A 112600-nucleotide genomic window follows, 5' to 3' on the forward strand; every position below is an offset into this window, starting at 1 on the left:
GATGGCCGCACTGCATGCGGACAAGCGGCCGGCGACCGTCGCGATCCAGATCGGCCGGCCCGATGGCGGAACGCTCGCGGCCTTGGCGCGCTTGACCGCCGTGCGCGATTTCACCGGCGTGCTGCGCGCGGCGACGATCACCTTGCTCGAACTGGACGAAAGCGATCTGCCGACGCTCGTCGAGCCACAGCGCCCACGGACGGCCACCGCGCCGGATACCACGTATCGCACGCTGTTCGAGGAAATCGACCAGGGCTTCTGCGTGATCGACGTGTTGTTCGACGCAGACCAGGCCGTCGACTATCGCTTCGTGGAAACCAATCGCGAGTTCGAGCGCTACACCGGCCTGGTGGACGTGGTCGGCCGGACCATGCGCGAGCTCGTGCCGGACCACGAGCCGCACTGGTACCACTTCTATGGCGATGTCGCCCGCAGCCAGCGGTGCGCGCGGACGATGCTGCCGGCGCTGGCGCTCGGTCGCTGGTACGAAGTGCATGCGTTTCCGTTCGGTCCTGCCAAGAGCGGGCGCGTCGCGGTGCTCTTCGAAGACATCTCCATGCGCATGCGCACCGAGGTGGCGTTGCGCGAAAGCGAAGAGCGCTTCCGCTGCCTGGCCAACGCCTCGCCGTCGATCCTGTGGAGCGCGACGTCCAACGGTGCGATGACCTGGCTCAGCGATCGCTGGACCGAATACACCGGGCAAGCCCTCGACGTGACGCGCGAGGAACGCAACAGCGTGATCCATCCCGCCGATCGCGAGGCGGTGGCGGCCGCGTGGCATCGCGCGTTCCAGGGCGAGCCGTTCGAAACCGAGCTGCGCCTGCGCCGGCACGATGGCGCGTACCGGTGGTTCCTCGTGCGGGCGAATCCCGCGCACGACGCCGCCGGCAACCTCACCGGTTGGTACGGCGCGACCACCGACATCCACGACCACAAGCTGGCCGAACACGCGCTGCGCGAGGTGGACCAGCGCAAGGACGAGTTCCTCGCCACGCTGGCGCATGAATTACGCAATCCGCTCGCGCCGCTGCGCAATTGCCTCCACATTTTGCGCATGGCCGAGCAGGGCGAGGCCGGCGCGCATGTCGACATGCAACGCCTGCATGGCGTGATGGAACGGCAGGTCGCGCAACTGGTGCGGCTGGTCGACGATCTGCTCGAGGTCTCGCGCATCACGCGCGGCATGGTGCCGATGCATCTGCAGTCGGTGTCGCTGGCCGATGTCGTCGATCGCGCGGTGGAAACCAGCCGGCCGTTGATCGATGGCGCGCATCATGACCTCGCCGTGGCGATGCCTTCGACGCCGCTCGTGTTGCACGCCGATCCGGTGCGCCTTGCGCAGGTGTTGTCCAACTTGCTCAACAACGCGGCGAAATACACCGAGCCGGGCGGACGCATCGTGCTGGAAGCGCGGCGCGAGGACGACGAAGCGGTGATCGTCGTGCAGGACAACGGCCTGGGCATCGCGACCGACCAGATCGAACGCCTGTTCGATCTGTTCAGCCAGGCCGAGCATTCCATCGGGCACGCGGCCGGTGGGCTCGGCATCGGGCTGACCCTCGTGCGCAGCCTCGTGGAAATGCACGCGGGTTCGGTCATCGCGCGCAGCGCCGGGCTGGGGCAGGGCAGCGAGTTCGAAGTGCGCTTGCCGCTCGCGCAGGGCGAAGCGGATCCGGTGGTGCCCCAGGAAACGGTGCCGGCCTCCGGCGCGCGCATGCGCCTGCTCGTCGTCGACGACAACCGCGAACACACCGATTCGCTCGCGCTGTTCCTGCGCATGCAGGGGCACCAGGTGCGCACGGCGTACGACGCGGCGTCCGCGCTCACCTGGCAGGTCGCGTTCGCGCCGGATGCGGTGTTGCTCGATCTGGGCATGCCCGGCGTGGACGGTTACGAAGTGTGCCGGCGCATGCGTGCGGCCGATGGCGGCGATCAGCTGATCGTCGTCGCCATCACCGGCTGGGGCCAGCCCGAAGTGCGCACGCGGACCGCGGAGGCCGGATTCGATGCGCACGTGGTGAAGCCGGTGGACCCCGCCGCGTTGGAAACCCTGGTCGGCTCGCTCCTGCGAATGAAACACCGCGCATGAAAAACCCCACCCCTGCGCATGCAGGGGCGGGGCTTGGGGGAGCGTTGCCTGGAGAAGGCGGGGTTAGCTCGTACGCCCCGTGCTTTCACCACGATCCTGCTGCTGCGAGGAACCCTGCGAACCCTGCTGCATGTCGCGATCGCTCGACTGACCCTGCGAGCTCGCGCGATTCCACGCGGCTTCGCACGCCTGGCCGGCACCTTCGCTCCACTTCACCGCCTGCTCGTTGCCCTGGGTCCTGCTTTCGTATTCGCTGCGCAATTGGTCTTCGGATTCGCCGAAGCTCTTGCCGCCACTTTGCTGCTGGCCCTGTTCACCGGTCTGGTAAGCCTGCTGGTACTGCTCGAACTGTTGGCCCTGCTGGAAATACGGCTCGCTCTGGAACTGCTGCTGCCAATATTGTTCCGAGCCCGACTGCGTGCCCTGTGAACCTTGCTGCCCCGCCAAACCTTGTTCGCCCTGCTGCTGTTGGCCCTGCTGCTGCGATCCACCCTGCGCGCCCTGCATGCCTTGGTTCTGCGAACCCTGCGACTGCGAACCCTGGCCCTTCTGATCCTGTTGGTTGGTCATCTCGACGTACTCCACGACTTCGGCCGACATGGCCGTTGCTTGAAGGTACGCACTCGCCTGTTAGCGAAAATGTTGCGAACAGTGAAGGAGCGGCTAACGAAGTTCAGCGTAGTGAACCCACCGCGGGGAATTGCGTGGTCATTCGCGCGCCGTGCACGACGCCCCAGCGAATGCCGATGCGATGCAGGCGCGCTTCCATCGCCGCGCGCATCGTCGGCGGCGTGCGTTCGAGGATTGCCGCATGGCGCTCGGCCCACGCCGATGCGAGCGCGAAGACGTTGCCGGCCATCGACTGGATCCGTGGCATCTCGCGATCCAGCGCTTCCAGTTCGGCTTCCAGCGCCGGCCCAAGATCGACCGCCTGCCCAGCGATGGCGTGCTCTTCCATGGTTGTCCCCTGTCGCCCCGAGGGCGCCCTGGCCGCACGCTCGCGGGTTGCGGGTGCAGCCGGTGTGACGATGCGCCCGTGAACCATTCATCCGCCGAGACGTGGGTAGCATCCGCTCAGTGACGTAGCGCACGGAATGGACACGGGGCGGCCCCTACGCTGCCAGCCTCAGGGGGATCCACGTTCCATGGTCGCGAAATTCGGTCGATCGCCGGTGCACGAGGGCGCGGCGCAGCTTCCGCTGCCCGAGCGCCTGCTGCGCGCATCGACGCCACAAGACGTCGTGCAGGCCTGGTTCGAGGCCGATGCGCAACTCGATACGCACTGCGCTTGCGTCCTGTGGTCGACGCACTGGCCCCGCGACATCGAGGCGTTCCCGCCTGCGTGCGCGGACGCCGGGGTCATCGCAGACGCCATCGATGCGGTCTCGCGCATCCGTGCCGGCGAGAACGACGACAGTAATCCGCGCGTGCTCTACGACGACGGCGAGGGCGCGGTTGCCGTGCTCAACAGCCCGCACGCGGAGATCCGCCCTTGCGCCACCACGGTCGCGCGCCTGGCCGAAACCCTCGACCTGCGCCGCATGCGCGAAAGCGTCGCGCGCCTGGAGCAGGCCGAGAAGTTGCAGCGCTCGCTCTACGCGATCGCCGACATGGCCGGCTCGGACCTCGAGATGCCGGACATGCTGCGCGGACTGCACCGCATCGTCGCCGACCTGATGTACGCGGAGAACTTCTACATCGCGCTGTACGACCGCGATCGCGATGCGCTGCGCTTTCTCTACTTCTCCGATGTCGTCGACGACGAACTGCTCGCGCCCGAGGAAGAGATTCCGCTGGCGCGCATCGAGCGCGGCCTGACCTGGTACCTCACCCGCGACAAGCGCCCGCTGATGGGCTCCACGCCCGAACTGATGCAGCAGGTCTCCGGCCCGTTGCGCCTGCACGGCGCGGACAGTTCCGACTGGCTCGGCGTGCCGATGCTGCGCGACGGCGACGTCCACGGCGTCGTGGTCGTGCAGAGCTACACCGGCAATCGTTGCTACACGACCGCCGAGATGTCGCTGCTCGCCTTCGTCGCCGAACACATCCTCACTGCGCTGGAACGCAAGAGCGGCCGCGTGGAACTGGAGCGGCACGTCGTCGAGCGCACGCAGCAGTTGCAGGTCGCCAACAGCGAGTTGCGTCGCGAAGTCGGCGAGCGCGAACGCGGCGAACGCCTGCAGGCGGCGCTGTACCGCATCGCCGCGCTGGCCAGCCTGGACGAGACGACCGACAACTTCTATCGTCATGTGCACGCCGTCGTTGGTGAATTGATCGAAGCGAAGAATTTCTACATCGCGCTGCTCTCCGACGACGGGAGTACCGTGTCGTTCCCGTACGCGGCCGACGAGTTCGAGCGCGACTGGAGCGCGCGCTCCTACGGCCGCGGCCTGACCGAACACGTGCTGCGCACGCAACGCCCCGTACTCGTTTCGCGCGACGATGCCGCCACGATGGTGGCGGCCGGCGAAATCGACAGCGGCATGCTCGGTGCGCCGACCCTGGTCTGGCTGGGCGCGCCGCTGTTGAGCACCGAAGGCGCCATCGGCGTGGTCGCCGTCCAGAGCTACGACCGCGGCGATGTCTACAACGAACGCGATGCCGAACTGCTGACCTTCGTCTCCTACCAGATCGGGAGCTCGCTGCAACGCCGGCGCGCGGCCGAACTGCTGCGCCAGGCGAACGCCGAGCTCGAACATCGCGTCGAAGCGCGCACCGTCGAGTTGCGCGAACAGATTTCCGTGCGCGAACAGGTCGAAGCGCAGTTGCAGCACCAGGTCATGCACGACGCGCTGACCGGCCTGCCGAACCGCGTGTACCTGCGCGATCGCATCGAACGCGCGCTTGCCGGCCTGCGTCGCGATCACAGTTCGGGCTTCGGGCTGCTCTACATCGACGTCGACCGCTTCAAGGTCGTCAACGACAGCCTCGGCCACAGCGCCGGCGACGCCGTGCTGCAACAGGTGTCCAGGCGCCTGGCGGGCTGCGTGCGCAATCCCGACGTGGTCGCGCGCATCGCGGGCGACGAATTCGTGATGTTGCTCGAACACGTGCAGGCGCCCGAGACCGCGAGCAAGGTCGCGCAACGCGTGTTGCGCGCACTGACGCCGCCGCTGCACGTGGCGGGCCGCGAAATCCAGCTCTCCTGCAGCATCGGAATCGCCATCGCCGGGCAGGACTGCGAGTCGGTCGACCGCATCCTGCACGACGCGGACGTCGCGCTGTATCGGGCGAAGGACGCCGGCCGCAACCGGTTCGTGCTGTTCGACGATGCGATGCACCAGACCGCGATGGGCGTGCTCGACCTCGAACAGGCCCTGCGCGATGCATTGATGCGCGACGAGTTCGAGCCGTGGTTCCAGCCCATCGTGCGCCTGGAAGATGCCAGCGTCGTGGGCTACGAGGCGTTGCTGCGCTGGCGTCACCCGACGCGGGGCGTGCTGACGCCTTCGGAATTCCTCAAGGTCGCCGAGGACAGCGGCCTGGTCGGGCAGATCGACTGGCGCATGTTCCGCCTGGCGCTGGAAGCCGCGCGCCCGATGGTGTGCCAGTCGCGCGACGGCGTGCTGCGCTATCTCACGCTCAATGTGTCGCCGCGCCTGTTCCTGCATACCGACTTCGACCGGCGCCTGCTCGAACTCGTAGACGAAATCGGCTTCGATCCGCGTGCCCTGCGCCTGGAAGTCACCGAAGGCACGCTGCTCGGCGATCCGGAAAACGTGGTCGCGATGTTGCATCGCCTCGCCGAACGCGGGATCGTGGCCGCGCTCGATGATTTCGGCACCGGCTACTCCTCGCTCGGGCACGTCCACCAGTTCCCGCTGAAGATGATCAAGATCGACCAGAGCTTCGTGGCGCCCTTCGCGAACGGCGTGCCCTCGCGCAGTTCGGCGTTGATCGAAGCGATCCTTGCGCTCGGCAATGCGCTCGGGACGGAGATCGTCGCCGAGGGTATCGAGACCGACGCGCAGTGGGCCGTGTTGCGCGCGATGGGATGCGTGTACGGGCAGGGCTATCGCTTCGCGCATCCCGCGCCGTCCGGCCATTGGCTGGGACAGTGAAACCCGGAAGGGCGACTATCGTTCCACGGGCGTCGGCGTAACCTGTGCCGCTTCCGGGCCGCATCGGCCCCTGGAGCCCCGCCATGACGCAAACGCTGCACGCCTTCACCGCGCCGGTTTTCATCCGCACCTTGCGCAATCTCCTGCACGTCCTGCGCACCGGGCAAAAGTACGCCGCCGAGAAGAACATCGCGCCGGACGTGCTGTTGAACACGCGCCTGATCCCCGACATGTTGCCGCTCGTGCGCCAGGTGCAGATCGCCACCGACCACGCGAAGAATTGTTGCGCGCGCCTGACGGCGAGCGAAGCGATGCCCTTCCCCGATGACGAGAAGACCTTCGAGGAACTCGAAGCGCGCATCGCCCGTTGCATCGCCTACATCGAATCCTTCGATGCCGCCCGGTTCGAAGGTGCGGCTTCGCGTCCGGTGCAGGTCAAGAGCCGCCTGGGCGAACTGAATTTCGATGGGCAGGGTTACGCCACCACCTTCGCACTGCCGAACTTCTTCTTCCACGCTTCGATGGCGTACGCGATCCTGCGCGCGTCGGGCGTGCCGATCGGCAAGTCGGACTGGCTGGGCGACGTGGGCCGCTGAACGTGCTGCCGAGCGTCGACATCCAGTGCCCCTATTGCGGCGAGACGATCACCGTCTTCGTCGACGACTCGGCGGGCGAGCAGCACTACATCGAGGATTGCCAGGTCTGCTGCAAGCCCATCGTCATCGACGTGGGCTTCGACCGCGATGGCGATCCGGTGGTGCGCGCGACGTCGGAAGACGACGCGTGAAGCGCGACTAGCGCGACGGCCGGGGCTGTGCGTTCGCCTTGGCGCGTTCGTTGTATTCGTCGCTGGTGATGAAGCCGTCCGCGTTGGCGTCCATCGCGGCGAAGCGCGCGCTGAAACCGGCATCGCGGTCGGCTTCGGTCGAGCTCACGCGGCCGTCCTTGTCCGCATCGAGCGCGGAGAACGTCTCTCCGCCCGCCACGGGCGTGGCCACCGTCGCGGCGGTCGGCGGCGTCTGCGCGAGCGCCGGCACTGCAAAGGCCAACAGCAGGAAAGCGGATTTCACGGCGCGGGCTTCAGTGTCGGGTCGCTTCGTCGTCGTCCTCTTCTTCCTTGAGGGAGAACGGCACGTGGCGGCCCTGCGCGCCCTGGTTGGCGATCGCATCCCGCGTGCGCTCGCGTTGCGTGTCCGATTGCGAGTCGTGGTTGGCCATCGACTGCGGCGAACTCTGCTGTGCGGCCGGTTGCGATCCGACCGTGCGGGATTTGGAACGCGGGGTGTGGCGTTGGGTGCCCATGGGGGAGTCCTCGGGGGAGTGCTTCGGGTTGTCTGCGACCACTGTGGAGAGGCGGCCATTAACGCCGTTGCATGGCCGATGTAAAAGTTTCGTAAGTCCGCATCATCGGTCGACTGCGCGTCATCGGCGGCGTTCGCGCGGCGATGACGCGGGGCGGGCGAAGCTCGCGAACGCCGGCGAAAAGGCCTTAAAACAAGCCATTGCCCGACATGCTGCACACCGCCGCACGCGGTTACTCCAAATCCCGTGCGGGTTGGTTAATGCGGTGTGGAGGCGAAAACCGGCAGGTCGCGGAGATTCAGATGCCAAGGCGCAAGGTGCGTAACGTCGCCAAAAAGCCGATGCATCTGGCGCGACGTTTGTTCCCCCATGGAGACCGACGAATGAATCTTTCCAATCGCAAGCCGCTTTACCTCGCCCTCGCCCTGACGCTGGCTGCACCGCTGGCCTTCGCGCAGAGCACCACGCCGCAGTCGGCGACGCAGGACGCCACCAACGCCGCCACCTCGGCGACGCAGGATGCAACGCAGGCCGCCACCCAGGATGCGACGCAGGCCGCCACGCAGGATGCGACGCAGGCCGCCACCCAGGATTCGATGGCGCAGTCCAAGGATTCCATGTCCAAGGATTCGATGGCGCAGTCCAAGGGCGAGCCCGAGAAGAAGAACTGGTCCGACCTGGATACCGACAAGAACGGCACGCTGAGCGCGTCGGAAGCGGCATCGGTGTCGAACCTCTCGTCCGTCTTCGCCAAGGCCGATGCCAATGCCGACGGCGAGCTGACGCAGGACGAATACAAGGCTTACCTCGCCGCGAACGGCAAGGGCGGAGCCAAGTCGGATTCGGGCGGCTGATCAGTCGCGACCGAGTCGAAGCGTGCATGAGGCTCGCTTCGAAATAGCGGCGCTCCATCCGGCTGGTTCCTTCGGGGCCAGCCGGATTCGCGCATCAAGGCACACAGACGAGGACCCCCAATGAACAACACGATTCGCAACATATCCATCGCTGCCGCCATCACCGTCGGTTCGCTGACGCTGGCGGCCTGCGCGCACGACAAGGACGCGACGACGACCACCGAGACGTCCAGCACGACCACCACGGACGCGTCGGGTACGGCGGGTACGACTTCGAGCGACACGACGACTTCTTCGTCGATGCCGACTTCGGCCAGCACGGCGGGCGCACCGCCGAGCACGCCGTAAGGATCACGGTCGGCCCAGGGGTGCCGACCGGTGCCTTGAAGGCGACGAGTGCAGGGCGGCTTCGGCCGCCCTGTTTCGTTTCGTACACTGGTGCGCCCGATGACGCGCGCGCCCATGTCCGATTCCAACAACGATGGCATCCGCCTGGTCGGCTTCGACGGCGACGACACGCTCTGGCGCAGCGAGGACTATTACCGCGGCGCGCAAGGGGATTTCGAGGAGATCGTCGGGCGCTACGTCGACCTCGCCGATGCGCACGCGCACGATCGCCTGTACGCGGTCGAGAAGCGCAACCTGGCCTTGTTCGGCTACGGTGTCAAAGGCATGGTGCTGTCGATGATCGAGGCCGCGGTGGAAATCACCGACGCACGCGTGAGCGCGAGCGACCTGCATCGCATCGTCGCGCTCGGCAAGTCCCTGCTGCAACATCCGGTGGAACTGTTGCCCGGCATCCGCCAAGCGGTGGAAACGATCGGCGCGCAGCACGAACTGGTGTTGATCACGAAAGGCGATTTGTTCCACCAGGAAGCGAAGGTGAAGCAATCGGGCCTCGCGGATCTGTTCCGCCGCATCGAGATCGTGAGCGAGAAGGATCCGGAAACCTATGCGCGGTTGTTCGACGAATTCGAACTGGCGCCGCGACAATTCGCGATGGTCGGCAATTCGCTGCGTTCGGACATCGCGCCGGTGATCGCGCTCGGCGGGTGGGGCGTGTACATGCCGTATCACGTGACCTGGGCGCATGAAGCCGAGGCGGAAATCGCCGAGGACGAACCGCGTGTGCGGCGCGTCGCGCAAGCCAGCGAACTGCCCGCAGCCGTGACCGACATCGCACGCGTGGCCGCCTCGCTGAATGGCCGCCAGCGGACGCCAGGACGGTTAGACATCCGTTAATCGAATGCGTCGCATCGTCGCCACAGGTTCGCATCAGGGCGGACCCAAGGGAGACCACCATGTCGACGCTGTCGAAGTACATCGCACCCGCGGTGTTCGCGGCGGGGTTCGCTTTCACCGCGCTGCTGCCGAAGCCGGCACTCGCACAGGACGACGGGTTGACCCGCGTCATCGTCGATGTCGCCGACGTCGTGTTGCGCAGCGGCCAGCCTTATTACCGTTACGGGAACTATCGCGACCAGGATCGTCTCGTCGTCGGGCGCGATCGTTACGGGCGGCCGGTGTACTACCGCGTCGTGGATCGCCGTTGGAACGACGACCAGCGCCGTCATTCCTACCGCCCGTACAACCCGCCGATCTACAACCCGCTGATCTACAACCCGCCGATCTACCTGGGCAACGACTACGACCGGACCGCTCGTCGGGTGAAGTGCAACGGGCGGGGCAACTGCACCGTGACGTACTACGACCCGCAATACGACCGCCGGGGCGGGTATTACCGGGCGCCGGTGCATCACCGGGGCGGCCGCCAATGGCGCGACCACGACCGCTGATCGCTCCCCCGTGCAAGACGGCGCCTTCCGGGCGCCGTCTTCGTACCGGCCATACGCATCCGGTGCTAGCCTCCGCGCACCGATCCCCCGAAGGAGTCCTGCCATGCGCCGTCTGCGCCTCATCCAGATCATCCCGCTCGCACTCGTCCTCGCTTCGCCCCTCGCCATGGCAGCGGGCAAGACCGATTGCAAACTGAAATTCAACCTCGCCGGCTGGTCGGCTTTCTACAAGACCGCTTCAGGCGACGGCACGATCACCTGCGACAACGGGCAGAAGATGCCGGTCCACATCGTGGCGAAGGGCGGCGGGCTCACCTTCGGCAAGTCGAAGCTCGACAACGGCACCGGCGAGTTCTCCGGCGTCAGTGACATCAGCGAATTGCTGGGCAGCTACGCGCAGGCCGAAGCCCACGCAGGTGCGGCCAAGTCTTCCGGCGCCTCCGCGTTGACCAAGGGCGAGGTATCGCTCGCGCTCGCCGGCACAGGCGAGGGCTGGGACCTCGGCGTGTCGTTCGGCAAATTCACGATCTCCAAGCGCTAGCAGCACGCTCAGTCGGCGCGATGCGCGTGATCCTCGACGACGGGCGCGGCCTTGTAGGTGCGCCCCAGGTCGGTGTTGAGTTTGCCGGCGATCCAGCCGATGGTCGCGAACCAGCCCACGACGATCAACACGAGCACCGCGACTCCCCACGCATGGCGGCGCAGGAAGGCGAAGGGCGAAAGATGCAGGCGCATGGCTCGGTCCCCGATGACGGCGCCATGCTCCGCCGGCCCATGTCGCGGCCGCGTGCACGCGTACGGGGAGAGAATGGGCGCATGTTCGCGCTCGTCCGCCGATGGTTCCTGCCGCTGTTCGCGGCGATGACCCTGGCCGCTTGCGGCGATGCCGGCACGCCGCGCGACGCCACCACGGCGCGCTTCGAAAACCCCGACGCCGAGCTGCGTTGGCAAGGTGTGCTCGCGTGCGCCGATTGCGACGGCATCGACACGCGCCTGCGCCTCCAACGCGGCAACGGCGTCGTCGCCCAATACGAACTCGTCGAGGCCTACCTCGACGGCGAGGGCGCCGAATATTTCCACGAAGCCGGCCGCTGGCGCCGCGACGGCCGCCTGCTGCGATTGCAGGCGACGTCAGGCGGCGAACGACTTTACGAGATCGACGGCACGGGCAACCTGGTCGTCGTCGATCGGCTGGGGCATGCCGCGGGGCCGAACCGCGTCCTGGCGCCGGCCGGCCCGCCGGCACTGTGACACGCTGCCCATAACCGCACTTCTTTCAGAACGCATTCAGTCCGCGCGTCCACACTGCGCTGATCGCAGCCACATTGCAGGGGGCTCCATGCGTCACACCGTCAAAGCGTTGTCGCTCGCACTCGTCCTGGCCGCAGCGGGGCAGGCCGCGCACGCGCAGGATTTCACCTTCGGCTGGAATCCGCGCAGCGGCGATGTGTGGATGGACTCCTGGCTCGGCGACATGAATCGCTACGGCCAGCGCTATCGTGACCCCTTCGTCGATGAGCTCGTGCGCTACCACGGCGCACCGCGCGACATGGTCGTCGACTTGCTCGGCCCGCGTCGCTGGGCACCCGGTGATGTGTGGATGGCCTGCAACATCGCGTCGGTCATCGGCCGGCCCTGCCGCTACGTCGTCGACGTATACGAGCGCGACCACGGCAACGGTTGGGGCAACATCGCCAAGCAACTCGGCATCAAGCCGGGCTCGCCGGAATTCCATCGGCTGAAGAAAGGCTTCGTGCCGACCTACGACCGCTGGGGCCGCACCATCGTGCTCGACGCCGATCTCGAACGCGCGTATCCCAACCACGGCAAGAACAAGTCGAAGTCGCACCCGGACTACGGGGACGACGAGCACGGCAATGGCCACGGCAACAGCGACAAGGGCCATGGCAACGGGAAGGACAAGGGCCACGGCAACTCCAAGGGCAAAGGCCACGGCAAGAAATGAGCGCGTCGCCCGAGCGCGTCGTGCATCGCGGCGGCTGTCATTGCCGCCGCGTACGTTTCGAAGTCGATGCGCCCGCCGACATCGAGGCGCTGGACTGCAATTGCTCGATCTGCCGCATGACCGGTTACCTGCATCTGATCGTGCCGGCGGCGCGGTTCCGGATGTTGTCCGGACAGGACGTGCTCACGCAGTACACGTTCAACACGGGCGCCGCGAAGCATCGGTTCTGTTCGGTGTGCGGCGTCAAGTCCTTCTACATCCCGCGCAGCCATCCCGACGGCGTCGACGTCAACGTGCGGTGCCTGGATGCGGGCAGCATGGCATCGCTGCGCGTCACGCCGTTCGATGACAACGACCGCGATGCCTCAACGGCCGCGCTGGCGCATCTCACGCACGACTGAACGATGATTGCGGCGATCCGTTCGTGTACTGGCAACATTCGCGGTGCGAACAACGTTCGATTGCTGGGATTCCGATCGTGTGGTGCCATGCGCGGGAGCCAACTTCCCCAAATGTGACGCCATGAAAAAACGTTCGCCGACCTCTCTCCGCAGGGCGGAGTCGAGAGACTTGCTCTTGGCCGCAGTCTTGTTCGCGGCGGGTTCGACGCCGGCCTTTGCGCAGAGCTCGGTTGACGTCGCCATCACAGGCACGCTCCAGCCGGGACGATGCACCCTCGCGCTCAGCAGCGGCGGCACCCTGGACTGGGGCCAAATCACGACTTCCATGCTCAGCCCCGCTGGCTATACAAAGCTGACATCCAAGCCGCTGTCGATCACGGTGCGCTGCGCCGGGCCGACGCAGTACGTGGTGACACCGACGGATAACCGACAATCAACGCTCCACGCAGACGTCGCGTCGCGCTATGACACTTTCGGCCTGGGCCTGACCAGCACGGGCCTGCCGATCGGCTATTACGAGTTGGGGCCAGGGACGGGGACTGCCGACGGCGTGGCTTCGAACGTTATCGAAAGCTTCAACCTCAGGTCATGGATCAATGCCACCACGCCTTGGGAACGAGCCCACCCTTCGACATTTCAGTATCGCGCGTTGGGGACGGTAGGAAATGGTGCAACGTTCGTGACCGATGGCGTCATCAGCGTGGACGTGACGCCTTACGTCAAAGGCAGCAATGAGCTCGCGTTGAGCCAGGCCGAATCGATGGACGGGAATGTCACGTTCACCTTGATCTATCTCTGAGCTGCGCAATCACGCGCCTGAATCGAAGCTGGCTCCGGGCCACCCGGCCGACCTGCACGCGATGGCGCGCATCGTCGAACGCGGCTATGCGCGCAAGGTGCTGGGCGGTTGGGAAATCACCGAAGCCGGTTGGCTTGCGCTGGAGCGCTCGCGCATTCCCGATGCGCTGAAGTGATGCGAGGAAAAAGAGGGAGCCGCCGGCGCAGTCAGGGAGAGGGGGAGATCTGCGCCGGCCGACGGGCGTGCTCGCGCGTCTCTTCGGCTCCGGCCTGCCGATGACGCTTGGCAGGTGCATGTAGTTGAACATCGTGCGTGCGTCGCGACCATTGTCCATTGGTGCAGGCGCGTTCGCGTGCGGGACGAAAAAAAGAAGGGGCCGGTCGCGTCCATGCGAGCGGCCCCCAGGGGAAAGACAGCGAAATCAGCGGATCGAATACACGTTGGTTGCGTCGGCGTTTGCGCGTTGCGCCGCAACGGCCGCATCGCGTTCGACCAGGTAGTCCTTCACCATCTGGTAGGACTTGGTGCGCGAGATGCCGAACTCCAGCACGAGAGTCTTGGCGAACACGCTGCGCGGGCTGCCGCGCGTGATGAGTTCTTCCAGGCGGCGCAGGATCAGTTCGCGACCCGGCGTCTCGTTCTTCACCCACTGCTGGTATTCGGAGACGATGCGGCCGGCGATTTCATGCGCATCCTCCAGGTCGGTTTGCAAGCGTTGCAGTGCCTGTTCAAGGCTGCGCACGCGCTTTTCGAAGTAGTCCAGGTCGATTCCCATGTGTGTGCCCGTTGGCGTTGGATGGCAACGACAGGAAACCGCGTCCGTACGAACGCGAACATTGTCCGCGCGGGCAATTGCCCCATGGTTCCGGGGAAGATTGCCCGGAAGGACGCCGCGCAACGAAAACATGACGACCGGGCTGCTATATCCACTGGCTCGTCCGCTGCGCAAGGCGCGTCCATGGCCATCCTCGAAGCAGGCAAGCCCGCCCCCGAGTTCAAACTGCACGCGACGCCCGACCAGGTGCTTTCGTCCGATGAGTTGCGAGGCAGGCGCTACGTGCTCGCGTTTTATCCGGCCGATTTCAGCCCCGTGTGCGGCGACCAGATGGCGCTCTACAACCAGGTCCTGTCGGAGTTCCGCGGGCGCAAGGCGGATCTGTTCGGCGTTTCGGTCGATGGCGTGTGGTGCCACCAGGCCTTCGCGGAGGCACGCAATTTGCATTTCCCGCTGCTTTCGGACTTCGAACCGAAGGGCGGCGTGGCGCGCGCATTCGGTGCGTATCGCGACGGCGAAGGCGTGTCCGAACGCGCGCTGTTCGTCGTCGATGAAGCCGGCACCATCGCGTGGAGCTACTGCTCGCCGGTTGCGGTGAACCCCGGCGCCGACGGCATCCTCGATGCACTCGATGCGATGGAAGGGAGGACGTCATGAGCCTGCGCATTCCGGTGGGTGCGAGCGATCACGTCATGGGCCGCGACGACGCGCCCGTGACCCTGGTCGAATACGGCGACTATCAATGCCCGTACTGCGCCGCCGCGCAGCCGCAAGTGCGCAAGGTGCTCAAGCATTTCGGCGACGACATCCGGTTCGTCTTCCGCCATTTCCCACTGACCGAAGTCCACCCGATGGCCGCGATCGCGGCGGTGACCGCGGAATTCGCCGGCGCGCACGGGCACTTCTGGGAGGCGCATGAAACCCTCTACGCCAACCAGGCGCGGCTTGGGCCGGAGTTGCTGTTCGAAATCGTGCAGGGCCTGGGATTGGAGCCCAACCAATTGAAGGCGGAGATCGACGCGGACACTTACACCGAGAAAGTGCAGGCCGATTTCAACGGCGGCATCCGCAGCGGCGTGAACGGGACGCCCACCTTCTTCATCAACGGCACGCGGCACGACGGGGCGTATTCGTTCGAGGCGTTGTCGCAGGCCATCGAGGCGGCGCGCGCCTAGCCCGCAGTAGAATGCGGGGCCGATGAAGCCCACGCCGTCCATCGATCCCGCTGCCCTGCGCCTGTCCGTCGCCCCGATGATGGATTGGACCGACACGCATTGCCGCGTGTTCCACCGCATGCTCGCGCCGCACGCACGCCTGTACACCGAGATGGTGCATGCCAACGCGGTGGTCCTCGGCGATCGCACGCGGCTGCTGGCGATGGATGCGATCGAACATCCGGTCGCGCTGCAATTGGGTGGCAGCGAACCGGCCTTGCTCGCGCAGGCGGCGCGCATCGGCGCCGGACACGGGTTCGACGAGATCAACCTCAACTGCGGTTGTCCGTCCGATCGCGTGCAGGCCGGTCGTTTCGGTGCATGCCTGATGCGCGAACCGGCACTCGTCGCAGACAGCGTCGCGGCGATGGTCGCTGCATGCGATGTGCCGGTGACCGTGAAATGCCGCCTGGGCGTCGACGACGACCACGACTTCGAGCACTTCCTTGCGTTCATCGACACCGTGGCCGGCGCCGGGTGCCGCATGTTCGTCGTGCATGCGCGAAACGCGTGGCTCAAGGGCCTGTCGCCGAAGGAAAATCGCGAGGTCCCGCCGTTGCGCTACGACTGGGCCCATGCGCTCAAGCGCGAGCGGCCCGGGCTGCAGGTCATCGTCAACGGCGGCATCGCGACGGAAAGCGAAGCGACGGCGCACTTGGCGCACGTCGACGGCGCGATGCTCGGCCGCGCGGCGTACCACGATCCGCACCTGTTGCATCGCCTCGATGTCGCATGGTTCGGCGGTGCGATGCGCACGCGCGGCGAGTTGCTGCGTGCGATGCGTCCGTATATCGAAGACCAGCTCGCGCGCGGCGTGTATCTCAAGCACATCACGCGCCACCTGCTCGGCCTGTTCGCGGGCGAACGCGGCGGCCGCGCGTTCCGCCAGGTGTTGAGCGAAGGCGCGCACAAGCCCGGCGCCGATTGGGCGCTCATCGAACAGGCGCTTGCGCTCACGCAGGCGCCGGCCCTCGTCGCATGATCACCCGCGACATCGGCGCCTTCGTCGCTCGCGCACGCTCGCTCGCGCATGACTTCGGGCCGCCGACTGCGCGCGGCGCCTTCCTCGTCGCGCCCGACGGCTTCCGCCTGGCGACCGAATCGGCCACCGACAATCGCTACATGGCCGAACAAGCCGGTTTCGATGCCGCGCGCGCTTCCGACGAACATCGCGCGCTGCATCGCGCACTCGCGCAAGTCGTGCCGACGATCTGCTTCCCCGGCGATCCCGACGCACCCGACGGCCTGTTCCCGAACAACGTCTTCGCGACGGGGCAGGGGCGTTACGTCGTCGGCCGCATGCGTCATGCCGTGCGCCAGCGCGAAGCGACGCGCGCCGACATCCGCGCGTTCTTCGGCGGCGTGCTCGACTACGCCGAGATCGATCTGTCCGACCAGGGACATCCCTGCGAACTCACCGGCGCACTGGTCATCGACCGTGCGCGCGGCATCGGCTGGTGCGGCCTGTCGGAGCGCTGCGACGTCGTCGGCGCGCAGCTGATGCACGAAGCGCTCGGCCTGCGCGCGACGCTGCTGTTCGACCTGGCGCCGGGCGAATACCACACCAACGTCGTGCTCGCGGTGCTGGCGGGCCGGGCGGCCCTCGTGTGTCCACGCGGCTTCGCCGACCCGGCGGTGGTCGATGCGTTGCGCGCGCTGTACGCCCCGCACGCGATCGTCCTGTCCGATGCCGAGCACGCGGCTTTCGCGGGCAACGCGATCGCCCTGTCGCATGAAGTCGCGTGGATGAGCGCAGGCGCGGGGGAAGCCCTTGCGCCGTCCACGCGACAGGCCCTGGCCCGTGCGGGTTTCGAGATCTGCGCGGTCCCGCTGCGCGCCATCGAGGCGGCCGGCGGTTCGCTCCGCTGCTGTGTCGGCGAGCTCTTCTGAGGGGTCCCGAACGTCATCCGTAGCGCGACCGGCCATGAACGGCGCGCCTGCGTGAAGAAAAAGTTCAGACGTGATTCACTGCCGCGTTCGAAAAATGGCCTCCCTGCTGGATCCCGAGCCGAGCGCCCATGTCGCTGCTGTCGCTGTCCCTGTCCCGAATGTCGCTGGCGCTCGCCCTGTCGGGCGCCTGCGCCGTGGCGTGGGCCCAGCCGCAGCCGCCGCAACCGAAGCCGCCGCAGCAGCAGCGCGCGCCGCATCGCAACCAGCAGCAGGGCCTGTCCGAGTCGGTGCGGCGCGCCGAACGCAACGGCCAGGTGCTCAGTGCCGAGCAGGTGCAGTCCGACGGGCGCGACGTGAATCGTGTCAAGATCATCGACGACAAGGGTCGCGTGCGCGTGTTCTGGGACGATCCGGCGGTCAGGCCGCGGGACGCCAGGAACAACGACAACGGCGGGAAACGGCGGCAGGACAAGCCCCGTACACGCTCCGACGACGACGGCGACCCCACCCTCTGAGCCAACGGCCGCTCAGGCCTTACGCAGACACGGAGTCACCATGCGCATCCTGCTCGTCGAAGACGAAGCCCCGCTTCGCGAAACCCTCTCGGCCCGCCTCAAGCGCGAAGGATTCGCCGTGGACTCGGCCCAGGACGGCGAAGAAGGCCTGTACATGGGGCGCGAAGTGCCCTTCGACCTCGGCATCATCGACCTCGGCCTGCCCAAGATGTCGGGCATGGAATTGATCAAGGCGCTGCGCGACGAGGGCAAGAAATTCCCGGTACTCATCCTGACCGCGCGTTCGTCCTGGCAGGACAAGGTCGAAGGCCTGAAGCAGGGCGCCGACGATTACCTGGTCAAGCCCTTCCACGTCGAGGAACTGCTCGCGCGCATCAATGCGCTCGTGCGCCGCGCCGCGGGCTGGAGCAAGCCCACGCTCGAATGCGGCCCGGTCGTGCTCGACCTCGCCGCGCAGACGGTGACGGTCAACGGCGGCAACGTCGACCTGACCTCGTACGAATACAAGGTGCTCGAGTACCTGATGATGCACGCCGGCGAGCTCGTTTCGAAGGCCGACCTCACCGAGCACATCTACCAGCAGGATTTCGACCGCGATTCCAACGTGCTCGAAGTCTTCATCGGCCGCCTGCGCAAGAAACTCGATCCCGAAGGCGAACTCAAGCCGATCGAGACGGTGCGCGGACGCGGTTACCGCTTCGCGATCCCGCGCAGCGGGGATTGACCTCCTAACCTGTGGGCGACGCGCTCTTCGACAAAGCTCGGTGGCGCGCGCGCTCGTTGCAGTCGCGGCAGCTGCTTGCGGCCAGCCTCGGGCTTGTCGCGTTCCTCGCGCTCGCGGGGTACGCGCTCGACCGCGCATTCCTGGAAACCGCGCAAAGCAACCTGCGCACGCGCCTTGAGAGCTACGCGCTCGAATACGCGAGCGGCATCGAGTTCCTGCGCGACGGCACCCTCTACGTTCCCGACACCCCGCCCGAACCGCGCTTCGAACGCCCCGGCAGCGGCCTGTACGCCGAAGTCGTGTTGCCGAACGGACATTGGGATTCGCCCTCGGCACAGGGCCCGGAGCTTCCGCTCGGCGGCATGCTCGCGCCCGCGGTCGACAAGTTCGAAGGTCCGCTGCCGATCACGCGCAGCAACGGCGAGTCCGGCGAGATCTATCGACTGGGCAAGGGCCTGGTGTGGGCGGAAGGCGGGCCGCAGGGCGAATTTCCGTACACGGTCTACATTTCCGAAGACACCAGCGCGCTCGCCTCGCAGATCCGCGTGTTCCGCCGCGCGTTGTGGGGCTACCTGGGCGGCGCCGGGCTCGTGTTGTTGTTGCTGCAGATGCTCGTGTTGCGCTGGAGCCTGCGGCCGTTGCGCCAGGTCGTCGGCGAACTCAAGCGCGTGCATCGCGGCCAGCTGGCGCGCATGAGTGCGCACCATCCGCGCGAACTCGAGCCGCTCACCGAAAGCATCAACGCCTTCATCGAGAGCGAGCGCGAAAACCTCGACCGCCAACGCAACACGCTGGCCGACCTCGCGCACAGCTTGAAGACACCGCTCGCCGTGTTGCGCGCGCGGCTGGACAACCCCACGCCCGAAGCCGAGTTGCGCGAAGAAGTCGCGACGCAATTGCGGCGCATGAACGAAATGGTGTCCTACCAGCTCGCGCGTGCGGCCTCCAGCGGCCACGCCTTGTTCGCAGCGCCCATCGACATCGAACCGCACGCCGAACAGATCGTGCGCGGCCTGGAGAAGGTGTATTCCTCGCGCAAGGTCTTGTGCGAATTCGAGTTCGATCCGAACGCGCGGTTCCATGGCGAACCCGGCGACCTGCAGGAATTGCTCGGCAACCTGCTGGAGAACGCCTTCAAGTGGGCCAAGTCGCGCGTGCTGCTGACGGTCCGCGTGGGCGACACCTCGCCGGGCCGCCGCGACGGTTTGTTGCTCGCGGTGGACGACGATGGCCCCGGCATCGCGACCGAACGCGTCGCCCAACTGTTGCAACGCGGCGTGCGCGGCGACGAACGCGTGCAGGGCCACGGCATCGGGCTTGCGATCGTGCAGGACATCGTGCGCGGCTACCGCGGCGAGCTGGAAGTGCGGCGTTCGGACGAACTGGGCGGCGCGCGCTTCGAAGTGAAACTCCCGCCGGGGCTTTGATTCAGGCGAAGGGCGAGGGGCCGTACAGGCGTTCCAGGTGTGCGGCGATCGCCGGCATTTCCCTGCGCAACAACGCAGGCTTGCTGAAGTGGTATTCGGTGCAGACGGCGAAGAATTCCTCGGGCGCCTCCGCGGCGTAAGGATCGATCTCGGTGTTGCGATTGCGGTCGACGCGGTCGGCGAACGCGTCGTACGCCTTTTGGAAATCGCGCGCCCAATCGCGTTGCCATGCGCGCGGCAAGGGTGGCGTGCCGTCGAGGACGCCGTCGAGGGCATCGAGTTTGTGCGCGATCTCGTGCACCGCGACGCAGAAGCCATCGCGCGGCGACTCGAAATCCGCCTGCACGTCGGCCCACGAGAGGATCACCGGTCCGGTTTCCCACGCTTCGCCGATCAGCTCGTCGTCCCATTCGTGCAGCACGCCGGCAGCGTCCTCATGGGTGCGATTGACGCGGAAGGCATCGGGATAGACGAGCAGTTGCGACCAACCATGCAGGCCTTCGGCGCCAAACTGGATCAAGGGCAGGCAGCACAGTGCGGCGAGTTGGATGCGTTGCGTGTCGTCGAGCACCATCTCGCCGACCGGCGTGATCGCCTTCTCGTGCACGAAGCGCGAGGCGAGCGCATGCAGCCTGGCCTGGCGTTGCGCATCGAGCGGGGCGAGGAAGGGGACGTGCGCGATCGCGTCGCGCCAATGCGCGTCATCGATGGGGTCGGGGCGCAGGAAGCGCCGGAAAAGCGAACGCAAGCGACGTGCTTTGCGGCAGGCTTAGCGGAACATGCCCGGCAGGAAGCTGTGCCAGCGTGGCGTGGGCATGCGCGGCGCGTCCTCGTCGGTGTCGCCCCGTGCGGCGGGCAACGCCTTCACGGCGGCCTTGACGCTGCGCACCGGTTGCGTGATCGACGCGGTGACGCGCGGCTTGGCCGGCGGCTTCGCATTGGCCGCAGCGACCGCATTCTCGACTTCGTCGCACTGCTGCAGGTTGCCGCCCTTGCCACCGCCACCCCCGCCGGGGCCCGCCAGGTGCACATCGCGCGCAGCAACGCCCGTGCTGCCGAGCAGCATCAACACGCATATCAGGGCACGGGACGTCATGGCAGGATCCTGGTGCGGTGGGGTGCACGGCCAGGGGAACAGGCCCCGGACTATAGCGTGGATGCGGCACCGACGCAGAAAGTTGCAAGGCCGGCGACCGCCTGTCAGTCGGGCGGAAAGTAGAATCGCCGCTTCCCCCGAGTCGACGCCGACCGCATGGACGACCGCGACCTCCTCGCCCGGCTGGCCCAAGGCCCCGTCAGCGGGGACACCCTGGCCCGCGAGGCCGGCACCACGCGCGCCGCGATCTGGAAGCGGATCGAGGCCTTGCGCGCGGCCGGCGTGGAGATCGCGGCCCGCGCCGGCAGCGGTTACGCACTGCAATACCCGCTCGACCTGCTCGACGCGCCCGCCATTCAGCGAGCGCTTGCGGCGCCTGCCCGGGACGCGCTCGCCGGTCTGGAGGTCGTGTGGTCCATCGACTCCACCAACTCCGAACTGCTGCGTCGCAGCACGGATGTGCGCAGAGCGGACCTTTCGGGATCGGACGTCTTGTTGGCCGAACGCCAGACCGGCGGCCGCGGTCGCCGCGGGCGCACCTGGTCCTCGCCGCTGGCGGCGCACCTCTACCTCTCCGTCGCACGGCACTTCGGCGGAGGGCTTGCGCGGTTGGGCGGTCTTTCGCTGGTCGCCGGCGTGGCCGCGGCCGAAGCGCTGCACGCGCTCGGGCACGGCACCGTCAAACTCAAATGGCCCAACGATCTGGTCGTCGAAGACGGCGCGACCCTGCGCAAGCTCGGTGGCCTGCTCGTCGAGGGCGGTGGCGAACACGGCGGTCCGGTGCGCGCGGTGATCGGGCTCGGCCTCAACGTGCGCATGCCCGCGGCCTTCGCGCGGGAGATCGACCAGCCCTGGTGCGACCTGGCCACGCTCGGCGAACACGCGCGCCCGGGTCCGCGCACGCGCAACGCAATCGCCGCGACGGTGCTCTCGCATCTGTTGCCGGCGCTGGTGATGTTCGATCGCGACGGACTGGAACCCTTCCTCGCACGCCACGCGGCCGTCGACGCCTTGGCCGGCCGCCCGATCGTCCTGCACCAGCACGATGGAAAGCGGAACGCCATCGCCGAAGGGCTCGCGCCCGACGGTGCATTGCGCGTGCACCTCGACGACGGTGAGGTGCGTGTGGTCCACTCCGGCGAAGTCAGCGTTCGGACACGCGGGGCATGACGCAGGACTGGCTGTTCGACATCGGCAACACACGGCTGAAGTGCGCGCCCCTGGGTGCGGACGGCAGCGTCGGGCCCCTGCGCGCCTTCGCGCCCTCGGAAGTCGACGCGTTGCCGTCGGGCGAGGTCGCGTACATCGCCAGCGTCGCGGGCGAAGACGCGCGCGTGCAGTTGCTCGATGCCTTGTCGCGCCGATTTCGCCGCATCTGCATCGCGCGCACGTCGGCGACCTTCGATGGCCTGCGTGTCGCCTACGCGCATCCGCAAAAGCTGGGCGTCGATCGTTTCCTCGCGATGGCGGGCGCGCGGGATGCCTGGCCTGCATTGATCGTCGGCGTGGGCACCGGGCTGACGATCGATCTGGTCGACGGCGAAGGGCGGCACCGCGGTGGTCGCATCGCGCCCTCGCCGACGCTGATGCGCGAAATACTGCATGCCCGCGCAACGCAACTCGCGCCGACCGGCGGCGCGTATGTCGAATTCGCCGACGACACGGAAGACGCCCTGGCCTCGGGTTGCGAAGGCGCGGCGCTTGCGCTCGTCGAACGCAGCGTCGTGGAAGCCACGCGCCAGCTCGGCACGCGCCCGCGATTGCTGTTGCATGGCGGTGGCGCTGATCCACTGCTCGCGCGCCTGGATCACGCACACCTGCGGCCTGCACTCGTCCTCGAAGGCCTCGCGCGCTGGGCGCGCCTGGACGCCGTCGCATGAAACGACGCGCCCTCATCGTCTTGCTGGTCGTGATGAACCTCGGCGTCGCTGCATGGTGGGTCTCGCGCACGCCGCCCACGCACGAAGACCGCGTCGCACTGCCCGAAGGCGTGCCGCGGCTGCAACTGCTACAGGAGGCACCGCAACGCCCGCGCCCTGCGGCGCCGCCGCCCGCCCCGCCCGTCGCCGCCGCCGCGATCCCGGCCGACGCGCGCTGCCTGTCCTTCGGTCCCTTCGACAATCCCGCGTTGTTGCGTCGCGCGCACGATCGTCTGCAAGCGCAGGTGCTGCGCGCGAACGTGCGCAACGAAATTCGCGGTGCACCGCGCGGCTGGCGGGTGTTCGCGCCGCGGCAGGCGAGCCGCGAAGCGGCGCAGGCCTTGGCCGATCGCATGACCGCGGCGGGCCTGGACGATCTGCTCGTGATGCCGGCCGGCGTCGACCAGGACAGCGTCGCGCTCGGCCGCTTCGGCAGCGAAGACTCGGCGCGTCGCCGCCAGGCGCAGGTGCAGGCGGCGGGCTTCGCCGACGTGCAGGTCGAACCGATCGGCGAGGTGCGTACGCGCGGCTGGATCGACGTCGCCGTGCCCGCGACCTTCGACGCCGCCGTCGCCGCGCGGGACATCGCCGCGCCGCGCACCGAACCTGCGGACTGCGCGTCGTTGCGCTGATGCGCCAATGGGGTAGGATGCCCGCGCTTTCGCCGGCATAGCTCAGTTGGTAGAGCAACCGCCTTGTAAGCGGTAGGTCGTCAGTTCGATTCTGACTGCCGGCACCACAGACCGCATTCGAGTGGTCCCAGGGCAACTTTGCGACACACAAGACCCCGTTAATGACGGGGTTTTTTGTTGCAAGACATGCCAAGGCGTCCCATTGAAGCCCAACAGACGCGGGGGTATCGTTGGGGGTACAAGGCCCCGATGGGGGTACAGCCTGGGGGCTCGAAGTGGCAGCGGACACCGGAAAGCTCACGGCGGTAGCTATCAAGTCGGCCAAGCCGGGAAAGCACTTTGACGGCGGTGGCCTGTATCTCGACGTGCGCCCGAACGGTTCGCGCTACTGGCGAATGAAGTACCGCCACGGGGGTAAGGAGCGTGTCTTGGCCTTCGGGGTTTATCCCGAGGTTTCACTGGCGGAAGCGCGACAACGCCGAGACGCCGCTCGCAAGGAAAGACGCGATGGCCTAGACCCCGGCAACGTGAAGCGCGCACGTAAGGTGGCGGCTCGCGTCGCGACGGCTAACAGCTTCGAGGCGGTGTCGTCCGAATGGATGGCAACCCAGAAGAAGAAACTGGCCCCGACGACGTTCGCCAAGTCGCAATGGTTGTTGGGTCAGGTCCTACCGTGGCTGGGCTCGCGTCCAATTGCCGAGATTGAGCCGCCTGAGCTATTGGCCGCGCTGAAGCGTATTGAAGCCCGCGGCGCGCACGAAACCGCGCACCGGACAAAAGAAAAATGCGGCCAGGTTTTTCGCTACGCCATTGCCCACGGCACCGTAAAACGCGACCCCACCGCCGACCTGCGCGGCGCATTGGCTCCTATCGTGCGAACGTCGCGCGCCGCAATCACGGACCCAGCCAGAGTGGGCGCACTCCTTCGGGCGATCGATGGCTATGCGGGCCAGCACGTCACCCGTTGCGCCCTGCGACTGGCGCCGCTGCTCTTCGTGCGTCCCGGCGAACTCCGAGCGATGGAGTGGAGCGAGTTGGACTTGAGCGCGCCCGAGTGGCGCATCCCGACGCATCGGATGAAGATGCGCGACGCGCATGTTGTCCCGCTGTCCCCGCAGGCCGTGGCGATTCTTCGCGAGCTTGAACCGCTGACCGGACGCGGCCGATATTGCTTCCCAAGCCTGCGCACGGCGAGTGCACCTATGAGCGAAAACACACTGAACGCTGCTCTTCGTTCGCTTGGCTTTGACAAGGACACGATGACCGGCCACGGCTTCCGCGCAATGGCCAGCACGCGCTTGAATGAGCTTGGTTGGGCGCCAGACGTGATTGAACGCCAGTTGGCTCACGCCGAGCGGAACAAGGTACGCGCCGCTTACAACCGCGCGCAATACATGGCCGAGCGCGTGAGGATGATGACGGCATGGGCTGATTATTTGGACAGCCTGCGATTAGGTGGCTGGGTAATACCTATTAAGCGCAACGCGAAGTGAACCGCATAGCCGCGTCTATTCGACAGGGCGTGCAGGGGGAGCAATGGAAGAAGGCGAGTTAGGGAAAAACGAAGCGCAGCCCGATTGGGTTCCTGATTGGGTCTGGGGTTCCTACTGCAATGGGAGCTACACGCTAAACGGCGCGAAGCAAGTAGTAGCTGCGAAAGGTTGCGCTGGGGTTTGGGCATCGCTCGAGCGGAGGATCGAGAAGCCTTCCCGTCCACATGCGGCCAGGCTCTTCATGGCCGTACACCGGGCGCTCGACTTTAGCGGCGCTGCCTCTATGGGAACGTCCGAGCGAAAGCGTCGCGCCGCTGCGATTCGTAATGCCGTCAAAGTCCTAAACAGTGAGATCGAGGCGGCGCAGCTTCCCATGACTGAAGCAAGAGCGTTTGCATGGAAGGCTTCGTCAGCAGAGGCGATCGAGGAGGCCGGCTTCTTGGGGTCAATCTTCTTGGGGGTTGTGGGAAGTGGGATCGAAGCGCGCAGCTTTGAGACAGGCGCCAGGATTTCGGCTGAGTTCTTGGCCACGCTGCACTTGCCAAAGCTGCTAGAGGCTGTAGCACGAGACGCAGACAACTGGGCAAAGGATGCGACCGTTTTCCGGCCCAATAAACCGAATGCCGCCAGAACATATTTCTTAAGAGAAATGACCGATTTCTTCAGTGCCGCTTATGGCGAGCCGCTACGAGCGACGACTTTGGCGCTTGCGTACTTGTTCTTTGAATGCGAGAGCATGACTACGGCGGATATCGCGCGCCTCGCGCCAGTGCGTAAGCGCGACTGAAAAAAGGAACTGTGGGACTAAAAGTGGTGTTGGAGCTGTGATAGTCCCATGGACGTAGCGGAGCACGCGAGCGCTCGCTAGGCCAATTTTGCAGGCGGCAGGTTGTCTAGAGGATTCCCTACCAAGCCCGGCACGTCTGCCGGAGCATGGTGAGGACGCCTCGATGACACACAACACCCAGTTGCCTGCTATTGGCAGCTTTGTCCTGGAACGCCTGCCGCGTGTCAAAGCGCGCACCGGTCTATCCCGTTCAGAAATCTACAGACGCATTGCGGCCGGCACTTTCCCGGCGTCCGTGAAACTAGGCGAGCGCGCCAGTGCATGGCATGCGGCCGAGGTGGACCGTTGGATTGCGGACCGCATCGCCGCGCGCGATGCAAAGGCGGCCGCATGACGCGCCCCAATGAAAACCCCCTGATCCCGGAGAGCTTGGCGGCCGACGGGATGCAGGGGGCGAGTGCAGAGGCTGGCGCCCCGTGCGAGCAGCAAGATACCGAGATCGCGCCCCCGTGGCGATGGCTAGCACGGACCGGCGTCGCTCTAGCTGCGTGGGCACTCGATCAATATGCCCTGATCACAGACACGCCCGAGCGCGGGAGTGTCGAGGCGGCCAACTGTATCGACGCTGCCGCGGAATACCTCAGCGCCAGGTGCGAGTCTTCCGCCGCCAACAAAGAGGTGGATGCTGGAGCTGAAGCGTGAGCGCGTCGCACCTCACTGCCGGCCGCTGCCAATGCTCCGCATGCGCCGAGATCTTTAGTAGCGCCCGAGAGTTTGACCGCCACCGCATTGGGTCTTACGCCGAGCTTGGGAAATGGGAGCACGCACGCCGTTGCCTAACCCTCGTTGAGCTAGCTGCGCGGGGGTGGCGCCGAGATGCCCGAGGGTTCCTCATGCAAGGGCGGCCAGAACGTGCGCCCGCGGCAGTTGCATGGGCGTCGGAGGTAGGGGGCGGTAGGGCAGCGCGGATGGCCGCCAAATGAGCACACGCAGCCGTTGGCGCCATAAGGGCAGGCGCGAGGGGGGCGGCTTCGCAGCGATCCCGCACGTCGTGATCGACAGCAAGAACTGGCGGCGATGCTCAGGGACTGCAATCAAGCTGCTGTGCTGTTTGGTCCGTCAGTACAACGGCCACAACAACGGCGATCTGTGTGCGGCCTTGGCAGTCCTCAAAACAAGCGGGTGGACTTCAGCAGACGTTGTGACGGGGGCGCTCAAAGAGTTGAGGCATTACGGCCTACTCCTACTGACGAAGCAGGGCGGGTTGTCACTCGGACCTAGCCTGTACGCGGTGACCTGGAGGCCGATCGATGAGTGCGGCGGCAAGCTCGAAGTGCCGGCAAGCAAGCTAGCGCCCGCTGATTGGAAAGTGGATCGTCCGCCGCACAAACGCCCACCAAAAAAACGAAAGACCTCTCCGCCATGCGGAACGGCCCCGATCCGGCATCCGGAGCGGGAGGCTGCATAGCAAGCCCGCCATCCGGTGCGTAACAGCGCGGATTGGTCGATCAGGCCGCTCCGCCATCCGGACACCTATCTACATATCTACCAAGCGGTAGCGTTTAAACCGAAGGAGGAAGCATGAGCGACGGATATCTGTCAAAAGATCGGGGCCGCATTTGCAAGCTTCAGCGAGAACGCCGCGCCCGGCTTGTGCGAATCGACTACATGCCGAGTAGCGAAGCGTTGGAGGCGATCGCAGTCAAACGGGCAAAGCGTCGCCCGGGTTCAGTCGAAGCGACGAATAGCGGCATCCTGGACTCAATCGTCACCGAGTGGGCGCATCTGACCGGAATAAACAATCAAGAAGTAGAAGCTTCCATGACTTCGAGGGCGCTCGCCGGAATTAACGGACGCAAGCGCGCGGGCGCGTATGAGTTCGGAGGGGGCGCCGGACCCTGCGGAACTACACCAACGTGCGCCGGCGCGGAATCGAGCGGCTGCGATATGCCGCATTGGGGCGAGAAGTGCCTAGCTGCGAGCAGGGAGAAGCAAGCCAGCCGGCGCGCTTCCTGTGGTGCAAAACGCCATCGGGATGGGCAGCCATGCAAGGCCCTAAGCGAGCCTGGAAAGAAGCGCTGCCGATTCCACGGAGGGAGTTCGACTGGGCCGCGAACCCTGAAGGGCAAGGCGCGATCGCTGGCAAACCTCCGACAGAACCGTTAGGACTGTAGTCCGGCTTGATGTCCGCTTTCGGCGTCGCTGGCCGATAAGAGCGGGCGGCCCATTGAGCCACGCCTTCTTGACGGAATTGATAGGCACGAAGATCTGCCTTGTGCCCTGAAATGGGCTAACCGATGTCGATCCCAGCGCGCCTGTCCGAATGGGCGCGCTCTAACCCGGAATTGTTAATTTCGCCCCCTTTTTCACGGAATCGACTTGAGATTGTCGGCGGACTTCGCGCGCTTCTTCTGCTTCGCCTGGACCTGATAATGCTCTCGATACGCCTTCACTGCCGGGGGCGGAATGTGTACGAACTTCAGGACGGTATCGAGCAGCTCAGGAAAAACCGTCAGCGGCGAGTTGACGAAGTGGAACATCCAGCCTTGCTTCAGCGGCTTGCGACTCCTCGCGCCGAAGTATTGGTTCTTCCACAAGAGCGGTTCGCGAGCCAAGTGAGTGCGCTTCGCGACGATGTTCTCCAGCAATCCCGAGGGGTGCCTGAAGTGCGTTGGCGGGTAATTCATCGCGTCGGTGATTCGATCAAGCTCCGCCTGAAGCATGTTGTGGCGCGTGCCGTGCTTGTCTACGCCGGTCCAATTCAGAACGCGGCAGTACCGACGGACGTCCCACACGGCACGGTCAAGGGTCTGCAGCTTGGGGCTGGTAATCTCGTAAGAGAAGACCAGGTAGCGGTCGCCGCCGTACGTGTCGAGATGCTCAATGAAATCGCGGGTGGAGTCGCTTAGTTCCAGTAGGAAGGGCAGGCGCTTGCACTTCTTCAGGGCCTCCTTGAGGCCGTGGCCGAGATAGTGCGTGGGGACGCGGTTATAGAGCAGGATCGCCTTTAGGTACTTCTCTAGGGCCTGCAACGCGGACCAGTGGAACTGCATGTGGAGGCCAGCCCGATACGCCATGCGGGCGGTGATGTAATCCGCGTCCGCCACTTCGGCGAAACACCTGAAGGTGAAGTCGTTGAGCCGCACTTCTTCCTGCGAGACGGGCACTACCGTGTGACCCATGCGCTCCATCGGGAACCCCTAGGTTCGGGACATGCTTCATCAGGCTACCGCGCAAAGTTCAACCGTACTGGAAAAGTTCTAAGGGGCTCGCGGTCGCCGAACTCCCCTGATGGACATTCCGGAATTTTCCCATGCATCGCAGGCGCGTAAGACTTCGGCGCTGAGGTGCCGGGGTGGCTCATCACGCGGCTCGCTGAGAACAATGCAAGAACAGCCAGCCAGCGCGGCGTTTGCCGCGGCCTTGTGTGGTGGCCGATCGATGACCGCATGAGGGACCTGCGGATGACCCTTCGGGTTTGGAAAACGGACTCAGATTCGATGTCCGCTATCGGCCAAAAGCGGACATGTCGCTTCCACCCTCGATATCAAAAGATCATGCTGTTTCCGTCGACGCTCCTGATGTCCTTCTCGCTGAAAAAGCATTGTTTGCCGTACCGGAATCTGCCGCCCCGAATAGCTGTTGACCAGATCGCGGCCAGGCTTGGCCCGAATCAACCCGTACTGTTGCCCTACTAGGCAACGTGATGGGGCGCGCCGCGCGAAGGTGCGCAAGGACCGGCTCCATGAATCGGTGGCAATTGCCGCCGCACCCTCGACGCACTTGGATAAACGCTTGGGGTCTTTGGGATTGGTGGATGGCATGGGCGTCTGCCCGGTGGGCACGGCGGTATTCGTACTACATGTTGTGTAGTCAAGCCCGGACGCGGGCGGCCAGTAGGTGCCCTCTCACATGTGGCGAAACAACGCCATGAAAGGCGCACTGACCGTCAATGTTTCCGGTCGTGACTTCAAACGCACGGTGCCGCGCCCGCTGTCGCGGACGATGCCGGCGATAGCGTTGAGGTTGACGATGGTCGATCGGTGGATCTGCTTGAATTTCGTGCCATCGAGCAGTGGCAGCAACTCGCGGATCGGGGTGCGGAGCAACGCTTCACCGTCGGCCGTCATCACCGTGGTGTATTTGTTGTCGGCGCGAAAATACGCGACGTCGTCGATCGGGATCAACCTTGTCTCCCGGCCGGTGCTGGCGGTGATCCAGTGCAATGTCTCGGGGCCAGCGACGCGCGGAAGACGAGCGCCTAGCTGATCGAGCAACGCGGTCAGCGCCACCGAATGGGCACGGTTGGTGCGCGCCCGCAGGCGTTGCACGGTCGCGTCCAGGCGCTTGGCGTCGATGGGCTTGAGCAGGTAATCGACGGCGCCACGCTCAAAGGCGTCGACGGCGTACTGGTCGTAAGCCGTGACGAACACGATCTGCGTGCCGGGACTGACCTGCATCGCGGCGGCAGCCACTTCCAGCCCGTTCAGGCCCGGCATGCGGATGTCGAGGAAGGCGACGGACGGTTGGTGTTCGGCCAGCGCTTCCAGTGCGCTGGCCCCGTCTTCGCATGCAGCGACCACCCGTAACTGCGGCCACGCTTGCGCGAGTTCATCGAGCAGCGACTGGCGAAGCAGCGCTTCGTCTTCGGCGATGACGCAGGTGCGGATGGCATCAGACATGCTGCGATTCCGGAACCATTTCGGCGGGCACCGTGATCGTCGCAGCAACGCCGGTGGGGAAGTTGGCGACGACCGACAACGCGGCCGCGTTACCGTAGACCAGGCGCAGGCGCTCACGCACGTTCGCAAGTCCTATGCCGGTGCCGCTGGTCAGCCCTGTGTTGAAGCCCTCGCCGTCGTCGGCCACCGTCACCGCGACGGTGTCGCCAATGCTGCGCGCGCGGATCCAGACGGTGCCGCCGCCGATGCGCGGTTCGAGCCCGTGCTTGACCGCGTTCTCCACCAGCGTCTGCAACATCATCGCCGGCAGCGGGTTGGCGCGGAGCGATTCGGGAACATCGAGCTGCACCTGCAACCGCGGGCCCATGCGGAACTTGAGGATTTCGAAGTACGCGACAGCGCGATCGAGTTCCGCGTCAAGCGTGGAGGTTTCATCCCCGGCGCGCGGCAGCGAGTGACGCAGGTAATGGATCAGGTGCCCGAGCATCTCGTCCGCACGCGGTGGATCGTTGCGTGCCAGCAATTGCGCACTGGCAAGCGTGTTGTAGAGGAAGTGCGGCTCCACTTGCGCATGCAGCAGGCCGAGCTTCGCGACGGTGAGTTCCTTCTCGGTCTGCGTTTGCGTCGCGGCCGCTTTTTCGGTGCGACGCAATGCGGCGACACGCTCGGTGACGGCACGGGTGATCGCTTCGGCATTCTCGTAGTTGCTGCCGCCGTCCAACACGAACCAGTGGCTCCAACCCGCCGTTGCCGGTTCACAGACCAGCGTCACGCTGCAACTGTCGTGGCCGGCGGTCACGGTCGCCTGCAACGTGTTGGGCAGCGTGTCGAACCACGACAACGGATTCCATCGGCGCTCGCCTTGCCCGGCGGAGCGGCCCACGCTGGCACGCACCAGCAAGCTGCTCCGCGCACTCTCAACCTGGGCCACGCGCGGCAACTCGCGAATGGCGGCGTCCAGCAGATCGAAGGCTTCGCCAGCTTCCAGCGGGATTTCGATATGCCGACGCTGACGCTGGGACAGCGCGTCGCCGTCGAGCTGGCCTGCGATCAATCGCACGCGGGACAGGTTCGACAGCGCGCCGGCGACGACCAGCGTCATGACGAGGATGCCCACCACAGTGACTGGCCAGTCGTATCGGCCGATCCAAGGAATGGCGCTCCACGCCAGCGCGACAAGCACGATCGCCAGGAACCAGGCGACCGCAATGCGCAGCACGAAGAACAGGGAGTGGATCACAGTGGGTTCCTCTACGGCAGGCGTCGGAATGTCATCGCATGGCCGCCCTGGCTGAGGACGACCGAACGCGCATTCCCCTGGTCGGCCGCGAATGCGAGCGTGGCGTCGACGACGGTCATGAAGAACAGATCCGGTGATTCGGCGAAGATCTCGACCGGCGATTGTCCGCCCATCTGCGCCTTGAGTTGGTTGCCGTCCATGAACACCTTCATCTGCATGCCGCCGGCAGCATACGTGCCCGCAACGCGATCCAGCGCCGCGCGTCGCAGCGGGACCTCTTGCCGTGCGCTCGGTAGCGCCTCTTGCGTGCGTGCGACCACCACGCCCGGTGGCTCGCCATTTGCGAAAAAGCGCATGTTGGTGACCACGCCGGCCGCGTCGCGTTGCACGGTGAAGCGGTCCAGGCCATTGAGGTAGAGGAATTGGTCGGTGGCAATCGGCAGCAGCGTGCTGCGCGGCCCGCCGGTGCGCTGCGCGGTCAACGTGCCATCGACCACGCGCAGCACCCGCGCGTTGTGCGCGTCGATGCGATACACGCCTTCCAACTGCTTCAGCGTGGTCGCGTCGACGGCGATTGCCGTGGCGTCGGGATAGGGTTCGCCCAAGGCCGCGGCGGCCAACTTGCGCGCGATCATGTCCGGTCCCTTGTCATCATCGTTGCTGTCGTTGTTTTGCAGAACGATCACGCTGACATCCGGGCCAGGCACGTATTCGAGCATCGTCTCGAAACCGAAGATGCCCCCGCTGTGCTCGAGCATCGGCTGACCCTGCACGGTCGTCAATTCGATGCCCAGCCCGTAGTTCGCTTCGACGGCTTTGCCGGCCGGGGTGACCATCTGCGCGTACGTCGCCGACTTGAGCACGCGGCCCTCGTGCAGCGTGCGGTTCCACTTCAGCAAGTCGTCGACCGTGGAGACCAGTGCACCGGCGGCATTCGGGATCGTCATGCTGATGACTTTCGCCGGCACGACCTTGCCATCGTCCAGCGAATAGCCGGGCACTTGTCTTGCCGCGACTGCGGGATCGGCGCCGTAGCCAGTGTGGGCCAGGCCCAGTGGTTGGAACAACGCAGTGCGCAGGTATTCGTGCCAGGGCTGCCCACTGACCGCTTCGATTACCGCGCCGACGAGGGCGTAACCGGAGTTGTTGTACGCCCAGTCCTCGCCCGGCGCGAAATCCGGCTTGGCATCCTTGAACGTCGCGATCAACTGCGCGGTGCTCACGTCCCGCTCGATCGGCCCGTTGCGCCACGCGGCGATGTGCGTGTAATCCTTCACGCCCGACGTGTGGTTAAGCAGCTCGAGCACGGTGATGTGCGCACCATTCGGAAACTCGCGCACATACTTCGACAACGGATCGTCGAGCGAGACCTTGCCCGCCTCGACCAGCTTGAGCAGCCCGGCGGCGGCGAATTGCTTGCTGATCGACCCGATGCGGAACTCCGAATCCGCCGTGAGCGGCGCGCCGGTCTTGATGTCGGCAACACCGCGAGCGCCCCGATACAGCACCTCGTCACCGCGCGCGACGAGAACCGCCGCGCCCGGCGCGTCCGGACGATAGAAGTCCGCCATCATCTGCTGGGTGTAGCGCGTGACGCTGGCTTTGCTCGCAGGCGTCTCCGCCCACGCCGAAGTGGGCGCGATGCAGGCGATGCCGATGGCGACGAACAGAAGTGACTGGCGCATGTTGTTCCTCAACTGGCTGGCGTTGCTGGTGGACGGCGAGACTATCCACGGGAGCGCCAGTCAAGTTGGATTTTGCGACGGAGACGGTTATGCGCCGACGAACCTGGGCGAGAGGCGACGAACCCAGGCCGCCCCATCGGGGGAGAGCCCCTTTAGAAGGACAGCGCGACAGCACCGGGTAGTCGGCTAGCGACCTTCCCGCCAAAACATCATCGGCCCAGACCTCCTACCAACCCCGGTCAGATGTCCGCTTTGGGTCGAAAGCGGTCATTCGCTAACACTTGAGTGAAGCCGCGCCGCGAAGCGGCGTCGGCTTGGACGAATTGCACGATCACGCTAATACAGCATGCCGCCGAATTTTAGTAGTACGGACTTACCGCGGAATAGGCCGAAGTAGTTGGCGCCACTTTTGCATTCAACAAAGCGCAGGTCGTCGCCAGGCTGCATCATGGACATAGCCTCGGCCCATTCTGGAGAATCCGCGAGATTGGAGTTGCCGATCAGATCTGCGTAGTCCAAGGTCTGATAGCGCCTCATTGGTTCGGTGACAGAGCAGTTGGCTAGTCCCAGTTCGCGCGCGCGTCGCGTCGACTCCATCTCGGGGCCAAGTTGATGGGCGCAACCTGCAATGAGCGTGACGCTGAGTATCGGTATCACGAGCACCGAGGTTGGGATTTTCGAGTTTCGAGAGCGCATGCCTATGCCGCCTAACCCCAGAATTTAGCCGACCCACGAAGTTGGTTCGGCTGGCATGAGCTGTTAGGCGCCATCCGGCCTTGATCTGACATCAGATTAAGGAGCCTGGGCCCGGCTAACAAGCCGACGTATAACCGGACCCAGAGGATCATCGCGAACGGCACATGCAATGACCGTTATGGGTCGAAAGCGGACGCTTGGCGATGTCCGCTATCGGCCAGAAGCGGACATCCGTCCCCCGCTGGCTTAACTAGATATCAGACGGCACACGCGTTCGCCGACGATCTGTCACCATATTGAAAAACGGAGATGTTTCGGTGCTGATCAAACGCGTTGCGCTCGTCGCTGCAAGTTGCTTACTTTCGATTGCAAGCATGTCTTCGCCGGCGAGCAGCCCGGCAGGTCCTCTCCCCGCAAAGGATTGCGTCCTTGCCGACCCGGCCCTGGATTCTAGCGTCGCAAGCACGTCCGCCAAGCTTCCGTTTCCGCCCATCCAGCTTGACGTGGAAACGCCCTTTGCGCCGACACTCTTCTCGGGCGGAGACTTCAACTACGTCCTCTATGAGTTGAATCTGCAGAGCTACTCGGGTGATCCGCTCCGGCTCAATGCAGTCGAAATATTCGATTCGAGTCGTACACCCGCCAAACGGATTGCGACCCTCAGCGGTTCCCGGTTGTACGAACGAACGCAGGCATACGGCGTCGACAAGCTGGACGCGGAGCACCCTCTGGAAAGTGGAAGAAGGGCGGTGGTCTTTATTTGCCTGGCATTTCGCGCCAAGGACACTGCGCCGAGTCAATTGGGGCATCGCGTTCTTGTGGACGATGCTGTAGCCGAAGGCCCTACCATCGAAGTGCGAAGGACCCCATTGAAGGTGCTCGCCCCGCCGGTCACCGGGACCGATTGGCTCGCGGACAACGGCCCCAGTCTCGAGTCCCACCACAGAACCGGTGTCTTCGTGGCGGGGGGGCGAGCGCACCTCTCGCGCCGCTTCGCCATCGATTGGAAAAAGACCAGGCAGGGTTCAACTTACTCTGGCGACCCGCGCGACGCACGCTCGTACTACGCGTATGGAGAAACCGTATTCGCCGTAGCGGATGCCACTGTCGTCTCCGCCAAAGACGGGTTCCCCGACAACGTTCCGAAGACCGAAGCCGGCTTCAGCACCGCTCTGACGCTCACGATGGAAAACGTGGGCGGCAATGCCATCGTGCTGGACCTGGGAAACGGGCAGTTTGCCTACTACGCACATCTGAAGCCCGGCAGCGTTCGTGTAAAAGCTGGTGATCGCGTTCGACGGGGGCAAGAGATCGCACAGGTGGGCATTTCCGGCGATGCACGCTGGCCACACCTGCATTTTCAAGTCACTACCAGCCCGGACGCACTTGCCAGCGAAGGCGTGCCATATCTGATCGACACCTTCCGCGTGAAGGATGCCAACGGAGCGTTGCAGACGAGGACACGCGAGTACCCAATCGGGGATATCACGGTCGATCTTGGGGCAGCCGCCCCCGACGCTCACAAGTGACGTCGCGGATGTCCGTTTTGGGTCGAAAGCGGTCACTACGTGACTATTTATCACCTGCGGTCCGGTGACGTCGCCGATGTCCGCTATCGGCCAGAAGCGGACACTCGCCAACCCGCGATTCAACATCGCTCATCGCGGAGAACACGACGTCCCTGGACCTCAGTGCTCGGGTGGTCGACTCTCGAAGGCATCGCACTCACCGAGCTGTAACGTTTTTCCACGCAGCCATCGATCGTCCGTGGCAACGCCCGCGAATTTCATTGCGTTGCGTATGCGCGAGCAAGGCTATCCTCACCTTCGGTTTCTGGCCGGAGGGCACCCATGACTCATCATTCGTCCGAGCATCGCAGCGCGGAAATGAACCAATGCATCGCAAATTGCACGGAGTGCCATGCGCTCTGCATTGAGACGATTAGCTATTGCCTAGCCAAGGGCGGCAAATACGCGGCCGAACACCACGTGACTCTTCTTGCTGCGTGCGCCGACATCTGCCGCACCAGTGCAGACACGATGCTTCGTGGCGCCGATGTCCACTCGTACACATGCGCCGCATGCGCCTCGATCTGCGAGCAAAGTGCCGATTCGTGCAGCCGCATGGGTGACCGCGAAATGGTCAAGTGCGCCGAAGCGTGCCGCCGCTGTGCAGAGAGCTGCGCAGACATGTCGCCAAAATAGTTCGGGCTATCCCCAATTCGCCGAATGGTCCGCTCAGGAACGTCAGGGAGACTCGACGATATCTCCGCACGATCCAAGGCTCATCGCCGGGACATAACCCGCGAGAACAGCGGCATTGATGAGACCCATCGTATTATGGACATCGAGTTGAAGCATTAGCTCGTGCTTGTGAGATTCGACGGTTCGAACCGATAGTCCTAGCTCGAACGCGATTTCTTTGCAGCGCATCCCGCAAGCAAGTCGTTTGAGTACTTCCAGTTGCTTGTCGGTGGGACGTCTTTCTTCTTTTTTCCGTCGTCGTTCGGTAGCGGAAGTCTGAATCAGTCCAACTCCAAGAGATGCGCTGATGTATGTTCGTCCCGCTAAAACCTCCCGTATCGCACGGATCAGGTCTTCCCCGGCGTCGCTCTTCAGGACATATCCTTGCGCACCAGAGCACAGCGCCTCGAGAACCAGCGTCGGATCGGCATGCATGCTGAGAACAAGAAACGGGACGGTCTGGCCGGCCTTGCGCATACTTCGCAGCGCATCCAACCCACTTAACCCGGGCAAGCTCAAGTCGGCGATCACAAGATCGGGTGGACCGTTATCAACCGCACTCAGGAGGTCTTCCCCACTATGCACGGTTTGAATGGTCCCCACGAACTCCAGAAGTAAGAGCTCCAGAGCTTGTGCCACCAACACATGGTCTTCGACTAGGAGCACCCGCGGATGAGCGGTATCCATGCAAGCAGGCTCCCTCGTTCTCATGATGGATAGTTTGTAGTGTCGCCGTGAGGGCATGTGAAGCTTGTAGCCGCATCGGCGCGGTAGTTAAGTCCGTGATGTCCGATCGGAGGTCGTTAGCACCTGCAAGGCCAGTCGAATGCGACGAGGGTTCGCTTACGGCCAGGAGAGAAGGCATTCGTCAGCGGGCGGTAATGTTGGAAGGGCAGATGGAAGTCCCCCGAAGTGTCGAAAGCCACCGGGCAATTCGCTTCGGCAAAAGTGCGTGAACCGCATCAGTAAAACTACTTACCTTGATCCAAAAGCGGCCACGCGATTGAAACGGATCGGCGAAAGGTCCGCTTTGGGTCGAAAGCAGTCACTCGGGCACCTCGGTCACTCCAACCCCATCTTCCGCACGAACGCCGCAAACCCCGGGTCCGTCCGCAGCGGCGCCAAATACAAGTCCAGCTTGATGTCGGACAAACCCCCGTCGCGCCCGGCATACGCGCGATCGAGCCACGCAAATGCTTTGTCCTTCTCGCCGCGCCAGGCATACACCTCGGCGACCTGGATGGCGTAGTCCTGCCCGTAGCCTTCGATCAGTTCGTCCAGCGCCTGCTGCGACTCCCTGTGATGGCCGAGCGTGTGTTCGGCCAACGCGATGCCGAACTGGCGGAAGCCATCGTCGCTCTTGCGGAACATCGCGAGCGCTTGTTGCGTGTTGCCTTCCAGCAGTTCCAGTTGCGCTAGGTTGGATTGCGCGAAGGTGCTCTCGGGATTGAGCTGGAGTGCACGCAACAACGCCTGCCTCGCTTCGGCCATCTGGCCCGCGGCGGTGAGGTAGTAGCCCAGGTTTCCCCAGGGCGGCGACGACAAGGGATCGAGGGCCACCGATTTCCTGACGGCAGCGATGCCTTCCTGCAACCGGCCCTGGCTGGCGAGCAGTTGTCCATAGGTGCGCTGCACCTTGCTGTCGCTGGGATCGATGTCCAGCGCACGTCGCAGGTCCGCGCCGGGATCAGTCGAGGCGACAAACAGCGCCATCCTGGATTCAATCGTCGCTGAGTGGGCGCGGCTGACCGGAATAAACAATCAAGAAATAGAGGCGCCCATGACTTCGAGGGCGCTCGCCGGAATTAATGGACCCAAGCGCGCGGTTGCGTATGAGTTCGGAGAGAACGCGCAACCCCGCGACGCATCGCAGACGCGCGCCGGCGCCAAATCGATCGACTTCGATATGCCGTCTTGGGGCGAGAATTGGATAGCTGCGAGCAGGGCCAAACAAGCCAGCCGGCGCGTGGCCTGTGGAGCGAAGCGCCATCGGGATGGGAATCCATGCAAGGCACTAAGCGAACCTGGAAAGAAGCGCTGTCGATTCCACGGTGGGAGATCAACAGGGCCCACGAGCTCGGACGGCCGAGCCCGCGCCTTAGCTAATCTGAAACAGTTCCGAGGCGTGACAGGAGTCAAAAGCTAATGAAAGCGGATAACTCCCTCTACGAGTTCCATCACGATGAAGCACAGTTGCTCGCGGATTTGTCAGTTGTCCAGCTAGACCTCCAAAAAGTGTTGGAGCTACTTGGGCCGCTTCGACTTGGGCCGGCCTTCGCCAACTTCACCGCCGACATGGAAGAAATCCACTGGGTAGGTGCGGTAATCAAGTACGCAAGAATCTTTCCGCCGGGAGTGCTTCGCTGGGACCATTCCGTCGCGCTCGATCGACTGAGTGTCCAGTCTCGGACTACGCACTCTAAGATTATGGACATTAGGAATGGCTACATCGCGCACTCTGTGGGGACATGGAAAATCCCGTGCCCGTTGTCCAAATAGCAACGTTCGAGAGCGGTGAGCGCGAAATCATCTCAGTGCAATGCTGTTCAAGTCGTATCGTCGGCCACGGCTCAACGCTGACCGAATCATTCCACGAGTTGGCGTCGGACCTTCTCGCCGTCGTGGACAGCGTTGCATCTGCTGAGAAGGACCGCCTCTTGGTACTAGCTGAATCGATTGGCGTGGAGGTCCTGGCGCGGAGCCCAGTTTGGACTGGCCGAGTAGACGGGGCGGCTCCTCGGCGGGCCCGCCCCAGGTTGAAGCAGCTCTAACGGATCCGGGGAAGCCCACCGGGGCCCAAGACGAGTGCAAGCGAAATGTTCGCTGAAAAGCCGAGCCGCGAACGGCTTCGGCTTTAAGTTCGCAAGCGCTACTTGGCGGCCACGCAGTTATTACCCTGCCATGCCCAAGAGGTGATGATGCCGCTAGGGTTCACTGTGATGCGCGTCGTGCAGCGCAAGGGAATGTTGTATCCCTGCGTCTGCTGCTGGACGTATGTAGTAGAGGTGCCCGAATACGTACCGGACGCGTATCCACCGGAACCATACGCTGAGGCAGTTCCGCTTTGGTACGTAGTTTGAGGAGTTGTATAGGTGTAACCGGGCATCTGCATATTGCGTTGGTCTGAGTATTCCAATACCTGCCCGCCATCTGAAAGCCTAAAGCCAGACTGAGGCGGGCCCCAGCTCGACACAAGGCTATCGATTGGTTTTCCCACCCAGGACTGAAGGATTGCTTCGTAGTTGGCAGTGGTGGCGCAACCACCCAGAAGTAGCGTGAAAGCACCCGCAGCGATTCGCCTGTTCATGGCCCCCTCCATGTGTAAGCCTGACGACGGTTTGGTGATTCCCCGCCCAGGCAATTCCGATTTAGCCTGAATGCCCCTGAGAGGCGTCTAGGAAAAATTCTTACGACTTGTCCCGGGTGCCAGCGGCGACGTCAGAGGCCGCGAACCCATGCGCCTCTGAAACGTGAAGAGTGCCCAACGGCATGCGGCGATGTTGGGCAGACCGCCCCTTGGGCACTTGGGCACTTGGGCACTTGGGCACTTGGGCACTCGATGCGTTCCGGACTCGATGCGTTCCGGAATTTCCGCATGCATCGCACGCACGCGCGGGCGCGTAAGGCTTCGGTGCCGAGTTACCGAGTGGGGCGAGCGTTGGCTCTATGCGAACAAGGCAAACAAGCGAGCCGACGCGCCGTGTCGCGTAGGCCGAACGCACAAACCGGGGCAACCGCCTAGGAAAAGTTCTTGCCGGCGGTCGGCGGGACTGGCCGCTCGGCGGGCAAAGGCACGTGCTAGCCTCAAATGAGCATGCGCGCCAAAGACATAATCCGTGCCAATAAGGTCCATCTAGGACCATGGCGCATGGAAGCTGGGGCCGGTCCCCAAGGCGGCGTTTTCGCTATCGAAGTCTGGGAAAGGCGCGATCAAGTTCGGCGATTCTTACCGCTGGAGACTGATCCGGTTCAATGTAGCGGGCGACTGGTTCCGCGTTTTGACGGTCGTCAACTTCGGGAAGGAGCAGTACTACAGCTATCTCGGGCGCGAAGCTTCCGGCGACATGCAGATGCTTTGCTCCTATGAGTTCCATGGAACTCATACCGGTTGGCACGTTCACGCCGGTTGCGGTGACATTGCCTTGATCCCTCCGGGACGATATACGGGACCTTGGAAGCGGAGTATTCCCCGGCATCATGTGGATGCTCGTCGTCAAGATTTTGGCCTTGTAGATGAGTACTCCGCATTCGCTAAAACCTGTGAGCAGTACGGCATCCCACCGCCGCCGCGCCAAGTAGAACAATCTGAGATGTTTTCCCCATGAAAGAAGCACTGTGCAAAGAGTTTTGCAGCCAGCTTCTAGTCCGCCAGGTGCCGGATGGCTTGGCTGTGGGCACAAACTTCATCGGTCTTGATGGCGACCCCATTGGCTTCTATGTGGTTGGCCCGAACTCAAGCAATCAGTTCTTTGTCGAAGATAGCGGCGCAACGGTTTCTATTCTGGCCGCCTGCGGCGCCGATGTTGCTCTGGAAACGCGGGGCCAAATCTTCCGTGGCCTGTTGGAGCAGTACGGGGTGGAGTACGACGAGGATTCCAGCGAGTTAAAGACCAAGGCCTTGTCTGAAGACGAGATTCCAAAAGCGGCCCTGCGATTTGTCGCCTTGCTGCTGCGTCTACAAGATTTAACCTTCCTGACACGCGAAAGCGCAGAAAGCACCTTCAAGCAAGAAGCAATCCGCGACATTAAGCGCGAGATTGGAGAGCGCGCAATCGTCCTGGTTGACGAAGTAGTGTTTCCAAGCCTCATTCCAGATGTGTCCGCTGACGTTGTTATCCGCGCGGACGGTCGCCCAACAGTCGCCGTGTTTCTTGTGCGCTCCGATGCGCGTCTCTATGAGGCAATGATGTTGCAAATGGAGGCCGACTTGAAGGCTCGCGTTGACTGTAAGGTGGTAGCGCTGCTGGAGCAGCAGAGCGTTGTTGGTAAGCACGCATTCTCGCAAGCGCTGAATCGAGTCATCCCGCTGGCATATCGTGGCCAAGAGCAGGAGGCAGTTGGACGAATTTCAAAAGAGGCTGGCTTTACGCGCCGTTTGGATAGCTGACCCTTGCGAGCGAGAACCATGTGCTGCCCAAGCCCAGACAACTCAGCGCGGGGGCATTTTTGGGGGCACAATTGAGTCGCCGTTTGAAAAAACCCTAGTTAACTCAACGGCTCATATGTGATTTGCGGTGCCGACTGCCGGCACCAGTCCCACGGCGTCCGCGCCGCATGCGATACCATCCCGGCATGGCTCGCACCTATCCCCCCGTCAGTCTCCTGGGTGCGCCGACGGACGTCGGCGCCGGTCATCGCGGTGCGGGCCTCGGTCCCGAAGCGCTGCGCATCGCCGGCTTGCCCGAAGCGTTGATCGCGCGCGGCATCGACTTCGTCGACCGCGGCAACCTCGTCGGCCCGCGCAATCCCTGGCAACCGCCGAACGACGGCTATCGACACCTGAAGGAAGTCGTCGACTGGAACCGCATCGTCATGGAAGCGGTCGCCTCCGAACTCGCGGCCGGGCGCATGCCGATCCTGCTGGGCGGCGACCATTGCCTGGGCATCGGGTCGATCACGGCCGTGGCCAACCATTGTCGACGCACCGGCAAGAAACTGCGCGTGCTCTGGCTCGACGCGCACGCGGATTTCAACACGCACAACGTCACGCCCTCGGGCAACATCCACGGCATGCCGGTGGCGTGCCTGTGCGGGCTCGGCCCGCGTGAACTCACCAACCTCGGCGGCAACGTGCCGGCCTTGCAGCCGGGCGAGATCCGCCAGATCGGCATCCGTTCCGTCGACGAAGGCGAGAAGCGCCTGGTCAAGGAACACGGCCTCGATGTGTACGACATGCGCTACATCGACGAAGTCGGCATGAAGCGCGCGATGGAAGCGGCGCTCGAAGACGTCGACGCCGACACGCACGTGCACGTGAGCTTCGACGTCGACTTCCTCGACCCGAGCATCGCGCCCGGCGTCGGCACCACGGTGCCCGGTGGCCCGAACTATCGCGAAGCGCAACTGGTGATGGAGATGATCGCCGACACCGGCCGCATGGGTTCGCTCGACATCGTCGAACTCAACCCGTTGCTCGATGCGCGCAACGCCACCGCGCAACTCGCCGTGGACCTGGTCGAAAGCCTGTTCGGCAAATCGACGTTGATGCGCGACTGACGCGTTGTCGTTGACGCGGCCTGCACGCGCCGCACGCGTCGCTGAACGAATCGCGGAACGCTGTGTCGCAGTCGACGCCGCGTTCACGGCCGCTTGCGTGGAATGGCATCGCGGACGGCCGGAGTGTCGTCCCTTCCATCCCCGAGGAGATTTTTTCGATGAAGCGTACGGCACTCAAGCGCACCGTTTACCTGATGGTCCTCGCCATGTTCTCGATGAACATGCTCGCCGCTTGCAACACCGTTGCCGGCGCCGGCAAGGACGTGCAGAAGGCGGGCGAGAAGGTTGAAACCAAGGCCGAGGACTGCAAGGACAGCCACTGCTGAGGCCCGACGAGGGAGGGAAGCGGCGTACAGGAGTGGCGCCGCGTCATGCAAGGATGCAGATGAAAAGGGACGGCCCGGCGGACCCCGGGCCGTCCCTTTTTCGTTTCGATGCGTCAGCCCCTGGGCGGATCGGCGACGAAGCCGCCGGGGAATGCGCGCGGTGCATCGTGCCAATACGGCGGATGCGGGCGGGGATAGACCCCCATCGCAACGAGGGTGTTGTAGTCGTCGTAACGTAATTGCGTCACTTGCGATGGCGAGCGCGTCGCGCGCACGAAGTCGGTGCGTTCGACCCGCGACCATTCGCGCGCACCGTGCCCGGTGCCCAGGCGTTGGGGTTGCTCGCTGCGCTGCACGCTGGATTCGGCGGCCGCCTTCGCGCGCGATTGCGCGGGCGCAGCCGCCGTCGGCGCTGCATCGCGCGCCTGGCCATCGGCGGCCATGGGTGGCGCGTCGTACTCGTCATACGTCACGGGCCGCGCTTCCTGGAACACCGCGACGCCGACAACGCCGACATTGCGCGGTCGCCCCGTGCGCGCGGCATACGAATCGGGCAAGTCGGTGAAGACGAACTGCGCGATGTCGTCCATCGACTTGCGCCAACCGGCGATCTCCGTGCTCTGCCACGGTTCGAGCACATAACCGGCCTGCGAAGGCCGCGCGGTTTGCCCGGTCACCGCATTGACGCCATCGACGGACAGCACGACGAGCACGCGTTCGCCACTGGTGTTGGCCAGGCGCACCGCATAGCGGTGGCCGGGCGCGCCGGCGACCCAGGTGTCGCCGCGGAACGGGGTTTCGGGCAGCCATTGCCCGGTGTCGCGGTCGATGATCGCCACCTCGACCAGCGCAGCGTGGGCCTGCATCGAAGCGAGCAGGGTGGTAGCGAGCAAGAGGGTGCGCAACATGGGGAACGCCTCGCGGAGGGACGGTGCGTTTCCTTCAACGCACCGACGCGCCCGGCGGGGTTGGGGCGCGCGGCGGTTACACTGGGCGCCTGTTCAAACGCCCCGGTTTTCATGGCCTCCCAGGCTTCCCGCACCCGCGTCCTCACCGGCATCACGACCTCGGGGACACCGCATCTCGGCAATTACGTTGGCGCCATCCGCCCGGCCGTCGCTGCCAGCCTCGATGCGAAGACCGAAAGTTTCTACTTCCTCGCCGACTACCACGCACTGATCAAAGTGCAGGAACCGGCGCGCGTGCAGCGCTCGACGCTGGAGATCGCGGCGGCGTGGCTCGCCTGCGGCCTGGACCCGGCGAAGGTCTGGTTCTATCGCCAGAGCGACATCCCCGAGATCCCGGAACTGACGTGGCTGCTGACCTGCGTCGCAGGCAAGGGCTTGCTCAATCGCGCGCATGCCTACAAGGCCGCGGTCGACCGCAATCGCGTCGAACAAGTCGACGACGATGCGGGCATCACCGCGGGCCTGTTCATGTACCCGGTGTTGATGGCCGCCGACATCCTGTTGTTCAACGCGAACAAGGTGCCGGTGGGTCGCGACCAGGTCCAGCACATCGAAATGGCGCGCGACTTCGGCCAGCGTTTCAACCATCTGTACGGCGAGCACTTCGCATTGCCGGAAGCGGCGATCGAAGAGCACGTCGCAACGCTGCCCGGCCTGGACGGCCGCAAGATGAGCAAGAGTTACGACAACACCATCCCGTTGTTCGCGCCGCGCGAGCAGTTGAAGAAACTGATCTTCGCGATCAAGACCGACTCGCGCGCACCGGGCGAGCCCAAGGACACGCAGGAATCGGCGCTGTTCCAGCTCTACCAGGCATTCGCGTCGACGGAAGAAGTCGTCGCGATGCGCAAGGCCTTCGCCGAGGGCATCGCCTGGGGCGATGCGAAGCAACAATTGTTCGAACGCATCGACCGCGACGTCGCGCCGCTGCGCGAGAAGTACGACGCCTTGATCGCCGACCCGGCGAAGATCGAAGCGCTGCTGCGCGATGGTGCGCAGCGTTTGCGCGCGCAATATGCGACGCCGGTGATGCAGGCCCTGCGTGCCTCGGTCGGGCTGCGGGATCTGTCGATCCAGGTCGGTGTCGCGCAAGCACCGGAAACCAAACGCGCAGCGCCGACGTTCAAGCAATACCGCGAGGCCGACGGCAAGTTCTACTTCAAGCTCGTCGACGGCGATCGCGTGCTGTTGCAAAGCGAGGGGTTCGATTCGGCGCGCGATGCCGGCCAGCTCGTCGCACGCGCGAAGCACGATGCGGGGCGCACGCTCGATGCACGGGCGGGTGTCGTCCGTTTCGGCGAAGGCCTCCTTGGCCGCGTGCCACCCGACGGCAGCCTCGACGACCTGCGCGCAGCGCTCGCCCGTTTCGCCGAGGAGGCGTGATGAATTCCCTGGTCGAGATCAACCTCGCAGCGCTGCTGTTCCTGCCCTGGTTCGCCATCCTCGCCGTGCTGTATTGGCTTTACCCGCGGCAGCCGCGTCCGTCCTGGCGCAAGTGGTTCGACCTCGGGGCGCTGGCGGTCTCGGTGCTCGTGTTCGTCGCCAGCCTGCACTGGGCGCTGGCGTGGGCCGACCGCGGTTACGGGCGCATGTGGCAGCAGATCGTCGGGACGTCCGTCTCATATGGCGTGTTCCTCGCGGCCCTCGGGCTTGCGTTCGGGGTCCGGCGACGCATGTTGCGGAAGCAGTAACGGTTTGCAGACGCCCGATCCGTAAAATCGGCGCCTGTTCAGTTCCACGCATCGGCAGGGAAGCCGGTTCGAATTGCCCGCGCCACTTCCCCCGCACGCCATGTCCGCCGTTCCCTCCTCCATCGTGTCCGACACCCGCGAAGCGGAGCGCCAGGCGGCGCTCGATGGCTACGCGATCGTGGATACGGCGCCCGAAAGCGCGTTCGACGACATCGTGCGGCTGGCAGCGACCCTGTGCGACATGCCCGCCGCAGCGATCGCGCTGATCGATCGCGACCGGCTGTGGTTCAAGGCGCGCATCGGCATCGACCAGTCGCAGCTGGAACGCAAGCGTTCCCTGTGCGGGCACGCGCTCGACGCGCCGAACGAAATGCTCGTCGTGCAGGATCTCGAGCAGCACCCGGTGTACGCGCAGCGGCGTCGTTTGCTGGGCATGCGTCCGCGTTTCTACGCAGGCGTGCCGCTGCTCAGCCCCGAAGGCCATGCGCTGGGCGTGCTCAGCGTGGCCGACGTCGTGCCGCGCATGCTGGGGCTGCCGCAACTGGAAGGCCTTCGCCTGCTCGCGCGACAGACGCAGCACCTGTTCGAATTGCGCCGTCTCCTGCTCGAACAGGGCCATGCGCGCGAAGACTTGCAGCGCCGCCACGACGACCTGCAATACACGGCGCACCACGACCAACTCACCGGCCTGTTGAACCGCGCGGGCCTGGAGCGCCTGCGCGCGCGGACCGCCGTGCAGCGCGAGTTTGCCGCGCAACCCTACGTGTTGCTCGTGCTGGACATCGATCACTTCAAGCGCATCAACGACAGGCACGGGCATCTTTTCGGCGACCGCGTGCTGTGCGCCGTGGCCGATGCGGTGTCGCGTTCGGTGCGCTCCAACGACATCGCCGCGCGCATCGGGGGGGAAGAATTCCTCGTCGTGCTGCCCGACACGCGATTGGACGGCGGATCGGAAATCGCCGAACGCATTCGTCGAGCGGTCGAGCAACTGGCGCTGCCGGTGCCCGTGACCGTGTCGGTGGGGATCGCCGATGGGCCGTCGTCGCACGACGGGCCCGAGCGTGTGTTCGAGCGGGCGGACCAGGCGTTGTACCGGGCGAAGAAGGGCGGACGGAACCGCGTCGTCGCCGACGACACGCCGCGTTAGCTCACCACTGGTTCGGCGTCGCGCCCTTCCCGGGATCGCGCATCTTCACCACGCAGAACCGCTGCCCGGTCGGCGCTTCCATCACCCACCAGCGCTTGACCCATTCGATGCGTTTGGCGCCCAGGGCTTCCAGGCGGGCGACTTCGGCGTCCTGGTCGTCGGTTTCGATGTCCAGGTGCACGCGCGAAGGGTGCGAGACCTGCTGCACCTCGATCTGCAGGTCGGCCGGCGTGTTGGAAAGGTTGGAGTATTCCGCCCCCTCCTCGACGTAGTGCTCCTTTGTCGGCATGCCGAGTGCCTGGCTCCAGAAGTCCACCGCCGCGGCGTGGTCGCCGCTGTCGTTGCAGTCGATGATGAAACCAGCGAGCCGGCTGCGGTGGGCCATCGTGGAAGTCCTCAGTTTGCCTTGGACAGATCGTCGAGCATCGCTTTCAGGAAGCGCGCCGCTTCGCCGCCCGTGCAGGCGCGGTGGTCGAAGGTGAGCGAGAGCGGGATGACCTTGTGCGATTCGAAGCCGCCCATCACCGGCGTCATCTGGTGGCGGCCCTTGCCCGCGGCGATGATCGCCACGGTCGGCGGCACGATCACGGGCGTCGCATAGCGGCCCGCGAACATGCCGAAGTTCGACAAGGAGATCGTGTAGCCGGTGAGCTCGGTCATCGGGATCGTGCGGTCCTCGACCTGCGTGCGCAGGCGATTGACGGCTTCGCGAACGCTGCGCGCATCGAGCATGTCGGCGTTGCGCAGGGCGGGCACGAACAGGCCGTCGTCGGTGTCCACCGCGATGCCGATGTCGACATGCGGATGCAGCGTGCGCGTCAGCGCTTCGCCGTCGAACCAGGCATTGAGCGCCGGCACCGCCTTCGCGCCGGCGACGATGGCGCGCACGAGGCGGCCGGTGATGTCGTTGCCCGGTGCCCACGCATGGATGTCGGCGTCGTCGCTCAGCGTCGTCGGCACGACCTTCGCATGCGCATCGGCCATCACGCGCGCCATGTTGCGGCGCACGCCCTTGAGTTGTTCGGGCTGGCCGGAAGCCTGCACGCCCGGGGGCTGCGTGCGCATCGGCTTGCCGGATTGCGAAAGCGTGGATCGTTGCGCGGGTGCAGGCGCGGCGGCGGACGCCTGCGCGGCAGGGCGCTGCGTGGGCGCAGCAGCCCCGATCTTCGCCGACCCATCGGCGGCTGCATTTTTCACATCCTGGTTCGTGACGACCCCATCGGGCCCCGTCGCACGCACGCGCGCGATATCGACGCCCAGCTTGCGCGCCAATGCACGCACCGCCGGCAACGCCTTGACGCCGCCGACGGCGACCGCGGCTTCGCTGCGCACCGCATCGGAGGTCTGCATCGCGCCGACGACGGTGCCGCTGTCCTCGCGTTCGGCCTTCGGTGCGGGCTTGTCGGTTTCCGTGATCACGCCCCCTTCGTCGGACGCCACCACCTTTTCCGCACTGATGTGCGCACCCGCGCCCTTCGGCGGACCGTGGTGATGGCCGGTGTCCTGGCCTTCGGCGCGCTGCGGCATCGAGGGATCGACTTCGAATTCGGCGAGCATCGTGCCGGTGACGATGATGTCGCCGGCGCCGCCACCGACCTTGAGCACCTTGCCCGAGACGGGCGAAGGCACGTCGACCACCGCCTTCGCGGTTTCCATCGACACCAGGTTGTCGTCCAGCTTGATCGTATCGCCGACCTTGACGTACCACTCGACGACCGTCGCGTCGGGCAGGCCTTCGCCGAGGTCGGGGAGCAGGAATTGTTTCGTCGTCATTCGTCCAGTCCTTATGCGTGCGCGGCCGCGCGCTTTGCCGCGGCGACGATCTTGTCCACGCTCGGCAGATACTTCATCTCGAGGCGGAAGAGCGGAATGTGGGTGTCGTAACCGGTGACGCGTTCGACCGGCGCGACGAGGTCGAACATCGACTCCTCCGCCAGGCGCGCGGCGATCTCCGCGCCGAAGCCCGCGRTCTTCGGCGCCTCGTGCACGATCACGCAGCGGCCGGTCTTGCTCACCGATTCGGCGATGGTGGCGAAGTCGAGCGGACGCAGCGTGGCGACGTCGATGACTTCCGCGCTGATGCCGTCCTTCTCGAGCGCTTCGGCAGCTTCCAGGCATTCCTTCACCTGCGCGCCCCAGGTGACCAGCGTGACGTCGGTGCCGTCGCGCAGGACGAAGCACACGTCGAGCGGCAGCGCTTCGCCGTCGTCGGGCACCACTTCCTTGTACTGGCGATAGATGCGCTTGGGCTCCATGAAGATGACCGGATCCTGGTCGCGGATCGCGGCCAGCAGCAGGCCGTACGCGCGTGCCGGCGAAGAAGGCAGCACGACGCGCAGGCCCGGCACGTTGGTGAAGATGGATTCGTTCGCTTCGGAGTGATGCTCCGGCGCGCGGATGCCACCGCCCCACGGCACGCGGAGGACCATCGGGCACGTGAGCCGGCCGCGCGTGCGGTAACGGAAGCGCGCGGCGTGGCAGATGATGTGGTCGACCATCGGATAGACGAAACCGTCGAACTGCGCCTCGGCGACAGGCTTCATGCCCTGCGAAGCCAGGCCGACGGTCAGGCCTGCGATCGTGGTTTCGTCCAGCGGCGTGTCGAGCACGCGCTGCGAACCGAAGGTCGCCTGCAAACCTGCGGTGGCGCGGAACACGCCGCCATTGACGCCGACGTCTTCGCCGAGCACGACGACGGTTTCGTCGGCGCGCATTTCGTACGCGAGGGCCTGCGTGATCGCTTCGATCAACGTGATCGCGGGTGCATCAGCCATGCGACTTGCCCTCCAGCGCGACGGCGGCCGCACGTTGCGCGAGCAGGTCGGGCGGCGGATCGGCGTACAGGAAATCGAACATCGCGGTCACCGGCTGCACCTTCAATTCGAGATACGCGTTGATCTCCACGTCGACGAGCTTCGCGCTCTCCTCGACCCATGCGGTTTCCTGCGCTTCGTTCCAGGCGCCCGCGGCAGTGAGATAGGTGCGCAGGCGCGGGATCGGATCGCGCGTCCACGCGTCCTTGACCTCCGCCTCGTCGCGATAACGACGCGCATCGTCGGCGGTGGTGTGGTCGTGCAGGCGATAGGTCATGAACTCGATGACGCTGCCGCCTTCGCCGCTGTGCGCGCGCGCCACGGCGCGGCGCATGCCTTCGAGGACGGCGATCAGGTCGTTGCCGTCCACCTGCAGGCAATGCAATCCGCCGGCCAGGCCCTTCTGCGCGAGCGTCTGCGCGCCGGTCTGCGCGGTGCGCGGCACCGAGATCGCCCAACCGTTGTTGATGATGCACTGGATGAAGGGCAGCTTGTAGGCGCCGGCGGAGTTGATCGCGGCGTAGGTGTCGGTCTTCGAGCTGCCGCCGTCGCCGCAGCAAGTGACCGCCACCCGCTTCTCGCCGCGCAACTTGAATGCGAGCGCGGCGCCCGCCGCGTGCAGGCATTGCGTGGCGATCGGCACGCACCACGGGTAATCGTGCTTCGGGCCGGAGAAATCGTTGCCGCGTTCGTCGCCGCCCCAATACATCAGGACTTCGCGCGGTTTGACGCCGCGCATGAACTGCGCGCCGTATTCGCGATAACTGGGCGCGAAGACGTCTTCGGGCTTCATCGACGCGCCGATGCCGACGTGCGTGGCTTCGTGGCCGAGGCAACTGGCGTACGTCCCCAGCTTGCCGGTGCGTTGCAGCGCAATGGCCTTCGCATCGAAGGTGCGCACGTACAACATCTGCTTGAACAGCGGCACCAGGGCCGATGCATCGCGGAAGGCCTGCGGCAATTCGGCGACGGCCTTGCCGTCGGGACCGAGGTACTGCAGGTATTCGATCTGGAACTGTGCGGCGAGGGTCATGCGAACTTCGACTCGGGCGACAGGAACCCCGGATGATACCCTTCCCGCATGAGCATTGAAGACAACGCCGGGGCCCGAAACCAGCGCCCCCTCGAGGCCGGCATCCATACCGATCTCGAAGGCCGGATGACGTATGGGGGTTACCTGCAACTCGGGCGCCTGCTCTCGGCGCAGCAACCGCTCTCAAACCCGCCGCACCACGACGAACTCCTCTTCATCGTCCAGCACCAGGTCTCGGAGCTGTGGATGAAGCTGCTCGTGCACGAGCTCTCCGCGGCGATCGCGCACCTGCGCGCCGACCGCCTGGAGCCGTGCCAGAAGATCTTCGCGCGCTGTAAACAGGTGCTGCGCCAGCTCACCGAAATGTGGTCGGTGCTCGAGACGCTCACGCCCTCGGAATACATGGAGTTCCGCGAGATCCTCGGGCCCTCGTCGGGCTTCCAGTCCTTGCAGTACCGCACGATCGAATTCCTGCTGGGCAACAAGAATGCGCAGATGCTGCGCGTGTTCGCCTACGACCCGGAAGGGCAGGCGCGCCTGAAGGACGCGCTCGACGCGCCGAGCCTCTACGACGAGGCGCTGATGTACCTGGCGCGCCACGGGCACCCGGTCCCCGCCAGGCACCTGGATCGCGACTGGTCGGAGCCGCACGTGTTTTCGCCGGACCTGGTGCCCGTGTTCGAGGCGATCTACGAAGGCACGAAGGCGCACTGGGAGGCCTACCACCTGTGCGAGGACCTGGTCGATCTGGAAACACAGTTCCAGTTGTGGCGATTCCGCCACATGCGCACGGTCATGCGGATCATCGGCTTCAAGAAAGGGACCGGTGGGTCCAGCGGCGTTGGCTTCCTCAAGCAAGCGCTGGAGCTCACTTTCTTCCCGGAATTGTTCGAAGTCCGCACCGTGATCGGCCTGCCCGGCCCGGCGGCGCCCGCCGGCTGAATGCGGGTGGCGCGATGATGCGCCGCAACATCACGCAACGTCCGGTTTGACTGGCCCCCGCCGAGCCGGTAAACCTCGATCGGATTGCCTGCCATCCCGGCAGGCGCACCCTTCCATCGACTCACAGGGGCCACCGCATGAGTTCAGCGGCGACAACGGGCGCGAGCGCGCCCATTCCGGAATTCCGACAGGTCCTGGGGCACCCCAGGCCGTTGTGGATGTTGTTCATGACGGAGTTCTGGGAGCGCTTCGCGTTCTACGGCATCCGTTGGGCGCTGACGCTGTACATCGTGCAGCAGTTCTACGCGGGGTCCGGCGAAGGGGAAGCGCCCGCCAGCCGCATTTACGGCGCGTATTTGGCGCTGGTGTACGCCGCGGCGATCTTCGGCGGCTACGTCGCCGACCGGATCCTGGGGTACCAGCGATCGATCCTGTTGGGCGCGGTAGTGATGTCCGCGGGCTTGTTCATGATCGCCTACCCGGATGAGACGGTTTTCCGCATCGGCCTTGCGACGGTGATCGCGGGCAACGGGCTGTTCAAGCCGAACATCTCCACGATGGTGGGCAAGTTGTACGCGCCGACCGACCAGCGACGCGATTCGGGGTTCACCCTTTTCTACATGGGGATCAACCTGGGCGCGATGGTCGCACCGCTGCTGACGGGCTGGATGGCCGAGCACATGCTGGGCGGCACGCCCACGATGCCGACCTACAAGATCGTCTTCATGGTGTCGGGCATCGGCATGCTGATCAGCCTGGTGTGGTTCTGGTTCGGTCGCCGCCAACTCGAAGGCATCGGCCGTCCGCCGGAAGAAGGCGCCGCGGGCAAGCGCAAGGTGCTGTACGTGCTGGCCGCCGCGATCGTCGGGATCCCCGTTATCTACTTCCTGCTCAGCATCGACGCCGGCACGCTGCAGTACGTCCTCAGCGCCATGTTCATCGCCCTGTGCGTCATGATCCTGATCGAAGGCGTGCGGGAAGGCCCGGTGCAGCGCGACCGTGCGATCGCGATGTTGCTGATCTTCCTGTTCAACGTGTTGTTCTGGTGCTTCTTCGAACAGGCCGGCAGCTCGTTCAACTTCCTCGCCGAAAAGATCGTCGACCGCGACATGTTCGGGCACGTCTTCCCGGTGGGCTGGTTCCAGTCGGTGAACTCGCTTGCGATCATCGTCTTCGCGCCGATCCTGGCGTGGACGTGGGTCAGGATGGGCAGCAGGAATCCTTCGATCCCGCGCAAATTCGGCCTCGGCATCATCTTCAACGGCCTGGCGTTCCTGCTGCTGATGGGTGCGCTCTCGGGCATGGTGGATGCGGCCGGCAAGATCCCGTTCTGGACGCTGTTCATGGTGTACGTGATCCAGTCGATCGGTGAGTTGTGTCTCTCGCCGATCGGCCTGTCGATGACCACGAAGCTTGCGCCGCTGAAACTCGTCGGCTTCGCGATGGGCGGCTGGTTCCTCTCGACCGGCATCGGCAACAACCTGTCGGGCATCTTCGCCAGCCACGTCAGCGGCGAGACCGGCATGACGGTGGCGTCGGCCTACTCGGGTTACACGCAGGGCTTCATCATCCTGATGGTCGGCGGCATCGCGCTGTTCTTCATCGCGCCGTTGATCCAGAAGCTGATGCACGGCGTGAAGTAAGCAAGACCTTCGCGGAACGAAAAACGGCGGCCCTTCGGCCGCCGTTTTTTTGTGTCCGGATTTCGCGACCTCAGTGCTTGCCGCCCAGGTCCTTCAACAACACGTACCAGTAATCGAGCCCGTCGTAGAAGCCCTTCACCGGCACGCGCTCGTTCAGGCCATGCGCGAACGCATCGCTGTCCTTCATGAACATCCCGCCCACGCCATAGGTCGGAATCCCCGCCGCGCGGAAGTACATCCCGTCGGTCGCGCCCGAGGATTGATTCGGCACCACTTCGATCCCCGGATACAGCGTGTGCACCGCGCGCGTCACCGCTTCCATCACGTCGGGCCGCAGCGGCGAGGCATCCGTGGCGATCGGGGATCCGATCGTCGTCACTTCGACGCCCTTGCCGACGACGTCCTGCAAGGTCTTTCGGACATCGTCCACCGCCACGCCCGGGAAGATGCGGCAGTTGACATTCGCCGTCGCCGATTGCGGCAGCGCGTTGCGCCCGTGCCCGCCGCGCAACATCGTCGCCACGCACGTCGTGCGGATGCGGCCGACGCTGCCGGGGTCCGCGGCCAAAATCGCGATCGCCTTCGCGTCGTGTTGATCCTTCGCGAAGGCGGCCATCGCCGCGCCAATCGGCCCCGGCGCCACCTTGCCTTCGGCACGCAACTCCGCGACCGTCGTGTCGTTCCACATCACCGGGAAGGCATGCGCCTGCACCTGTTTGAGCGCATCGGCCAGTTCGTAGATCGCGTTGCCCGGTGTCGGGCGCGAGCTGTGCCCGCCAGGGTTGTGCGTGGTGAGTTCGAAGTCGGCGTAGGTCTTCTCCGCCGTCTGCACGCTGAAGGACCGCGCGGTGCCGTCTTCCTCGAGCGTGCCGCCGCCGCCGTCGGCGTTGAGCGCGTACTCGGCGTCGATCAGCTTGCGATGCGTCGTCGTGAGATCGCGTGTCGTCGCCATCTCGGTTTCCTCGTCGCCGGTGAAGACGATCAGCAGGTCGCGCGTCGGCACGAAGCCTTCCTTCTTCAATCGCAGGAACGTGGCCGTGAGCGTGGCGATGCCGTCTTTCACGTCGCTCGTGCCGCGGCCGAAGAAGTATCCCTTCTCCTCCACCAGCTTGAACGGATCGCGCGTCCAGTCCTTCGGATCGGCGGCCACGACGTCCATGTGCGCCATCAACAGGATCGGCTTGCCGCCGCTCCCGTCGCCGCGATAACGCACCACGAGCGCGGCGGTTTCACCGACCGGCAGCAGGTGGATGTCGCCATCGGGAAAGCCGCCGTCGCGGAACTGCTTCGCGAGCCATGCGCCCATCACGGGCACTTGCCCGTTGCCGGCGGCGGTGTTGTACCCGATCAGTGTCGAATAGATCTCCCGCGCGCGCGCCTGTTCGGGCGTGACGGCGGAAGCGGTGCAGGGCGCGGCGATCGCAAGCGCGAGCAGCGCGCTCAGCAAGGTGCGGGTCATGGGGGGATCCTTTCCGAAGGTGAAAAAAAACCGGTGGCGGCTCGCGCCGCCACCGGGTTGCGAGGGTGGATCAGAACTCCTGCGAGAACCGGAAGCCGATGCTGCGCGGCACGCCGTGCACGGTGTAGGACTGGACACCGCACGTGTCGGTGGCGCATTGCGCGAAGCGGGTCTGCTCTGCGTGTTCGTCGAACGCATTCTTCAGGAAGAAGTCGATCGCCCAGTTGTTGCGCTTCACGCCGAAGGCGAAATCGACCTGCGTGTAGGCATCGAGTTCGCCGAAGGCAGCCAGGTCCTCGCGCGTCAACGCTGCCGCGCGACTTCCCACGTGCACCAGCGAACCCTGCACGTAGGATTCCAGGCTGCCGATGTCGAAGGCGTAGCGCCCGGTGGCGTTGGCCTTGAAGCGCGGCGTCACCGGCAGGCGCGTACCGACCGGCGCCTGCGGGCCGTCGACCACGTCATCGTCGGTCGGGTCCAGCGGATCGTTCGGATTCACGGTGCCTGCGGGGCACGCCGTGACCGGATTGCCCGCGAGGTCGTTGAACCCGCAGTACTCCTTCGTCAACTCCGCGTCGTAGAACGCCACGCCACCGTTGAGGCGGAAGTTGTACGTCGCCGCCCAACTCAGATCCATTTCCAGGCCGCGCACGCGTGCGTTGCCCGCGTTGCGGATGACCGTGAGGCCCGAGCCGCTCGGCGGCAGGAACGAGTACTGGATGTCGTCCCAGTTTTCCTGGAACAGGGCGCCGTTGAACGCGAGGCGATTGTCCTGCCACATGGTTTTCCAACCCAATTCCCAGTTGGTGAGGTAGTCGGGCAAGTAAGGGCCGACGTTGCCGTTGCGGTTCAGGCCGCCGGGGCGGAACCCTTCCGACCACGTCCCGTAGATCAGCTTGTTATCGTCGATGTGGTAGGTCAGGTTGGCGCGGTAGATCGTGTCGTTCTTCTTGACGGTACTGTCGATGTTGACGCACGGCGCGCCGTGGTACTGCATGTCGTTGAAACACAACGCCTCGCCATAGTTGCTGCTGTAGCCCGCGCCGTAACCGAAGAACCCGCGCAGGCTGTTGTCGTAGCGGAAATAACGCGCGCCGACGGTCGCCGTCCACTTCGGGTTGAAGTCGTAGGACAGCTCGCCGAACGCGGCCTGGTCCTCGTCCCTGCGGCCCTGTTCGGTCAGCCAGATCGTGTCGGGCCAGCCCGTCACTTCGATCGAGGTCGCCAGGTCGCCGATGACCTTGTATTGCTGCTGGATGTCGTGCGTCTGCTTCTGGAAGAACACGCCGGCGACGAAACGGAAAGCTTCGTCCGACGGGGACGCGATGCGCAACTCGTGGCTCTGCTTGGTGTACTTGTCCACGCCGATGATGATCTGCGAGGGGTTGATGAGCGCACCGGTGTCGTCGTAGAAGTACGCGCCCGAGTTGTCGATCGTGTCGTACCAGAACGCGTAATCGCTGTAGTCGAATTCCGAGTCGATCTCGCGCCGCAAATGCGAGTACGCATAGGTGATGTCGAAGTTGCCGATCTTGCCTTCGACGGTCAGCGCAGCCGATGTCCAGTCTTCGTGCGCGCTTTCCGGGTAGTACTTGTTGACCGTGTAATCGCCGAGATGGTCGTCGCCGGCGAAGTTGCCGTAGCTGTCGGTCTTCTGCGTCATCACCATCGGCGTGACCGACCAGTTCTCGGCGAAGTCGAACTTCAACGCCGCGCGCGCACCCCTGGTGAAGATGTCGTTGTAGTTGTCTTCGGCGACGGTGCCGACGTTGGTGATCGTGCCGTTGCCGCCGGAGTCGGCATCCCACGAGGGGAACGTGCGCGTTGCCGGTTTGTTGTCGACGTAACCGGCGTCCTTCTTGTCCCACGCCACGACGCGCACCGCGGCGTTCTTGCCGATCGGCACGTTGACGAAGCCTTCGGCGAGGAAGCCGTTGTCGCCACCAGTCAACGCGTTCGCGCCGAATGCGTAGCCGGCGGAGAAGGCCTCCTTGTCCGGCTTGCGCGTGATGATGCGCAGCGTGCCCGCCTGCGAACTGGCGCCATACAACGTGCCCTGCGGGCCGGCGAGCGCTTCGACGTGGTCGATGTCGTACAGGTGGATGTCGAGCACGCCGCCGATCGTCGTGACCGGCTGCTCGTCGAAGTAAACGCCCACGCTGGGCTGCGGGCCGGAGTGGTTGCTGTTCTCGCCGCTGGCCACGCCGCGCATGTACGGAACCGCGCCGCCGCCTTCACCGGTATCGAAGGACAGTGCAGGCACGTACGCCGCGTAGTCCTCGAAGTCCTTGAGGTCCAGTTCGTCGAGTTTTTCCTTGCCGAGCACCTGGATGCTGATCGGCACCTTCTGCACGTCCTCGGTGCGCTTCTGCGCGGTCACCGTGACGGTATCGAGCACCGGCGTCTGCGTCGTCTGCGCCGGTGGCGGTTGTGCCTCCTGTGCGAACGCAGAACCGAAGGCGAGGTAGATGGCGGCGACCAGCGGCAAGCGTGCAGGCTTGCGCACGAATCTGTTGCGCGGCGATGTCTGTCTTGAACGATGCATCCAGCTCCCCTCCCAAGTAAGTGGAATCGAATCGGTTACGACAACGTTGACGCGGGATAATCCTCGAGGACGGGGCCCAACGCGCGCTTGAGCGGATCGAGCCACGGTTCGTAATGGCGCCATTGGTCGACGCCGTCGGTGTAGATCGGCCGGCGCACCTGTTCGGAACTGGCAGTGCGCACCGGGCGATCGTTTTCGTAGAAGCGCAGGCAGCCCGGCTCGAAGGACAGGCCGAGGTAATCGAGCAGGCGTCGCACTTCGCCTTCGGTGTCGCCGACCATGCGTTCGTAGAACACGCGGTGGACGCGGCCGGGCAGCACGTCGTCGTAGTGCGCCATCAGCTCGACGTAGTCGCGGTAGTACCGCCCGATGTCCTCGAGCCCGTAACTGAAGTTCTGCCCGCGCGCATAGTGCTGCTTGAAGTTGGAGAAGCAACAGGCCAACGGATGGCGGCGCGCATCGATGATCTTCGCGTTGGGCAAGGCCAGCTGGATCAGGCCGACGTGCGCGAAGTTGTTCGGCATCTTGTCGATGAAGCGCGGCGCACCGGATTTGCGATGGATGCGCGTGCGCTGGAGGTAGTCCTCGCCGAGTTCGCGCAGGCGCGCCGGATCGAGCGCCGCCAGCGCCTCGTGGTAAGGCTGCGTCTGCGCGGGATCCACCGAACGGCGCAGTTCGCGCGTCATCGCGGTGATCTCGGGCAACTCCATCGTGCCTTCGACCGCCGAATGGCTGGAAAGGATCTGTTCGATCAGCGTCGAGCCCGCACGGGGCATGCCGACGATGAAGATCGGGTCGTTCGCCTCGCTTCCGCTGCCCTCGCGCTCGGCGAAGAAGGACCGCGTGTAAGTGCGCTTGACCAGGCGGACGCGCGCGGTGTTGTCCCCGGGGTTGTAGTACGTCGTCTGGCGCCGATGGTGGTTGCCGTTGGCGTAGTGCGCAAAGGATTCGGCGTATTCGCCGGCATCTTCCCGCGCCTTGCCGAGCGCGAACTCCAGGTGGAAACGATGGTGGACGGGCAGCGCGGGGATGTCGAGCTGGCGGCGCATGGTCGCCAGGTCGTCCTCGGTGAACCGGAAGGTCTTGAGGTTGGCCAGGCTCCACCACGCTTCGCCGATGGACGGATCGAGCGCGATGCAACGGCGGTAGGCCGCGATGGCTTCGTCCTGCCGACCTTCCGTTTTCAGCGCATGCCCGTAGCTCAACCATATCTTCGTCTGCGCCGGATACTGGCGCAGGAGGCGCGCGTAGATATCCAGTGCACGCGCGTATTCGCCGACGCTGCACAGCACGACGGCATGCAGGTTGCGGTAGCCCGGGTCGTGCGGGTCCATGCGCAGCAGGCGTTCGATCTGTACGAGGGCCTGCGTCGGCTTGTTGCCGCGGTTCAACACCAGCGCGTAGTGCAGGCGCGCGGCGTGGAAGCTCGGCGCGAGTTCGAGCGCGCGCGCCAGCAGGTGCTCGGCTTCCTCCAGTCGGCCGAGGCGCGCGGCGAGTTCGGCGAACATGCGGATCGCGGCGACATCGGTCGGCGCGCGTTGCAGGTGCGCGCGCAACTGCGCCTCGGCTTCGGGAATGCGATTTTGCGCGAGCGCGGCACCGGCACGTAGCAGCGCGGGATCCTTGCTGGCGTGCCGCACGTGTTCGACGTAGGCCGCATCCGCGCCAGCGGCATCGCCTGCGGCGAACAGCCGATCGCCGAGCGCGAGCCAGCCGCGGGGGTCGAGCGCGACAGCGCGCCGCATTGCGGCGATCGACGGGGGGGAAGCGGTCTGAACACTCATGCGACGTGCTCCATGGCCAGGGCCACGCCTTGTCCGACGCCCACGCACATTGCCACGAGCCCCCGGCCCCGGCGCATGTGCCGCAACTCATGCATCGCCGTGAGGACCAGCCGCGCGCCGCTGGCGCCGAGCGGGTGGCCGAGGGCGATCGCGCCGCCATTGGGGTTCACGTGCGTGGCGTCGTCCGGCAGCCCGAGGGCGCGCGTGCACGCAAGCACCTGCACGGCGAAGGCCTCGTTGATCTCCACGACGTCGAAGGCGTCGAGCCCCTGCCCAAGGCGTTGCAACAACCGATCGACCGCGGGCACGGGGCCCAGGCCCATCGTCCGCGGCGGCACGCCCGCGGCCGCCATCCCCAGGATGCGCGCCCGCGGCGTGAGCCCGTGCCGCGCGATCGCGTCTTCCGAGGCCAGCAACAACGCGCAGGCGCCATCGTTGAGGCCGGAAGCGTTGCCCGCGGTCACCGTGCCCCGTTCACCCAGCAAGGGTGCAAGCGTGGCGAGCCTCTCGCGCGTGGTGTCGCCGCGCGGCTGCTCGTCTGCGGCGCATTTGCCCACGGGCATCAATTCCTCCGCGAACCGGCCTGCGGCGATCGCCCGCGCGGCGCGCTGTTGCGATCGCAGCGCGAACGCATCCTGGTCTTCTCGCGCGATGTCGTTTTCGCGCGCCAGGTGCTCCGCGGTCTGCGTCATCGAATCCACGCCGTGCGCCTCGCGCATCGCCGCATTCACGAACCGCCATCCGAGTGTCGTGTCTTCCAGCGTCTGTTCGCGCGCAAACGGCGCATCGGCCTTGCCCATGACGTAGGGCGCGCGCGACATGCCTTCGACACCGCCGGCCAGCACGATCTCCGCCTCGCCCAGGGCGATGGCGCGCGCGCCCTGGCCCACGGCTTCCAGCCCGGAGGCGCACAAACGATTGACCGTCACGCCCGGCACGGAGACCGGCAGGCCCGCGAGCAGTGCGGCCATGCGCGCGACGTTGCGATTGTCTTCGCCGGCCTGGTTCGCGCATCCGAGGATCACCTCGTCGATCGCGGCGGGATCCAGTTGCGGGTGCCGTGCGATCAACTGGCGTAGCGGCAGCGCCGCGAGATCGTCGGTGCGCACCATCGACAGGCCGCCGCGATACCGGCCGAAAGGCGTGCGCACACCGTCGCAGAGCCAGACGGCGCGCGCGGCGTTCACGCAGCCACCGCCGGCAGCCGATGCGATGGCGCGCAGCCTTCGATCGCCGCAGCCGTGAGTTTCAGCTGCGGCAGGATGTCGCGCGTGGCGTCGCGTTCGACGTCGGGGTAGTAGGGCATGCTGACGTTGATCGCCGCCGCCACGCGGCCCTCGCCGTTGCGCACGGGCACGGCGATCGAGCACAGGCCGAGTTCGAGTTCCTGTTCGACCCACGCATGCCCTTGCCGGCGCACGTCTTCGACGATGCGGCGCAGCTGGTGCAGATTGGTCACGGTGTGCGCGGTGAGCTTGGCCGGCCTGCAATCGGCGAACCAGGCCTCGAGCGCGGCGTCGTCGAGGCCCGACAACAACACGCGGCCCATCGACGCGGAACACGCCGGCAATCGCGCGCCGACGCCGAGCGTGACGCTCATGATCCGACGGCCGGGGACGCGCGCGACATAGACGATCGACTGGCCATCGAGCACCGCCATCGAACTGCTCTGGTTCACCGTGCGCGCGAGTTCTTCGAGCAAGGGCTGTGCGAGGTCGGTGAGATTCAACGAGCCCAGATAGCCGAAGCCAAGTTCGAGCACGCTGGGGCTGAGCACGTATTCGCGCCCGCTCAGGCGCACGTAGCCCAGGTGTTCGAGGGTCATGATCAGCCGGCGCGCGGCGGCGCGGGAGGTCGAGGCGCGGTGGGCGATCTCGGCCAGGCTCAGGCGGGTGTGTTCGGCATCGAAGGCGCGCAGCACCGCCAATCCGCGCGCGAGGGACTGGACATAGTCGCGACTGTCCTCGAACGCCGGTTGGCTGCGCGCCGACTTCGCCATGCTTGCCCGTTCCTTCACCAAGACGGATTGACGTCGAGGGTACGGGCTTCATAGAGTGGTGCGCAATACGCACAGAGCGTGCGCACAGCGCACAAACTTGGGCCTGCGGGGTGTCGCGATGTCGATCGACGAACGCCATTCGGTCTTGCACAGCTGGTCGGTCCAGGCCGACTGGCGCGCGCCGACGGTCGCCGGTGGGCAAGGTGCGCGGCTGCACCTGGCGGACGGGCGCACGGTCCTGGACATGAGCAGCCTGGCCGAGTGCAGCAATCTCGGGCACCAGCATCCGAAGTTGGTCGCCGCCATTCGTGAGCAAGCGGCGCAGTTGTGCTTCGTCAGCAATGCGTGGGGCGCGACGCCGCGTGCGCGATTGGCGGCAATGCTGCTCGAGCGTTCCGGCTTCGAAGGCGGTCGGGTGTTCTTCACCCTCGGCGGCGCGGACGCGAACGAGAACGCGGTGAAGATCGCGCGGCAGGCTTCGCGAAAACCGCACGGTCAGGTGATCGCGCGCGATCGCTCGTATCACGGGGCCACGCACCTGGCGATGGCGTTCTCGGGCGACGCGCGCACGCAGCAGCAGGTCGATGCCGCGGCCTTCGGCGTGCAGCACGTCCCGCCGCCGTATGCGTATCGATGCCCGTTCGGGAGTCGCGACCCCGATGAATGCGGGTTGCGCGCCGCAGACGCCGTCGCGCAGCGCATCGATGCACTCGGCGCCGAGCACGTCGCCGCCGTGGTGATGGAACCCAACGCCGGCACCAACGGCATCGTCGCACCCGAGACCTACTGGCCAGCGCTGCGCCGCGCGACCGCCGCGCGCGGGGTCCTCCTGATCGCCGATGAAGTGATGAGTGCCTTCGGCCGCTGCGGCGAATGGTTCGCATGGCAACGTCATGGCGAAGCCGGACGCCCCGACTTGATGACCCTTGCCAAGGGCCTGACGGGCGCGGCCGTCCCGCTGGGCGCCGTCGTTCTATCGCGAGAGGTCGCCGCGCGCATCGAACACGAAATGCTCTACGCGGGGCTCACGTATTGCGGCCATCCGCTCGCGTGCGCCGCGGGCATCGCCGCGCTCGAGGCCTACGCCGACGAGGGTTTGATCGAACGCTCGCGCGCGCTCGGCGCCCAACTCCTCGCGCAAGCCAAGCGCCTGCAGCAACGCCATGATGTCATCGGCGACGTGCGCGGCGGACACGGATTGTTCGTCGTGATCGAACTGGTCAAGGACCGCGACGCGCACGAGCCGCTCGCGCCGTGGCCGCAAACACCGCCCGCGCTGAAAGCGCTGGTCGACGCCGCGATGGCCCAGGGCGTGTCCTTCGCCACGCGCGGGAATCTCATCCTCCTCGCGCCGCCGCTGGTCGTCGATGAAGCCGAACTCGCCGATGCCATCGCGCTGCTCGATCGCCTGCTCGCGCAACACTTCGCACCGCACCCCGTCGAGGTATCCCGATGAGTTTCCGCCTGACCTATGCGACGATGTTCAACCCGCCGCCGGAAATGCACGTGCAGTTCGAGGCCGCGCTCGCGCGCCTGGAAGCGCGCTTCGGCGAGCGACATCCGCTGTTCGTCAATGGTGCGGACCGCCAGCCGAAGAAATGGTCGGCGAAACACACGCCCATCGACACCAACCTGGTAATCGGCGAATTCCCGCTCGCCGACGCCGGCGACGTCGATGCCGCGATGAAGGYGGCCGAGGCTGCGTATCCCGCGTGGCGCGCGTTGCCCGTCGCCGAGCGCGCCGCATTGTTGCGCAAGGCCGGCGACCTGATGCAGCAGCGCGTCTACGACATCGCGGCGGCGCTGACGCTGGAAGTCGGCAAGAACCGCATGGAGGCGCTCGGCGAAGCGCAGGAGACCGTCGATTTTTTCCATCACTACGCGGACGATTTCGAAAAACACGCCGGCTTCAACAATCCGCTGCCCGACGATCCGATCGAAGGCATGGCCTCGCACAACCGCAGCGTGATGCGGCCTTACGGGCCCTGGGTGGTCATCGCGCCGTTCAACTTTCCCTTCGCGCTTGCAGGCGGGCCGGTCGCCGCCGCGCTGGTGACCGGCAACACCGTCGTGTTCAAGTCGGCCACCGACACACCGTGGTCCGGGCGCCTGCTCGCCGAAGTGTTGCGCGACGCCGGATTCCCGGCGGGCACGTTCAATTACCTCTCGGGCAGCGGCAGCGAAGCGGGCGAAGCGCTGGCCAAACATCCGCTCACTGCGGGCATCACCTTCACCGGTTCGGTGCCGGTGGGCCGCAACCTCATGCAGCAGATGGCGGGCGGTGCGTATCCGCGGCCCTGCATCGCGGAAATGGGTGGCAAGAACCCCTGCATCGTGACCGAGAAAGCGGATCTCGACCGCGCTGCCGCCGGCATCGCGCGATCGGCGTTCGGCATGGGCGGGCAGAAATGTTCCGCGCTTTCGCGCCTGTATGTGCACGCAACGGTCGCCGATGCGCTGATCGAAAAGCTCGTCGCGCAGATCGATGCCATCCGCATCGGCGATGCACGCCAACGCGAACACTGGCTCGGCCCCGTCGTCAACGCGAGCGCCTACGCGAACTACGCGCGCTACGTGCTCGACCTCGAAGCAGGCGGCGCGCGCCTGCTGCGCGGCGGAAAGCAGATCCGCGAGAACGGCGGTGCGCGCGGCTATTACGTCGAACCCGTGCTCGCCGAAGCCGACCTCTCGCACCCGCTGTGGAAGCAGGAAATGTTCCTGCCCATCGTGATGTTGCATCGCTACACCGATCGCGAGGCCGCGATGCGCCTGGCGAACGACACCGACATGGGCCTCACCGCCGGCTTCTACGGCGGGCCGGACGAAGTGCCGTGGTTCCAGGACCACATCGAAGCCGGCGTGACGTATGCCAACCGTCCGCAGGGCGCGACCACCGGTGCGTGGCCGGGCTATCAGCCCTTCGGTGGATGGAAGGGGTCGGGTTCGACCGGCAAGGCGATCGCGTCCTTCTATTATCTGCAGCAGTACCTGCGCGAGCAGTCGCGCACGGTGGTCGAGTAAGCCGCGCGTGCAGGCGATTTCACTCCACGATGCGATCGCCGCGCACGTCGAGGATGGCGCGAGCGTCGCGCTGGAAGGCTTCACGCACCTGATCCCGTTCGCCGCGGGCCATGAATTGATCCGCCAGGGCAAGCGCGAGCTGCACCTGATCCGCATGACGCCGGACCTGATCTACGACCAGTTGATCGGGATGGGCTGCGCGCGGAAGCTGACGTTCTCCTGGGGTGGCAATCCCGGCGTGGGTTCGTTGCATCGCCTGCGCGATGCGGTCGAGCATCAGTGGCCGCGCCGCCTCGAGCTCGACGAACACAGCCACGCCGGCATGGTCGCGGCCTTCTGCGCGGGTGCGGCGCGCCTGCCGTTCGGCATGTTGCGCGGTTATCTCGACAACGACCTCGACAAGGCGAACAAGCGGGTGAAGCGCGTCGAGTGCCCGTTCACCGGCGAACGCCTCGCCGCGGTGCCCGCGCTCAATCCCGACGTGGCGATCCTGCATGCCCAACGCGCGGACCGCGCGGGCAACGTGGCGCTTCACGGGATCGTCGGCGCGGCGCGAGAAGCGGCGATGGCTGCGACGAAGCTGATCGTCACCGTCGAGGAAATCGTCGACGCGTTGCCACCCGCGATGAACGGCATCGTGTTGCCGCACTGGATCGTCACCGCGGTCGTGCACTGCCCCGGTGGTGCGTATCCGTCGTACGCGCAGGGTTTTTACGCGCGCGACAACGCGTTCTACCAGCGCTGGGACGACATCGCGCGCGACCGCGAGGCGTTCGTGGCGTGGATGCAGGTGCACGTGCTCGGTACCGCCGACCACGCGGGCTTCCTCGCGATGCTCGCCAGGCAGGCCGCATGACGCCCGCAACGCGCGATGAATGGATGACCGTCGCCGCGGCGCGCATGCTGCGCGATCGTTGCGTCTGCTTCGTCGGCATCGGCCTGCCGAGCGCGGCCTGCAACCTCGCGCGCCTCACGCACGCGCCCGACATCGTGCTGATCTACGAGTCCGGCACCATCGGCACGAAGCCCGACGTGCTGCCCTTGTCGATCGGCGACGGCGAACTGGCGGAGACCGCTGCGTTCGTCGTGCCGATGCCCGACGTGTTCGCGTACTACCTGCAGGCAGGCCGCGTGGATATTGGCTTCCTCGGCGCGGCGCAGATCGATCGCTTCGGCAACTTGAACAGCACCGTCATCGGCGACTACGACGCGCCGTCGACGCGGCTGCCCGGCGCGGGCGGTGCGCCCGAGATCGCGGCGCACGTGCGCGAAACCTTCGTGTTGTTGAAGGCGACGCCGCGCAGTTTCGTCGGACAACTGGATTTCCGCACGACCGCCGGCTACGGCCGGGGCCACGGCGCGCGCGCGCGCGGCACTGCCCAGGGCGGGGGGCCACGCGCGGTGATCACGGACTTCGGCATCCTCGCGCCGCACCCGACGACCGACGAGCTGCAACTGAGCGCGTTGTTCGAAGATGCCACCGTCGAGGAAGCGCGCAAGGCCATCGGCTGGCCGCTCAAGGTGGCCGACGCGGTGGCGCAGGTGCCGCCGCCGACGCCGCACGAACTCGACACCCTGCGCGCGTTGCATGCGCGCACCCGACAGGCCCACGCACGCCCCGTGGTCTTGCCCTCTCCATGACCGGAATCCCCATGTCTTCCGAATTCGTCGGTACCCCGCACATCCGCATGCCGCTGCCCGGCCCGAACGCGCAGGCGATGCTCGCGCGCGACGCCGAAGTCATCTCGCCGTCGTACCCGCGCGACTACCCCTTCGTGATGTCGCATGGACGCGGCACGGAGGTGTGGGATGTCGACGGCAACCGCTACCTCGATTTCGCCGCGGGCATCGCGGTGTGCAGCACGGGGCATGCGCATCCGCAGGTCGTCGCCGCGGTGCAGAACGCGGCCGCGAAGTTCCTGCACATTTCCAGCGATTACTGGCACGAGCAGATGATCGGCCTCGGCGAACGCCTGGCGCGCATCGCGCCGATGGGCGAGCCGGCGATGAGTTTCCTGTGCCAGTCGGGCACCGAAGCGGTGGAAGCGGCGATCAAGCTCGCGCGCTATGTCACCGGCCGCTCGCGCTTCATCGGGTTCCTCGGCGGTTTCCACGGGCGCACGATGGGCTCGCTGGCGTTCACCTCCAGCAAGTACACGCAGCAGAAGGGCTTCTTCGCCACCATGCCCGGCGTGGTGCACGTGCCGTATCCGAATCCGTACCGGCCCTTGTTCGCGGGCGACGACCAGGGCCTGGCCGCGCTCGATTACATCCGCATGTTGTTCGAACGCAGCGTGCCGCCGTCGGAAGTCGCGGCGATCCTCGTCGAGCCGATCCAGGGCGAAGGCGGTTACATCGTGCCGCCCGACGGCTTCCTCGCAGGCTTGCGCGCGTTGTGCGACGAACACGGCATCCTGTTGATCTTCGACGAAGTGCAATCGGGCACGGGCCGGACGGGGCGCATGTTCGCGAGCCAGCATTGGGGCGTTGCGCCGGACATCATGACGCTCGCCAAAGGCCTGGGCTCCGGCCTGCCCATCGGTGCGATGGTCGCGAAGAAGCGCCTGATGTCGCAATGGAAGCGCGGCGCACACGGCAACACCTACGGCGGCAATCCGATCGCATGCGCGGCGGCGAACGCCACCATCGATCTCGTCGAAGGCGGCATGGTCGGCAATGCGGCCACGGTGGGCGCGCACTTCATGGGCGCGCTGAACGACCTCGCGCGCGAGTTCCCCTGCATCGGCGAGATTCGGGGCAAGGGGTTGATGATCGGCATGGAGCTGATCGAGAACGATGCAGCGCGCACACCGGCACGGGCATTGTGCGCCGCGGTCGTGACGCGCGCGTTCCACAACGGGTTGCTGCTGCTTTCCTGTGGCGCGAGCACGGTGCGCTTCATGCCGCCGCTGAATGCGACGCGCGACGAAATCGACGAGGCCATGGCGCTGCTGCGCACGAGCCTCGATCAAGCGCTGGCCGGAGCCTGATGCCGATGCGCGCCGGGGGGACGCGCATTGTCGGCATCGCGACGCTGCTTGCGTCGGTGGTTGCCGCGGCGAGTGGGCGCGAGGCCGTCCTCAAGCAGGTCGACTTGCCGCACAACTACTACTGGCGCGAGTTGTATCTGCCGCAATTGACGACCGGCCCGTCGTCCGTGGCCTTCCTGCCCGACAACCAAACGCTCGTGTACAGCATGGGTGGTTCGTTGTGGCGCCAGCGCATCGGCGATGCCGAAGCGATCGAACTGACGCACGCCCGGGGCGCGTACGACTACCAGCCCGATGTCGCGCGCGACGGGGGCAGCGTGGTGTTCACGCGCTACGACGGTCGCGGGCTCGAACTGTGGCGGCTGGACGTCGCCAGCGGGAAGGCCGATGCGCTGACACGGGGTGGCGCGGTGAATGTCGAGCCAAGGCTGTCGCCAGATGGACGTCGCCTGGCGTGGGTGTCGACGCAGGGCACGGGCCATTTCAACCTGTTCATCGCCGACATCGGCGCCGATGGCCTGCACGGTGCGCGACCGCTATTGGGCGAGCGCCGCAGCACGCTCGATCGCTATTACTACTCGGCCTTCGACCACGCGATCAATCCATCGTGGTCGCCCGATGGCCGGTCGCTGCTCTACGTCGGCAATCCGGAAATCGCATGGGGGTCGGGTGATCCATCGATCGTCTCCGTCGATGCACCTTCAAAACATCGCAAGCTCCTGTCCGAGGAAACCAGCTGGAGCGCGCGCCCCGAATTCGCGCCCGACGGCAATCGCATCCTGTTTTCCAGTTACCACGGGCGGCAGACGCACCAGCTCTGGCTGACGACGGCGCAGGGCGGCGCGCCGCTGCCCCTGACCTTCGGCGACACCGAGCGGCGCAATGCGCGCTGGTCGCCAGACGGCAAGCGCATCGCCTACATCGGCAACGCGGGTGCGGACGGCAACACGCAACTGGTCGTGATGGAACCCCTGGGCGGCGCGAGCCGTGTCGTCGAAGCCGGGCGCCTGCGCACGCTGGCGCCGACAGCCCGCCTGACACTCGACATCCGCGACGCCAGTGGAAAGCCAGTCCCCGCGCGCGTCTCCGTGCAAGGCAGCGACGATCGCGCATACGCGCCGCGCACCGCATGGATGCACGCCGACGACGGATTCGATCGCGCGAAGCTGGCCACCGAAGCGCATTACTTCCACTGCGCTTCGCCTTGTGCGCTGGAAGTTCCAACCGGCGCGACGCAAATCACGGTGCAACATGGGTTCGAGAATGCGTTGTGGCGCAAGCGTATCGAGGTCGTCGGCGGCCGCGGGAACACCGTGGACGTCGGCCTCCTCGCGCAGCCGTTGCCGCCGGAATTCGGCGACTGGGTCAGCGCCGACCTGCATGTCCACATGAACTACGGCGGCCACTATCGCAACACGCCCGAACACCTGGCGTGGCAGGCGCAAGCCGAGGATCTGGACCTGGTCGAGAACCTGATCGTCAACAAGGAAGAACGCATTCCCGATATCGCGTGGTTCGGCAAGCCCGGCATCGACACGCGGCCGCGCATCGCGCACGCGCAGGAATTCCACACGAGTTTCTGGGGGCACCTGGGTTTGCTCAACCTGCGCGACCACTACATCGCGCCGGATTTCTCCGCGTATCGCCACACCGCAATGGCCAGTCCATGGCCGCACAACGGCGTGATCGCGGATCTCGCGCATGCGCAGCAAGGGATCGTCGGCTACGTGCATCCCTTCGACACCTTGCCCGATCCCGCCACCGATCCGTCGCTCACGCATGAACTGCCCGCCGATGTGGCGCACGGCAAGGTCGACTACATGGAGGTCGTCGGCTTCTCCGATCACAAGGCGACCGCCACCGTGTGGTATCGCCTGTTCAATCTGGGCTTCCACCTGCGCGCGGGCGCGGGTTCCGACACGATGGCGAACTACGCCTCCCTGCGTGGGCCCGTGGGGCTGAACCGTGTCTTCCTCGACACGCAGGGCAGGATCGAAGACACCGATGTCTTCGCCGCGCTCAAGGCGGGTCGCGGGTTCGTCACCAATGGGCCGCTGCTGGGATTGCTGGTGGACGGCCACAAGCCGGGCGACACCATCGCATCCAAGCGCGCGCAGTACCGCGTTGCGTTGCGCTCCCTCGTGCCCGTCGATCACCTCGAACTGGTCGCCAATGGTGTCGTCGTGAAACGCTTCGACCTCACCGGAGACCGCACGCATTTCGATGGCGCGGGCACGATCGATCTTCCGCAAGGCGGATGGCTGCTGCTGCGCGCCTGGAACGACGAAGCCGATCCGTTGCTCCTCGATCTCTACCCGTACGCGACGACCAACCCGCTCTGGCTCGAAGGCACCGCACCCGACGCGAATGCCGATGCCGCGTACTTCATCGCATGGATCGACCGTCTCATCGAAGCCGCTTCCGCACGCGATGACTACAACGACGCATCCGAAAAAAGCGCGACGCTCGCCTACCTGCACGAAGCGCAATCCCTGATCCGCAAGCGCGCGGGAGACCGATGATGCGTGCCCGCTGGTTGCTCGCATTCCTGGCGGCGTCCGCGCACGCGCAGACGCCGTTCACCGCCGACGACCTTTCGCAACTGGTCGACCTCACCGAACCCACGTTCGCGCCGAACGGCCGCACCCTCGTCTACACCGCGACCGCGGCGAGCCTGGCCGAAGACGCCAGCCAATCCGACCTGTGGCGCGTCGACTACGCCAGCGGCAAGCGCACGCGCCTGACGAATACGCCGAAGTTCGACGAGTCCAGGCCGCAGTGGTCGCCGGACGGCAAGTCGATCGTCTTCCTGTCGAACCGCGGCCGCGAGGATGCGAAAACGCAGGTCTGGCGGATGTCCGCCGACGGCAGTGGCGCGCAACGCCTGACGCAGTTCGGCGAAGACATCAGCGACTTCGTGCTGTCGCCCGACGGCAAACGCATTGCGTTAATCGCGCGCGATCCAGAGCGCCCGTTCGGCGCGAAGGCACCGAAGAACCCGCCGCCGATCGTCACCGAGCGCTACCAACTGCGCGAGGATGGCGTTGGCTATCTCACTGCACGGCGTGCGCATCTTTACGTCCTGGACATCGCGACCGGCAAGCACGAACTGCTCACGCCAGGCGCGCATGACGAACAACTGCCTGCCTGGTCGCCGGATGGAAAGCTGATCGCGTACGTGACCAAGCGCGGCGTCGACCCCGACCGTGATCTGAATTACGACATCTACGTCATCGAGCCGAAGGCCGGCGCGCGGGAGCGACAGCTCACGACCTTCACCGGCTCCGACCTCGATCCGTATTGGGAAACGCGCCCGACGTGGAGCCCGGACAGCACGCGCATCGCGTATCTGCGCAGCGGCGAGGACAAGTGGATCTATTACACGCCGTGGCAATTGGCGATCGTCGATGTTGCGAGCGGCAAGGCGTCGGTTCCTGCGCCGATCGACCGCTGTTTCACCAAGCCGCGCTGGTCGGCCGATGGCAAGAGCGTTTACGCGCTCATCGAACAACCCCTCGTGACGCACCTCTCGCGCGTCGACCTCGCAAGCGGTACCGTCACGCCGCTCACGACCGGCCCGCGCTTCGACTACGACCTGGACGTCTCGCACGATGGGCGCATCGTCGTCCTCGGCGGCGGCGACCTGCATCCCTACGACCTCTCGGCCGTCGAACCGGCGGGCCTGCGCACGCTCGCAGACCACAATACGTTCCTCGAACAGCGCCAACTCGCACCCGTCGAAGAACTCCACTATCGCAACGGCGAAGTCGAACTCGATGGCCTGCTCGTCAAGCCGATCGGCTATGTCGAAGGCCACCGTTATCCGACCATCGTGCGCCTGCACGGTGGGCCGGTGTACCAGTTCAGCCACGAATTCATGGCCGACTCGCAGGCCTATGCGGCGCAGGGATTCGCGGTGGTCGCACTGAATCCGCGCGGCGGGTCCGGCCGCGGTTTCGACTTCGCGAAGGCAATCTACGCAGACTGGGGCAACGTCGATGCGAGCGATGTACTGGCAGGCGCCGACCATGTCGTCGCGCTCGGCATCGCGGATCCGGAGCGCCTGGGGATCGGCGGCTGGAGTTACGGCGCGATCCTCACCAACGCCGTCATCGCGCGCGATCAGCGCTTCAAGGCCGCGATCAGCGGCGCCGGCGCCTCCAACATGTACGGCATGTTCGGGCACGATCAATACATTCGCGAATACACGCTGGAACTCGGCACCCCGTGGCAGAACCGCGCCGTCTACGACCGCGCGAGCTTCCCCTTCCTGCATAGCGACCGGATCACGACGCCGACGCTCTTCCAGTGCGGGGACGCCGATGCGAACGTGCCCTGCCTGGGCGCAGAGCAGATGTACCAGGCGCTGCGCTCCCGCAACGTGCCCACGCAACTGGTGGTGTATCCGGGGCAAACGCACGGGATCACTGTCCCCAGCTACCTTCGAGACCGCATGATGCGGAACCTGGGGTGGTACACGCGGTTCCTGAAAGGCACCGATCTGAAGGGAGGGAAGTGATGCGCTCGATCGTCGTGCTCGCGCTGGTCTTGTCGGCCGTGTCCCTGTCTGCGATCGCCGCCGAACCGCGTGCGCGCGATCTCGGCATCCCATTCGACGGCACGCCCGGCGCCCGCAATGCGATCACCGACGTCGAAGGCGTCACCGTCGGCCAGGTCACGCTGATCGACGATCTGCCGGACGGCCACAAGGTGCGCACGGGCGTCACCGCGATCCTGCCGCGCGGTCGCGCCAGTTTCGATACCTGGGTCTTCGGCGGCTGGTTCGCGCTCAACGGCAACGGCGAGATGACGGGCACCACGTGGATCACCGAATCCGGCCAGCTCGAAGGGCCGGTGATGCTGACCAACACGCACAGCGTCGGCGTCGTGCGCGATGCGGTGATCGCCGAGCGCGTGAAAGCCGGGGGCGCGGACGCGGGCGGGTATTGGTGGTCGCTGCCGGTCGTCGCCGAAACCTGGGACGGCCACCTCAACGACATCAACGGCTTCCACGTGAAGCCCGAACACGTCGCGCAGGCCTTGCGCGATGCCAAGGACGGTGTGGTCGCCGAAGGCAACGTCGGCGGTGGCACCGGCATGATCTGCCACGAATTCAAGTGCGGCATCGGCACCGCGTCGCGCCGGGTGACGGAAGGCAAGGGCGCATACACCGTCGGCGTGTTGGTCCAGGCGAACTATGGGGTACGCGATACCTTGCGCATCGCCGGCGTGCCGGTCGGCCAGCATCTGCGCAACGATCGCGTCTACACCGATCCGGCGCTGGCGCTGGAAGGTCGGAGCGTGCCCGGCGGCGACACTGGTTCGATCATCGTGGTGATCGCCACCGACGCCCCCTTGTTGCCCAACCAGCTCGACCGCATCGCCAAGCGCGCAAGCCTGGGCCTGGGGCGCATGGGTAGCTACGCGGGCAACGGGTCGGGCGATATTTTCGTCGCGTTTTCCACCGCAAATGCGGCGGCTGCGAAGGGTGCGGAATTGAACGACGCGCAATTCATCGGCAACGACCACCTCGACGGCTTGTTCGAAGCCACCGTGCAGGCGACCGAGGAAGCCATCGTCGACGCGATGGTCGCCGCGCGCGACATGCAGGGCGAAGCAGGGCGTTATGCCAAGGCGATCGACCACGACGCCCTGGTGAAACTGCTCAAACGTTATGGACGCTACCAGGCGGGCAAACAATGACACGCAGCAAACTGTTCACGGCGGTGTTGTTGGCTGCCGCGGCGACGCCCGCATTCGCACAAACCCTCGTCGTCCACGCAGGCCGCCTGGTCGACGTCGACCGCGGCGCAATCCTCGCCGACCGCGCGATCACGATCGACAAGGGCCGCGTCGTGCGGGTCGAACCCTGGAACGATGCGCTCGCAACCAACGCCAAGGTCGTCGACTGGTCGCGTTACACCGTGCTGCCGGGCCTGATGGACATGCACACCCATTTGTCCGATGAAGCGCAGTCCGCCGACCCCGGCGCGCCGCTGAAAAGCAATCCGGCGCGCGATGCCTTCATCGGCGCGAAGAATGCCTGGGACACCGTGCGCGCCGGTTTTACCACCGTGCGCGACGTCGGCACCTATCGCGGACTGTCCGACGTGCAGCTGCGCAACGCGATCAACGCCGGGCTGATCCCCGGCCCGCGCATGTACGTCGCCGGTGGCTACATCACCGTGACCGGCGGTGGTGGCGAGATCACGGGCCTGCCGAAAGGCACCGTGGTGCCCGCGGAGTTCCGCATCGGCGTGGCCGACAACGAACAACAGGTCCGCCAGAAAGTGAATGACCTGTTCGACCACGACGTCGACTTCATCAAGGTCATCGCCACCGGCGCGGTGCTCGCCGAAGGCACCGAACCCGGGCATTCGGAATACACCGAAGCGGAAATCCACGCCGCCGTCGAGGAAGCTGCCAAACGCCACAGCTTCGTCGCCGCGCACGCCCACGGTGCCGAAGGCATCAAGCGTGCAACCCGCGCCGGCGCGCGGTCCATCGAACACGGCTCGCTGATGGACGACGAAGCGATCGCGTTGATGAAACAGCACGGCACCTGGCTGGTCGCCGACATCTACAACGGCGATTTCATCGATACCGTCGGCCGCGCGCAGGGTTGGTCGGCGGCGACCCTGCGCAAGAACACCGAAACCACGCAGACGCAGCGCGACGGATTCCGCAAGGCCGTCGCCGCGGGCGTCAACATCGCCTTCGGCACCGACAGCGGCGTCTATCCGCATGGCGACAATGCGCGCCAGTTCGCCTACATGGTCCGCTACGGCATGACGCCGATGCAGGCGATCCAGTCGGCGACGATCCAATCGGCGCGTCTGCTTGGCCGCGAAGGGGACCTGGGTTCGATCGCGCCCGGCAAGTTCGCCGACCTGATCGCGGTGGAAGGCGATCCCCTCGTCGACATCGACGTGCTTCGCCACGTACGCTCGGTGATCAAGAGTGGGCAACGGGTCTGCGACGGCCCCGACGAATGCGGTCCACCGGACCCGGAGCACAGCGATGGCAAGTGAGGACAGCGGCAGCGAGCGCAAGCTCGGCTTCTGGATGTGCACGGCGCTGGTGGTGGGCAACACCATCGGCATCGGGATCTTCCTGTTGCCCGCGTCGCTGGCGCCGTTCGGGTTCAACGCGACGATCGGCTGGCTCGTCACCGTGCTGGGCTGCGTGGCGCTGGCCAATGTTTTCGCGCGGCTGGCCCGCCAGATGCCCAATGCCGACGGGCCGTACGGCTTCATCCGCGCGACGCTCGGCGACGTGCCCGCATTCATTGCGATGTGGTGCTACTGGGTCTCGCTGTGGATCACCAACGCGGCGATCGCCACGGGCGTCGTGGGCTATCTTGGCGCGGTGTTTCCTTCGGTGGCGACGATGCAGCCGGCGCTGGTCGCGCTCGCGTTGTTGTGGACCTTCGTGATCATCAACCTGTTCGGCGTGCGCACCGGTGGCCGCGTGCAGGTGGTGACCACGGCGCTGAAACTGTTGCCGATGCTCGCCGTCGCGCTGCTCGGTGGCTGGTTGTTGCTGACCGCGCCGGAGGCCTACACCGCCCACCCGCCGACGGCGCCCGTGGACTTCGGCCACGTCATGACGGCTTCGACCATCGCGCTGTTCGCGATGCTCGGCCTGGAATCGGCCACCGTGCCCGCTTCCCGCGTCAAGGATCCGGGCCGCACGATTCCGCGCGCGACGATCGCCGGCACGCTGCTGACGGCGGTGGTCTACCTGGTCGTGTCGACCGTGCCGATGATGCTGATTTCGCAGGAAGAACTCGCGCACGCCAACGCGCCCTTCGCCATGGTGATGGACCGTTTTGCCGCCGCGGGGATGGGGCGCTGGCTCGCATTGTTCGTCGTGATCAGCGGCTTGGGCGCGCTCAACGGTTGGACGCTGCTGGTCGGTGAACTCACGCGCGCGATGGCCCTCAATGGCGTGATGCCGATGCCGCTTGCGCGCCACAATCGCCGCGGCGCGCCTGCGATCGCGCTGGTCGTGACCGGCCTTTTGGGCAGCGGCATGGTGTTGCTGAGCTACAGCAAGTCACTGGTCGAGGGTTTTACGTTCATCACCAATGTCGTGACCGCGGCCAACCTGCCGCTTTACCTGTGCGCGTCGCTGGCGCTGGCCGTGTTGTGGCGGCGCGGCGGCCGCGGCGGCGTACGCGGGATGTTGCCAGTGGCGGTGCTTGGCACGGCCTACGTCTTGTTCGCCTTCGTGGGCCTGGGCCACGAGCCGTTCCAGCTCGGGTTGGTGCTCGCCGCGGCGGGGCTGCCGCTCTATCTTTTCATGCGCGTTCGCCGACGCGCCGCCGTGGCTTAACATCGGTCCCATGACCCCGTTCATTGCCGACAGCGAAGACAACCAGGCCCGCATGCGCGAGGCCGTCGCCGCGCAATCGCGCGACCGCGACGCCGGGCTGATGCAGTACTTCTACCGCTCCGAGGTGGTGTACCAGCGCGAGCTCGACACCGTGTTCTTCAAGAGCTGGCTGTGGGCCGGCCACGTCAGCCAGATTCCGGATGCAGGCGACTTCTTCCTGTACGAAATCGGCGAGGAATCGGTCATCGTCGCGCGCGGCAACGACGGGGCGATCCGCGCGCTGGTCAATTCCTGCCGCCACCGCGGTTCGCGCGTGTGCGAGGAACGCCAGGGCAATTGCCGGACCTTCGTCTGCCCCTACCACGGTTGGGTCTACGGCACCGACGGCGCCCTGCGCGGCGCGCGCCACATGGACGCGATGCCGGACTTCCGCAAGGAGGACCACGGCCTGAAGCAATTGCGCGTGGCCGAACGCTTCGGGTTGATCTTCATCAACTTCGATCCGGATGCCTACGACTACAACGCGTGCCTGTCGCAACTCGACGCACAGCTGGGCCCGTATCGCCTGGACACCGCGAAGATCGCGCATCGCGAAACCTATTCGGTGGACGCGAACTGGAAGATCGCACTCGGCAATTACCTGGAGTGCTACCACTGCGAAACCGCGCACCGCGCGTATTCGAAGCTGCACACGTTCAAGGAGCGCGAAGAAGTCGTCGCGCCGATCAATCGCGCGATGTGGGAACGCGCCGTGCGCGAAACCGGCGTGCCCGACATCGAGAAGGCGGTCTATCGCATGTTCCGCGAGGCGCCGGGTTTCGGCGCGTGCGTGTACACCAGTCGCTACGCGTTGTTCGACGGTTACCTCACGGGCAGCCGCGACGGCACGCCCGTCGCGCCGCTGATGGGCGCGTTCAAGGGCTACGACGGCGGCGCGGGCGATTGCCAGCTCGGCCCGCTGACCTACATGCTCAACTATCCGGATCATTGCATCCTGTTCCGCTACGTGCCGTTCGGCAGGAACAAGACGGACATGGAGATCGTGTGGTTCGTCAACGGCGATGCGGTCGAAGGCGTGGACTACGACAAGGCAGCGCTGGTCTGGCTGTGGGATGTCACCACCATCGAAGACAAACGCATCATGCAGTTGAATGCCGCGGGCGTGAACTCGCGCTTCTTCGAGCCCGGCCCGCAGCACCCCGAATTCGAGGACACGCCCAAGCGCTTCGTCGATTGGTACATGCATGCGCTCGCGGGCGACTTCAGCGTGGTGCCCCCGACGGTGCGCACGCATCGCACCAGTTCCTGCGAGATGACCGAACACCCCTGATTTCCTGCGGATACCTTCCCTGATGTTCCAGCTCAAACACACGCCCTTCCACGCGCGTACGTCGCAGCTCAGCCTGCCGCAGAACTGGCGGCGCTGGGCCGGCCACGTCGTGGTCGGTTCCTACGACCTGCACGTCGAACGCGAGTACTGGGCGATCCGCGACGCGGTCGCGCTGATCGACGTCTCGCCGCTGATGAAGTACATGATCGAAGGCCCCGACGCGGCCCGCTTGCTCGACAAGCTCGTGCCCCGCGACATCGGCAAGATGGCGATCGGGCAGGTCGGTTACACCGGCTGGTGCGACGACGAGGGCAAGCTGCTCGACGACGGCACGATCTCGCGTCTCGGCGAAACCACCTTTCGCCTGACGTCGGCCGAACCCTCTTTGCGCTGGCTCGCGATGAACGCCGTCGGCCTGGATGTCACGGTGACCGAAGTCACCGAGAAGATGGGCGCGCTCAGCCTGCAGGGCCCGAAGGCGCGCACGGTCCTCAACCTCGTGTGCAAGAAGACCCTCGACAAGCTCAAATACTTCCGGGTGATGGAGAACACGCTTGCCGGGAAGAAGGTCACGATCTCGCGCACCGGTTACACCGGCGATCTCGGTTACGAAATCTGGATGGACCGCGCCGATGCGTTGCCCGTGTGGGATGCGCTGATGGAAGCGGGCCACGACTACGGCATCGTCCCGTGCGGCATCCTCGCGATGGACATGGCGCGCGTCGAGGCTGGTCTGTTCATGATCGACGTCGACTACACCGCGGCCAACCATGCGTGGATCGAAGGGCAGAAATCTTCGCCACTGGAGATGGGGCTGGATTGGGCCGTGCACCTGGACAAGCCCGGTTACTTCGTCGGCCGCCGCGCGCTGGAGCGCGAACAGAAAGAAGGCTCGGCGTGGAAGCTGATGGGCTTCGAAGTCGATTGGGCGGGCATGGAGCCCCTGTTCGCCGCCGTCGGCCTGCCACCGCAGATTCCCGCGATGGCGGTGCGCGGCAGCCTGCCGGTCAAGCAAGGTGGCGTGCAGGTCGGGTACGCATCGACCAGCACGTGGTCGCCCGTGTTGAAGAAGTACATCGCGCTCGTCCACCTGCAACGTCCGCATTACGCGCCCGGCACGCCGCTCACGATGGAAGTCACCGTCGAGCACAAGCGCCTGCAGGCACCGGGCAAGGTGGTGAAGCTGCCGTTCTACGAGCCGGAGTGGAAGAAGAAATGACGTCCAACCAGTACGACGCCATCGTCATCGGCGCCGGCCACAACGGCCTGATCGCGGCCGCGTATCTCGCGCGTGCGGGCAAGAAGGTTTGCGTGCTCGAACGGCGCGAAGTCGTCGGTGGCGCGGCCGTCACCGCCGAACCCTTCCCCGGCTATCGCTTCAGCCAGTTCTCTTACGTCGTCAGCCTGCTGCGCCCGGAGATCATCCGCGACCTCGAGCTGCCGAAGCACGGGCTGAAGATCCTCCCGCTGCCGAGCACCGTCACGCCGATGGAGAACGGCGATTACCTCGCCGCCTGGGACGACCACGATCTGACGCGCCAGGCGTTGTATCGCCATTCGCCGCGCGATGCCGAAGCCTCCGACGAATACGGCCGCGTGATGGCGCGCGCGGCAAAGGCGATCAAGCCGATCCTCGGACTGGTGCCGCCGGATCCCTCGTCGCTCAGTCCACGCGACGTGCTCGGCCTGCTGAAGGTCGGCCAGTACGCGAAGAGCCTCTCGGAAAAAGAGCTGTACCAGATCGCCAAGCTGCTCACGATGTCGGCGGCGGACCTGCTCAACGATTGGTTCGAGTTCGATCCGCTCAAGGGCACGAAGTCGGCGAGCGGCATCATCGGGACGTTCCTCGGTCCGCATTCGCCGGGTACGGCCTACGTGCTGTTGCATCACTACATGGGCGAGATCGACGGCGCGTTCCGTGCCTGGGGTTTCGCCAAGAACGGCAACGGCGGCGTGTCGGCGGCGATCGCGAGTTCGGCGCGTGCGCTGGGCGTCGAGATTCGGACCAACGCATCCGTGCAGCAGGTCATCGTACAGGGCGGTCGCGCCGCAGGTGTCGCGCTGGCGAACGGCGACGAGCTGCGGGCGAAAGTCGTCATCTCCGCGGCCGACCCGAAGCGCAGCTTCCTGCAGTTCGTCGAACGCAAGCACCTGCCCGGCGAGTTCGTGCAGCAGATCGAAAACTTCCGCGTGCGTGGTTCCTCCGGCAAGGTCAACATCGCCTTGAGCGAGCTCCCCGATTTCACCTGCCTGCCAGGGGAAGGGCCGCTGCACCGCGGCGCGATTTCGATCAGCCCGAGCATGGAATACATCGAGCGCGCGTACGACGAGGCGAAGTACGGCCAGTTCGCGAAGAACCCGTACATCGACATGATCATTCCCTCGATGATCGACCGCGACATGGCGCCGCCCGGCCACCACGTGATGTCCTGCTTCGTGCAGTACGCGCCCTACGACATCGAAGGCGGTTGGGACGATGCGAAGCGCGAGGCCTTCGGCGAAACGGTCATCTCCACGATCGAGCGTTACGCGCCGAACATCCGCCGCGCGATCGTCGGCAAGCAGGTGATCACGCCGAAGGACATCGAGATGATCGCCGGCATCACCGGCGGCAACATCTTCCACGGCGAATTGTTGTTGCACCAACTGTTCTTCCTGCGCCCGGCGCCGCAATGGGCCGATTTCCGCACGCCGTTGCCGGGCTATTACTTCGGCGCATCGGGCGCGCATCCGGGCGGTGGCGTCATGGGCGCGGCCGGCAAGCTGGCCGCACAGGAAGTGCTGAAGGATTGGAAGTGATGACGACCGACAAGCAGTACGACGTGATCGTGATCGGTGCGGGCCACAACGGCCTGGTCGCCGCGAACTATCTCGCGAAGGCCGGCCGCAAGGTGCTGGTGCTGGAGCGCCGCGATCGCGCGGGCGGGCAGCTCGCGGCGGACGAACTGGGCGGCGTCGCCTTCGATCCGCTGCACGCAGGCGCGCAGTTGCGCCCCGACATCGTGCGCGATCTGGATCTTGCGAAACATGGCTTGAAGGCCGGCGTCGCGATGCCGTACATCTCGGTGTTGCCCGACAACCGTTTGCTGATGTTGTCGACGGGCGACATGCCCGCAACGTGTGAGTCGATCCGCCAGTTCTCCGAGAACGATGCGAACCGCTGGCCGGACTTCGTCGCCTTCATGGAGCGCGCAGCGACGTTCCTGGATGCGGCGTATCGCACGCCGATGCCGCGCTTGCCGAAGGTCGGGTTCGAAGGCGGTTGGCCGCTGGCCAAGCTTGCGTGGACCTTGCGACGGCTCGGCGGCAAGGACATGTTCCGCGTCATCCGCATGATGTCGATGTCGACGGTGGAGTTCACCGAAGAGTGGTTCGAATCCGAAGCGGTGCGCGCCGCGATTGCCGCCGTCGGCATCCATGGCTACACGCTCGGCTCGATGTCGGCGGGGACGGGCTACACGCTGATGCACAATTGGCTGCATCGTGGCGGCCTTGCGCACCGGCCGATCGCCGGTGGCAGTTCGACGATCACCAAGGCGCTGGTTGCTGCATTGAACGCGAACGGCGGTGCGTTGCGCACGTCGGCCGGTGTCGAACGCATCGTCGTCGAAAAAATGCGCGCCACCGGCGTACAGCTCACCGACGGTGAACAGATCCGCGCGGCCTCGGTGTTTTCCGCCGCCGATCCGAAGCACACCTTGCTCGGCCTGGTCGGCGCACCGGAACTGCCGACCGAGTTCGTGTGGCACGTGCAGTCGATCAAGATGCGCGGCTCGCTCGCCAAGGTGCACCTGCGCACCGACGGCAGCCATGGATTGCCCTTGGGCACGCTCACGATCGCGCCAACCCTGAAAGACCTCGAACGTGCCTACGACGCCGCGAAATACGGCGAAATCGCGCAACGGCCGTATCTGGAAATCACGACCGCGGGCGACATGGTGTCGATCCACATGCAGTCGGTGCCGTACAAGCTGCGCAGCATCGACTGGAACGACGCACGCGCGAGCGTGGAACGCATTGCGATCGACATGCTGGCCGCGCACTTCCCCGCATTGAAGGCGTCGATCCGCGACACGCGCACGATCGTCGCGCCCGACCTCGAAGGCGATTGGGGCTTGACCGAAGGCGACCTCAGCCACGGCCAGCCGATCCTCGACCAGATGTTCTTCATGCGCCCGTTGCCGGGCTGGTCGAACCACGCCACGCCGATCGACGCGCTTTACCTGTGCGGCAACGGCATGCATGGGGGCGCGGGGATCAGTGGTGCGCCGGGGCGGAATGCAGCGCGGGCGTTTCTCAAGGCGAAGTGACTACTCCAGCATCGCCGGCAAGCCCTCGTTCGCGAGCTTGTCGAGGATGCGTTCGAGCTGCCGGCGTTCTTCCGCATCGAGGGTCGCGAGCAACTTGCGCTCGCGGCCCAGCGCGAGCGGAACGATTTCGTCGTAGATCTGGTAGCCGGCTTCGCTGAGGGTGAGGACCGAACGGCGGCGGTCGTCGCCGTGCATCTCGCGCGTGAGCAGCCCGCGTTCGAGCAGGTGCGCGACCGCGCGGCTGACCGCGACCTTGTCCATCGCCGTGCGTTCGGCGACGGCGTTGGCACTGAGCGCGGGGTAGCGACCGAGGACCGCGATCACGCGCCACTCGGTGATGCCGAAGCCGAAGCGCGCCTGGTAAAGCTTCGCGATGGCCTGGCTGATGCGGTTGGACAACACGCTCATGCGATAGGGCAGGAAGCGGTCGAGATCCAGCTCGGCGTGGTCGTGGCCTTCGTGGCCCCGGTCTTCCTGGGCGGGTAAGTCGTCGGCGTTCATCAACATGCCCCCGGGGTATGGTTTCACCTGAAACTATGGGGTGTAGAATGCGCCTTTCCCCCTCGCGCGAAAAGAATGCCATGAACGCCCAGCCCAACCTCGGCATGCAGGTCACCACCTTCGAAAACCCGATGGGGATCGATGGCTTCGAATTCGTCGAGTTCGCCGCACCCGCCGGCCAGGGCGATCTGCTGCACGACTACTTCCGCCGCATGGGCTTCACCGCCGTGCTGCAGCACAAGACGCGCCCGATCACCGTGTATCGCCAGGGCGGTGTCAACTTCCTCGTCAACGAGGACCCGGATTCCTTTGCCGCCGACTTCGCGCAGGCCCACGGCCCGAGCGCCTGCGGTTTCGCGATCCGCTTCAAGAAGCCGTCGGATGAAGTCTGCAAGACGGTCCTGGGCAACGGCGGCGAAGCGATCTCCCACAAGCCCGAAACCAAAGCCGTGCATGCACCGGTGGTGAAGGGCATCGGCGACTGCATGTTGTATCTCGTCGACAAGTACGGCGACGCAGGTTCCATCTACGAAGACTTCCTGCCCGTGCAGGGCGCCGACCAGCATCCGAAGGGTTTCGGCCTGACCTTCATCGACCACCTCACGCACAACCTGTACTTCGGGAACATGCAGCAGTGGTCGGATTACTACGAGCGCCTGTTCAACTTCCGCGAGATCCGCTACTTCGACATCAAGGGTGCGAAGACCGGCCTGGTGTCCAAGGCGATGACCGCGCCCGACGGCATCGTGCGCATCCCGCTCAACGAATCCAACGACCCGAAGTCGCAGATCAACGAATACCTGGACGCCTACAAGGGCGAGGGCATCCAGCACATCGCCTGCTTCACCGACAACATCTACGACACGGTGGAGGCGATGCGCGCCCAGGGCGTGGAATTCCTCGACACGCCGGAGACCTACTTCGACGTGATCGACCAGCGCGTGCCCAACCACGGTGAAGACGTGGCGCGCCTGGCGCGCAACAAGATCCTGATCGACGCCGACCTGGAGACCAAGCAGCGCAAGTTGTTGCAGATCTTCACCCAGAACGCGATCGGCCCGATCTTCTTCGAGATCATCCAGCGCAAGGGCAACGAAGGCTTTGGCGAAGGCAATTTCCAGGCGTTGTTCGAGAGCATCGAACGCGACCAGATGCGTCGCGGCGTTCTCTGAAGTCGCGCTCCCTCCCCTGCGTGCAGGGGAGGGCCGGGGTGGGGTTGAGACGAAGGGGACGCAATGGAATCGACCGGTTACCAGACAGGATTCGCGAACGAGTTCGCCACCGAAGCCGTCGCGGGTGCGCTGCCCATCGGCCGCAACTCGCCGCAGAAAGTCGCGCACGGTTTGTACGCCGAGCAGATCAGCGGCACGGCCTTCACCGCGCCGCGGCGGGAGAATCGGCGTAGCTGGCTGTATCGCATTCGCCCGGCGGCGATGCACGGGACGTTCGCGCCGTTCGCGCAACCGCGATTCCACAACGATTTCGGTGCCGGCCCGGTGTCGCCGGACCAGTTGCGCTGGAGTCCGCCTCCGATTCCGACTGCACCGACCGATTTCATCGACGGCCTGTTCACGATGGCGGGCAATGGATCGGCGGCAGCGCAACACGGCGTCGGCGTGCATTTGTATGCCGCCAATACCGACATGCAGGGCCGCTACTTCTACGACGCCGACGGCGAGCTCCTGATCGTTCCGCAGCAAGGCCGCCTGCACATCGAAACCGAGCTGGGCGTACTGGACGTCGAACCGCAGGAAATCGCCCTGATCCCACGCGGCATCCGTTTCCGCGTCGCGCTGCCCGATGGCGAAGCCCGCGGGTATGTCTGCGAGAATTTCGGCGCGCTCGTGCGCTTGCCGGACCTGGGCCCCATCGGCAGCAATGGCCTGGCGAATCCGCGCGATTTCCAGGCGCCCAACGCCGCGTACGAAGAACGCGAAGGCGATTTCGAACTCATCGCGAAATTCCAGGGACATCTGTGGCGCGCCGACATCGGCCATTCGCCGCTCGACGTCGTCGCGTGGCACGGCAACTACGCCCCGTGCAAGTACGACCTGCGCCGTTTCAACACGATCGGCTCGATCAGCTTCGACCATCCCGATCCGTCGATCTTCACCGTGCTCACCTCGCCGAGCGACACGCCCGGCACGGCGAACCTCGACTTCGTGGTGTTCCCGCCGCGCTGGCTGGTCGCGCAAGACACGTTCCGCCCGCCGTGGTTCCATCGCAACATCGCGAGCGAGTTCATGGGCCTGGTGACCGGCGTGTACGACGCGAAGGCCGAAGGTTTCGCGCCGGGCGGTGCGTCGCTGCACAACAGCATGAGCGGGCACGGGCCGGATGCGGCGACGTTCGAGAAGGCATCGAACGCCGACCTGGCCAAGCCCGACGTCATCAGGGACACGATGGCCTTCATGTTCGAAACGCGCGCGGTCATCCGCCCCACGCAACAGGCAATGGACGCCGCGCACCGCCAGCGCGATTACCAGGACTGCTGGGCGGGCCTGAAGAAGGGCTTCGTGGCGCCGCGTTGACAGCGATCGGCTAGGCTTGCGCGCATTCACCGACGAGGAGTCCGCCGCATGCGCGTCCAGCCGATCATCGTTTCCATGGCGCTCGCGCTCGCGTGTGCCGCTTGCACGCAACGCGAAGCGACGACCGGTACCGTCGCCGCACCGAACACCAGCGCGGCGCCGACGACCAGCATCCCGCCGCCGGTGGTTGCCACCACGACGCCACCGGCCGCGAGCACCGCGACGATGCCGGCGGCTTCGTCCACCGTTGCAACACCCGGCGGCGCGATGCCCGCCGCGGGCGCGATCACCTTCGACGGCTTCGGTCCCGCGCACTGGGGTGCAAGCGAGGAACAGGTGCGCCAGGCCTGGGGCAAGGACATGGACGCGGTCGCGAAGGAACACGACGGCTGCTATTACCTGTTTCCCGAACCGCGACAGGCCAACGGCTATCGCTTCGCCTTCATGATGGAAGCCGACAAGTTCGGCCGCATCGACGTGCGCACGCCCGACATCGCCGCGCCGGGCGGCGGCAAGGTCGGCATGGACAAGGCCGCGTTGAAGGCCCTGTACCCGGGCATGGGCGAAATGCCGCACAAGTACGTCGAGGGCAGCGTGTACTTGCGCGCGGCCGACCCGAAGGGCGGCAAGAGTGCGCTCGTTTTCGAAGTGGATCCGTCCGGCAAAGCGACGGATTGGCGCATCGGTGTACCGCCGCAGGTCGACTACGTCGAAGGTTGCTCCTGACGGGCGCGCGCTCGCGCTAGACTCCCGGCGCCGACAACGCACGGGAGCGCGACGATGCTGGAGACCTGGGGGATGTTCCTGCTCGGGCTGTTGTTCCTGATGCTCGGCGGCGATTCGGTGGTGAAGGGCGCCTCGGGCGTGGGTCGCCATTACGGGCTCTCGCCTTTCGTCACCGGCTTGCTCCTCGTCGCGTTCGCCACGTCGATTCCCGAACTCGCGGTCAATGCGCGCGCGGCGTGGGTCGGCGCGCAATCGCTCGCGCTGGGCAACGCGGTCGGCAGCAACCTGGTGAACTTCGGGCTGACGCTCGGCGTGGCCGCGATCGCGACACCGCTGGTCGTGCGCTGGCGCGTGCTCGCCCCCTTGCTCGTCTGTTTCATCGCGCTGTCGCTCGCGCTGGTCGGCATGGGGCTCGACGGCGTGCTCTCGCGCATCGACGGCATGCTGCTGTTGCTCGCCTTCGCGGCCATCGTCGCCTTCGCGATCGCGCGTTCGCGCCGCGAGTCCGCGCAGGTGCTTGCGGTGCTCGATGCCTTCACCGAAACGCGCGGGGGACTGGCGCTCAACGGTGCGCGCCTGGTCATTTCGGCCATCGTGCTGTTCTTCGGCGCGAAGTGGGTCGTGCAATCGGCGCCGACCGTCGGTGCATCGCTCGGCATGGCACCGCTGCTGACCGGCCTGGTGCCGGTGGCGATCGGCACGGCGTTGCCCGAAATCGCCGCGGCCGTCATCGCCGCGCGTCGCGGGCAGGGCGAACTCGTCGCCGGCCACGTGATCGGCTCCAGCCTGTGCAATCTCACGCTCGTGCTCGGCGGCATCGCGACCTTCCGCGCGCTCGCGGTTCCCGCCTCGTTCGTGCGATTCGAAGTGCCGGCCGCGATCGCCTTCGCCGTGGCGCTGTACCCGATGTTGCGCGGCGATTTGCGCGTGAGCCGCATCGAAGGCGGCATCCTGGTCGCCGCGTATGTTGCGTGGCTGGTGTTCGTGCTCGCGACGGGCACCCATTGATGCCGGGCCGCGCGCTGCGCGCATTCGCCGAATTCTTCCGCCTGGAGGCGGCGGGCGGCGTCGTCCTGATCATCGCCGCCGTGCTCGCGCTGGTGTGCGTGAATTCCCCGCTCGCCGAACACTACCGCACGTTCATCGATCTGCCGGCGGCGGTGACCGTCGGCCCCTTCGGCATCGACAAACCGCTGCTGCTCTGGATCAACGACGGCCTGATGGCGGTGTTCTTCCTCCTCGTCGCGCTCGAGATCAAGCGCGAACTCGTTGGCGGACAACTGCAGACGCGCGCGCAACGCATGCTGCCGATGGTGTGCGCCGTCGCGGGCGTCATCGTGCCGGCGCTGATCTTCACCGGGTTCAACCACGACAACGCCGCCGCGATGCGCGGTTGGGCCGTGCCCACCGCGACGGACATCGCTTTCGCGCTCGGCGTGCTCGCGCTGCTGGGCTCGCGCGTGCCGATCGGCATGAAGTTGCTGCTCTCGACGATCGCGGTCGTCGACGACCTGATCGCGATCGTGATCATCGCGGTGTTCTATTCGCACGGCATGTCGTACGCCGCGCTCGGCGGTGCCGCGGTGACGCTCGCGGCGATGTTCGCGATGAACCGCATGGGCGTGAAGTCGCTCACGCCGTACCTGGTGCTCGGCCTCGTGCTGTGGGCGTGCGTGCTGAAATCGGGCGTGCACGCCACGCTCGCCGGCGTGGCGACGGGGCTGCTCATCCCGCACGTCGACAAGCGCAACATGATCGACGACGAGGTCGAGCATTCGCCGCTGGAAACGCTCGAACACGCGCTGCACCCGTGGGTGGCTTTCGCGATCCTGCCGATCTTCGCCTTTGCGAATGCAGGCCTGGAGCTGCGCGACCTCAACCTGTCGCAGGCGCTTGCCGCGCTGCCGTTCGGCGTCGCCGTGGGCCTGGTCGTCGGCAAGCCGATCGGCATCTGCGGGGCGGCGTGGGGCTTGCGCAAGCTGGGTTGGGCGCGTTATCCCGACGGCATGGACGGGCGCGCGATGCTCGGGCTCGGTCTGTTGTGCGGCATCGGTTTCACGATGAGCCTGTTCATCGGGTCGCTCGCGTACATCGATCCGATCCTCTACGAAGAAGCCGTACTCGGCATTTTCGTCGCCTCCGTGGTCTCCGCACTGCTCGGCGTGGCGTGGCTGCGCGCGGTGCTTCCGGCGCGCTGACGTGCGACATGCGCTGATCTTCGGGGCAACGGGGCAGATCGGCTGGCCGCTCGCCGATCGCCTGCAGGACGCCGGCTGGCGTGTCACGGCGGTGTCGCGCAAGGCGCATCGCGACCATCCGGGGTTGCAGTGGATCGAAGGCACGCTGCCGGCGCTCGCCGGTCCAATGCCCGACGACGTCGATGCGATCTTCAGCTGCGGGCCGCTGGACCTGTTCGCGCAGTGGTACGCGCAGGCGGACATCGATTGCCCACGCGTCGTGGCGTTCGGTTCGACCAGCATCGACGTCAAGCGCGGCTCGTCGGATAAACAGGAGCGCGACGTCGCGCAACGCCTGCGCGTCGCCGAGCAGCAGGTCTTCGACCGCGCGGCCGCGCGCAACGCCCAGGCAACGCTGCTGCGGCCGACGCTGGTTTACGGCGCGGCGCGCGACCAGACGCTGACGCGCATCGCGCAACTCGCGCAGCGTTGGCACCGTTTCGTGCTGCCGCGCAACGCGACCGGCCTGCGCGAGCCGGTGCATGTGCACGATCTCGCCGATGCGGCGATCGCCGCGTGCGATGCACCTGCCACGCACGGCAAATCGTATGCGTTGCCGGGCGGCGAGCGCTTGCCCTATCGCGAGATGGTGGCGCGCATCCTGGCGGTGCTGGAGCCGGTGCCGAAACTCATCGAAGTGCCCGGTCCGGTCTTCGCCCTCGCGCTGCTGTTCGCGCGTGCGCTGGGGAAAGTCGGCGGCTTCAACGCCGCCGCCGTCGCGCGCATGCGGAGCGACCTGGTGTTCGATGTGGTGCCGGCCCGCAACGACTTCGGCTACGCACCGCGCGCCTTCCGGCCGACGGCACCGATGTTCATGGCGCGTTGAGCGCGTCTCCGGAGACTGCACGCATGCGCAAGCTCCTCTTCATTCTTTGCCTGGGGGTCCTGGCCCCGTCGGCCGCAACGGCGGCGACGCAGCCCGTGTCGACGGCCGCGCGCACGCCCGCCGCGGAGATCGACGCCCTGATCGATCGCGTCGCGAAGGCGAAGGACATCGTCTTCATCCGCAACGGCAGCGAATACACCGCCGCCGAAGCCGCCGAGCACTTGCAGCGCAAACGAAACGCCGCTGGAAAGCGAATCGCCACGCCCGAGCAATTCATCGACAACCTCGGTGCGCGCTCGTCGATGAGCGGCAAGCCCTATCGCGTGCGATTGCCGGGCGGCAAGGAAATCGACAGCGCGACCTGGCTCCACGGCCTGCTGCGCGACATCCGCGCGGGACGCTGATCAGATCTCTTCGGCCGCGGCCACCGGCCGCAGCTTCTGCCTCGCGCGCATCGCGATGATGAGCACGCCGCCGAGGACCATCGCGCCGCCGATCCACAAACGCGGGCCCGGCCGATCGCCCCAGAACACGATGCCGAGTGCGATCGCGCCCACCGGTGCAAGCAGCAACCACGGCGTCACCTGCGCGACCGGATGCCGCTGCACCAGCACGTAGTACAACCCATGCCCGAGCATCGAGGCGAACACCGCCGAATACACCGCGCCGCCCCAACCGATCCACGAGGCTTCGCGCAGTGCCTGCCAGTTGCCCGGTTCGAACAGCGCGCTCAAGGCGAGCAAGGGCAGCACGCTGATGATCGCCGTCCAACCTTGCTGGCTGATCATGTCGATGCCGCTCAGGCGGCGCATCAACACGGTGCCGATGGCGAGGAACAACGCGGCGAACAACATCAGGATCAACGACATCGGTGCGTCGAGCACGATCGGATCGAAGCCGAGCACCAGCACGCCCGCGAAGCTGATCGCGATCGCAAGCCCCGTGCGCCAGCCGAAACGCTCGCCCAGCCACCACCACGCGAGTAACGCGGCCATCGGCACGTAACTCTGCATCGCGATGGCCGGCGAGGACAGATCGCCCGCCGCGTGCAGCGCCCAGAAACTCAATCCGAAATGCAGCACGCCGTTGAACAGCGCAACGGCGATCAACCGCGGCCATTGCCCCTGCGGCGGGCGTTTGACGAATGCGCCCAGCGCGAGCGCGAGGATCGACAGGCGCACCGCGGTGAACAGGAAGGGCGGGATCTCGCGCAGCGCGAACGCGGAGGTCAGGAAATTGCCGGCCCACGCCACGCAGACGATGGCGACGAGCACGAGGTCGCGGCCGCGCAGGCCCGCGCCGCGTGCGGTGTCGTTCACCACGCGATGCCCATCTTGCGCAGCACCTTCGCAAGCACCCATGCAGGACCGAGCAGCAGGTAGGTGAGGTCGGTGAGGAAGCTCGGCTTGCGCCCTTCGTATTTGTGGCCGATGAACTGCGCGACCCACGCGATCACGAAGACCGCGACCGCGCTCCACAACAACGTGCGCGCACCGAAGACTTCGTTGATCCACCAACACGACGCACCCATCGCGACGAACACCGCCAGCATGCCGATGCCCAGCACGCGCGACTGCCGCAGGTAGAACGAGCCTGCGGCCACCATGCCCAGCGCCGCGAAGATGCCCGGCCGGAACCAGCCCCCCGGCGGCACCGGGATGCACCACAGCAGCGCGATCACGCTCCACAAGATGGCAGGCACCGCGATGGTGTGGATGCGCACGTTGAGCGGATTGCGATGGTCGCCCGAATAACTGTCGAACCAGCGGTCGATCGGGCGCGTGCCCGTCGTTGCATCCTCATGCATGGCGGCCATGGCAATCCTGGTTCAGTCGACGGAAATTCCCGCGAGGCGCTGCAGCGCTTCGGCGTACTTGGCGCGCGTGCGTTCGATGACATCGGCCGGCAAGCGCGGGCCCGGCGCGACCTTGTTCCAACCCACCTGCTCCAGGTAGTCGCGCACGAACTGCTTGTCGTAGCTCGGCGGGCTGATGCCCACCTGGTATTCGTCGGCCGGCCAGTAGCGCGAGGAATCCGGCGTGAGCATTTCGTCCATGACGTAGAGGCGGCCGTCTTCGTCGGTGCCGAATTCGAACTTCGTGTCGGCCAGGATGATGCCGCGCTGCGCCGCGTGGTCGCGCGCGAAGGCGTACAGGCGCAACGTGGCGTCGCGCACTTGTTCGGCGAGGTCGGCGCCGACGATGCGCACCATCGTGTCGAAGTCGATGTTCTCGTCGTGGTCGCCGACGGCGGCCTTCGTCGAGGGCGTGAAGATCGGTTGCGGCAGTTGTTCGGCCTGGCGCAGGCCGTCGGGCAACGCGATGCCGCTGACGCGGCCGGTGCGCTGGTAATCCTTCCAGCCGCTGCCGATCAAATACCCACGCGCGATCGCTTCGACCGGCACGGGCTTGAGCTTCCTGGTCACCACCGCGCGCTTGGCGTAGCGCGATGCGTCGACGCCCGTGGGAAGCACGCTTTCCACAGCCACGCCGGTGAGGTGGTTGGGCATCAGGCCGCTGGTGCGGTCGAACCAGAAGTTGCTGATCTGGCAGAGCATCTCGCCCTTGCCGGGGATCGGATCGGGCAGGACGACGTCGAAGGCCGAGAGACGGTCGGTGGCGACGATCAGCAGCCGGTTGTCCGGCAGCTCGAACACGTCGCGCACCTTGCCGCGGTGGCGCAGGGGCAGGCCCGGCAGGTCGGCTTCGAGGAGGGAAGGGCGGGTGTTGCCGGTTTCGGACGCTTGCATCGCCACGTGCCACTCTTGGCAGGGCGGCGTAGTGTACGCCGGCCCCCCGCGCAGCGCCTGTAGACTGCGCCCATGACGCGCTGGTACGGAAAAATGCTGGGAGCCTTCGCCGGGGCGGCCCTCCTGCGTTCGAACCCCTTGCTGGGCCTGCTCATCGGCCTGCTGGTCGGCCATGCGCTGGACAAGGACTGGTTTTCCGGGAAGAAGGAAGACCCCTACGCGGCACTCGGGCTCACCGAGGAAGCCAGCGACGGTGAGATCGACCTGGCCTACCGCCGCCTGATGTCCCAGTACCATCCCGACCGCGTGGCCGGCGCGGGCGACGACCTGCGACGCCAGGCCGAGTCCCGTTCGCGCGAGATCAACGCCGCCTACGACCGCATCAAGACCTTGCGCAAGAAGCGCTCCTGACCCTTCGGACCCCTAGCATGCAATCCACTGTCATCGCGCCTTCCATCCTTTCGGCCAACTTCGCGCGCCTCGGCGAAGAAGTCGACAACGTGCTGCGCGCGGGTGCCGACTGGGTCCACTTCGACGTGATGGACAACCACTACGTGCCGAACCTGACGATCGGCCCGCTGGTGTGCGAAGCGCTGCGCAAGCACGGCGTGACCGCGCCGATCGACGTGCACCTGATGGTCGAACCGGTGGATCGCCTCATCCCGGACTTCGCGAAGGCCGGCGCCACGATGATCACCTTCCATCCCGAAGCCAGCCGCCACGTGCACCGCACGATCCAGTTGATCAAGTCGCTCGGTTGCCAGGCCGGCGTGGTGCTGAACCCGGCGACGCCGGTGGAAGTGCTCGACTACGTGCTCGAGGACCTCGACATGGTGCTGCTGATGTCGGTGAACCCGGGCTTCGGCGGGCAGGGCTTCATTCCCTCCGCGTTGCAGAAGCTGCGTGCGGTGCGCCAGCGCATCGACGCGAGCGGCAAGGCGATCCGCCTGGAAATCGACGGCGGCGTGAAGCCGGACAACATCGCGGACATCGCGGCGGCCGGCGCCGATACCTTTGTCGCGGGCTCGGCGATCTTCGGCCAGGCCGACTACGCGGACGTCGTGAAGCGCATGAAGGACGCGGTGGCCGCGACGCGTCGCTGACCCAAAAAGAAAGGCCGACACCTTTCGGTATCGGCCTTCGTGGAAGCAATCCCGCTTCCGTCCGTCGTCCCTGCGATGGCCTTCGATTTTCCTTGGACAGCGTGACGCCCGCGTGACAATTTCGCCCGAACAATTCCAGCAATACGCGCAAGACGGTTACACGCGCATCCCGGTGGTGCGCGAAGTCCTGTCCGACCTCGACACGCCGTTGTCTGTTTATTTGAAGCTCGCCGACGGGCCGCATACCTATCTGTTCGAGTCGGTCGAAGGCGGGGAACGCTTCGGGCGTTATTCGATCATCGGCCTGCCCGCGCGTCGCGTGTATGCCTTCGCGGGCAGCACGTTCTTCGCGACCGAGTTGGGCGAGCTCGTCGACCATCGGCAGATCGACGATCCCTTCGCCGAAGTCGAGCGCTTGCGCGCGGCCCATCGCGTGCCGGAAATCCCGGGGCTTCCGGGGTTCACCGGCGGCCTGGTCGGCTGGTTCGGCTTCGAGTGCGTGCAGTACATCGAGCCGCGGCTGAAGACCGAAACCCAGAAGCCCGACGAACTCGGAACACCCGACATCCTGCTGATGCTCAGCGAGGAACTGGCGGTGTTCGACAACCTCAAGGGGCGGCTGTACCTGATCGTGCACGCCGATCCGCGCGAACCGCAGGCGTGGGCGAAGGCGAACCGACGACTCGACGAACTCACGCACCGCCTGCGGCACGCGGGTGCGAGTTATCCCGAAACACTGGTGCCCGCCGCGCTGGATGAAAGCCACTTCGTCAGCGGATTCACGCGCGAAGGCTTCATCGACGCGGTGGAAAAGAGCAAGGCGATGATCGCCGCCGGCGAGATCTTCCAGGTCGTCCTGTCGCAGCGGTTGTCCGTGCCGTTCCAGGCGCGGCCGGTGGATGTGTATCGCGCGCTGCGTGCGCTGAATCCCTCGCCGTACATGTATTTCCTCGATGTCGGCGGCACGCAGGTCGTCGGCTCGTCGCCGGAAATCCTCGTGCGCCTGCAGGGCGGCGAAATCACCGTGCGCCCGATCGCCGGCACGCGTCCGCGCGGGCAGACGCCGGAAGAAGACCTCGCGCTGGAAGCCGAATTGCTCGCCGATCCGAAGGAACGCGCCGAGCACCTGATGCTGATCGACCTCGGCCGCAACGACGTGGGTCGCGTCGCCAAACCCGGCACCGTCGAGGTCGGCGAACAGTTCGTGATCGAACGCTACAGCCACGTCATGCACATCGTCAGCGAAGTGACGGGGCAGTTGCAGGACGGCTTGAGTTACGCCGACGTGCTGCGCGCGACGTTCCCCGCGGGCACCGTGAGCGGCGCGCCGAAAGTGCGCGCGCTCGAAGTGATCCGCGACCTCGAACCGATCCGCCGCAACGTCTATTCCGGCGCGGTGGGCTACATCGGCTGGCATGGCGACGCCGATACCGCCATCGCGATCCGCACCGCGGTCATCCAGGACGGCCGCCTGCACGTGCAGGCCGGCGCCGGCATCGTCCACGACTCCGATCCGCAAAAGGAATGGGAGGAGACGATGAACAAGGGACGCGCGCTCTTCCGCGCCGTGGCCGAGGCTGCGAAGGGACTTTGAGGCGGGCCGATCACACGCCCGCTTGATCCGGGTCAATGCGCCGCCGCCGGCCGGCGCGCAGCATGGTTCCAGGAAAAACGACCTGGAAAACGAAGCCATGAATGCCCTGATCGCACCCATCGCCGAGACACCCGCCGACTTCGCCCTCGACACCCACCGCACCGCGCGCGACTGGTCCGATCGCACCGCTCTGGCCATCACGCGCACGCTGCGGTTCCTCGCCGACACCTTTTTCGCCAAGCGTTACGGGAATCGCGCGATCGTGCTGGAGACGGTGGCCGCGGTGCCGGGGATGGTCGGCGCTGCGTTCATCCACCTGCGCTGCCTGCGGTGGATGAAGCACGACCAGGGCTGGATCCGCGCGCTCATGCAGGAAGCGGAGAACGAGCGCATGCACCTGATGACCTTCATCGAGATCGCGCGCCCGAGCTGGATCGAACGCGTGCTGGTGCTCATCGCGCAGGCCGGCTTCTTCACCTTCTTCCTCCTGCTGTACCTGGTGAGCGCGCGTACCGCGCATCGCCTGGTCGGCTACTTCGAGGAACAGGCGGTGGTGAGCTACACGCAGTACCTGCAGGAGATCGACGCGGGCCGCGTGAAGAATGTCGCGGCGCCGGCGATCGCGAAGGCCTACTGGCAGCTGGCCGACAACGCCACGTTGCGCGACGTGGTCCTGGCGGTACGCGCCGACGAAGCGGGCCATCGCGACGTCAATCACGGGTTCGCCGACGAGCTGCGCCCGGCCGCGTAAACACGACGTTCGATCCGAACGGGGCCACGCGGTTACCATGGCCGGGTGGCCTCTTCGCGTCCCCTCGAATTCCCGCAGGACACCGCGCGCACGCTGTCGGAGGACGGCAACGCGCTGCAGTTCTGCACGACCTGCGCCTTCTCGCGCGCGTGCCTGGACCAGGGCATGGACAAGCGCGCGTTGATGGACTTGCACGTGCTGGTCGAACACGTGGGCCCGATCGCGCCCGGCGAAACGGTCTTCCACGCGGGCGAACGTTTCGATGCGATCTATGCCGTGCGCGCCGGTACCGTGAAAGCCGCGACGGTCGACCGCGACGGCCGCCCGCATGTCCTCGGTTTCCACTTGCCGGGCGAAGTGATCGGCCTGGACGCGATCGATGTCGACCATTACCCCTGCGACGCCATCGCGCTCGACACGGTCATGCTGTGCCGGTTCTCGTTCCCGAAGATCGCCGCGCTCGCCACGCGATTGCCTGGCCTGCAGGCGCAATTGTTCCGGCTCATGAGCCGCGACATCGGCCGCGCGACGCTGATGGCCGGCGAATGGCCGGCCGAGCAGCGGGTCGCTGCCTTCTTCGTGGACCTGTCCGCGCGCCTGGCCGCGCGCGGGTTCTCGCCGGACCGCTTCCGGCTCACCATGCCGCGGGCCGACATCGCCAGCTATCTCCACCTCACCCCGGAGACGGTCAGCCGCGTCCTGCATCGCTTGCAGGAAGAAGGCGTGGTGCGCGCCGACCGCCGCGACATCGTGCTGAACGACCGCGGACGGCTTGCCGCGCTCGCCGCACCGATCCTCCGCCGCTGAAGGATTCGGGCGCGCGGCGAGACGCTTCGCATTGATCCGCCGTCGCTGGCGAACGCACCGTGCGCAACCCCCACCCGATGGAGTTGCCACCATGCGCATCGTCCTGTTCGCTTCGCTTCTCGTGTCCTCCGCGGCGATGGCGACCACGCCCACCGTACCCACCGTGCCCTCGCCCGCGCCGATCCGTACGATGATGCAACTCGAATCGCACCTGCACGCCGCCGGTTACCGCAACGTCTTCGACATCGACCTCGACGATGGGTTGTGGGAAGCGAAGGTCCGCAAGGCGGGCGGGTTCTGGCGCGAGGTTGCAGTGGACCCGCAGACCGGCCGCATTTTCGATGGCGCCGGCTCGCGCTCGGTCGATGCCTTGAACGCGGTGTCGCAGATCGTCGCCGACAAGGGCTACACGATGATGGAGCTCGCCGAACACGACGGCGCCCTGTGGGAGGTCGACGCCATGGACGCGCAGGGACGTTGCATGTCGTTGCGCGTGGACGCCGCCTCGCAGTCGATCGTGCAGTCCCTGCCCGACGACTGCTGACCGCCCGGCCGGGGGATGCGCGTTGGTTGAGGCATGCGCGCATCCCCGATCCTGGTCCTCCTGTGGGCTTGCCTCGCGTTCGCGCCGGGCCTGGCCCAGGCAACGGCCGCGACGACCCTGGCCACGCCGCCCGTCGTCCGCACCGCCGACGCGGGCTCCGCCACCGCGCGCTTCTTCAACCGCGACATCGCGACCTTCCGCTCCCGCTTCCTCGGCAACACGCCCCAGATGCGTGCACGCGCCGCGGAAGCGAACATCGAGCGCATCGTCGAACAACCCGGACAAGCGCAGGCGACCTACCAGAACGCGCCGCAGGGCGTGATCATCCTGCTCGACGGCCAGCTGGTCACCGTCGTCACGCCCGCCGACGTCGACCGGCTGCGCAACGAAACACTCGACAAGACCCGCGAAGGCATCCTCGCGCGCCTCACCGACAGCGTGCGCGCGGCCGAAACCGCGCGCGCGCCCGCGCGGCTCGCGCGTGGCATCGGTTGGAGCGTGGTCGCGACCCTCCTGATGCTGTTGGCGCTGTGGGTGCTGCGCCTGGTGTTCGCACGCCTGCGCACGCGCGCCGACGCCTGGACGACGGCGCGCCTGTCGCGCATCTCCAACGAATCCGCACGCCACATGGCGCTCGCGTTCATGGCGAGCGGTCGCGGGCTTGCGCGTGTTCTCGCGTGGATCGTCGTGCTGTTCGTGATCGAGGAATGGCTGCGGTTCTGCTTCTCGCATTTCGCGTGGACGCAACCGTGGGCCGGGGCGATGACCGACTGGATGGTCGGGCGATTCTCGAAGTGGGGAAACGCAATCCTCCATGCCGTCCCGGGACTGGTCACCGCGCTCGTCATCCTGCTCGTCGCGCGGGTGTTCGTGCAGGCGATCCGGCTGGCGTTCGACGGCGTGGCGCATGGGCACTTCCGCCTGGTGGGCATCGATTCGCAACTGGCCGAACCCACGCGAAAACTCATCGTCGTCATCGTCTGGCTGTTCGCGATCGCGATGGCCTATCCCTATCTTCCGGGCGCGGAGACCGATGCATTCAAGGGCCTGAGCCTGTTCGTCGGCCTGATGGTGTCGCTCGGCGCGTCGAGCATCGTGGGGCAGGCGGCCGGCGGATTCACGCTGCTGTATTCGCGCACGATGAGCATCGGCGAAGTGGTGCGCATCGGTGAGATCGAAGGCACGGTGCAGCAGATCGGGCTGTTCACCACGCGCATCCGCACGCCGATGGGCGTGGAAGTCAGCTTCCCCAACAACGTGGTGATGGGCGGGAAGCTCGAGAATCTTTCTCGCGCCCCCGACGGCCCGGGGCTGTGGCTGCAGGCGCTGGTCGTGATCGGTTACGACGTGCCCTGGCGGCAGGTGCATCGGTTGTTGATCGACGCTGCGCACGCGACGCAAGGCGTGGTCGCCGACCCGCCGCCGCTGGTGTTGCAGACCGCGCTCGGCGACTTCGGCATCGAATACCGGCTACGTGCGCGCACCGCCGACGTCGGGCACCGCTGGATCACGCTCAGTGCGCTGCACGCGCAGATCCAGGACGTGTTCAACGCCGCCGGCCTGCAGATCATGACGCCGCATTACGAAGGCGATCCGGAGTCGGCGAAGATCGTGCCCCGGGCGCATTGGGAAGGCACCGGCGAAGCTTAGTCGCCGGCGACTTTCACTTCCGGCACTTCCTTCCATTCGCTGTCCGGGTCGTATTGCGTCATCGTCTTGGCGATCTGCTCGGTCTGGTCGCCGAGGTTGCGTTCGAAGACCTGGCCGTCGTAGCCGATCATGAACGTGACCAACCCCGTGTCGCCGTACTTCGCCGGCCATGCGACCAACGCGAAGCCGCGCACCATGTCCTTGCCGAGCATGAAGTCGCGCGCGCCGCCCGGCGCGGACGGACCTTGCTTCGTCAGGATGCGGTAGTGATACCCGAGGAAATCGCCCTTCGGTGTGTCGTCGCCGAACACCGGGCCAAGCGGGCTGATTTCGCCGCTGTCGTCGGGCGCCCAATACAGCCCGTCGTGCAGGCCATCGGTGCTCACGAGTTTGCCCGCGTATTCGAGCGTCCCGTCGCCGTCGCGATCTTCCTCGGCGTAATCCATCTGCGCATCGTGATACGCGCGGATGGCTTGTTCGACATCGAGCTCGTTGCGCCCGATGCGCCGCGTGCGAATCTCGTCCGCGCCCGCGGCCGGGTCGAAGCGCCAACCGCCGTCGACTTTCGCGAGCGGCACGGGGAAGGTCCAGCCGTCGCTGCCGGCGACGAGTTCCTTGCGACCGTCCTTGCGGTCCTTGAACGCATGCGTCGCGCGGTACTTCACAAGGAACGCATCGACATCCTTGCGCTCGACATCCTGCGGCACGTAGCTGCGCCAATCGTCACCGAACACGATGGCGACCTTGGCCGGATCGGCCTTCGTCGTGCCGAGCGCATCGACGAACGCATCGGCCGCGGCGTCGGGTGTCGGATAGGCCTTCTGCGCGAACGCCGGGAGCGCACACATCGCGAGCGCCACGCACAACGCTGTCTTCCTGATCGTGTTCATCGACGACGCCCTCCGCCACCGCCGCCCCGCGAGGGACGGCTCATCGAACGCCCGGCGCCGCCGCCGCGCGACATGGATTGACTCGAGCGCGCGCGGTTGGACGCTTGTCGCGACGCACCGGAATTCCCGGCGCCCGAGAACGCGTTGTTCCGCGAGTTGCCGTAATCGCCGCGACCGCCGCTGCTGCGCGCGAGATCGCGCGAGCCTGCGTTGTTCTGTCCACTCTGCCGATATTGCGACCCCGAACCCCCCGGCCCGCGATCGGCGCGGCCGCCGCCCGCCTGCGACGAACGCGGATCGCGCGAGGCGTTCTGCGCCCTGTCGCGCGCTTGCTGGTTGTCGCGCGCCGGTGACATGCCCTGGCGTTCCATCTGCTGGCGCGCCTGCTCGCGCGATTGCGAGCGCCCGGAATCCTCGCCACGGAAACCGGCGCGCGAATCGCCGCCGGCCTGCCGATTACCGTATTTCTCGCGGCTGGCCTGGTCGCGATACGGAACGCCGTCGCGCCGCGAACCATCGTGCTGGAAGCGCTGGTTGCCGCGGTCGCCCATCTGGCGATCGCCGCGGTCGATGTTGCGATTGAACTCGTTGTAGCGGCTGGAGTTGATGTTGACGTCGCCGCCGCCCCAGTTGCAGTCGCCCCAGAAGCCGACGGTGATGCCGATGCCGATGCCCCATGCGACGCCGGCGGCGAGCGCCGCGCCCGGATAGTAATAAGCCGGTGGCGGGTAGTAGTAGGGTGGATAGCTCGGGTACATCCACGAGCCGTAGACGACCGAGGGGTTGTACGCCGGCACGTACACGGTTTCCGGACTCGTCGACTCGATGACGATGGTCTGCTGACCGGTGCCGGGCACCTGTGTCGCATCGTTCTTGACGTTCTGGTATTCGTTCGACTTGAGGTTGCCCGCCGACTGCGCCTTGTGGCGCAGCTCTTGCGCCATCGCCATCACGTCGTTGGGTTGCGCCAGGAACGCATCGCCGAGCTTCTGCACCCAGGCGATGTCCGAGCCCATCATGCCGACCGCCTGCGGGAAGGCGACGAGGGATTGCACGCTGGCGTCCCAGTCTTCTTTCGCAACGGCTTTCACCGCGGCATCGCCTTTCGTATCCGGATGGTCCTTCACCCACTTCGCGGCGTCGGCCACGTCGCCGGGATAGGTCGAGGCCATCAGCACCTGCGCGAGCAGGGAGTCGGGATACAGCGCGACAGGCGCGACGAGTTGCGCAATCTCTTCCTTCGAAAAGACCGCACTCTGCGTCGATGCGCCTTGCGTGGATGCGCTCTGCGAAGACGATGCGCGCTCGGTGGGCACGGTCGATTGCGCCGCCGCGTCGAGCGTCACCGCCGCGGTCAGCATGCAGGCCAGTGCCAGGAGTCTTCGTTGTGTTGCCATGGGGCTCTCCTCAGAGCGGCAAGTCGTAATAGACCATCAGGCGCAGGTCGGTCAGATCGGTGTCGCCCGGATCGTCCTGCGCGATCTGCGCGTAGCGCAGCCGCACCATCAGTCCCTTGAGCGTCCCTTCCGGCGGCGACCATTGCAGGTTGAAGTCGCCTTCGCCGCGACCGTATGCGCTCGCCGAATCGGGGTCGGAACCGGCGACGTACAGCACGTACGCGCTCACGCCCGTTTCCTTCGGCCACGTGTATTGCGCGCGGATCAGCCACGCGTCTTCGCCGGCGCGGTTGAAATCCTCGACCTGCACGCTGGTGTAACCCGGATAACCGCTCCACGGCGCGGTCATGTCGCGATCGCCGCTGGCCTTGGTGTAAGCGCTGGTGAGCAATGCGCCACCCGCCGCAAGCTCGGCCTTCAGGCCGAACTGCTTGGCGTGGAAGTCGCTGCCGGTGAGCTTGTCTTCGCCCACGCTCTGCTGGTCGGAATACTGGCCGGCGAAGCGGAGCTTCGCGTTGCCGCCGATCGGCACCGCGTATTTCGCCTCGGTATAAAAAATGTTGATGACGTTGCTGCTCCAGTAGTTCACGGCGCCCACCGACAGATCGCCGCGCGTGTAGTTGGCGCCCGCCGCATACACGCCGCGCTTGATCGACGCGCCGGCGTCGTCGGACATCGACACGAATTCGTCGGAGTTGCGCTCCTTGATCTTGTCGAAGTAGCCCGCGCCCCAGCGCCATTCCCCGCGGCTGGTCTTCGGATCGCCGTGCAATCCCTGCACCACCCCCGCGAGGAACGTGTTCGGCGTCATGCGGCTGTCGTTCTTGTTGAGGTAGGGCGTATCGAAGGTGCGCGCGCCGATCGTCATGCGCACGTCCTGGGTGAGCAACACTTCGCCGTAGGCCTCGCCAAGCACCGCGTAACCTTCCTGGCCGGGCTTGAGCAGCAGCGTGCCGTCTTTGTCGTCGGGCCCGTACAGCTTGCCGGAGCCGTAAACCGTCGCGCCGAAGGAGTAGCGATCGCGGAAGTAGCCGGTCTTGAAGCCGGCCGAACCGCCCAGCGCCCATGCTTCACTTTCGCTGTCGTCGTACTTCTCGCGATCGAGATAGTAAGAACGGATCTGTACGTTCCAGTCGGTGTCCGCCCACGCCTTGCGGCGTGTTTCGGCGACCCATTCATCGTAAGTCTGCACACCGAAACTCTTGTCCAGGTGCGTGGCGGTGTCTTCGCTCGAATCGCCTTCGGTGCCTTCGTCGGTCGTCGGCGTCGTCGATTGCGCGGCGACCGGCCCTGCGATGAGCAGGGCGATCGCAACGAACATCGATGTCCGCGCGGCGCTCATTGCGAGAGCACCATGGCGAAGTAGCCGAACACGGTGTAGAGCACGCCCGACACCGCATATCCAACCGGGAAACCCACCCATGGAACGCTGCTGCCGATCTCCTTCGCCGCTTCGCGCGCAGGGCCCGAGTGCGAGCGCGAGCCCGCCACGCCGCCCATCAACACCGCCGGATTGATCTTGAAGAAGTGCAAGCCGATCGCCCAGGTGATGAAGGGCGGAATCGTGCTGGCGATGAAACCGGCGAGGAAGATCTTCACCGCGATGCCGCCGGTCAACTGCTCGAGCAGCGTTGCGCCCGCGTTGATGCCGACGATGGCGATGAAGGTCACCAGCCCGAGATCCTCGAGGATGTTGCGCGCGGCGTTCGGCGTGCTGCCGAAGTAACGCAGTCGCGAAACGACCGACGAGACGAAGATGCCGGACAACAGCAATCCGCCGGCATTGCCCAGGCCCACCGAGAAGTCGCCCACCGGCACCGTGATCTTGCCGATCAACAGTCCGATCACCATGCCGGCCGACAGCGTGAGCAGGTCGGTCGACGTGCTCGGGCGCGCGACCTTGCCCATCAGCGCGGCGACCTTGTCCACCGCACCTTTCAGGCCCGTCAGATACAGCACGTCGAAGCGCTTGAGCGTGGTGTCGCTGCCGAGCGGCAGCGGCTCGCCGCTGCGCTCCACACGGCTGATGCCGACCTGCCCGGCGTATTCTTCCTGCCCGAAGGACTTGAGCGTACGGCCGACGAGTTCCTTGTTGGTCACCAGCACTTCGGCTTGGTCGAGCGGGATGTTCAGCGCACCGGCATCCGCGATTTCCGCGCCCAGCAGGCCGAGGTTCGCAGTGAGATCTTCCAGCCGCCCACCGAGTGCGACGATGTCGCCGCGTTGCAGCACCAGGTCGGCATCCGCGCCGAGCGACGTGCCGTCGCGGACCACGTTCGCGATGCGGTATTGGGGATAGGTCTTGCGCAACTGTGCGATGGATTGACCGGCCGTCGACGCGTTCTCGAGGCGATAGGCACGGACGCCACCGGCGCGATAACCGGTCACGCCGACGTCGTCGACGTTCTGCACGCCATGCGCCGCTTCGTATTCCTTCGCCGCCTTGCGCGCATCGATGCCCCACCAGCGCGGCAGGTACTTGCACACCAGGATGATGCCGATCGTGCCCCAGATGTAGGTCACGCCGTAACCGAGCGCGATCATGCCGGACACCTGTTCGGCCGTCGTACCCGCAGGTAGCTTGTACGCGCCCTGCTCGACGGCCATTTCCGCGGTGCCGATCGCCGCGGACATCGTCTGCGAACCGGCGAGCACGCCGCCCGCCGCGCCCGGCGGCAGCTCGAACATCTTCGCGCAGATGACCACGAGCGCGAGACCAAGGCAGGCGCAGATGACGGCGAGGATCGTGAAGGTGATGCCGTCCTTCTTCAGGCTGTTGAAGAATGCCGGGCCGACGCGCAGCCCCACCCCATACATGAAGAGGTAGTAGAAGAGGGACTTGGCGAAGCTGTCGAGTTGCAGCTTCACGCCATACGTCGATGCCCATGTCGCGAGCGCTGCACCGACCACCACGGCCGCGGCCACCATGCCTAGCCCGTACCCCTTCACCGAAAACTTTCCGACCCACACCGCCATGCCGACGGTGAAGAACAACAGGATGTACGGGTTGTCTGCGAGGAACTGGAAGAAGCCTTGCATGGCGGTTCTCCTGGGAATCGCGAATGGCTTACATGGAGGTCGCGCGGCCCGTCAGGACCGCCGGTTTGATCAGCTTGATGCCCGCGGCGGCGTGGTAGCCGTGGATCTCCTTGACGTCGAGCTTGCGCATGAAGGCGATCGTGTCGGCGGTGATCACCTGGCCCGGCACCATGATCGGGAAGCCCGGCGGATACGGGATCACGAAATTGGCCGAGACCATCTCCGGTCCTTCCTTCAACCGGCGTTCGACGTCTTCGCTGTTGAGGCGAACGAACTCGCAGTTGTCTTCGTCATAGGCCATGAAGAACGCCGGCCGCATGTGGCCTTCGTTGCTCGTCGCCTTCGGGTTTTCGCGGAACCCGTCGTGGAAGCGGCTGAAGTTCGGCAGGTCCGGTACGTCGGTCATCAACGACTTCACGCGCGCATCGAACACCTCGCGCCCGGCCTTGCCTTCGTGCGCGAGGCGCTTCTCGATGTCGCGCGACATGTCCGCCAGCGCCTTGATCAGCAGCGCCGCATCCGAATGCGTGTTGTTGATGTTGGTCTGGACGAGGATGGAATTGCGCGAGGTCTTGTTGATCTGGATGTCGAACTTCTCGGCGAGCAGCCCCTTGAACTGCGTGCCGTCGAATCCGGCCGAACCGCAGATCAGGGTGATGCGGGTGGGATCCAGCGCGAACTCGTCGACGTCCCAGGCGTTCGCCATGTCCGCCCACGTGCCGTGTGGCGGGCCGTAATCGACGAGGCCCGATTCACGGTGCTCGGCGGGGATCATGTCGGCGGGCGTGGCGACGTGGAAATACTTCGAGATCAGCGGATGGGCATTGATCGTCCCCCGCAGGCGCAGCGCGAGCTCGGTCATGCGCATCGTGAGCGCGTAACCCTCGAGTTCCATTTGCCTGCGCGCGAGGTCGAGCGAGGCGATGAGCTGCAGGTTGGGTGAGGTCGAGGTGTGTGCGAAGAACGCTTCCTCGAATGGCCCTTCGACCTGGTGGAAGTCTTCGTCCCACACCAGCATCATCGAGCCCTGGCGGAAGGCCGACATCGACTTGTGCGTCGAATTGGTCTGGTAGGCGCGGATGCGCACCTTGTCGGGATCGGGCATCGGGCGTCCGTCGAGCAGCGCGGCGTCGCCCTGGTCGGCGGTCTTGTCCTTCCACGCCTTGTATTCGGCGCGATAGGCATCGCTGCGATAGCGTTTGGTGAGTGCCGCGGCCGCGCCCATCGCCGTGCGCTTGCGGTGCAGCGGATTGAAGCGCGCGAATCCGAACCACGCTTCGTCCCACAAGAACACCAGGTCGGGTTTGATCGCAAGGCACTCTTCCATCACGCGCCGCGGGTTGTACATGTGCCCGTCGAAGGTGCAGTTGGTCAGGTCGATGACCTTGACGCGATCGAGCTTGCCCTCGGCCTTGCAGTCGAGCAGGGCCTGCTTGATCGTGCGCAGCGGCACGGCGCCGTACATCGAGTACTGCGTGAGCGGGAAGGCTTCGACGTAGTACGGCTGCGCACCGGTCAGCACGAAGCCGTAGTGGTGCGACTTGTGGCAATTGCGGTCGACGATCACGATGTCGCCCGGCTTGCAGATCGCCTGCACGACGATCTTGTTCGACGTGGAGGTGCCGTTGGTGCCGAGGTAGGCGCGCTTCGCGCCGAACGCACGCGCAGTGGCGTCCTGCATCTTCTTGATGTTGCCGGTCGGTTCGAGCAGCGAATCCAGGCCGCCGGTGGTCGCCGAGGATTCCGCGAACAGGATGTTGGTGCCGTAGAACACGCCCATGTCGCGGATCCAGTTCGATCCGAACACCGACTTGCCGCGCGCGATGGGCAGCGCGTGGAAGGTGCCGATCGGGCGCATCGCGTACTTCTTGAGGTTGTCGAAGTAGGGCGTCTCGTACCGGTCCCGGATCCCGTCGAGGATCGACAGGTGCAGTTCCATCGGCTCTTCGATGTTGTGGAAGATGCGGCGGATGGGCGCGGCTTCGTCGCTGGCGGCCAGCAGTTCGGGCGCGCGGTCGGAGAGCAGGTACAGGTCGATCTCGGGCCGGAAATCCTCGATGGCTTGCGCCAGCCGCGTGGAGATCGCGCCGGGCTCGACGCTCGTGGTGTCGATGTCCATGCTGCGCGCGAGGACCTGCTTGAGGTCGGGCAGGTCGTGCTTGGAGGCGTACTGGAAGCCGTCGACCAGCACGACGGCCTGGATGTTGGAATTCAACATCACGGCGAGCGCGCCGTCTTCGAAGCTGGCCACGTGGAGGGTTGCGTACTCGAAGGGATCCTCGGCGCGACGCATGCGGCGCACCTCGTCGGCCGCGCGCAACCACTGCGCGGGATCCGACGGCGTGACGACGAGCACTTCGAAATACGGCTTGCCCTGCGCGCCGGAGTCCAGGTCCGGCGGCAGCGTGTCGAGCAAGTGCATGTCGGCGCCTTCACTGGTGTCCCATGCGCCTTCGTCGCGGCGGTAGTCGCCCGACTGCAGTGCCGCCGACAATTTCCGCGAAAGACGCGCGAACGTCGCGGCATCGCCGGTTTCCAACTCGTCGCGCAGCGCGTCGAGCAAGCGCGCGCCCGGATAGGCCCAGCAGTGTTCCAGGCGCGAGATCTGCGCCAACAACGCGCGGCATTTGCCACGCATGTCCTCGGCCGAGCCGCCGCCGGTTTTCGCTTCCGACCACGCACGGGCATAGGCGGACAACTGGCGCCAATGATCCTCGCGCGCGATGGCCGCGGCGAAGACGGTACTCAGTTGGGCGGGATTGGCTTGGGCGGTTTCGTTCATGATGGTCTCGCGTGCGATGGCAACAAGGTCAGCGGCCGGAGGGCCTCCAGCAGCACCTTGTCGTCGACGGGTTTGGACAGGAACGCGCGCGCCCCGTGAGCGAGGCTGCGCGCGCGATTGGCGGGGGTGTCGTTGCCCGTGAGCACGACGACGGGGATCGTCGAATGGCGATCGGCGAGGGCGTCCTGCACCTCGAAACCGGACATGCCCGGCAGGTGCAGGTCGAGGATGAGGCAGTCGATACCTTCGAGGTGGGACATCAGGTCCGGTCCGGTGGCGAACAGGCGTACTTCGAAACCGGCGGCGCGCAACAGTCGTTGCAACGCCCGCCTGACCGGGGCCTCGTCATCGAGCACTGCGACTGTTGGCGTGCGCCCGGTCATCACCGAACGCTAAGCCCCCGCGTGCGGGGCCTCAATTGGCCGTTGGACCAACGACGTGTGTGGTGGGGCAAGGCTCGATCGACAGCCGCGCGGCGAGCCGCACGAGGTCGGCCAGGCGCCGTACGCCCAGCTTCTGCATCACGTGCGCGCGATGCACCTTGACGGTTTTCTCCACCACGCCGAGGTCGGCGGCGATCTGTTTGTTGAGCTTGCCGGAGATCAGGTGGGGCAACAGCTCGCGCTCGCGCGGCGTAAGGGAATCGAGTCGAACCTGCAGTTCGCGGCCTTCGTCGTGGCGCTCGCGTCGCCTGCGGTCGCGCTCGATGCCGTTGCGCACGGCGGCCAGCAAGGTCTCCCCGTCGATGGGCTTGACGAGGAAATCCAGTGCGCCGGCTTTCATCGCACGGACCGTCGTGGGCACGTCCGCGCAACCGGAGAGGAAGACGATCGGCACGTCCACGTGGCGATCTTGCAAGGAGCGCTGCAGGTCGAGGCCCGTGCGGCCCGGCATCGCGAGATCGAGCACGACGCAACCGGGGATGTTCGCGTCGTAGCACGCGAGGAATTCGTCGGACGAGGTGCTGGACCGCGTGTCGATGCCCGCGCTGGCGAGGAGGCGCGCGACGGACTTCAGCACCCGCGGGTCGTTGTCGACCAGGTGCACGAGGGGCGCGGCGGCGGACAAGGTGTTCATGGCCGGATGCCCGGAAGTTCGAACGCGACGCGGGCCCCGCATTCGAGCGACCTGGCCCACACGCGTCCGCCATGCGATTCCACGATCGTGCGGCAGATGGCGAGTCCCATGCCCATGCCTTCGGCCTTGGTGGTTTCGAACGGATCGAACATCGTCTGCGCGATCGCCGTCTCGATGCCGTGGCCGCGATCCACGACCTCCAGGCGCACATTCGATCCGACCTGCTGCGTGAGGATGCGCAACAAACGTGGCGTTTCCAGGTGCGCCATCGCGTCGCACCCGTTCATCACCAGGTTGAGCACGACCTGCTGCAACTGGATGCGGTCGCCCGCGACATGCGGCAATTCGCCGGCGAGTTCCAGTTGGACGTCGACGCCGCGATGCAGGAGATCGCCGCGGACCAGGTGCAATGCATCGAGCACCACGCCGTTCAATGCGAGCGGCACGTGGTCGACGTGCTCCTTGCGCAGCCACTTGCGCAGGCGCTGGATGACTTCGCCGGCATGGCGATCGTCGACGACGATGTCGTCGATGATGTCGCGGATTTCGGTGAGGTCGGGCGGATCGGAGCGCAGCAGGCGTTGCGCGGCCTGCGCGTTGCACAGGATCGCCGACAGTGGCTGGTTGATTTCATGGGCCAGCGCGCCCGACAACTCGCCGAGCATCGCCACGCGGGACAGGTGCGCCAGTTCGTCGCGCTGCAGGACGGCTTCGCGCTCCTGGCGGCGACGGCCCGTGGCGTCGGAGACGCTCAACAGCAAGAACGCATCGTCGCCGAAGTGGACGGTGCGGCATTCGACGTCGACCGGAAGCTCCGATCCATCGGCGCGCGTGGCGAACAATTCGCGCGCGCCTTCGTCGAACGAGGGGACCAGCGTGTCGGCGAACACGTGCGGCATCGCGTCGTGCGGGTAGCCGAACAACCCTTCCGCCGCGGTGTTGGCGAGCAGGACACGGCCGTGGCCACCGGCCAGCAGCAGCGCGCCGGGTACGGCGTCCATCAATGCGCGCATCTCCGCGAACGGCAGGCGGTGCGCGCGTGCCTGCGGGTTCAGCAGCTCGCGCGCGGACTCGCGGACGTGATCGAAGAAGGCACCGCGTGGCCGTGCCCGCCCGAATGTCACGCCGTGGATGACGACATGGTCGCGGTCTTCGCCATCCTGTGGGTGGCCCATCGTCGTTGGCCCGGCACCTCGGGGGGAAGGTGCGCTTTTTCATGCATCCTGCACAGACCCGAACGGGGGGCGAGAAGCTCGGCGGCCACTCACCCGTTCGGGGGAGACGCGGTATGCATGAGAAGAATCCGCCGAGTTGCCCCAAGGGACAATATCCGCCCGTCGGAGGGGTCCCTAGCATCGAACCGTTCGTCGGCCATGGCGGTCGGCATCATCGGGAGAGGCCGTGTCCGCGAGATTCCTGCGTGCCTGGTGCGTCGTCCTGGCGATCGCGTGGGCCGCACCCGCGCATGCCTCGCTGCTCGAGGGCGATGCGCTCGACACCATGGCCAACGTCATCGCCTGGATCGCGATCATCATCGTGCCGGCGGTGCTGGTCGCCGCGTTCTGGTGGGTCCACATCATGCCGGAGAAGATCGCGGAGAAGCGCCACCATCCGCAGTTGCAGGCGATCAAGATCGTCTGCCTGCTCTCGCTGGTGTTCGGCGGCATGTTGTGGCCGATCGCCTGGGTGTGGGCGTATTCGAAACCCGTGCTCTACAAACTGGCGTACGGACGCGACCGGGAAGATCCGCACGGGCACGGCGGCGATGCGGTCTCGCTGCAACCGGCACCCGACTACGAGGCCACGGAGCAGAAGGCCACCTGATGGAAATCATCCTCCTCCTGATCTACGCGGGCATCTGCTGGCTGATCTTCTTCAAGTTCAAGCTGCTGCCGTGGAATTTCATCAGCCAGATCATCGTGTTCACGTTGCCGATCTTCGGCCTGACCGCGCTGATCCTCTACCTCAATGTCGTCGCGCCATCATCGTCCGACGTGCGCGTGCTCAACTACGTCGTGCAGGTCACGCCGCGCGTCACCGGGCGCGTGATCGAAGTGCCGATCGAACCCAACCGCCCGATCAAGAAGGGCGCGGTGTTGTTCCGCATCGATCCCGAACCCTTCCAGCAGAAGCTGAGCGAACTGGAATCCAAGCTGCCGGAATTCTCCGCGAAACTGGACAGCGCGAACGCTTACCAGCGCGAACTGGACGAAACACTGCGTGCCGCGCGTTCTACGCGCGATGCGTTGTCGGCAAAGCTCCAGCTCGCGCTGAAGCGCGAAGGCCAGACGCGCGATTTGTCCAGCACCGGCGCGGGCACGAAGTTCGATTACGAACAGGCGGAGACGGATGTCAGGAGCATGCGCGCGGATTTGGCGCAGAGCACGGCCGCCGTGTCGCAGGTGCAGCAGAAACTGTCGGCGCGTACCGGGAAGGGCGAACTGTCGGAAGTCGCGCAGGCGCGCGCGGCGATGGAACAGTTGAAGGCGCAGATCGCCTATGCGAAGTGGGAGCTCTCGCAGACCGTGTTCTTTGCACCTGCCGACGGCACGGTGGTGAACCTCCAGTTGCGGCCGGGCTCGTACGCCGCGCAGTTGCCGATGGTGCCGGTGATGTCGTTCGTCGAGAACGAGCAGTGGATCCTGGCGATGTATTCGCAAAATGAACTTCGCAACATCCGGCCGGGCGACGAGGCCGAGATCGCATTGAAGACTTTCCCGAATCGCATCATCAAGGCGACGGTCGATTCGATCGTCTGGTCGTCGGGCACGGGCCAGTTGCCGTTGTCGGGCAGCGTGCCGCAAACGGGCTCGCAGCCGATTCCACCGGGGCGCTTCGCGGTGCGCCTGAAGGCATCGGGGCGCGACGAAAAGGCGTTCCTGCCGATGGGCGCGCAGGGCAACGGTGCCATCTACACCCAGCACGGCCACCTGGTGCACATCATCCGCAAGGTGATCCTGCGCGTGGGCACCAAGCTCGATGCGCTCGTGCTGAAGTTGCACTGAGGCCGACATGCCGCAACATCGCATCCTCTTCGCATCCGGGCTCGCGGCGGCGCTGCTGGCCGGCTGCGTCACCGCGCCGGAGCCGACTGCCGAAGAGGTGCAGGCGCAGGCGCTCGGGCATGTCGAAGTGCCGCAAGGCTGGCATTCGAACGCGAATGTGGCGGCGGTCGAAGCAGGGTGGCTCGCCACGTTCGGTGATCCGCAACTGGACGCGCTCGTGACCGAAGCGCTCCAATACAATCCCGATCTCGCCATCGCCGCCGCGCGCATGGAGCAGTCCGCAGCGCAGGTCGATCTCGCTACGGCGCAATTGAAACCGGCGATCGGATTGCTTGGGCGCGCAGGTTCCAAACCGGTGTCGGATCTGGTCGCGATGCTCAGTGGCGTGATGCTGCGCATGTCTTGGGAAATCGATCTGTGGGGCCGCTTGCGCTACGCCCGCAACGCCGCAAAGGCGCAACACGACGCGAGCGGAGCGGATTGGCGGTTCGCGCGGCAGTCGCTTGCCGCCTCGGTCGCGCGCACCTGGTTCCTTGCGACGGAAACGGCGCAGCAGGCCAGGCTCGCCAATCGCATGGCCGAGGACGCGCAGCGGCTCGCCGGTCTTTCGGACGATCGCCTGCGCGTGGGCGCGGGCAACGAAACCGACGTGCTCGCCGCGCGCGCGAGCGCCGCCAACTACCAGGACGCCGCACGCCAGGTGGAACTCGCGCACCGGCAGGCCTTGCGTGCACTGGAGATCCTGGTGGGGCGCTATCCAGCAGCCACTATCGCCGCGCGCGACGACCTCGTGCCGTTCCCCGGCCCGGTGCCCGCGGGCATGCCGGCCGATGCGCTGGATCGGCGCCCCGATCTGCTCGCCGCGGAGCGTCGTGTTGCCGCCGCCTTCGATCTCGTCGGCGAAGCGAAGGCCTCGTTCTGGCCTTCGATCACGCTGTCGGCCGGTTACGGGCGCGTGTCGCGCAAGGCGCTCGACTTCACGCGCAACGCGAGCGGCAACACTGCGAGTATCAGCGGCACGGCCGTCGTCCCCCTGTACACCGGCGGTGCGCTGACCGGTCAGGTCCGCCTGCGCACCGCTGAACAACGCGAAGCGGTCGCGAACTACGCGCGACTCGCCTTGCAGGCGCTGGACGAAGTCGAGAACGCACTCGATGCCGAGGCAACCCTCGCGACGCGCGAAGACCTGCTGCGTGCTTCGGCCGAGGACAGTCGCCGCGCGGCCGGGTTGACGGAAACCGCGTATCGCATCGGCAAGTCCGACCTGCGCGACGTGATGGGCCGCCTGTTGTCGGCGAACGCATCGGAAGTCGCGCTGCTCGCCGTGCGGCGCGAACGCCTGGTGCGGCGCGTGGACCTCCATCTCGCGCTGGGCGGCGATTTCGTCGCCGCCGCGCCCGCCGCGGACGAGGCGCCGGCGACCGGGACCGCCAGGTGAAATGGTTGCTGGTCTTCGCGCCGATCGCGCTCCTGCTGGAGCAGTTCGCGCCGGACCGGACCCTGCTGATCTTCGCCACCGCGGCGGTTTCGATCGTGCCGCTGGCCGGCATCATGGCGCAGGCGACGAACGTGCTGGCCGAACGTGTCGGCCCGTCGATCGGCGGCCTGCTCAACGCGACCTTCGGCAACGCGGCCGAATTCATCATCTGCCTGGCGGCGCTGCGCGAAGGGCTGCACGCGATGGTGATGGCGTCGCTCGCCGGCGCGATCATCGGCAACATCCTGCTGGTGATGGGCGTTGCGATGGTGGTCGGCGGACGGCGCTGGGGTGAACAGCGTTACAACGTGGCGTTGTCGCGCTCACTCTCGGCGATGCTCACGCTCGCGGTGATCTCGATGATCATGCCGGCCGCGTATCGCGCGGTGGTGCCGTCCGAATCGGCGGCGATCGACGCGGTCAGCGTCTGGATCGCGGTCGTGTTGCTGGCGATCTATGTGTGCGGCGTGGTGCGCACCTTGCGGGCCCCGCGCGAAGCGACGTCCCACGAATCGCATGGCGGCGGGCACGACGCGCCTGCATGGTCGCCCAGGCGCGCAGCCCTGGTCGTCGGCACCGCGACCTTCGGTGTCGTCGTCATGAGCGAGATCCTGGTGGCGGTGATCGAGCCGGCGACGGAATCGCTCGGCCTGTCGCCGGCCTTCTCCGGCGTGTTCGTGCTCGCGGTCCTCGGTGGCGCGGCCGAAGCGGTGAGTGCGATCATGGCCGCGCGCGCCAACCGCATGGACCTTGCGATGTCGATCGCGCAAGGCGCCAGCGTGCAACTCGCGCTGTTGATTGCCCCCTTGCTCGTGTTGCTCAGTTACGTCATTGGCCCGGGCCCGATGCCGTTGGTGTTCTCCCCGGGGCTGGTGGTGAGCGTGTTGCTCGCGGTGATGATCAGCGCGCAGGTCTCCACGGACGGGCGCACGGACTGGTTTCGCGGCGCGCAACTGTTGTCGGTGTACCTGATCCTCGCGGCGGTGTTCTTCCACGCCCCCGGCGCATCGGAATGAACCATGGGCGCGCGATTCCGACCCTCGTGCAATGGTGGAGCCGCAATCGACAGGCGGTGTTGTTCGCCTTGCTCCTGGCGACGATCGCGATGGGCCCGCTGCTGTCGCTGGCGGGAACCGGCGGATGGGCGCTGAACGCCTGCCTGGGCGTGACCCTGCTCGCGGCAGCGGTGGCGCCGACGGGCGAGCGCGTTCGCCGTCGCGGCCTGTTCGTCCTGGCCGTCGTCGCGATCGTGCTGGGCCTGGCGCCGATACGGAGCGGGCTCGGTCATACGGGGCCGATCACCCTCGCGCTGTGGTCGGCGATCGCATTCTTCGCCGCCGCGCGTTCGCTGCGTTACGCGACGTCGAGTCCACGGGTCGACCTGCACCATTTGCTGGCGGCACTGAACACCTATCTGCTGGTGGGGGTGTTCTTCGGCGCGATCTGGGTCGCGCTCGAACAGGAATGGCCCCAATCGCTGTTCCTCGGCGGCGCGCCCATGGCGGCCATGGGGCTGCCGGACGGCATCTACTTCAGCTTCGTCACGCTGGCCACGCTGGGGTACGGCGACATCACGCCGGTCACGCCCATCGCGCGCGGGCTGGCGGTGTTCGAGGCGATTTTCGGCCAGCTCTACCTCGCGATCATGGTCGCGAGGCTGGTCAGCCTGCGCATTGCAGTCGAATCCCGCGACGCCCCCCCATAGGTCATGCCGCCGCCCTGTCCGGCTGAAGGCGGAGCGACCGTTGTGTGGATGGAAGGGAAGGGCGTCGTTCCACGTCACCGCCGTGTTCGAGGAGAGGTCATGAAGATCGCCACGCTGTCCCTGCTTTCGCTCGCATGCATCGGTCTGCTCGCGCCCGGGAAGGCGCGCGCGGTCGAACCGCTCGACACCTTCAGTTTCCGTGTCGGCGGGTACATCACCTCATGGGGCACCAAGGTCCGCGCCGACGGCCAGACGCAGCGCGGCACGGAAGTCGACCTGGACCGCGACTTCGGCCTCGACGACAGCGCGACCATCGGCTACGTCGGGATGACCTGGCGCCCGTGGGAACACCACGAGTTCGGACTG

Annotated in this window: 109 protein-coding genes and 1 tRNA gene (2 of these 110 running past the window's edge); 72 read left to right on the forward strand and 38 right to left on the reverse strand. The window is 65.8% G+C overall.

What is annotated here, in order from left to right; all coding sequences use genetic code 11:
• A protein-coding gene (locus tag ACXJJ8_RS06810; RefSeq protein ID WP_499028047.1) for a PAS domain-containing hybrid sensor histidine kinase/response regulator crosses the window boundary here: on the forward strand, positions 1 to 2089 show its 3' portion. The gene continues 245 nt to the left of window position 1, outside the view; only the last 2089 of its 2334 coding nucleotides appear in the window; the start codon falls outside the window, past its left edge; it ends in the stop codon at positions 2087 to 2089.
• 63 nt (positions 2090 to 2152) lie between these two features.
• Here ACXJJ8_RS06810 and ACXJJ8_RS06815 read toward each other — a convergent pair whose 3' ends face one another.
• Together ACXJJ8_RS06815 and ACXJJ8_RS06820 are read right to left on the reverse strand one after the other, a co-directional pair.
• Positions 2153 to 2689, reverse strand: coding sequence for a hypothetical protein (locus ACXJJ8_RS06815; protein WP_499028049.1), 537 nt, complete (start codon positions 2687 to 2689; stop codon positions 2153 to 2155).
• Between the two features lie 73 nt (positions 2690 to 2762).
• Positions 2763 to 3047, reverse strand: a complete 285-nt coding sequence (locus ACXJJ8_RS06820; RefSeq protein ID WP_499028051.1) for a hypothetical protein — start codon at positions 3045 to 3047, stop codon at positions 2763 to 2765.
• A 187-nt stretch (positions 3048 to 3234) separates the two neighbouring features.
• On the opposite strand from ACXJJ8_RS06820, the gene ACXJJ8_RS06825 reads away from it, so the two are divergent.
• From ACXJJ8_RS06825 to ACXJJ8_RS06835, 3 genes are all read left to right on the forward strand, one after another.
• The gene (locus ACXJJ8_RS06825; RefSeq protein ID WP_499028053.1) at positions 3235 to 6150 is read left to right on the forward strand and encodes a putative bifunctional diguanylate cyclase/phosphodiesterase; all 2916 of its coding nucleotides are present in this window, start codon (positions 3235 to 3237) and stop codon (positions 6148 to 6150) included.
• An 83-nt stretch (positions 6151 to 6233) separates the two neighbouring features.
• The gene (locus ACXJJ8_RS06830; protein ID WP_499028055.1) at positions 6234 to 6746 is read left to right on the forward strand and encodes a DUF1993 domain-containing protein; all 513 of its coding nucleotides are present in this window, start codon (positions 6234 to 6236) and stop codon (positions 6744 to 6746) included.
• 2 nt (positions 6747 to 6748) lie between these two features.
• The gene (locus tag ACXJJ8_RS06835) at positions 6749 to 6937 is read left to right on the forward strand and encodes a CPXCG motif-containing cysteine-rich protein (RefSeq protein ID WP_499028057.1); all 189 of its coding nucleotides are present in this window, start codon (positions 6749 to 6751) and stop codon (positions 6935 to 6937) included.
• A 7-nt stretch (positions 6938 to 6944) separates the two neighbouring features.
• Here ACXJJ8_RS06835 and ACXJJ8_RS06840 read toward each other — a convergent pair whose 3' ends face one another.
• Positions 6945 to 7220, reverse strand: a complete 276-nt coding sequence (locus ACXJJ8_RS06840) for a hypothetical protein (RefSeq protein WP_499028059.1) — start codon at positions 7218 to 7220, stop codon at positions 6945 to 6947.
• A gap of 10 nt (positions 7221 to 7230) precedes the next feature.
• Positions 7231 to 7452: a hypothetical protein gene (locus tag ACXJJ8_RS06845; RefSeq protein ID WP_499028061.1), complete on the reverse strand. Its 222-nt coding sequence runs from the start codon at positions 7450 to 7452 to the stop codon at positions 7231 to 7233.
• A 383-nt stretch (positions 7453 to 7835) separates the two neighbouring features.
• On the opposite strand from ACXJJ8_RS06845, the gene ACXJJ8_RS06850 reads away from it, so the two are divergent.
• Positions 7836 to 8306, forward strand: a complete 471-nt coding sequence (locus ACXJJ8_RS06850) for an EF-hand domain-containing protein (RefSeq protein ID WP_499028063.1) — start codon at positions 7836 to 7838, stop codon at positions 8304 to 8306.
• Here ACXJJ8_RS06850 and ACXJJ8_RS06855 read toward each other — a convergent pair.
• Positions 8255 to 8770 (reverse strand): hypothetical protein, encoded by a 516-nt coding sequence (locus ACXJJ8_RS06855; RefSeq protein ID WP_499028065.1) that lies wholly within the window; start codon positions 8768 to 8770, stop codon positions 8255 to 8257. The genes ACXJJ8_RS06850 and ACXJJ8_RS06855 overlap by 52 nt on opposite strands.
• Here ACXJJ8_RS06855 and ACXJJ8_RS06860 point away from each other — a divergent pair.
• The 3 genes from ACXJJ8_RS06860 (at position 8769) to ACXJJ8_RS06870 (ending at position 10643) form a co-directional block, all read left to right on the forward strand.
• Positions 8769 to 9548, forward strand: a complete 780-nt coding sequence (locus ACXJJ8_RS06860) for an HAD family hydrolase (protein WP_499028068.1) — start codon at positions 8769 to 8771, stop codon at positions 9546 to 9548. The two genes, ACXJJ8_RS06855 and ACXJJ8_RS06860, sit on opposite strands and share 2 nt — an antisense overlap.
• 59 nt (positions 9549 to 9607) lie before the next feature.
• Positions 9608 to 10102: a hypothetical protein gene (locus tag ACXJJ8_RS06865; protein ID WP_499028070.1), complete on the forward strand. Its 495-nt coding sequence runs from the start codon at positions 9608 to 9610 to the stop codon at positions 10100 to 10102.
• Positions 10103 to 10205: 103 nt separating this feature from the next.
• A complete protein-coding gene (locus ACXJJ8_RS06870) occupies positions 10206 to 10643 on the forward strand; it encodes a hypothetical protein (RefSeq protein WP_499028072.1) in 438 nt (145 codons plus the stop codon).
• An 8-nt stretch (positions 10644 to 10651) separates the two neighbouring features.
• Here the strand turns inward: ACXJJ8_RS06870 and ACXJJ8_RS06875 are convergent, their stop codons facing one another.
• The gene (locus ACXJJ8_RS06875; protein ID WP_499028074.1) at positions 10652 to 10837 is read right to left on the reverse strand and encodes a hypothetical protein; all 186 of its coding nucleotides are present in this window, start codon (positions 10835 to 10837) and stop codon (positions 10652 to 10654) included.
• 81 nt (positions 10838 to 10918) lie between these two features.
• On the opposite strand from ACXJJ8_RS06875, the gene ACXJJ8_RS06880 reads away from it, so the two are divergent.
• From ACXJJ8_RS06880 to ACXJJ8_RS06895, 4 genes are all read left to right on the forward strand, one after another.
• On the forward strand, positions 10919 to 11353 hold the full coding sequence (locus tag ACXJJ8_RS06880) for a copper resistance protein NlpE N-terminal domain-containing protein (protein WP_499028076.1): 435 nt from the start codon (positions 10919 to 10921) through the stop codon (positions 11351 to 11353).
• Between the two features lie 88 nt (positions 11354 to 11441).
• The gene (locus tag ACXJJ8_RS06885) at positions 11442 to 12068 is read left to right on the forward strand and encodes a hypothetical protein (RefSeq protein WP_499028079.1); all 627 of its coding nucleotides are present in this window, start codon (positions 11442 to 11444) and stop codon (positions 12066 to 12068) included.
• The gene (locus ACXJJ8_RS06890; protein WP_499028081.1) at positions 12065 to 12469 is read left to right on the forward strand and encodes a GFA family protein; all 405 of its coding nucleotides are present in this window, start codon (positions 12065 to 12067) and stop codon (positions 12467 to 12469) included. The genes ACXJJ8_RS06885 and ACXJJ8_RS06890 overlap by 4 nt, the downstream gene beginning before the upstream one ends.
• A 175-nt stretch (positions 12470 to 12644) precedes the next feature.
• Entirely contained in the window at positions 12645 to 13268 is a 624-nt protein-coding gene (locus ACXJJ8_RS06895) for a DUF1120 domain-containing protein (protein WP_499028083.1), read from the forward strand.
• A 421-nt stretch (positions 13269 to 13689) separates the two neighbouring features.
• On the opposite strand, the gene ACXJJ8_RS06900 is transcribed toward ACXJJ8_RS06895, so the two are convergent.
• The gene (locus tag ACXJJ8_RS06900) at positions 13690 to 14043 is read right to left on the reverse strand and encodes a hypothetical protein (protein ID WP_499028085.1); all 354 of its coding nucleotides are present in this window, start codon (positions 14041 to 14043) and stop codon (positions 13690 to 13692) included.
• Between the two features lie 183 nt (positions 14044 to 14226).
• Here ACXJJ8_RS06900 and ACXJJ8_RS06905 point away from each other — a divergent pair, with 183 nt between their 5' ends.
• From ACXJJ8_RS06905 to ACXJJ8_RS06935, 7 genes are all read left to right on the forward strand, one after another.
• Positions 14227 to 14700, forward strand: coding sequence for a redoxin domain-containing protein (locus tag ACXJJ8_RS06905; RefSeq protein ID WP_499028088.1), 474 nt, complete (start codon positions 14227 to 14229; stop codon positions 14698 to 14700).
• Positions 14697 to 15218 (forward strand): DsbA family protein, encoded by a 522-nt coding sequence (locus tag ACXJJ8_RS06910; RefSeq protein ID WP_499028091.1) that lies wholly within the window; start codon positions 14697 to 14699, stop codon positions 15216 to 15218. The genes ACXJJ8_RS06905 and ACXJJ8_RS06910 overlap by 4 nt, the downstream gene beginning before the upstream one ends.
• Positions 15219 to 15240: 22 nt before the next feature.
• Positions 15241 to 16239, forward strand: a complete 999-nt coding sequence (gene dusA, locus ACXJJ8_RS06915; RefSeq protein ID WP_499028094.1) for a tRNA dihydrouridine(20/20a) synthase DusA — start codon at positions 15241 to 15243, stop codon at positions 16237 to 16239.
• Positions 16236 to 17147: an arginine deiminase-related protein gene (locus ACXJJ8_RS06920; protein ID WP_499028096.1), complete on the forward strand. Its 912-nt coding sequence runs from the start codon at positions 16236 to 16238 to the stop codon at positions 17145 to 17147. The genes dusA and ACXJJ8_RS06920 overlap by 4 nt, the downstream gene beginning before the upstream one ends.
• 128 nt (positions 17148 to 17275) lie before the next feature.
• Entirely contained in the window at positions 17276 to 17662 is a 387-nt protein-coding gene (locus tag ACXJJ8_RS06925; RefSeq protein ID WP_499028099.1) for a hypothetical protein, read from the forward strand.
• 40 nt (positions 17663 to 17702) lie between these two features.
• On the forward strand, positions 17703 to 18386 hold the full coding sequence (locus tag ACXJJ8_RS06930) for a response regulator transcription factor (RefSeq protein ID WP_156640792.1): 684 nt from the start codon (positions 17703 to 17705) through the stop codon (positions 18384 to 18386).
• 11 nt (positions 18387 to 18397) lie between these two features.
• Complete coding sequence (locus ACXJJ8_RS06935) at positions 18398 to 19813, forward strand: ATP-binding protein (protein WP_499028102.1); 1416 nt, start codon at positions 18398 to 18400, stop codon at positions 19811 to 19813.
• Position 19814: 1 nt separating this feature from the next.
• Here ACXJJ8_RS06935 and ACXJJ8_RS06940 read toward each other — a convergent pair whose 3' ends face one another.
• Together ACXJJ8_RS06940 and ACXJJ8_RS06945 are read right to left on the reverse strand one after the other, a co-directional pair.
• Entirely contained in the window at positions 19815 to 20561 is a 747-nt protein-coding gene (locus ACXJJ8_RS06940; protein ID WP_499028104.1) for a M90 family metallopeptidase, read from the reverse strand.
• Between the two features lie 21 nt (positions 20562 to 20582).
• Positions 20583 to 20909: a hypothetical protein gene (locus tag ACXJJ8_RS06945; RefSeq protein WP_499028106.1), complete on the reverse strand. Its 327-nt coding sequence runs from the start codon at positions 20907 to 20909 to the stop codon at positions 20583 to 20585.
• Positions 20910 to 21065: 156 nt separating this feature from the next.
• Between ACXJJ8_RS06945 and ACXJJ8_RS06950 the strand changes: the two genes are divergently transcribed.
• The 8 genes from ACXJJ8_RS06950 to ACXJJ8_RS06985 all read left to right on the forward strand — a co-directional run bounded on the left by ACXJJ8_RS06950 (position 21066) and on the right by ACXJJ8_RS06985 (position 27906).
• Complete coding sequence (locus ACXJJ8_RS06950; RefSeq protein ID WP_499028109.1) at positions 21066 to 22079, forward strand: biotin--[acetyl-CoA-carboxylase] ligase; 1014 nt, start codon at positions 21066 to 21068, stop codon at positions 22077 to 22079.
• Positions 22076 to 22789: a type III pantothenate kinase gene (locus tag ACXJJ8_RS06955; RefSeq protein ID WP_499028111.1), complete on the forward strand. Its 714-nt coding sequence runs from the start codon at positions 22076 to 22078 to the stop codon at positions 22787 to 22789. Before ACXJJ8_RS06950 ends, ACXJJ8_RS06955 begins: the two co-directional genes overlap by 4 nt.
• The gene (locus ACXJJ8_RS06960) at positions 22786 to 23460 is read left to right on the forward strand and encodes an SPOR domain-containing protein (protein WP_499028113.1); all 675 of its coding nucleotides are present in this window, start codon (positions 22786 to 22788) and stop codon (positions 23458 to 23460) included. Before ACXJJ8_RS06955 ends, ACXJJ8_RS06960 begins: the two co-directional genes overlap by 4 nt.
• 31 nt (positions 23461 to 23491) lie before the next feature.
• Positions 23492 to 23567, forward strand: a tRNA-Thr gene (locus ACXJJ8_RS06965).
• 168 nt (positions 23568 to 23735) lie between these two features.
• Positions 23736 to 24953 (forward strand): tyrosine-type recombinase/integrase, encoded by a 1218-nt coding sequence (locus ACXJJ8_RS06970; protein ID WP_499028115.1) that lies wholly within the window; start codon positions 23736 to 23738, stop codon positions 24951 to 24953.
• Between the two features lie 43 nt (positions 24954 to 24996).
• Positions 24997 to 25740 (forward strand): hypothetical protein, encoded by a 744-nt coding sequence (locus ACXJJ8_RS06975; protein ID WP_499028117.1) that lies wholly within the window; start codon positions 24997 to 24999, stop codon positions 25738 to 25740.
• Positions 25741 to 25903: 163 nt separating this feature from the next.
• Positions 25904 to 26134, forward strand: coding sequence for a helix-turn-helix transcriptional regulator (locus ACXJJ8_RS06980; RefSeq protein WP_499028119.1), 231 nt, complete (start codon positions 25904 to 25906; stop codon positions 26132 to 26134).
• A gap of 1553 nt (positions 26135 to 27687) precedes the next feature.
• A complete protein-coding gene (locus ACXJJ8_RS06985) occupies positions 27688 to 27906 on the forward strand; it encodes an HGGxSTG domain-containing protein (RefSeq protein ID WP_499028612.1) in 219 nt (72 codons plus the stop codon).
• A gap of 200 nt (positions 27907 to 28106) precedes the next feature.
• Here the strand turns inward: ACXJJ8_RS06985 and ACXJJ8_RS06990 are convergent, their stop codons facing one another.
• From ACXJJ8_RS06990 to ACXJJ8_RS07010, 5 genes are all read right to left on the reverse strand, one after another.
• Positions 28107 to 28931 (reverse strand): HEPN domain-containing protein, encoded by an 825-nt coding sequence (locus ACXJJ8_RS06990; protein ID WP_499028121.1) that lies wholly within the window; start codon positions 28929 to 28931, stop codon positions 28107 to 28109.
• A 717-nt stretch (positions 28932 to 29648) separates the two neighbouring features.
• Positions 29649 to 30422 (reverse strand): LytR/AlgR family response regulator transcription factor, encoded by a 774-nt coding sequence (locus ACXJJ8_RS06995; RefSeq protein ID WP_499028122.1) that lies wholly within the window; start codon positions 30420 to 30422, stop codon positions 29649 to 29651.
• Complete coding sequence (locus ACXJJ8_RS07000; protein ID WP_499028124.1) at positions 30415 to 31662, reverse strand: sensor histidine kinase; 1248 nt, start codon at positions 31660 to 31662, stop codon at positions 30415 to 30417. The genes ACXJJ8_RS06995 and ACXJJ8_RS07000 overlap by 8 nt, the downstream gene beginning before the upstream one ends.
• 11 nt (positions 31663 to 31673) lie before the next feature.
• The gene (locus tag ACXJJ8_RS07005) at positions 31674 to 33347 is read right to left on the reverse strand and encodes a serine hydrolase domain-containing protein (RefSeq protein WP_499028127.1); all 1674 of its coding nucleotides are present in this window, start codon (positions 33345 to 33347) and stop codon (positions 31674 to 31676) included.
• A gap of 336 nt (positions 33348 to 33683) precedes the next feature.
• Positions 33684 to 34043, reverse strand: a complete 360-nt coding sequence (locus tag ACXJJ8_RS07010; RefSeq protein WP_499028131.1) for a hypothetical protein — start codon at positions 34041 to 34043, stop codon at positions 33684 to 33686.
• 317 nt (positions 34044 to 34360) lie between these two features.
• Here ACXJJ8_RS07010 and ACXJJ8_RS07015 point away from each other — a divergent pair, with 317 nt between their 5' ends.
• Together ACXJJ8_RS07015 and ACXJJ8_RS07020 are read left to right on the forward strand one after the other, a co-directional pair.
• Positions 34361 to 35572 carry a M23 family metallopeptidase gene (locus tag ACXJJ8_RS07015; protein WP_499028133.1) on the forward strand — a complete coding sequence of 404 codons (1212 nt, stop codon included), beginning with the start codon at positions 34361 to 34363 and terminating at the stop codon, positions 35570 to 35572.
• A 357-nt stretch (positions 35573 to 35929) separates the two neighbouring features.
• Positions 35930 to 36247 carry a four-helix bundle copper-binding protein gene (locus tag ACXJJ8_RS07020; RefSeq protein WP_499028614.1) on the forward strand — a complete coding sequence of 106 codons (318 nt, stop codon included), beginning with the start codon at positions 35930 to 35932 and terminating at the stop codon, positions 36245 to 36247.
• Positions 36248 to 36289: 42 nt separating this feature from the next.
• Here the strand turns inward: ACXJJ8_RS07020 and ACXJJ8_RS07025 are convergent, their stop codons facing one another.
• Both ACXJJ8_RS07025 and ACXJJ8_RS07030 read right to left on the reverse strand, forming a co-directional pair.
• Positions 36290 to 36973 (reverse strand): response regulator, encoded by a 684-nt coding sequence (locus ACXJJ8_RS07025; protein WP_499028135.1) that lies wholly within the window; start codon positions 36971 to 36973, stop codon positions 36290 to 36292.
• A 375-nt stretch (positions 36974 to 37348) separates the two neighbouring features.
• Entirely contained in the window at positions 37349 to 37999 is a 651-nt protein-coding gene (locus ACXJJ8_RS07030; RefSeq protein ID WP_499028137.1) for a tetratricopeptide repeat protein, read from the reverse strand.
• Between the two features lie 193 nt (positions 38000 to 38192).
• Here ACXJJ8_RS07030 and ACXJJ8_RS07035 point away from each other — a divergent pair, with 193 nt between their 5' ends.
• The 4 genes from ACXJJ8_RS07035 to ACXJJ8_RS07050 all read left to right on the forward strand — a co-directional run bounded on the left by ACXJJ8_RS07035 (position 38193) and on the right by ACXJJ8_RS07050 (position 42828).
• A complete protein-coding gene (locus tag ACXJJ8_RS07035; protein ID WP_499028616.1) occupies positions 38193 to 38432 on the forward strand; it encodes an HGGxSTG domain-containing protein in 240 nt (79 codons plus the stop codon).
• 2175 nt (positions 38433 to 40607) lie between these two features.
• Complete coding sequence (locus ACXJJ8_RS07040) at positions 40608 to 41393, forward strand: DUF1828 domain-containing protein (RefSeq protein WP_499028139.1); 786 nt, start codon at positions 40608 to 40610, stop codon at positions 41391 to 41393.
• Positions 41394 to 41578: 185 nt separating this feature from the next.
• Complete coding sequence (gene rocF / locus ACXJJ8_RS07045; protein WP_499028142.1) at positions 41579 to 42502, forward strand: arginase; 924 nt, start codon at positions 41579 to 41581, stop codon at positions 42500 to 42502.
• A 158-nt stretch (positions 42503 to 42660) separates the two neighbouring features.
• Complete coding sequence (locus tag ACXJJ8_RS07050) at positions 42661 to 42828, forward strand: entericidin A/B family lipoprotein (RefSeq protein ID WP_499028144.1); 168 nt, start codon at positions 42661 to 42663, stop codon at positions 42826 to 42828.
• A 113-nt stretch (positions 42829 to 42941) separates the two neighbouring features.
• Here ACXJJ8_RS07050 and ACXJJ8_RS07055 read toward each other — a convergent pair whose 3' ends face one another.
• Entirely contained in the window at positions 42942 to 43736 is a 795-nt protein-coding gene (locus ACXJJ8_RS07055; protein ID WP_499028146.1) for a hypothetical protein, read from the reverse strand.
• 111 nt (positions 43737 to 43847) lie between these two features.
• Between ACXJJ8_RS07055 and ACXJJ8_RS07060 the strand changes: the two genes are divergently transcribed.
• From ACXJJ8_RS07060 to ACXJJ8_RS07070, 3 genes are all read left to right on the forward strand, one after another.
• A complete protein-coding gene (locus ACXJJ8_RS07060; RefSeq protein WP_499028148.1) occupies positions 43848 to 45179 on the forward strand; it encodes a tryptophan--tRNA ligase in 1332 nt (443 codons plus the stop codon).
• Positions 45179 to 45487, forward strand: coding sequence for a hypothetical protein (locus ACXJJ8_RS07065; protein WP_499028150.1), 309 nt, complete (start codon positions 45179 to 45181; stop codon positions 45485 to 45487). The genes ACXJJ8_RS07060 and ACXJJ8_RS07065 overlap by 1 nt, the downstream gene beginning before the upstream one ends.
• 100 nt (positions 45488 to 45587) lie before the next feature.
• Positions 45588 to 46637 (forward strand): GGDEF domain-containing protein, encoded by a 1050-nt coding sequence (locus tag ACXJJ8_RS07070; protein ID WP_499028152.1) that lies wholly within the window; start codon positions 45588 to 45590, stop codon positions 46635 to 46637.
• 1 nt (position 46638) lies between these two features.
• On the opposite strand, the gene ACXJJ8_RS07075 is transcribed toward ACXJJ8_RS07070, so the two are convergent.
• Genes ACXJJ8_RS07075 through pdhA form a run of 4 tightly spaced genes read right to left on the reverse strand, consistent with a single transcriptional unit; the run spans position 46639 to position 50483 of the window.
• Positions 46639 to 47022: a VOC family protein gene (locus tag ACXJJ8_RS07075; protein WP_499028154.1), complete on the reverse strand. Its 384-nt coding sequence runs from the start codon at positions 47020 to 47022 to the stop codon at positions 46639 to 46641.
• An 11-nt stretch (positions 47023 to 47033) separates the two neighbouring features.
• Complete coding sequence (locus tag ACXJJ8_RS07080) at positions 47034 to 48410, reverse strand: dihydrolipoamide acetyltransferase family protein (RefSeq protein ID WP_499028158.1); 1377 nt, start codon at positions 48408 to 48410, stop codon at positions 47034 to 47036.
• Positions 48411 to 48421: 11 nt separating this feature from the next.
• A complete protein-coding gene (locus ACXJJ8_RS07085; RefSeq protein ID WP_499028161.1) occupies positions 48422 to 49411 on the reverse strand; it encodes an alpha-ketoacid dehydrogenase subunit beta in 990 nt (329 codons plus the stop codon).
• Complete coding sequence (gene pdhA, locus ACXJJ8_RS07090; protein WP_499028165.1) at positions 49404 to 50483, reverse strand: pyruvate dehydrogenase (acetyl-transferring) E1 component subunit alpha; 1080 nt, start codon at positions 50481 to 50483, stop codon at positions 49404 to 49406. Before pdhA ends, ACXJJ8_RS07085 begins: the two co-directional genes overlap by 8 nt.
• A gap of 48 nt (positions 50484 to 50531) precedes the next feature.
• Between pdhA and ACXJJ8_RS07095 the strand changes: the two genes are divergently transcribed.
• Together ACXJJ8_RS07095 and ACXJJ8_RS07100 are read left to right on the forward strand one after the other, a co-directional pair.
• Positions 50532 to 51425 carry a tryptophan 2,3-dioxygenase gene (locus ACXJJ8_RS07095; protein ID WP_499028169.1) on the forward strand — a complete coding sequence of 298 codons (894 nt, stop codon included), beginning with the start codon at positions 50532 to 50534 and terminating at the stop codon, positions 51423 to 51425.
• A gap of 137 nt (positions 51426 to 51562) precedes the next feature.
• Entirely contained in the window at positions 51563 to 53068 is a 1506-nt protein-coding gene (locus ACXJJ8_RS07100; protein WP_499028171.1) for a peptide MFS transporter, read from the forward strand.
• A 70-nt stretch (positions 53069 to 53138) separates the two neighbouring features.
• Here the strand turns inward: ACXJJ8_RS07100 and ACXJJ8_RS07105 are convergent, their stop codons facing one another.
• The 5 genes from ACXJJ8_RS07105 to ACXJJ8_RS07125 all read right to left on the reverse strand — a co-directional run bounded on the left by ACXJJ8_RS07105 (position 53139) and on the right by ACXJJ8_RS07125 (position 60855).
• Positions 53139 to 54527, reverse strand: coding sequence for a M20/M25/M40 family metallo-hydrolase (locus ACXJJ8_RS07105; RefSeq protein WP_499028176.1), 1389 nt, complete (start codon positions 54525 to 54527; stop codon positions 53139 to 53141).
• A gap of 70 nt (positions 54528 to 54597) precedes the next feature.
• Complete coding sequence (locus tag ACXJJ8_RS07110; protein WP_499028180.1) at positions 54598 to 57033, reverse strand: TonB-dependent receptor; 2436 nt, start codon at positions 57031 to 57033, stop codon at positions 54598 to 54600.
• A 74-nt stretch (positions 57034 to 57107) separates the two neighbouring features.
• Positions 57108 to 58856, reverse strand: a complete 1749-nt coding sequence (locus ACXJJ8_RS07115; RefSeq protein ID WP_499028183.1) for a sulfotransferase family protein — start codon at positions 58854 to 58856, stop codon at positions 57108 to 57110.
• Positions 58853 to 60043: a 3-oxoadipyl-CoA thiolase gene (gene pcaF / locus ACXJJ8_RS07120; protein WP_499028185.1), complete on the reverse strand. Its 1191-nt coding sequence runs from the start codon at positions 60041 to 60043 to the stop codon at positions 58853 to 58855. The genes ACXJJ8_RS07115 and pcaF overlap by 4 nt, the downstream gene beginning before the upstream one ends.
• Positions 60040 to 60855 carry an IclR family transcriptional regulator domain-containing protein gene (locus ACXJJ8_RS07125; RefSeq protein ID WP_499028188.1) on the reverse strand — a complete coding sequence of 272 codons (816 nt, stop codon included), beginning with the start codon at positions 60853 to 60855 and terminating at the stop codon, positions 60040 to 60042. The genes pcaF and ACXJJ8_RS07125 overlap by 4 nt, the downstream gene beginning before the upstream one ends.
• A 118-nt stretch (positions 60856 to 60973) precedes the next feature.
• On the opposite strand from ACXJJ8_RS07125, the gene ACXJJ8_RS07130 reads away from it, so the two are divergent.
• From ACXJJ8_RS07130 to ACXJJ8_RS07195, 14 genes are read left to right on the forward strand one after another with little or no spacing between them, the layout of a single operon-like run.
• Positions 60974 to 62311, forward strand: coding sequence for an aminotransferase family protein (locus ACXJJ8_RS07130; protein WP_499028191.1), 1338 nt, complete (start codon positions 60974 to 60976; stop codon positions 62309 to 62311).
• A complete protein-coding gene (locus ACXJJ8_RS07135) occupies positions 62308 to 63876 on the forward strand; it encodes an aldehyde dehydrogenase family protein (RefSeq protein WP_499028194.1) in 1569 nt (522 codons plus the stop codon). Before ACXJJ8_RS07130 ends, ACXJJ8_RS07135 begins: the two co-directional genes overlap by 4 nt.
• 16 nt (positions 63877 to 63892) lie before the next feature.
• Positions 63893 to 64732 carry a CoA transferase subunit A gene (locus ACXJJ8_RS07140; RefSeq protein ID WP_499028619.1) on the forward strand — a complete coding sequence of 280 codons (840 nt, stop codon included), beginning with the start codon at positions 63893 to 63895 and terminating at the stop codon, positions 64730 to 64732.
• Positions 64729 to 65517, forward strand: a complete 789-nt coding sequence (locus ACXJJ8_RS07145; protein WP_499028197.1) for a CoA-transferase subunit beta — start codon at positions 64729 to 64731, stop codon at positions 65515 to 65517. The genes ACXJJ8_RS07140 and ACXJJ8_RS07145 overlap by 4 nt, the downstream gene beginning before the upstream one ends.
• An 11-nt stretch (positions 65518 to 65528) precedes the next feature.
• Entirely contained in the window at positions 65529 to 66866 is a 1338-nt protein-coding gene (locus tag ACXJJ8_RS07150; RefSeq protein WP_499028200.1) for an acetyl ornithine aminotransferase family protein, read from the forward strand.
• On the forward strand, positions 66866 to 69388 hold the full coding sequence (locus tag ACXJJ8_RS07155) for a CehA/McbA family metallohydrolase (RefSeq protein ID WP_499028203.1): 2523 nt from the start codon (positions 66866 to 66868) through the stop codon (positions 69386 to 69388). Before ACXJJ8_RS07150 ends, ACXJJ8_RS07155 begins: the two co-directional genes overlap by 1 nt.
• On the forward strand, positions 69388 to 71385 hold the full coding sequence (locus tag ACXJJ8_RS07160; RefSeq protein ID WP_499028205.1) for a S9 family peptidase: 1998 nt from the start codon (positions 69388 to 69390) through the stop codon (positions 71383 to 71385). The genes ACXJJ8_RS07155 and ACXJJ8_RS07160 overlap by 1 nt, the downstream gene beginning before the upstream one ends.
• Positions 71385 to 72569 carry a DmpA family aminopeptidase gene (locus tag ACXJJ8_RS07165; protein ID WP_499028208.1) on the forward strand — a complete coding sequence of 395 codons (1185 nt, stop codon included), beginning with the start codon at positions 71385 to 71387 and terminating at the stop codon, positions 72567 to 72569. Before ACXJJ8_RS07160 ends, ACXJJ8_RS07165 begins: the two co-directional genes overlap by 1 nt.
• Positions 72566 to 73897, forward strand: a complete 1332-nt coding sequence (locus tag ACXJJ8_RS07170) for a Xaa-Pro dipeptidase (RefSeq protein WP_499028212.1) — start codon at positions 72566 to 72568, stop codon at positions 73895 to 73897. The genes ACXJJ8_RS07165 and ACXJJ8_RS07170 overlap by 4 nt, the downstream gene beginning before the upstream one ends.
• Complete coding sequence (locus ACXJJ8_RS07175) at positions 73887 to 75203, forward strand: amino acid permease (protein ID WP_499028215.1); 1317 nt, start codon at positions 73887 to 73889, stop codon at positions 75201 to 75203. The genes ACXJJ8_RS07170 and ACXJJ8_RS07175 overlap by 11 nt, the downstream gene beginning before the upstream one ends.
• 10 nt (positions 75204 to 75213) lie before the next feature.
• On the forward strand, positions 75214 to 76533 hold the full coding sequence (locus ACXJJ8_RS07180; protein WP_499028218.1) for an aromatic ring-hydroxylating oxygenase subunit alpha: 1320 nt from the start codon (positions 75214 to 75216) through the stop codon (positions 76531 to 76533).
• 22 nt (positions 76534 to 76555) lie between these two features.
• Positions 76556 to 77752 (forward strand): aminomethyl transferase family protein, encoded by a 1197-nt coding sequence (locus tag ACXJJ8_RS07185; protein ID WP_499028221.1) that lies wholly within the window; start codon positions 76556 to 76558, stop codon positions 77750 to 77752.
• Positions 77749 to 79332 carry a phytoene desaturase family protein gene (locus ACXJJ8_RS07190; RefSeq protein WP_499028224.1) on the forward strand — a complete coding sequence of 528 codons (1584 nt, stop codon included), beginning with the start codon at positions 77749 to 77751 and terminating at the stop codon, positions 79330 to 79332. The genes ACXJJ8_RS07185 and ACXJJ8_RS07190 overlap by 4 nt, the downstream gene beginning before the upstream one ends.
• Positions 79332 to 80843, forward strand: a complete 1512-nt coding sequence (locus ACXJJ8_RS07195; RefSeq protein ID WP_499028226.1) for a phytoene desaturase family protein — start codon at positions 79332 to 79334, stop codon at positions 80841 to 80843. Before ACXJJ8_RS07190 ends, ACXJJ8_RS07195 begins: the two co-directional genes overlap by 1 nt.
• Here ACXJJ8_RS07195 and ACXJJ8_RS07200 read toward each other — a convergent pair whose 3' ends face one another.
• Complete coding sequence (locus tag ACXJJ8_RS07200; protein ID WP_499028229.1) at positions 80844 to 81344, reverse strand: MarR family winged helix-turn-helix transcriptional regulator; 501 nt, start codon at positions 81342 to 81344, stop codon at positions 80844 to 80846.
• 104 nt (positions 81345 to 81448) lie between these two features.
• Here ACXJJ8_RS07200 and hppD point away from each other — a divergent pair, with 104 nt between their 5' ends.
• The 7 genes from hppD to ACXJJ8_RS07235 all read left to right on the forward strand — a co-directional run bounded on the left by hppD (position 81449) and on the right by ACXJJ8_RS07235 (position 88068).
• Complete coding sequence (hppD, locus tag ACXJJ8_RS07205) at positions 81449 to 82516, forward strand: 4-hydroxyphenylpyruvate dioxygenase (protein ID WP_499028621.1); 1068 nt, start codon at positions 81449 to 81451, stop codon at positions 82514 to 82516.
• Between the two features lie 63 nt (positions 82517 to 82579).
• Entirely contained in the window at positions 82580 to 83875 is a 1296-nt protein-coding gene (hmgA, locus tag ACXJJ8_RS07210; protein WP_499028234.1) for a homogentisate 1,2-dioxygenase, read from the forward strand.
• A gap of 48 nt (positions 83876 to 83923) precedes the next feature.
• Complete coding sequence (locus ACXJJ8_RS07215) at positions 83924 to 84601, forward strand: hypothetical protein (RefSeq protein WP_499028238.1); 678 nt, start codon at positions 83924 to 83926, stop codon at positions 84599 to 84601.
• Positions 84602 to 84655: 54 nt separating this feature from the next.
• Entirely contained in the window at positions 84656 to 85609 is a 954-nt protein-coding gene (locus tag ACXJJ8_RS07220) for a sodium:calcium antiporter (protein WP_499028240.1), read from the forward strand.
• Positions 85609 to 86799 carry a Na+/H+ antiporter NhaA gene (gene nhaA / locus ACXJJ8_RS07225; RefSeq protein ID WP_499028242.1) on the forward strand — a complete coding sequence of 397 codons (1191 nt, stop codon included), beginning with the start codon at positions 85609 to 85611 and terminating at the stop codon, positions 86797 to 86799. The genes ACXJJ8_RS07220 and nhaA overlap by 1 nt, the downstream gene beginning before the upstream one ends.
• 1 nt (position 86800) lies before the next feature.
• On the forward strand, positions 86801 to 87664 hold the full coding sequence (locus ACXJJ8_RS07230) for an NAD-dependent epimerase/dehydratase family protein (RefSeq protein WP_499028244.1): 864 nt from the start codon (positions 86801 to 86803) through the stop codon (positions 87662 to 87664).
• Between the two features lie 23 nt (positions 87665 to 87687).
• Positions 87688 to 88068 (forward strand): DUF5329 family protein, encoded by a 381-nt coding sequence (locus ACXJJ8_RS07235; RefSeq protein WP_499028246.1) that lies wholly within the window; start codon positions 87688 to 87690, stop codon positions 88066 to 88068.
• On the opposite strand, the gene ACXJJ8_RS07240 is transcribed toward ACXJJ8_RS07235, so the two are convergent.
• From ACXJJ8_RS07240 to ACXJJ8_RS07250, 3 genes are read right to left on the reverse strand one after another with little or no spacing between them, the layout of a single operon-like run.
• Positions 88069 to 88983, reverse strand: coding sequence for a DMT family transporter (locus ACXJJ8_RS07240; protein WP_499028248.1), 915 nt, complete (start codon positions 88981 to 88983; stop codon positions 88069 to 88071). It lies immediately after the preceding gene.
• Positions 88980 to 89471 carry an Mpo1 family 2-hydroxy fatty acid dioxygenase gene (locus ACXJJ8_RS07245; protein WP_499028623.1) on the reverse strand — a complete coding sequence of 164 codons (492 nt, stop codon included), beginning with the start codon at positions 89469 to 89471 and terminating at the stop codon, positions 88980 to 88982. The genes ACXJJ8_RS07240 and ACXJJ8_RS07245 overlap by 4 nt, the downstream gene beginning before the upstream one ends.
• 21 nt (positions 89472 to 89492) lie before the next feature.
• On the reverse strand, positions 89493 to 90413 hold the full coding sequence (locus ACXJJ8_RS07250) for a phosphoribosylaminoimidazolesuccinocarboxamide synthase (protein WP_499028250.1): 921 nt from the start codon (positions 90411 to 90413) through the stop codon (positions 89493 to 89495).
• A 72-nt stretch (positions 90414 to 90485) separates the two neighbouring features.
• Here ACXJJ8_RS07250 and ACXJJ8_RS07255 point away from each other — a divergent pair, with 72 nt between their 5' ends.
• The 7 genes from ACXJJ8_RS07255 (at position 90486) to ACXJJ8_RS07285 (ending at position 96862) form a co-directional block, all read left to right on the forward strand.
• Positions 90486 to 90824 (forward strand): J domain-containing protein, encoded by a 339-nt coding sequence (locus ACXJJ8_RS07255; protein WP_499028252.1) that lies wholly within the window; start codon positions 90486 to 90488, stop codon positions 90822 to 90824.
• A 17-nt stretch (positions 90825 to 90841) separates the two neighbouring features.
• On the forward strand, positions 90842 to 91516 hold the full coding sequence (gene rpe / locus ACXJJ8_RS07260) for a ribulose-phosphate 3-epimerase (protein ID WP_499028254.1): 675 nt from the start codon (positions 90842 to 90844) through the stop codon (positions 91514 to 91516).
• 118 nt (positions 91517 to 91634) lie between these two features.
• Positions 91635 to 93110, forward strand: a complete 1476-nt coding sequence (gene trpE, locus ACXJJ8_RS07265) for an anthranilate synthase component I (protein ID WP_499028626.1) — start codon at positions 91635 to 91637, stop codon at positions 93108 to 93110.
• 97 nt (positions 93111 to 93207) lie between these two features.
• Complete coding sequence (locus ACXJJ8_RS07270; protein ID WP_499028257.1) at positions 93208 to 93861, forward strand: alternative oxidase; 654 nt, start codon at positions 93208 to 93210, stop codon at positions 93859 to 93861.
• A 45-nt stretch (positions 93862 to 93906) separates the two neighbouring features.
• Positions 93907 to 94668, forward strand: coding sequence for a helix-turn-helix domain-containing protein (locus ACXJJ8_RS07275; RefSeq protein ID WP_499028259.1), 762 nt, complete (start codon positions 93907 to 93909; stop codon positions 94666 to 94668).
• A 91-nt stretch (positions 94669 to 94759) separates the two neighbouring features.
• Complete coding sequence (locus tag ACXJJ8_RS07280) at positions 94760 to 95212, forward strand: PepSY domain-containing protein (protein ID WP_499028261.1); 453 nt, start codon at positions 94760 to 94762, stop codon at positions 95210 to 95212.
• Positions 95213 to 95245: 33 nt separating this feature from the next.
• Positions 95246 to 96862: a mechanosensitive ion channel family protein gene (locus ACXJJ8_RS07285; protein ID WP_499028263.1), complete on the forward strand. Its 1617-nt coding sequence runs from the start codon at positions 95246 to 95248 to the stop codon at positions 96860 to 96862.
• Here ACXJJ8_RS07285 and ACXJJ8_RS07290 read toward each other — a convergent pair.
• The 8 genes from ACXJJ8_RS07290 to ACXJJ8_RS07325 are packed head-to-tail and all read right to left on the reverse strand — an operon-like array spanning position 96859 to position 107222.
• A complete protein-coding gene (locus tag ACXJJ8_RS07290) occupies positions 96859 to 97752 on the reverse strand; it encodes a DUF2950 domain-containing protein (RefSeq protein ID WP_499028266.1) in 894 nt (297 codons plus the stop codon). The genes ACXJJ8_RS07285 and ACXJJ8_RS07290 overlap by 4 nt on opposite strands.
• Entirely contained in the window at positions 97749 to 99149 is a 1401-nt protein-coding gene (locus tag ACXJJ8_RS07295) for a DUF3300 domain-containing protein (protein WP_499028268.1), read from the reverse strand. The genes ACXJJ8_RS07290 and ACXJJ8_RS07295 overlap by 4 nt, the downstream gene beginning before the upstream one ends.
• Before the next feature lie 10 nt (positions 99150 to 99159).
• Complete coding sequence (locus tag ACXJJ8_RS07300; RefSeq protein ID WP_499028270.1) at positions 99160 to 100491, reverse strand: OprD family outer membrane porin; 1332 nt, start codon at positions 100489 to 100491, stop codon at positions 99160 to 99162.
• Positions 100488 to 102188: an aspartate:alanine exchanger family transporter gene (locus ACXJJ8_RS07305; RefSeq protein WP_499028273.1), complete on the reverse strand. Its 1701-nt coding sequence runs from the start codon at positions 102186 to 102188 to the stop codon at positions 100488 to 100490. Before ACXJJ8_RS07305 ends, ACXJJ8_RS07300 begins: the two co-directional genes overlap by 4 nt.
• 28 nt (positions 102189 to 102216) lie before the next feature.
• A complete protein-coding gene (locus ACXJJ8_RS07310) occupies positions 102217 to 104970 on the reverse strand; it encodes an Orn/Lys/Arg family decarboxylase (RefSeq protein WP_499028275.1) in 2754 nt (917 codons plus the stop codon).
• A complete protein-coding gene (locus ACXJJ8_RS07315) occupies positions 104967 to 105353 on the reverse strand; it encodes a response regulator transcription factor (RefSeq protein ID WP_499028277.1) in 387 nt (128 codons plus the stop codon). The genes ACXJJ8_RS07310 and ACXJJ8_RS07315 overlap by 4 nt, the downstream gene beginning before the upstream one ends.
• 31 nt (positions 105354 to 105384) lie before the next feature.
• Complete coding sequence (locus ACXJJ8_RS07320; RefSeq protein WP_499028279.1) at positions 105385 to 106047, reverse strand: response regulator transcription factor; 663 nt, start codon at positions 106045 to 106047, stop codon at positions 105385 to 105387.
• Positions 106044 to 107222, reverse strand: a complete 1179-nt coding sequence (locus tag ACXJJ8_RS07325; protein ID WP_499028283.1) for a sensor histidine kinase — start codon at positions 107220 to 107222, stop codon at positions 106044 to 106046. The genes ACXJJ8_RS07320 and ACXJJ8_RS07325 overlap by 4 nt, the downstream gene beginning before the upstream one ends.
• Positions 107223 to 107448: 226 nt before the next feature.
• Between ACXJJ8_RS07325 and ACXJJ8_RS07330 the strand changes: the two genes are divergently transcribed.
• From ACXJJ8_RS07330 to ACXJJ8_RS07355, 6 genes are all read left to right on the forward strand, one after another.
• Positions 107449 to 107871 carry a DUF3302 domain-containing protein gene (locus ACXJJ8_RS07330; protein ID WP_499028285.1) on the forward strand — a complete coding sequence of 141 codons (423 nt, stop codon included), beginning with the start codon at positions 107449 to 107451 and terminating at the stop codon, positions 107869 to 107871.
• Positions 107871 to 109052: an HlyD family secretion protein gene (locus ACXJJ8_RS07335; RefSeq protein ID WP_499028287.1), complete on the forward strand. Its 1182-nt coding sequence runs from the start codon at positions 107871 to 107873 to the stop codon at positions 109050 to 109052. The genes ACXJJ8_RS07330 and ACXJJ8_RS07335 overlap by 1 nt, the downstream gene beginning before the upstream one ends.
• Before the next feature lie 7 nt (positions 109053 to 109059).
• A complete protein-coding gene (locus ACXJJ8_RS07340; protein ID WP_499028290.1) occupies positions 109060 to 110490 on the forward strand; it encodes an efflux transporter outer membrane subunit in 1431 nt (476 codons plus the stop codon).
• Positions 110487 to 111545 (forward strand): calcium/proton exchanger, encoded by a 1059-nt coding sequence (gene cax, locus ACXJJ8_RS07345; protein ID WP_499028292.1) that lies wholly within the window; start codon positions 110487 to 110489, stop codon positions 111543 to 111545. The genes ACXJJ8_RS07340 and cax overlap by 4 nt, the downstream gene beginning before the upstream one ends.
• The gene (locus ACXJJ8_RS07350; protein ID WP_499028297.1) at positions 111542 to 112234 is read left to right on the forward strand and encodes a potassium channel family protein; all 693 of its coding nucleotides are present in this window, start codon (positions 111542 to 111544) and stop codon (positions 112232 to 112234) included. Before cax ends, ACXJJ8_RS07350 begins: the two co-directional genes overlap by 4 nt.
• Before the next feature lie 99 nt (positions 112235 to 112333).
• Positions 112334 to 112600: the 5' end (the start) of a hypothetical protein gene (locus ACXJJ8_RS07355; RefSeq protein ID WP_499028299.1), read on the forward strand. The gene runs 561 nt beyond the window's last position; only the first 267 of its 828 coding nucleotides appear in the window; it begins with the start codon at positions 112334 to 112336; the stop codon falls past the right edge of the window.

Source organism: Lysobacter sp. P5_C4 (assembly GCF_054049695.1).

Bases quoted from the DNA above. Each gene is read 5' to 3' on its own strand.
- dusA (WP_499028094.1), top strand. From the start codon at position 15,241: ATGAAGCCCACGCCGTCCATCGATCCCGCTGCCCTGCGCCTGTCCGTC.
- ACXJJ8_RS07285 (WP_499028263.1), top strand. From the start codon at position 95,246: ATGCGCGCATCCCCGATCCTGGTCCTCCTGTGGGCTTGCCTCGCGTTC.
- ACXJJ8_RS06855 (WP_499028065.1), bottom strand. From the start codon at position 8,770: ATGGGCGCGCGCGTCATCGGGCGCACCAGTGTACGAAACGAAACAGGG.
- ACXJJ8_RS07100 (WP_499028171.1), top strand. From the start codon at position 51,563: ATGAGTTCAGCGGCGACAACGGGCGCGAGCGCGCCCATTCCGGAATTC.
- ACXJJ8_RS07300 (WP_499028270.1), bottom strand. From the start codon at position 100,491: ATGAGCGCCGCGCGGACATCGATGTTCGTTGCGATCGCCCTGCTCATC.
- ACXJJ8_RS07325 (WP_499028283.1), bottom strand. From the start codon at position 107,222: ATGGGCCACCCACAGGATGGCGAAGACCGCGACCATGTCGTCATCCAC.
- ACXJJ8_RS06950 (WP_499028109.1), top strand. From the start codon at position 21,066: ATGGACGACCGCGACCTCCTCGCCCGGCTGGCCCAAGGCCCCGTCAGC.
- ACXJJ8_RS06890 (WP_499028081.1), top strand. From the start codon at position 12,065: ATGAGCGCGTCGCCCGAGCGCGTCGTGCATCGCGGCGGCTGTCATTGC.
- ACXJJ8_RS07030 (WP_499028137.1), bottom strand. From the start codon at position 37,999: ATGGCGCTGTTTGTCGCCTCGACTGATCCCGGCGCGGACCTGCGACGT.
- ACXJJ8_RS07165 (WP_499028208.1), top strand. From the start codon at position 71,385: ATGCGCTCGATCGTCGTGCTCGCGCTGGTCTTGTCGGCCGTGTCCCTG.
- ACXJJ8_RS07175 (WP_499028215.1), top strand. From the start codon at position 73,887: ATGGCAAGTGAGGACAGCGGCAGCGAGCGCAAGCTCGGCTTCTGGATG.
- ACXJJ8_RS07020 (WP_499028614.1), top strand. From the start codon at position 35,930: ATGAACCAATGCATCGCAAATTGCACGGAGTGCCATGCGCTCTGCATT.
- ACXJJ8_RS07270 (WP_499028257.1), top strand. From the start codon at position 93,208: ATGAATGCCCTGATCGCACCCATCGCCGAGACACCCGCCGACTTCGCC.
- ACXJJ8_RS07050 (WP_499028144.1), top strand. From the start codon at position 42,661: ATGAAGCGTACGGCACTCAAGCGCACCGTTTACCTGATGGTCCTCGCC.
- ACXJJ8_RS07145 (WP_499028197.1), top strand. From the start codon at position 64,729: ATGACGCCCGCAACGCGCGATGAATGGATGACCGTCGCCGCGGCGCGC.
- ACXJJ8_RS07350 (WP_499028297.1), top strand. From the start codon at position 111,542: ATGAACCATGGGCGCGCGATTCCGACCCTCGTGCAATGGTGGAGCCGC.
- ACXJJ8_RS07115 (WP_499028183.1), bottom strand. From the start codon at position 58,856: ATGAGTGTTCAGACCGCTTCCCCCCCGTCGATCGCCGCAATGCGGCGC.
- ACXJJ8_RS07315 (WP_499028277.1), bottom strand. From the start codon at position 105,353: ATGACCGGGCGCACGCCAACAGTCGCAGTGCTCGATGACGAGGCCCCG.
- ACXJJ8_RS06820 (WP_499028051.1), bottom strand. From the start codon at position 3,047: ATGGAAGAGCACGCCATCGCTGGGCAGGCGGTCGATCTTGGGCCGGCG.
- ACXJJ8_RS06985 (WP_499028612.1), top strand. From the start codon at position 27,688: ATGCCGCATTGGGGCGAGAAGTGCCTAGCTGCGAGCAGGGAGAAGCAA.
- ACXJJ8_RS06825 (WP_499028053.1), top strand. From the start codon at position 3,235: ATGGTCGCGAAATTCGGTCGATCGCCGGTGCACGAGGGCGCGGCGCAG.
- ACXJJ8_RS07160 (WP_499028205.1), top strand. From the start codon at position 69,388: ATGCGTGCCCGCTGGTTGCTCGCATTCCTGGCGGCGTCCGCGCACGCG.
- ACXJJ8_RS06925 (WP_499028099.1), top strand. From the start codon at position 17,276: ATGTCGCTGCTGTCGCTGTCCCTGTCCCGAATGTCGCTGGCGCTCGCC.
- ACXJJ8_RS06980 (WP_499028119.1), top strand. From the start codon at position 25,904: ATGACACACAACACCCAGTTGCCTGCTATTGGCAGCTTTGTCCTGGAA.
- ACXJJ8_RS07130 (WP_499028191.1), top strand. From the start codon at position 60,974: ATGTCGATCGACGAACGCCATTCGGTCTTGCACAGCTGGTCGGTCCAG.
- ACXJJ8_RS06995 (WP_499028122.1), bottom strand. From the start codon at position 30,422: ATGTCTGATGCCATCCGCACCTGCGTCATCGCCGAAGACGAAGCGCTG.
- ACXJJ8_RS06845 (WP_499028061.1), bottom strand. From the start codon at position 7,452: ATGGGCACCCAACGCCACACCCCGCGTTCCAAATCCCGCACGGTCGGA.
- ACXJJ8_RS06920 (WP_499028096.1), top strand. From the start codon at position 16,236: ATGATCACCCGCGACATCGGCGCCTTCGTCGCTCGCGCACGCTCGCTC.
- ACXJJ8_RS07215 (WP_499028238.1), top strand. From the start codon at position 83,924: ATGCGCGTCCAGCCGATCATCGTTTCCATGGCGCTCGCGCTCGCGTGT.
- ACXJJ8_RS07195 (WP_499028226.1), top strand. From the start codon at position 79,332: ATGACGACCGACAAGCAGTACGACGTGATCGTGATCGGTGCGGGCCAC.
- ACXJJ8_RS06990 (WP_499028121.1), bottom strand. From the start codon at position 28,931: ATGGAGCGCATGGGTCACACGGTAGTGCCCGTCTCGCAGGAAGAAGTG.
- ACXJJ8_RS07185 (WP_499028221.1), top strand. From the start codon at position 76,556: ATGTTCCAGCTCAAACACACGCCCTTCCACGCGCGTACGTCGCAGCTC.
- ACXJJ8_RS07065 (WP_499028150.1), top strand. From the start codon at position 45,179: ATGAATTCCCTGGTCGAGATCAACCTCGCAGCGCTGCTGTTCCTGCCC.
- ACXJJ8_RS07220 (WP_499028240.1), top strand. From the start codon at position 84,656: ATGCTGGAGACCTGGGGGATGTTCCTGCTCGGGCTGTTGTTCCTGATG.
- ACXJJ8_RS07055 (WP_499028146.1), bottom strand. From the start codon at position 43,736: ATGTTGCGCACCCTCTTGCTCGCTACCACCCTGCTCGCTTCGATGCAG.
- ACXJJ8_RS07125 (WP_499028188.1), bottom strand. From the start codon at position 60,855: ATGGCGAAGTCGGCGCGCAGCCAACCGGCGTTCGAGGACAGTCGCGAC.
- nhaA (WP_499028242.1), top strand. From the start codon at position 85,609: ATGCCGGGCCGCGCGCTGCGCGCATTCGCCGAATTCTTCCGCCTGGAG.
- ACXJJ8_RS06930 (WP_156640792.1), top strand. From the start codon at position 17,703: ATGCGCATCCTGCTCGTCGAAGACGAAGCCCCGCTTCGCGAAACCCTC.
- ACXJJ8_RS06815 (WP_499028049.1), bottom strand. From the start codon at position 2,689: ATGTCGGCCGAAGTCGTGGAGTACGTCGAGATGACCAACCAACAGGAT.
- ACXJJ8_RS07310 (WP_499028275.1), bottom strand. From the start codon at position 104,970: ATGAACGAAACCGCCCAAGCCAATCCCGCCCAACTGAGTACCGTCTTC.
- ACXJJ8_RS07075 (WP_499028154.1), bottom strand. From the start codon at position 47,022: ATGGCCCACCGCAGCCGGCTCGCTGGTTTCATCATCGACTGCAACGAC.
- ACXJJ8_RS07340 (WP_499028290.1), top strand. From the start codon at position 109,060: ATGCCGCAACATCGCATCCTCTTCGCATCCGGGCTCGCGGCGGCGCTG.
- ACXJJ8_RS07190 (WP_499028224.1), top strand. From the start codon at position 77,749: ATGACGTCCAACCAGTACGACGCCATCGTCATCGGCGCCGGCCACAAC.
- ACXJJ8_RS06960 (WP_499028113.1), top strand. From the start codon at position 22,786: ATGAAACGACGCGCCCTCATCGTCTTGCTGGTCGTGATGAACCTCGGC.
- ACXJJ8_RS07280 (WP_499028261.1), top strand. From the start codon at position 94,760: ATGCGCATCGTCCTGTTCGCTTCGCTTCTCGTGTCCTCCGCGGCGATG.
- ACXJJ8_RS07295 (WP_499028268.1), bottom strand. From the start codon at position 99,149: ATGGCAACACAACGAAGACTCCTGGCACTGGCCTGCATGCTGACCGCG.
- rpe (WP_499028254.1), top strand. From the start codon at position 90,842: ATGCAATCCACTGTCATCGCGCCTTCCATCCTTTCGGCCAACTTCGCG.
- ACXJJ8_RS07290 (WP_499028266.1), bottom strand. From the start codon at position 97,752: ATGAACACGATCAGGAAGACAGCGTTGTGCGTGGCGCTCGCGATGTGT.
- ACXJJ8_RS06975 (WP_499028117.1), top strand. From the start codon at position 24,997: ATGGAAGAAGGCGAGTTAGGGAAAAACGAAGCGCAGCCCGATTGGGTT.
- ACXJJ8_RS06875 (WP_499028074.1), bottom strand. From the start codon at position 10,837: ATGCGCCTGCATCTTTCGCCCTTCGCCTTCCTGCGCCGCCATGCGTGG.
- ACXJJ8_RS07245 (WP_499028623.1), bottom strand. From the start codon at position 89,471: ATGCATGAGGATGCAACGACGGGCACGCGCCCGATCGACCGCTGGTTC.
- ACXJJ8_RS07180 (WP_499028218.1), top strand. From the start codon at position 75,214: ATGACCCCGTTCATTGCCGACAGCGAAGACAACCAGGCCCGCATGCGC.
- ACXJJ8_RS06870 (WP_499028072.1), top strand. From the start codon at position 10,206: ATGCGCCGTCTGCGCCTCATCCAGATCATCCCGCTCGCACTCGTCCTC.
- ACXJJ8_RS07035 (WP_499028616.1), top strand. From the start codon at position 38,193: ATGCCGTCTTGGGGCGAGAATTGGATAGCTGCGAGCAGGGCCAAACAA.
- ACXJJ8_RS06885 (WP_499028079.1), top strand. From the start codon at position 11,442: ATGCGTCACACCGTCAAAGCGTTGTCGCTCGCACTCGTCCTGGCCGCA.
- ACXJJ8_RS06860 (WP_499028068.1), top strand. From the start codon at position 8,769: ATGTCCGATTCCAACAACGATGGCATCCGCCTGGTCGGCTTCGACGGC.
- rocF (WP_499028142.1), top strand. From the start codon at position 41,579: ATGGCTCGCACCTATCCCCCCGTCAGTCTCCTGGGTGCGCCGACGGAC.
- ACXJJ8_RS07025 (WP_499028135.1), bottom strand. From the start codon at position 36,973: ATGGATACCGCTCATCCGCGGGTGCTCCTAGTCGAAGACCATGTGTTG.
- ACXJJ8_RS06945 (WP_499028106.1), bottom strand. From the start codon at position 20,909: ATGACGTCCCGTGCCCTGATATGCGTGTTGATGCTGCTCGGCAGCACG.
- ACXJJ8_RS07080 (WP_499028158.1), bottom strand. From the start codon at position 48,410: ATGACGACGAAACAATTCCTGCTCCCCGACCTCGGCGAAGGCCTGCCC.
- ACXJJ8_RS07060 (WP_499028148.1), top strand. From the start codon at position 43,848: ATGGCCTCCCAGGCTTCCCGCACCCGCGTCCTCACCGGCATCACGACC.
- hmgA (WP_499028234.1), top strand. From the start codon at position 82,580: ATGGAATCGACCGGTTACCAGACAGGATTCGCGAACGAGTTCGCCACC.
- ACXJJ8_RS06830 (WP_499028055.1), top strand. From the start codon at position 6,234: ATGACGCAAACGCTGCACGCCTTCACCGCGCCGGTTTTCATCCGCACC.
- ACXJJ8_RS06865 (WP_499028070.1), top strand. From the start codon at position 9,608: ATGTCGACGCTGTCGAAGTACATCGCACCCGCGGTGTTCGCGGCGGGG.
- ACXJJ8_RS07150 (WP_499028200.1), top strand. From the start codon at position 65,529: ATGTCTTCCGAATTCGTCGGTACCCCGCACATCCGCATGCCGCTGCCC.
- ACXJJ8_RS07170 (WP_499028212.1), top strand. From the start codon at position 72,566: ATGACACGCAGCAAACTGTTCACGGCGGTGTTGTTGGCTGCCGCGGCG.
- ACXJJ8_RS06955 (WP_499028111.1), top strand. From the start codon at position 22,076: ATGACGCAGGACTGGCTGTTCGACATCGGCAACACACGGCTGAAGTGC.
- ACXJJ8_RS07105 (WP_499028176.1), bottom strand. From the start codon at position 54,527: ATGACCCGCACCTTGCTGAGCGCGCTGCTCGCGCTTGCGATCGCCGCG.
- ACXJJ8_RS07255 (WP_499028252.1), top strand. From the start codon at position 90,486: ATGACGCGCTGGTACGGAAAAATGCTGGGAGCCTTCGCCGGGGCGGCC.
- ACXJJ8_RS07250 (WP_499028250.1), bottom strand. From the start codon at position 90,413: ATGCAAGCGTCCGAAACCGGCAACACCCGCCCTTCCCTCCTCGAAGCC.
- ACXJJ8_RS07005 (WP_499028127.1), bottom strand. From the start codon at position 33,347: ATGCGCCAGTCACTTCTGTTCGTCGCCATCGGCATCGCCTGCATCGCG.
- hppD (WP_499028621.1), top strand. From the start codon at position 81,449: ATGCAGGTCACCACCTTCGAAAACCCGATGGGGATCGATGGCTTCGAA.
- ACXJJ8_RS06850 (WP_499028063.1), top strand. From the start codon at position 7,836: ATGAATCTTTCCAATCGCAAGCCGCTTTACCTCGCCCTCGCCCTGACG.
- ACXJJ8_RS06900 (WP_499028085.1), bottom strand. From the start codon at position 14,043: ATGGGAATCGACCTGGACTACTTCGAAAAGCGCGTGCGCAGCCTTGAA.
- ACXJJ8_RS06880 (WP_499028076.1), top strand. From the start codon at position 10,919: ATGTTCGCGCTCGTCCGCCGATGGTTCCTGCCGCTGTTCGCGGCGATG.
- pdhA (WP_499028165.1), bottom strand. From the start codon at position 50,483: ATGACCCTCGCCGCACAGTTCCAGATCGAATACCTGCAGTACCTCGGT.
- ACXJJ8_RS07040 (WP_499028139.1), top strand. From the start codon at position 40,608: ATGAAAGAAGCACTGTGCAAAGAGTTTTGCAGCCAGCTTCTAGTCCGC.
- ACXJJ8_RS07155 (WP_499028203.1), top strand. From the start codon at position 66,866: ATGCCGATGCGCGCCGGGGGGACGCGCATTGTCGGCATCGCGACGCTG.
- ACXJJ8_RS07305 (WP_499028273.1), bottom strand. From the start codon at position 102,188: ATGCAAGGCTTCTTCCAGTTCCTCGCAGACAACCCGTACATCCTGTTG.
- ACXJJ8_RS06910 (WP_499028091.1), top strand. From the start codon at position 14,697: ATGAGCCTGCGCATTCCGGTGGGTGCGAGCGATCACGTCATGGGCCGC.
- ACXJJ8_RS07235 (WP_499028246.1), top strand. From the start codon at position 87,688: ATGCGCAAGCTCCTCTTCATTCTTTGCCTGGGGGTCCTGGCCCCGTCG.
- ACXJJ8_RS07010 (WP_499028131.1), bottom strand. From the start codon at position 34,043: ATGCGCTCTCGAAACTCGAAAATCCCAACCTCGGTGCTCGTGATACCG.
- ACXJJ8_RS06905 (WP_499028088.1), top strand. From the start codon at position 14,227: ATGGCCATCCTCGAAGCAGGCAAGCCCGCCCCCGAGTTCAAACTGCAC.
- ACXJJ8_RS07070 (WP_499028152.1), top strand. From the start codon at position 45,588: ATGTCCGCCGTTCCCTCCTCCATCGTGTCCGACACCCGCGAAGCGGAG.
- ACXJJ8_RS07320 (WP_499028279.1), bottom strand. From the start codon at position 106,047: ATGAACACCTTGTCCGCCGCCGCGCCCCTCGTGCACCTGGTCGACAAC.
- ACXJJ8_RS07200 (WP_499028229.1), bottom strand. From the start codon at position 81,344: ATGAACGCCGACGACTTACCCGCCCAGGAAGACCGGGGCCACGAAGGC.
- ACXJJ8_RS07095 (WP_499028169.1), top strand. From the start codon at position 50,532: ATGAGCATTGAAGACAACGCCGGGGCCCGAAACCAGCGCCCCCTCGAG.
- ACXJJ8_RS07335 (WP_499028287.1), top strand. From the start codon at position 107,871: ATGGAAATCATCCTCCTCCTGATCTACGCGGGCATCTGCTGGCTGATC.